The organism is Pseudomonas sp. BJP69, assembly GCF_007633355.1.
GTDB lineage: Bacteria > Pseudomonadota > Gammaproteobacteria > Pseudomonadales > Pseudomonadaceae > Aquipseudomonas > Aquipseudomonas juntendi.
The window spans coordinates 4,841,938-4,954,914 of sequence record NZ_CP041933.1 but is presented as its reverse complement, the minus strand read 5'-3'; the positions used below and the strand labels follow the sequence as shown (position 1 = coordinate 4,954,914).

At 62.9% G+C, this 112,977-nt stretch carries 107 protein-coding genes, 2 tRNA genes and 2 pseudogenes (2 of these 111 cut by a window edge); 55 read left to right on the top strand and 56 right to left on the bottom strand.

The window, feature by feature from the left end; all coding sequences use genetic code 11:
* From FPB55_RS23215 to FPB55_RS23180, 7 genes and pseudogenes are all read left to right on the top strand, one after another.
* Positions 1–643 carry the 3' end of a methyl-accepting chemotaxis protein gene (locus tag FPB55_RS23215; protein ID WP_144189416.1) on the top strand. The gene continues 1,298 nt to the left of window position 1, outside the view, so the window shows 643 of its 1,941 coding nt (coding positions 1,299–1,941); its start codon lies off the left edge, out of view; its stop codon occupies positions 641–643.
* Positions 644–829: 186 nt separating this feature from the next.
* A complete protein-coding gene (locus tag FPB55_RS23210) occupies positions 830–1,282 on the top strand; it encodes a DUF2867 domain-containing protein (protein ID WP_144189414.1) in 453 nt (150 codons plus the stop codon).
* Between the two features lie 249 nt (positions 1,283–1,531).
* A pseudogene (locus tag FPB55_RS23205) lies at positions 1,532–1,681 on the top strand (type VI secretion system tube protein Hcp); the annotation flags it as partial.
* A gap of 572 nt (positions 1,682–2,253) precedes the next feature.
* Positions 2,254–2,628, top strand: a complete 375-nt coding sequence (locus FPB55_RS23195; RefSeq protein ID WP_009681296.1) for a hypothetical protein — start codon at positions 2,254–2,256, stop codon at positions 2,626–2,628.
* A gap of 452 nt (positions 2,629–3,080) precedes the next feature.
* Positions 3,081–3,568: pseudogene (locus tag FPB55_RS23190) on the top strand (type VI secretion system tube protein Hcp).
* Between the two features lie 9 nt (positions 3,569–3,577).
* Positions 3,578–4,549 (top strand): hypothetical protein, encoded by a 972-nt coding sequence (locus FPB55_RS23185; protein ID WP_144189412.1) that lies wholly within the window; start codon positions 3,578–3,580, stop codon positions 4,547–4,549.
* Positions 4,546–4,920, top strand: a complete 375-nt coding sequence (locus FPB55_RS23180) for a hypothetical protein (RefSeq protein ID WP_144189410.1) — start codon at positions 4,546–4,548, stop codon at positions 4,918–4,920. Before FPB55_RS23185 ends, FPB55_RS23180 begins: the two co-directional genes overlap by 4 nt.
* Before the next feature lie 64 nt (positions 4,921–4,984).
* On the opposite strand, the gene FPB55_RS23175 is transcribed toward FPB55_RS23180, so the two are convergent.
* The 4 genes from FPB55_RS23175 to FPB55_RS23160 all read right to left on the bottom strand — a co-directional run bounded on the left by FPB55_RS23175 (position 4,985) and on the right by FPB55_RS23160 (position 7,996).
* Complete coding sequence (locus tag FPB55_RS23175) at positions 4,985–6,550, bottom strand: iron ABC transporter permease (protein ID WP_029885896.1); 1,566 nt, start codon at positions 6,548–6,550, stop codon at positions 4,985–4,987.
* A complete protein-coding gene (locus FPB55_RS23170; protein ID WP_009681291.1) occupies positions 6,550–7,563 on the bottom strand; it encodes an extracellular solute-binding protein in 1,014 nt (337 codons plus the stop codon). Before FPB55_RS23170 ends, FPB55_RS23175 begins: the two co-directional genes overlap by 1 nt.
* Positions 7,564–7,735: 172 nt before the next feature.
* Positions 7,736–7,822 (bottom strand) — tRNA-Leu (locus FPB55_RS23165).
* Positions 7,823–7,909: 87 nt separating this feature from the next.
* Positions 7,910–7,996: transfer RNA gene (locus tag FPB55_RS23160), tRNA-Leu, on the bottom strand.
* A 272-nt stretch (positions 7,997–8,268) separates the two neighbouring features.
* On the opposite strand from FPB55_RS23160, the gene rnr reads away from it, so the two are divergent.
* From rnr to FPB55_RS23120, 8 genes are all read left to right on the top strand, one after another.
* The gene (gene rnr, locus FPB55_RS23155) at positions 8,269–10,848 is read left to right on the top strand and encodes a ribonuclease R (RefSeq protein WP_144189408.1); all 2,580 of its coding nucleotides are present in this window, start codon (positions 8,269–8,271) and stop codon (positions 10,846–10,848) included.
* Positions 10,845–11,591 carry a 23S rRNA (guanosine(2251)-2'-O)-methyltransferase RlmB gene (gene rlmB, locus FPB55_RS23150; protein ID WP_029887883.1) on the top strand — a complete coding sequence of 249 codons (747 nt, stop codon included), beginning with the start codon at positions 10,845–10,847 and terminating at the stop codon, positions 11,589–11,591. The genes rnr and rlmB overlap by 4 nt, the downstream gene beginning before the upstream one ends.
* Before the next feature lie 307 nt (positions 11,592–11,898).
* Positions 11,899–12,324 (top strand): 30S ribosomal protein S6, encoded by a 426-nt coding sequence (gene rpsF, locus FPB55_RS23145; protein ID WP_003249557.1) that lies wholly within the window; start codon positions 11,899–11,901, stop codon positions 12,322–12,324.
* Positions 12,325–12,352: 28 nt separating this feature from the next.
* Positions 12,353–12,583 carry a 30S ribosomal protein S18 gene (gene rpsR / locus FPB55_RS23140; protein WP_003249563.1) on the top strand — a complete coding sequence of 77 codons (231 nt, stop codon included), beginning with the start codon at positions 12,353–12,355 and terminating at the stop codon, positions 12,581–12,583.
* 33 nt (positions 12,584–12,616) lie between these two features.
* The gene (locus FPB55_RS23135; RefSeq protein WP_144189406.1) at positions 12,617–13,480 is read left to right on the top strand and encodes a hypothetical protein; all 864 of its coding nucleotides are present in this window, start codon (positions 12,617–12,619) and stop codon (positions 13,478–13,480) included.
* A gap of 20 nt (positions 13,481–13,500) precedes the next feature.
* Positions 13,501–13,947: a 50S ribosomal protein L9 gene (gene rplI / locus FPB55_RS23130; RefSeq protein ID WP_003249568.1), complete on the top strand. Its 447-nt coding sequence runs from the start codon at positions 13,501–13,503 to the stop codon at positions 13,945–13,947.
* A 113-nt stretch (positions 13,948–14,060) separates the two neighbouring features.
* Positions 14,061–15,458: a replicative DNA helicase gene (gene dnaB, locus FPB55_RS23125; RefSeq protein ID WP_009681285.1), complete on the top strand. Its 1,398-nt coding sequence runs from the start codon at positions 14,061–14,063 to the stop codon at positions 15,456–15,458.
* Between the two features lie 309 nt (positions 15,459–15,767).
* Entirely contained in the window at positions 15,768–18,071 is a 2,304-nt protein-coding gene (locus tag FPB55_RS23120; RefSeq protein ID WP_054912811.1) for a YgiQ family radical SAM protein, read from the top strand.
* 426 nt (positions 18,072–18,497) lie between these two features.
* Here the strand turns inward: FPB55_RS23120 and FPB55_RS23115 are convergent, their stop codons facing one another.
* Complete coding sequence (locus FPB55_RS23115; protein ID WP_029885726.1) at positions 18,498–19,085, bottom strand: TIGR00730 family Rossman fold protein; 588 nt, start codon at positions 19,083–19,085, stop codon at positions 18,498–18,500.
* A 349-nt stretch (positions 19,086–19,434) separates the two neighbouring features.
* Here FPB55_RS23115 and azu point away from each other — a divergent pair, with 349 nt between their 5' ends.
* Positions 19,435–19,884, top strand: a complete 450-nt coding sequence (azu, locus tag FPB55_RS23110) for an azurin (RefSeq protein WP_029885725.1) — start codon at positions 19,435–19,437, stop codon at positions 19,882–19,884.
* Between the two features lie 108 nt (positions 19,885–19,992).
* Here azu and nadE read toward each other — a convergent pair whose 3' ends face one another.
* Entirely contained in the window at positions 19,993–20,820 is an 828-nt protein-coding gene (gene nadE / locus FPB55_RS23105; protein ID WP_009683309.1) for an ammonia-dependent NAD(+) synthetase, read from the bottom strand.
* A 3-nt stretch (positions 20,821–20,823) separates the two neighbouring features.
* Positions 20,824–22,029, bottom strand: coding sequence for a nicotinate phosphoribosyltransferase (gene pncB, locus FPB55_RS23100; protein ID WP_144189404.1), 1,206 nt, complete (start codon positions 22,027–22,029; stop codon positions 20,824–20,826).
* A gap of 467 nt (positions 22,030–22,496) precedes the next feature.
* Between pncB and FPB55_RS23090 the strand changes: the two genes are divergently transcribed.
* The 6 genes from FPB55_RS23090 (at position 22,497) to FPB55_RS23065 (ending at position 29,010) form a co-directional block, all read left to right on the top strand.
* On the top strand, positions 22,497–23,633 hold the full coding sequence (locus FPB55_RS23090; RefSeq protein WP_144189402.1) for a branched-chain amino acid ABC transporter substrate-binding protein: 1,137 nt from the start codon (positions 22,497–22,499) through the stop codon (positions 23,631–23,633).
* Between the two features lie 158 nt (positions 23,634–23,791).
* Positions 23,792–24,706, top strand: coding sequence for a branched-chain amino acid ABC transporter permease (locus tag FPB55_RS23085; RefSeq protein ID WP_009683306.1), 915 nt, complete (start codon positions 23,792–23,794; stop codon positions 24,704–24,706).
* Between the two features lie 2 nt (positions 24,707–24,708).
* Positions 24,709–26,010 (top strand): high-affinity branched-chain amino acid ABC transporter permease LivM, encoded by a 1,302-nt coding sequence (gene livM / locus FPB55_RS23080; protein ID WP_009683305.1) that lies wholly within the window; start codon positions 24,709–24,711, stop codon positions 26,008–26,010.
* Complete coding sequence (locus FPB55_RS23075) at positions 26,007–26,882, top strand: ATP-binding cassette domain-containing protein (RefSeq protein ID WP_029885721.1); 876 nt, start codon at positions 26,007–26,009, stop codon at positions 26,880–26,882. Before livM ends, FPB55_RS23075 begins: the two co-directional genes overlap by 4 nt.
* Positions 26,879–27,595, top strand: coding sequence for an ABC transporter ATP-binding protein (locus FPB55_RS23070; protein WP_009683302.1), 717 nt, complete (start codon positions 26,879–26,881; stop codon positions 27,593–27,595). Before FPB55_RS23075 ends, FPB55_RS23070 begins: the two co-directional genes overlap by 4 nt.
* A 647-nt stretch (positions 27,596–28,242) precedes the next feature.
* Complete coding sequence (locus tag FPB55_RS23065; RefSeq protein ID WP_029885720.1) at positions 28,243–29,010, top strand: SDR family oxidoreductase; 768 nt, start codon at positions 28,243–28,245, stop codon at positions 29,008–29,010.
* Positions 29,011–29,045: 35 nt separating this feature from the next.
* Here FPB55_RS23065 and FPB55_RS23060 read toward each other — a convergent pair whose 3' ends face one another.
* From FPB55_RS23060 to FPB55_RS23050, 3 genes are all read right to left on the bottom strand, one after another.
* The gene (locus FPB55_RS23060) at positions 29,046–30,143 is read right to left on the bottom strand and encodes an AGE family epimerase/isomerase (RefSeq protein WP_009683299.1); all 1,098 of its coding nucleotides are present in this window, start codon (positions 30,141–30,143) and stop codon (positions 29,046–29,048) included.
* A 108-nt stretch (positions 30,144–30,251) separates the two neighbouring features.
* On the bottom strand, positions 30,252–30,884 hold the full coding sequence (locus FPB55_RS23055) for a TetR family transcriptional regulator (protein WP_009683298.1): 633 nt from the start codon (positions 30,882–30,884) through the stop codon (positions 30,252–30,254).
* A 121-nt stretch (positions 30,885–31,005) separates the two neighbouring features.
* The gene (locus FPB55_RS23050) at positions 31,006–31,503 is read right to left on the bottom strand and encodes a phage infection protein (RefSeq protein ID WP_115294873.1); all 498 of its coding nucleotides are present in this window, start codon (positions 31,501–31,503) and stop codon (positions 31,006–31,008) included.
* Positions 31,504–31,839: 336 nt separating this feature from the next.
* Between FPB55_RS23050 and FPB55_RS23045 the strand changes: the two genes are divergently transcribed.
* Complete coding sequence (locus FPB55_RS23045; protein WP_110676655.1) at positions 31,840–33,906, top strand: AsmA family protein; 2,067 nt, start codon at positions 31,840–31,842, stop codon at positions 33,904–33,906.
* Positions 33,907–34,112: 206 nt separating this feature from the next.
* Here the strand turns inward: FPB55_RS23045 and FPB55_RS23040 are convergent, their stop codons facing one another.
* Both FPB55_RS23040 and osmE read right to left on the bottom strand, forming a co-directional pair.
* The gene (locus FPB55_RS23040) at positions 34,113–34,643 is read right to left on the bottom strand and encodes a ferritin-like domain-containing protein (RefSeq protein ID WP_009683295.1); all 531 of its coding nucleotides are present in this window, start codon (positions 34,641–34,643) and stop codon (positions 34,113–34,115) included.
* 47 nt (positions 34,644–34,690) lie between these two features.
* Positions 34,691–35,032, bottom strand: a complete 342-nt coding sequence (osmE, locus tag FPB55_RS23035) for an osmotically-inducible lipoprotein OsmE (protein ID WP_009683294.1) — start codon at positions 35,030–35,032, stop codon at positions 34,691–34,693.
* Positions 35,033–35,155: 123 nt separating this feature from the next.
* Here osmE and FPB55_RS23030 point away from each other — a divergent pair, with 123 nt between their 5' ends.
* From FPB55_RS23030 to FPB55_RS23020, 3 genes are all read left to right on the top strand, one after another.
* Positions 35,156–36,046 carry a triacylglycerol lipase gene (locus FPB55_RS23030; RefSeq protein WP_144189400.1) on the top strand — a complete coding sequence of 297 codons (891 nt, stop codon included), beginning with the start codon at positions 35,156–35,158 and terminating at the stop codon, positions 36,044–36,046.
* A 93-nt stretch (positions 36,047–36,139) separates the two neighbouring features.
* Complete coding sequence (locus tag FPB55_RS23025) at positions 36,140–36,427, top strand: PsiF family protein (RefSeq protein WP_029885715.1); 288 nt, start codon at positions 36,140–36,142, stop codon at positions 36,425–36,427.
* Positions 36,428–36,497: 70 nt separating this feature from the next.
* A complete protein-coding gene (locus FPB55_RS23020) occupies positions 36,498–37,505 on the top strand; it encodes a membrane protein (RefSeq protein WP_009683291.1) in 1,008 nt (335 codons plus the stop codon).
* Positions 37,506–37,643: 138 nt separating this feature from the next.
* Here FPB55_RS23020 and FPB55_RS23015 read toward each other — a convergent pair whose 3' ends face one another.
* Positions 37,644–38,915 carry an Hsp70 family protein gene (locus FPB55_RS23015; RefSeq protein WP_009683290.1) on the bottom strand — a complete coding sequence of 424 codons (1,272 nt, stop codon included), beginning with the start codon at positions 38,913–38,915 and terminating at the stop codon, positions 37,644–37,646.
* A gap of 175 nt (positions 38,916–39,090) precedes the next feature.
* Between FPB55_RS23015 and cbpA the strand changes: the two genes are divergently transcribed.
* Entirely contained in the window at positions 39,091–40,044 is a 954-nt protein-coding gene (cbpA, locus tag FPB55_RS23010; protein ID WP_144189398.1) for a curved DNA-binding protein, read from the top strand.
* A 2-nt stretch (positions 40,045–40,046) separates the two neighbouring features.
* Positions 40,047–40,352: a chaperone modulator CbpM gene (locus tag FPB55_RS23005; RefSeq protein WP_009683288.1), complete on the top strand. Its 306-nt coding sequence runs from the start codon at positions 40,047–40,049 to the stop codon at positions 40,350–40,352.
* 68 nt (positions 40,353–40,420) lie between these two features.
* On the opposite strand, the gene FPB55_RS23000 is transcribed toward FPB55_RS23005, so the two are convergent.
* From FPB55_RS23000 to FPB55_RS22920, 17 genes are all read right to left on the bottom strand, one after another.
* Positions 40,421–40,936: a GNAT family N-acetyltransferase gene (locus tag FPB55_RS23000; RefSeq protein ID WP_029885713.1), complete on the bottom strand. Its 516-nt coding sequence runs from the start codon at positions 40,934–40,936 to the stop codon at positions 40,421–40,423.
* Between the two features lie 31 nt (positions 40,937–40,967).
* Positions 40,968–41,666, bottom strand: coding sequence for an urea ABC transporter ATP-binding subunit UrtE (urtE, locus tag FPB55_RS22995; protein WP_144189396.1), 699 nt, complete (start codon positions 41,664–41,666; stop codon positions 40,968–40,970).
* Between the two features lie 146 nt (positions 41,667–41,812).
* Complete coding sequence (gene urtD / locus FPB55_RS22990) at positions 41,813–42,670, bottom strand: urea ABC transporter ATP-binding protein UrtD (protein WP_029885711.1); 858 nt, start codon at positions 42,668–42,670, stop codon at positions 41,813–41,815.
* Entirely contained in the window at positions 42,667–43,746 is a 1,080-nt protein-coding gene (gene urtC, locus FPB55_RS22985) for an urea ABC transporter permease subunit UrtC (RefSeq protein WP_009683284.1), read from the bottom strand. Before urtC ends, urtD begins: the two co-directional genes overlap by 4 nt.
* Positions 43,746–45,200: an urea ABC transporter permease subunit UrtB gene (gene urtB, locus FPB55_RS22980; protein ID WP_225786382.1), complete on the bottom strand. Its 1,455-nt coding sequence runs from the start codon at positions 45,198–45,200 to the stop codon at positions 43,746–43,748. The genes urtC and urtB overlap by 1 nt, the downstream gene beginning before the upstream one ends.
* Before the next feature lie 171 nt (positions 45,201–45,371).
* Positions 45,372–46,637: an urea ABC transporter substrate-binding protein gene (gene urtA / locus FPB55_RS22975; protein ID WP_009683282.1), complete on the bottom strand. Its 1,266-nt coding sequence runs from the start codon at positions 46,635–46,637 to the stop codon at positions 45,372–45,374.
* A 184-nt stretch (positions 46,638–46,821) separates the two neighbouring features.
* Positions 46,822–48,228 carry a D-serine/D-alanine/glycine transporter gene (gene cycA, locus FPB55_RS22970; RefSeq protein WP_009683281.1) on the bottom strand — a complete coding sequence of 469 codons (1,407 nt, stop codon included), beginning with the start codon at positions 48,226–48,228 and terminating at the stop codon, positions 46,822–46,824.
* Between the two features lie 290 nt (positions 48,229–48,518).
* Complete coding sequence (locus FPB55_RS22965) at positions 48,519–49,886, bottom strand: PepSY domain-containing protein (protein ID WP_054904941.1); 1,368 nt, start codon at positions 49,884–49,886, stop codon at positions 48,519–48,521.
* A gap of 57 nt (positions 49,887–49,943) precedes the next feature.
* A complete protein-coding gene (locus tag FPB55_RS22960) occupies positions 49,944–51,974 on the bottom strand; it encodes a TonB-dependent copper receptor (RefSeq protein WP_009683279.1) in 2,031 nt (676 codons plus the stop codon).
* Positions 51,975–52,040: 66 nt separating this feature from the next.
* Positions 52,041–52,472 carry a DUF2946 domain-containing protein gene (locus FPB55_RS22955; RefSeq protein WP_009683278.1) on the bottom strand — a complete coding sequence of 144 codons (432 nt, stop codon included), beginning with the start codon at positions 52,470–52,472 and terminating at the stop codon, positions 52,041–52,043.
* A 22-nt stretch (positions 52,473–52,494) separates the two neighbouring features.
* Positions 52,495–52,980: a copper chaperone PCu(A)C gene (locus FPB55_RS22950; RefSeq protein ID WP_009683277.1), complete on the bottom strand. Its 486-nt coding sequence runs from the start codon at positions 52,978–52,980 to the stop codon at positions 52,495–52,497.
* 46 nt (positions 52,981–53,026) lie between these two features.
* A complete protein-coding gene (locus tag FPB55_RS22945; RefSeq protein WP_054904938.1) occupies positions 53,027–53,416 on the bottom strand; it encodes a DUF2946 domain-containing protein in 390 nt (129 codons plus the stop codon).
* 93 nt (positions 53,417–53,509) lie between these two features.
* A complete protein-coding gene (locus FPB55_RS22940) occupies positions 53,510–54,364 on the bottom strand; it encodes an SPFH domain-containing protein (RefSeq protein ID WP_009683275.1) in 855 nt (284 codons plus the stop codon).
* Positions 54,365–54,390: 26 nt separating this feature from the next.
* On the bottom strand, positions 54,391–54,828 hold the full coding sequence (locus tag FPB55_RS22935; RefSeq protein ID WP_009683274.1) for an NfeD family protein: 438 nt from the start codon (positions 54,826–54,828) through the stop codon (positions 54,391–54,393).
* A 94-nt stretch (positions 54,829–54,922) separates the two neighbouring features.
* Complete coding sequence (locus tag FPB55_RS22930; protein ID WP_009683273.1) at positions 54,923–55,645, bottom strand: cobalt-precorrin-6A reductase; 723 nt, start codon at positions 55,643–55,645, stop codon at positions 54,923–54,925.
* The gene (locus FPB55_RS22925) at positions 55,642–56,736 is read right to left on the bottom strand and encodes a cobalt-precorrin-5B (C(1))-methyltransferase (RefSeq protein WP_029885701.1); all 1,095 of its coding nucleotides are present in this window, start codon (positions 56,734–56,736) and stop codon (positions 55,642–55,644) included. Before FPB55_RS22925 ends, FPB55_RS22930 begins: the two co-directional genes overlap by 4 nt.
* Complete coding sequence (locus FPB55_RS22920; protein WP_009683271.1) at positions 56,729–57,940, bottom strand: bifunctional cobalt-precorrin-7 (C(5))-methyltransferase/cobalt-precorrin-6B (C(15))-methyltransferase; 1,212 nt, start codon at positions 57,938–57,940, stop codon at positions 56,729–56,731. Before FPB55_RS22920 ends, FPB55_RS22925 begins: the two co-directional genes overlap by 8 nt.
* A 143-nt stretch (positions 57,941–58,083) precedes the next feature.
* Between FPB55_RS22920 and cobG the strand changes: the two genes are divergently transcribed.
* The 7 genes from cobG (at position 58,084) to FPB55_RS22885 (ending at position 64,591) form a co-directional block, all read left to right on the top strand.
* Positions 58,084–59,415, top strand: a complete 1,332-nt coding sequence (cobG, locus tag FPB55_RS22915) for a precorrin-3B synthase (RefSeq protein ID WP_033690488.1) — start codon at positions 58,084–58,086, stop codon at positions 59,413–59,415.
* On the top strand, positions 59,408–60,034 hold the full coding sequence (locus tag FPB55_RS22910; RefSeq protein WP_009683269.1) for a precorrin-8X methylmutase: 627 nt from the start codon (positions 59,408–59,410) through the stop codon (positions 60,032–60,034). Before cobG ends, FPB55_RS22910 begins: the two co-directional genes overlap by 8 nt.
* Positions 60,031–60,765 (top strand): precorrin-2 C(20)-methyltransferase, encoded by a 735-nt coding sequence (locus FPB55_RS22905; RefSeq protein ID WP_033690487.1) that lies wholly within the window; start codon positions 60,031–60,033, stop codon positions 60,763–60,765. The genes FPB55_RS22910 and FPB55_RS22905 overlap by 4 nt, the downstream gene beginning before the upstream one ends.
* Complete coding sequence (cobJ, locus tag FPB55_RS22900) at positions 60,753–62,450, top strand: precorrin-3B C(17)-methyltransferase (RefSeq protein ID WP_144189394.1); 1,698 nt, start codon at positions 60,753–60,755, stop codon at positions 62,448–62,450. Before FPB55_RS22905 ends, cobJ begins: the two co-directional genes overlap by 13 nt.
* A 92-nt stretch (positions 62,451–62,542) precedes the next feature.
* Entirely contained in the window at positions 62,543–63,220 is a 678-nt protein-coding gene (locus FPB55_RS22895; protein WP_054913303.1) for a hypothetical protein, read from the top strand.
* 61 nt (positions 63,221–63,281) lie between these two features.
* Positions 63,282–63,971 carry a hypothetical protein gene (locus FPB55_RS22890; RefSeq protein WP_144189392.1) on the top strand — a complete coding sequence of 230 codons (690 nt, stop codon included), beginning with the start codon at positions 63,282–63,284 and terminating at the stop codon, positions 63,969–63,971.
* On the top strand, positions 63,968–64,591 hold the full coding sequence (locus FPB55_RS22885) for a hypothetical protein (protein ID WP_144189390.1): 624 nt from the start codon (positions 63,968–63,970) through the stop codon (positions 64,589–64,591). The genes FPB55_RS22890 and FPB55_RS22885 overlap by 4 nt, the downstream gene beginning before the upstream one ends.
* On the opposite strand, the gene FPB55_RS22880 is transcribed toward FPB55_RS22885, so the two are convergent.
* From FPB55_RS22880 to FPB55_RS22835, 9 genes are all read right to left on the bottom strand, one after another.
* On the bottom strand, positions 64,588–65,184 hold the full coding sequence (locus FPB55_RS22880) for a MarC family protein (protein WP_009683262.1): 597 nt from the start codon (positions 65,182–65,184) through the stop codon (positions 64,588–64,590). The two genes, FPB55_RS22885 and FPB55_RS22880, sit on opposite strands and share 4 nt — an antisense overlap.
* A gap of 65 nt (positions 65,185–65,249) precedes the next feature.
* Entirely contained in the window at positions 65,250–68,021 is a 2,772-nt protein-coding gene (locus FPB55_RS22875; RefSeq protein WP_054904928.1) for a hybrid sensor histidine kinase/response regulator, read from the bottom strand.
* 135 nt (positions 68,022–68,156) lie between these two features.
* Entirely contained in the window at positions 68,157–69,452 is a 1,296-nt protein-coding gene (purD, locus tag FPB55_RS22870) for a phosphoribosylamine--glycine ligase (RefSeq protein ID WP_054913305.1), read from the bottom strand.
* A gap of 145 nt (positions 69,453–69,597) precedes the next feature.
* A complete protein-coding gene (purH, locus tag FPB55_RS22860) occupies positions 69,598–71,205 on the bottom strand; it encodes a bifunctional phosphoribosylaminoimidazolecarboxamide formyltransferase/IMP cyclohydrolase (protein WP_009683258.1) in 1,608 nt (535 codons plus the stop codon).
* Positions 71,206–71,286: 81 nt separating this feature from the next.
* Positions 71,287–71,607 carry a DNA-binding transcriptional regulator Fis gene (fis, locus tag FPB55_RS22855; RefSeq protein ID WP_003249693.1) on the bottom strand — a complete coding sequence of 107 codons (321 nt, stop codon included), beginning with the start codon at positions 71,605–71,607 and terminating at the stop codon, positions 71,287–71,289.
* Complete coding sequence (gene dusB / locus FPB55_RS22850) at positions 71,604–72,617, bottom strand: tRNA dihydrouridine synthase DusB (RefSeq protein WP_009683257.1); 1,014 nt, start codon at positions 72,615–72,617, stop codon at positions 71,604–71,606. Before dusB ends, fis begins: the two co-directional genes overlap by 4 nt.
* A gap of 216 nt (positions 72,618–72,833) precedes the next feature.
* Entirely contained in the window at positions 72,834–74,198 is a 1,365-nt protein-coding gene (locus tag FPB55_RS22845) for a DUF3426 domain-containing protein (protein WP_144189388.1), read from the bottom strand.
* 42 nt (positions 74,199–74,240) lie between these two features.
* Entirely contained in the window at positions 74,241–75,119 is an 879-nt protein-coding gene (prmA, locus tag FPB55_RS22840; protein ID WP_047150017.1) for a 50S ribosomal protein L11 methyltransferase, read from the bottom strand.
* 502 nt (positions 75,120–75,621) lie between these two features.
* Positions 75,622–76,077: a MaoC family dehydratase gene (locus tag FPB55_RS22835; RefSeq protein WP_029885804.1), complete on the bottom strand. Its 456-nt coding sequence runs from the start codon at positions 76,075–76,077 to the stop codon at positions 75,622–75,624.
* A 142-nt stretch (positions 76,078–76,219) separates the two neighbouring features.
* Between FPB55_RS22835 and FPB55_RS22830 the strand changes: the two genes are divergently transcribed.
* The 3 genes from FPB55_RS22830 to FPB55_RS22820 are packed head-to-tail and all read left to right on the top strand — an operon-like array spanning position 76,220 to position 77,895.
* Positions 76,220–76,582, top strand: coding sequence for a CidA/LrgA family protein (locus FPB55_RS22830; RefSeq protein WP_144189386.1), 363 nt, complete (start codon positions 76,220–76,222; stop codon positions 76,580–76,582).
* Positions 76,579–77,295, top strand: coding sequence for an LrgB family protein (locus tag FPB55_RS22825; protein WP_009685817.1), 717 nt, complete (start codon positions 76,579–76,581; stop codon positions 77,293–77,295). The genes FPB55_RS22830 and FPB55_RS22825 overlap by 4 nt, the downstream gene beginning before the upstream one ends.
* A gap of 9 nt (positions 77,296–77,304) precedes the next feature.
* A complete protein-coding gene (locus FPB55_RS22820) occupies positions 77,305–77,895 on the top strand; it encodes an LON peptidase substrate-binding domain-containing protein (protein ID WP_009685818.1) in 591 nt (196 codons plus the stop codon).
* Positions 77,896–77,973: 78 nt separating this feature from the next.
* On the opposite strand, the gene FPB55_RS22815 is transcribed toward FPB55_RS22820, so the two are convergent.
* A complete protein-coding gene (locus tag FPB55_RS22815; protein WP_029885807.1) occupies positions 77,974–79,290 on the bottom strand; it encodes a bifunctional DedA family/phosphatase PAP2 family protein in 1,317 nt (438 codons plus the stop codon).
* A 2-nt stretch (positions 79,291–79,292) separates the two neighbouring features.
* A complete protein-coding gene (locus FPB55_RS22810) occupies positions 79,293–79,961 on the bottom strand; it encodes a DNA-3-methyladenine glycosylase (protein WP_029885808.1) in 669 nt (222 codons plus the stop codon).
* A 326-nt stretch (positions 79,962–80,287) separates the two neighbouring features.
* Here FPB55_RS22810 and FPB55_RS22800 point away from each other — a divergent pair, with 326 nt between their 5' ends.
* From FPB55_RS22800 to FPB55_RS22740, 13 genes are all read left to right on the top strand, one after another.
* The gene (locus tag FPB55_RS22800; protein ID WP_029885809.1) at positions 80,288–81,559 is read left to right on the top strand and encodes a glutamate-5-semialdehyde dehydrogenase; all 1,272 of its coding nucleotides are present in this window, start codon (positions 80,288–80,290) and stop codon (positions 81,557–81,559) included.
* Position 81,560: 1 nt separating this feature from the next.
* Positions 81,561–82,220, top strand: a complete 660-nt coding sequence (gene nadD / locus FPB55_RS22795; protein ID WP_009685824.1) for a nicotinate-nucleotide adenylyltransferase — start codon at positions 81,561–81,563, stop codon at positions 82,218–82,220.
* A gap of 43 nt (positions 82,221–82,263) precedes the next feature.
* Entirely contained in the window at positions 82,264–82,683 is a 420-nt protein-coding gene (rsfS, locus tag FPB55_RS22790) for a ribosome silencing factor (RefSeq protein WP_009685825.1), read from the top strand.
* 10 nt (positions 82,684–82,693) lie between these two features.
* Complete coding sequence (gene rlmH, locus FPB55_RS22785; RefSeq protein ID WP_009685826.1) at positions 82,694–83,161, top strand: 23S rRNA (pseudouridine(1915)-N(3))-methyltransferase RlmH; 468 nt, start codon at positions 82,694–82,696, stop codon at positions 83,159–83,161.
* Between the two features lie 16 nt (positions 83,162–83,177).
* Positions 83,178–85,067 (top strand): penicillin-binding protein 2, encoded by a 1,890-nt coding sequence (mrdA, locus tag FPB55_RS22780; RefSeq protein ID WP_029885811.1) that lies wholly within the window; start codon positions 83,178–83,180, stop codon positions 85,065–85,067.
* 38 nt (positions 85,068–85,105) lie between these two features.
* Positions 85,106–86,209, top strand: coding sequence for a rod shape-determining protein RodA (gene rodA / locus FPB55_RS22775; protein WP_009685828.1), 1,104 nt, complete (start codon positions 85,106–85,108; stop codon positions 86,207–86,209).
* A gap of 17 nt (positions 86,210–86,226) precedes the next feature.
* Positions 86,227–87,237: a lytic murein transglycosylase B gene (mltB, locus tag FPB55_RS22770; RefSeq protein ID WP_144189382.1), complete on the top strand. Its 1,011-nt coding sequence runs from the start codon at positions 86,227–86,229 to the stop codon at positions 87,235–87,237.
* Positions 87,237–88,238 carry a septal ring lytic transglycosylase RlpA family protein gene (locus FPB55_RS22765; RefSeq protein WP_054906037.1) on the top strand — a complete coding sequence of 334 codons (1,002 nt, stop codon included), beginning with the start codon at positions 87,237–87,239 and terminating at the stop codon, positions 88,236–88,238. The genes mltB and FPB55_RS22765 overlap by 1 nt, the downstream gene beginning before the upstream one ends.
* Positions 88,239–88,509: 271 nt before the next feature.
* A complete protein-coding gene (locus FPB55_RS22760; RefSeq protein ID WP_009685831.1) occupies positions 88,510–89,670 on the top strand; it encodes a D-alanyl-D-alanine carboxypeptidase family protein in 1,161 nt (386 codons plus the stop codon).
* Positions 89,671–89,740: 70 nt separating this feature from the next.
* Positions 89,741–90,016: a DUF493 domain-containing protein gene (locus FPB55_RS22755; RefSeq protein ID WP_009685832.1), complete on the top strand. Its 276-nt coding sequence runs from the start codon at positions 89,741–89,743 to the stop codon at positions 90,014–90,016.
* Positions 90,016–90,663: a lipoyl(octanoyl) transferase LipB gene (lipB, locus tag FPB55_RS22750; protein ID WP_009685833.1), complete on the top strand. Its 648-nt coding sequence runs from the start codon at positions 90,016–90,018 to the stop codon at positions 90,661–90,663. Before FPB55_RS22755 ends, lipB begins: the two co-directional genes overlap by 1 nt.
* A 2-nt stretch (positions 90,664–90,665) precedes the next feature.
* Entirely contained in the window at positions 90,666–91,682 is a 1,017-nt protein-coding gene (lipA, locus tag FPB55_RS22745) for a lipoyl synthase (protein WP_009685834.1), read from the top strand.
* Positions 91,683–91,790: 108 nt separating this feature from the next.
* Positions 91,791–92,729, top strand: a complete 939-nt coding sequence (locus FPB55_RS22740) for an LD-carboxypeptidase (protein WP_144189683.1) — start codon at positions 91,791–91,793, stop codon at positions 92,727–92,729.
* A 91-nt stretch (positions 92,730–92,820) separates the two neighbouring features.
* Here FPB55_RS22740 and FPB55_RS22735 read toward each other — a convergent pair whose 3' ends face one another.
* The 5 genes from FPB55_RS22735 to leuS form a co-directional block, all read right to left on the bottom strand.
* On the bottom strand, positions 92,821–94,137 hold the full coding sequence (locus FPB55_RS22735; protein ID WP_054911693.1) for a lytic murein transglycosylase: 1,317 nt from the start codon (positions 94,135–94,137) through the stop codon (positions 92,821–92,823).
* Between the two features lie 60 nt (positions 94,138–94,197).
* A complete protein-coding gene (gene arfA / locus FPB55_RS22730) occupies positions 94,198–94,362 on the bottom strand; it encodes an alternative ribosome rescue factor ArfA (RefSeq protein WP_009685838.1) in 165 nt (54 codons plus the stop codon).
* Between the two features lie 478 nt (positions 94,363–94,840).
* Positions 94,841–95,878 carry a DNA polymerase III subunit delta gene (holA, locus tag FPB55_RS22725; RefSeq protein WP_009685390.1) on the bottom strand — a complete coding sequence of 346 codons (1,038 nt, stop codon included), beginning with the start codon at positions 95,876–95,878 and terminating at the stop codon, positions 94,841–94,843.
* Positions 95,879–95,917: 39 nt separating this feature from the next.
* The gene (lptE, locus tag FPB55_RS22720) at positions 95,918–96,523 is read right to left on the bottom strand and encodes an LPS assembly lipoprotein LptE (RefSeq protein ID WP_009685391.1); all 606 of its coding nucleotides are present in this window, start codon (positions 96,521–96,523) and stop codon (positions 95,918–95,920) included.
* A 61-nt stretch (positions 96,524–96,584) separates the two neighbouring features.
* On the bottom strand, positions 96,585–99,191 hold the full coding sequence (gene leuS / locus FPB55_RS22715; protein WP_125855114.1) for a leucine--tRNA ligase: 2,607 nt from the start codon (positions 99,189–99,191) through the stop codon (positions 96,585–96,587).
* 227 nt (positions 99,192–99,418) lie between these two features.
* On the opposite strand from leuS, the gene FPB55_RS22710 reads away from it, so the two are divergent.
* Together FPB55_RS22710 and FPB55_RS22705 are read left to right on the top strand one after the other, a co-directional pair.
* Positions 99,419–99,733, top strand: coding sequence for a hypothetical protein (locus FPB55_RS22710; RefSeq protein ID WP_009685393.1), 315 nt, complete (start codon positions 99,419–99,421; stop codon positions 99,731–99,733).
* Between the two features lie 135 nt (positions 99,734–99,868).
* Positions 99,869–100,630 (top strand): YdcF family protein, encoded by a 762-nt coding sequence (locus FPB55_RS22705; protein WP_009685394.1) that lies wholly within the window; start codon positions 99,869–99,871, stop codon positions 100,628–100,630.
* 152 nt (positions 100,631–100,782) lie between these two features.
* Here the strand turns inward: FPB55_RS22705 and lnt are convergent, their stop codons facing one another.
* The 8 genes from lnt to FPB55_RS22665 all read right to left on the bottom strand — a co-directional run bounded on the left by lnt (position 100,783) and on the right by FPB55_RS22665 (position 108,250).
* On the bottom strand, positions 100,783–102,300 hold the full coding sequence (gene lnt, locus FPB55_RS22700; protein WP_144189380.1) for an apolipoprotein N-acyltransferase: 1,518 nt from the start codon (positions 102,298–102,300) through the stop codon (positions 100,783–100,785).
* A gap of 8 nt (positions 102,301–102,308) precedes the next feature.
* Positions 102,309–103,148 (bottom strand): HlyC/CorC family transporter, encoded by an 840-nt coding sequence (locus FPB55_RS22695; RefSeq protein WP_009685396.1) that lies wholly within the window; start codon positions 103,146–103,148, stop codon positions 102,309–102,311.
* 25 nt (positions 103,149–103,173) lie between these two features.
* Positions 103,174–103,647, bottom strand: coding sequence for an rRNA maturation RNase YbeY (gene ybeY, locus FPB55_RS22690; protein ID WP_144189378.1), 474 nt, complete (start codon positions 103,645–103,647; stop codon positions 103,174–103,176).
* Complete coding sequence (locus tag FPB55_RS22685) at positions 103,640–104,638, bottom strand: PhoH family protein (RefSeq protein WP_009685398.1); 999 nt, start codon at positions 104,636–104,638, stop codon at positions 103,640–103,642. Before FPB55_RS22685 ends, ybeY begins: the two co-directional genes overlap by 8 nt.
* A 138-nt stretch (positions 104,639–104,776) precedes the next feature.
* Positions 104,777–105,322: a tetratricopeptide repeat protein gene (locus tag FPB55_RS22680; RefSeq protein WP_029884758.1), complete on the bottom strand. Its 546-nt coding sequence runs from the start codon at positions 105,320–105,322 to the stop codon at positions 104,777–104,779.
* A gap of 195 nt (positions 105,323–105,517) precedes the next feature.
* A complete protein-coding gene (hemL, locus tag FPB55_RS22675) occupies positions 105,518–106,801 on the bottom strand; it encodes a glutamate-1-semialdehyde 2,1-aminomutase (protein WP_009685400.1) in 1,284 nt (427 codons plus the stop codon).
* 14 nt (positions 106,802–106,815) lie between these two features.
* Positions 106,816–107,439, bottom strand: coding sequence for a thiamine phosphate synthase (thiE, locus tag FPB55_RS22670; protein WP_144189376.1), 624 nt, complete (start codon positions 107,437–107,439; stop codon positions 106,816–106,818).
* Between the two features lie 13 nt (positions 107,440–107,452).
* Positions 107,453–108,250: a hydroxymethylpyrimidine/phosphomethylpyrimidine kinase gene (locus FPB55_RS22665; protein ID WP_029884760.1), complete on the bottom strand. Its 798-nt coding sequence runs from the start codon at positions 108,248–108,250 to the stop codon at positions 107,453–107,455.
* A 265-nt stretch (positions 108,251–108,515) separates the two neighbouring features.
* On the opposite strand from FPB55_RS22665, the gene FPB55_RS22660 reads away from it, so the two are divergent.
* A complete protein-coding gene (locus FPB55_RS22660; RefSeq protein ID WP_054911686.1) occupies positions 108,516–110,504 on the top strand; it encodes a hybrid sensor histidine kinase/response regulator in 1,989 nt (662 codons plus the stop codon).
* A gap of 473 nt (positions 110,505–110,977) precedes the next feature.
* Positions 110,978–111,238 carry a DUF3077 domain-containing protein gene (locus FPB55_RS22655; RefSeq protein ID WP_144189374.1) on the top strand — a complete coding sequence of 87 codons (261 nt, stop codon included), beginning with the start codon at positions 110,978–110,980 and terminating at the stop codon, positions 111,236–111,238.
* Positions 111,239–111,995: 757 nt separating this feature from the next.
* On the opposite strand, the gene FPB55_RS22650 is transcribed toward FPB55_RS22655, so the two are convergent.
* Both FPB55_RS22650 and FPB55_RS22645 read right to left on the bottom strand, forming a co-directional pair.
* Positions 111,996–112,376, bottom strand: coding sequence for a hypothetical protein (locus FPB55_RS22650; RefSeq protein ID WP_144189372.1), 381 nt, complete (start codon positions 112,374–112,376; stop codon positions 111,996–111,998).
* 4 nt (positions 112,377–112,380) lie between these two features.
* Positions 112,381–112,977, bottom strand: the 3' portion of a protein-coding gene (locus tag FPB55_RS22645) for a hypothetical protein (protein ID WP_338725119.1). 363 nt of this gene lie beyond the right edge of the window; only the last 597 of its 960 coding nucleotides appear in the window; the start codon falls outside the window, past its right edge; its stop codon occupies positions 112,381–112,383.

The following is a 112,977-nucleotide window of genomic DNA, read 5'->3' as shown; positions in this document are numbered from 1 at the left end:
TATTCGCCAGGCCACCGACGAGAACAGCCGCAGCTCGACCCAGCTGGCGAGCTTGATCGAGAACCTGGCCGGCCAAGTGGAGACGGGCTCCCAGGTGATCGAGCGCCTGGCCAAGCAGAGTGAGCAGATCGAAGTGGTGCTGACGGTTATTCACGGCATCGCCGAGCAGACCAACCTGCTGGCCTTGAACGCCGCCATCGAGGCGGCCCGGGCAGGCGAGACCGGGCGCGGGTTTGCCGTGGTGGCCGATGAGGTGCGGGCGCTGGCGAGCAAGACACAAAGCTCCACTGGCGATATACAGTCGCACATCGCCGCGTTACAGAAGGGCGCCAAGGAGGCCGTGGCTACTATCAGCCAGGCCGGGCTCAAGGCCAGTGAAGGCCTGTTGGTGCTGCGCGACAACGAACGTCGCCAGCAGTCGGTGCAGGCTGCGGTGGAGCAAGTTCACGCGGCCATTGGTTTGGCGACTCGCGCTGCCGAACAACAGGCCCATGGCGCACAGGCGGTGCGGGGGCGGGTGGAGAACATCCATGCCCAGGCCGAACGCTCGGCTGAGGTGGTGATGCAGACCACGGCCAGCAGCAAGGTGCTGGATGACTTGGCGGCTCAGCTACGCGCCAGCCTGGGCCAGTTCCGGGCCTGAATCCTGCGCAGTCTCTTCTTGTGGGAGCGGCCTTGCGTCGCGAAAGGACCGCAAAGCGGTCCCAGGATATTCGCGTAAACACATCTATTGCTGGGGCCGCTTCGCGGCCCTTTCGCGACACAAGGCCGCTCCTACAGCAAGTCATGTTGCTATGCTGTCAGCGACACATGACAAAGGGAGTTGCTCATGTCCGCCCAATTGGTCGCCGCCCAGGCAGACCTCGATTTTCTCCACAGTGCCAGCATACAGCTCACTGCCCCGATGACCGCCCTGCAAGCCTACTGCGCCATGACCTCGGATGTTCCCGCCTGGCTGGCCAAGGCCTTCCGCATTCGTGACTTCATCTCGCGTCGATTCAATGTCGCCGATATCCATGGCTTCACTCCCCAGAATCCTGGGCATGTGCCAGCCGACGGCGAGCATCTGGACTTCTTCACTGTCGAGGCCATCAGCGACCAGCAACTGGTGCTGACGTCGCGCGATACGCACTTGGCGGTGATGGTCTGCATGGATGTGAATGGGCAGCGCTTGAAAGTGACCACGTCGGTGCTGTGTTTCAATGCCTTTGGCCGGCTGTACATACTGCCGGTTGGCCAGGTACATGGCCTGATCGTGCGTCGGATGTTGGCGAATTTGTAGACAGCGCTGAATATGAAGGTGAAACATTCATTTACGTGATCAAGTCTGCATCTTCCTCAAAATTGTAGGATATTTCCCGAATAGGTCTCGTTAGAATGTTTGCTGTTGCAGGGCTAGACGCAGGGAGCTAGTGTCGATCTTGCCTGAAGGCACTCGGCAAACTTCGCCGCTTTCTTCAGGAACAACCTCAGGACGGCGATGTCGGAACATCGTCGTTATCAGCCCAATTTTTACCAAGGAGAGGTAAGCATGGCTTTCGATGCTTATATTCAAATCGCGGACATCACTGGCGAAGCACTGGACGAGCAGTACGCCAACTGGATCGAAATCATCGGCTACAAGTTCGGTGCCAATCAGAGCACCTCTGCCACCGCAAGCTCAGCGGGTGGCGCATCTTCATAGAGAGTATTTGAATCACGGTACGTTGAAAGAACGTAACGATTTTTATGCGAAGCGCACAGCTTTGTTTCTGAAGTTGGAGGCGCAATTGGATGGCATGGCCGCATATGGGGCAGGGTTGCGAAGCAGGGGCAAGATCAAGAGGGCGCTTGGTATATCTACAAAGAGTTTTCTGCATACTGGCGAAATTAGCGGTTACTCAGAAAAGATAGCGGGTGTGGCGAGAGCCGCTAGTTGGATTAAAAAGGGGACGTATGTGGGCATGGCGCTGGATTTGGCGTCAACGGAGTTATCGATTCGTCAAGCTTGCATGCTCGGTCGAGAGGATGATTGTCGAAGAGTTAAGTATATCGAGCGAAGTTCATTGGCCGCTAGCTGGGGGATTGGAGGTGCGATTGGATATGTTGGGGCAGCATTGGCCCAATGGTCTGTGTTGCGGTAGGTATTCCCACGGGAGGAACGGCAACTATCGCGTGCGCAGTGCTGGGGGGTGCCGCTGGTGGTATGGCTGGTGGGGCGCTAGGAAAAATGGGAGGCGAGACTTTGGGTGAGATTTTTTATGAGGCCGTGCGATGAATAGCCAGCAGGTGGCCGTGCTCGGTGTTTTTTTGATTATTTCACCCTTCTTGATGTTCGCCGTACTGGCCTTTGTTGCGCATCGATGCTTGGGTCGTATCGAATCATACTTGTCGAATAGTCGCATGGTGGTCGTTAATAGGGAGATGTACGGCAGCTCTGGCCTGTTTGGAAGGGTCATGCGCCTCGGCTCAATTTCAGCAATGTTAACAATGAGATCCTTTAGCGTTCGTAAAGGAATGTTAGATGGCGAAGACGTCCGCAAGACTCCAGTCGATCTGAAAAAATTGTTAGTGCGTTTATGGGTTGCTCAGATTCTACTAATTACACTGATCGTACTATTTTTTACTTGGCTGCTGTATTGGCAATAGCCCATAGCCATGGCGTGAGAATTGGGCTTGGTTCATAGTTGTTGTTTCTGGATGGCTACAAGCGTATCCAAAGGAGGTGACGCAATGTTAGCTTCGATGCTGGGTGGTTAGCGCTGGACGCTAGTGTCAGTCGGGCCTGTAGCAAGAGCGCGAGAATGAGTACCGAAGCTTTGACGATAATCGAGTCTATCCTGCTCGCTTGTATGGCAGTCAGCGTGTGTGTGATGGGAGTTTTAAAGTGAACTTGTGATGAGGTCTCAAATACTCAGGCTTGTGCCCAGGCCATATGGCAGCCTGGGCAAGCTTTCAAGCCTTGTTCAGATACATCCGCGTACTCAGCAAATACAACGGCAATCCCGATACCACGATCAACAGTCTTCGGGAGCATCCTCAAGGCGGCGATGTCCGAACACCGTCGTTATCAGCCCAATCTTTACCAAGGAGAGGTAAGCATGGCTTTCGATGCCTATATTCAAATCGCGGAAATCACTGGCGAAGCACTGGACGAACAATACGCCAACTGGATCGAGATCATCGGCTACAAGTTCGGTGCCAATCAGAGCACCTCTGCCACCGCAAGCACAGCGGGTGGCGCATCATCAGGCCGCACCACACTCACCAACTTTACCTTCACCAAATACCTGGACAGTGCTAGCTGCAAGCTACTGGAGGCTAGGTGTGCCGGGCAGCACCTGAAGGAAGTGAAGCTAGTGGTGTGCCGTGCCGGTACCGAAAAGCTCAAGTACTACGAAGTCGTTCTCGAAGAAGTGATCATCGCCGATTACGCCAGAGCGCCAGCGCCGGGGTGCCGATAGAAGTGATTCAATTGAACTACGGCCGCATCAAGACCACCTATACGCGGCAGAAACGCCGCGACGGCAGCGCGGGCGGCAGCGTGACCGGCGGCTGGGACCGCATCGCCAACAAGAAGTACGCGTGAGGTGCGACCATGTCCGAGGCACGCAGCTTTATCAATCCTCAGGCGCAATCGTATGAGTCGCTGAAGGCCGGCACGCCCATGTCGGCCAATCAGCGGGCCAAGTTTGATGTGCTGAATGCACATATCGCCAATGGTGTGGTTGTCGGCGGGGAGCTTGTGATTGTTGGTGATCCCAGCACGCCTATGTGTACGGGTCATGAAGCATTCTTGATGGCGAAGGCGTTTGGGCTTCACCATCAGCTTGAGGTTAATGGCGCTGGGGTAGATGACTTCTTCCTAGATAACTATGAAATGTTGCAGACATTGATTGGGCATGTTTCTACTGGGGTGGGAGTTGCTACTGATGGGTGGAGCAGACATCTGGAGTCCATCAAGAAGACGCTAGAGGAAATTGACGAACTGCATAGAGCATCCTTGGGCGAAGGATCGCTCAGGGCGCGTGATGAGTTTTATGCAAAGCGAGCGGCCTTGTTCCTGACGCTGGAGGGCAAACTCGACAAAATGGCCGCATTCGGATCAGGTTTGCGTAAAGGATCGATCAAGAGGATGCTGGAAATATCCACCAAAAGCTATCTGCATACAGGGGAAATTGCTAGGTATGCAGATAAAGTGACCGGTGTTGCGAGTGCGGCGAACTTGATAAAAAAAGGGACTTATCTTGGCACGGCATTGGAAGTGGCTTCTACAGGCCTCGCCATCCACAAGGCTTGCACTTTAGGTCGAGAGGAAGATTGCAGAAAAGCCAGATATATCGAGACCAGCGCCTTGGCCGGTAGGATTTCTGGTAGCGCCGGTGGTGGGGTAGTGGGAGGTGCGCTGCTAAGCTCTTTGTGTGTAGCGATTGGAATTCCTTCGGCGGGATTTGGAGGGATCACATGCGTCGTTATTGGTGCGGCGGTGGGAGGTAAATATGGAGGGGACTACGGTGGAGAGTGGGCTGGCGGTTTGGGGGAGTTAATTTATGAGAGAGTGCGAGAATGAGTGCCGAAGCTTTGACGATAATCGCGTCTATCCTGCTCGCTTGTATGGCAATCAGCGTGTGTGTGATGGTTTACTTAGCTTGTCGATCTATAGAGGCTATCGAAAAAGCTTTAGCGAAATGCAAGTATATTCAGAGTAACAGGGAAAACTTTTCAGCGGCTGGTCTTGTTGGGAGATTAATGCGTACTTGCCTGGCGGCAAATATGCTGATGATTCCAGGGTTGTTTGTTCGAAAAGGTGTGGCAGATGTTTCAGATCTCGAGAATTTTCCGAGGCCTATTAAAAGAGTTTTGTTGCCGTCTTGGATGGGGCTTGTAGTGTCGACGACCTTGTTCTTTGCTTTCAACTGGCTGGTGGGAGTTTTAAAGTGAACTTATGATGGAGTCTCAAGTACTCAGGCTTGTGCCCAGGCCACATGGCAGCCTGGGCAAGCTTTCAAGCCTTGTTCAGATACATCCGCGTAGTCAGCAAATACACCGGCAACCCCGACACCACAATCAGCAATGCCGCATAAGGCGCCGCCGCCGCGAACTCGACGTTTGCCGTATGCGCCCACACCTCGGTCGCCAGGGTGGTCATGCCGGTCGGGCTGAGCAGCAGCGTTGCCGTAAGCTCTTTCATGGCATCCAGGAACACCAGGGCAAACGCTGCCGCCATTGCCGGGAAGATAATCGGCAGGGTCACCCGGCAGAACGCGGCAAAACTGCTCGCACCCAGCGTACGCGCAGCTTCTTCCAGCGTTGGCGAAGCCTTGTTCAGCGCGGTGCGCACCGGCGATTGCGCCAACGGCAGGAACAGCAGTGCATAGGCCAGCAGCAACAGCGCCGTGGTCTGGTACAGCGCCGGCACATAGTGCAAGGCGAAGAACACCAGGGTCAGGGCGATCACCAGGCCGGGCAGGGCGTGCAGCAGGTACGGCAGGCGCTCGGCCCAGATCGCCAGGCGGCCTTTGTAGCGCACCACCAGGAAGCTGATCGGCAGCGCCAACAGCACGCAGAAGCCGGCACCGCCAAGTGACACCGACAGTGAGGTGAACAGCGCCTTGGAAATGGCCGACACCGGGAATGCCGCTGACGAACCTACGCCAAGCCAGTAGCCGAGCATCGCCAGGGGAATGCCGCTGCCCAGCACTGCCAGGCCCAGGCAGAACAGCTGCGCCGGCACCGCCCAACCACGCAGCCGCACCGGTTGTGCACGGCGTGCCACGCCCTGGCCGATGCGTACATGGCGGGCCTTGCCGCGCACGCGCAGCTCCAGCCACAGCATCACCAGGCACATCGCCAACAGGACGGCAGACAACATGGCCGCGTTTGCGTTGCTGAACTCCAGTTCGAACTGCTGGTAAATCGCCGTGGTGAAGGTTTGCAGGCCGAGAATCGACAGCGCACCGAACTCCACCAGCATGTGCAGGGCAATCAGCAGGGCACCGCCAAGCATCGATGGCCACAGCAGGGGCAGGGTCACCTTGGTGAATACGCCCCAGCGGCTACAACCCAGGGTGCGCGCCGACTCCTCCAGGGAGGTGTCGAGATTGCGCAGGGTCGCGGCCACCGGCAGGAACACCAGCGGGTACTTGGACAGGGCCATGACCATGATCGCCCCGCCCAACCCTTCGAAGTCCGAGCTCAGCGATACCCAGGTGAAGCTGCTGACGAACGACGGTACGGCAAACGGCAGGCACAGCACCACCCCCCACAGCCGGCGACCGGCTAGGTTGCTGCGCTCCAGCAGCCAGGCCAGCGCCAGGCCGACCACCATGCAGGTCAGCGTTACACCGACCATCAGCAGCAGGGTATTGCGCATCAGCCCCCAGACAAAGGGCCGCCACAGCAGGTACAGGGCTTCGTGCCAGCCGGCTTCCCAGGCTTTGATCGCCACATAGGCCAAAGGCAGCAAGCTCATCGCCACCAGAAACAGCACAGGCAGCACGACCCAGATCGAAGGGCGCTTGCGGCGCGGTACGAAGCGTACCGGCAGCGGGGTGGACAGGGCGGCGGTCATCAGAGCAGGCCGACCTCGCGTTCCAGCTCGATGGCTTCTTCGGCATTACCCAGGTCAGCTGGCGAAATCTTCGGCGGGCGCAGTTCATCGAACGGTTTCAGGCCGCGGTCCGAAACCATGCCTTTGTGCAATGGGTACTCCGCGGTGGTCTGGGTGATCACGCGCTGGCCCTCTTCGCTGGCCATCCAGTTGAGCAGGGCCTGGGCCTCTTTCGGGTGCTTGCTGGCCTTCACGGCCGCGGCGCCCGAGATGGTCACCAGATTGCCGGCGTCGCCGTCGGCCAGGTAGTACAGTTTCGAATCGAGCTTGCCGCGCTCACGCTCCAGGGCGTACCAGTAATAGTTGTTCACCAGTACGGCAGCCACTTCGCCTTTTTCCACGGCCTTCAGCGCGACCATGTTGTTGGTGTAGGTCTTGCCGAAGGCCTTCAGGCCGGTCAGCCATTCTTCGGTGGCTTCACGCCCGTGCATCTTCAGGATGGCAACGGCCTGCTCCTGGAACGCACCGCTGGTCGGTACATAGCCTACGCGCCCTTCCCAGTCAGGGTTGGCGAAGTCCATGACGGTGGTCGGCAGGTCTTTCTCGTCGATCTTCTTCGGGTTGTAGACCACCACGCGGGTGCGCGCGGTAACGCCCATCCAGGTGCCGTTGGCAGCCACATATTCCTTGGGCAGCATGTTCAGCGTGGCGTCGTCGATCTTCGCCAGCAGGCCCAGCTCGCCCAGGTTGTTCAGCGGTGGCGATTCTTCGGTGTAGATGATGTCGGCCGGCGAGCGATCGCCTTCCTCGATGATCTGGCTGGCCAGCTGGTTGCTGCTGCCTTTACGGATATTGATGTGGATACCGGTCTTGGCCTCGTAGGCCTTGGCGATGGCTTCGCCGATTTCCTTGTGCTGACCGTTGTACATGGTCAGGGTGACCGGTGCGTCAGCCATGGCGGCCGGAGCGCCGATGACCAGGCTCAGCACGGCGGCGGCCAAGGTACGCATCAGCGGTTGCGGGCGGATCGTCATGCGGGTACTTCCTCGCTTACGGCAACATATTTGGAAACAATGGTAAACGAAATCGTTTCTCATGTGGCCGGGTGACGATAAATTCATCGTCAGACCATGGTGCAAGGGGTGGGGGAGGGTACAAAAATCGCAGGCAAGAAAAAACCCACTAGCAAGCTAGTGGGTTTTTGTATGGTGCCCAGGAGAAGACTCGAACTTCCACGACCGTTAAGTCACTGATACCTGAAACCAGCGCGTCTACCAATTCCGCCACCTGGGCAAAGCTTTACATCATCTGGAGAAGGCGAAAATCGTTCGCTTTCACACAGTAGTAACAGATCCTTGGTCATCTGTTACTTGAAATACTTGGTGCCCAGGAGAAGACTCGAACTTCCACGACCTTGCGGTCACTGATACCTGAAACCAGCGCGTCTACCAATTCCGCCACCTGGGCACACATTCGAGATTATTTGGTGCTTTACAGCGCCGCTAATCTCTATTACAACTTCGGGCTAGTCCGTCGTTGTGGTGCGCACTATACGGACGGCTTGGGGGGCTGTAAACCCCCTTGGCAAAAAAAAATTCAAAAATTTCAACTTGTTGATTCCACTGGCCTATTCCTGCTGTTTACGCACTGCAGCGGGGGCTGTCCAAGGCCGACATTTCCGGTTTCAATACGCCTATGCCAGAATTCCTATCTATATACCCCAAGGTGAACCCCTTCTGATGGCCGATTGGCAATCCCTCGATCCCGAGGCCGCTCGCGAAGCGGAAAAATACGATAACCCCATTCCCAGCCGTGAGCTGATCCTGCAACGCCTTGCCGACCGTGGCGAGCCCGCCGCACGCGAGGACCTGGCGAAAGAATTTGGTCTGTATGAAGAAGACCAGATCGAAGCCTTGCGCCGCCGTCTACGTGCCATGGAGCGCGATGGCCAGCTTATCTATACCCGGCGCGGCACTTATGCCCCGGTAGACAAGCTGGACCTGATCTGCGGCCGCGTCTCTGGCCACCGCGACGGCTTCGGTTTCCTTATTCCAGATGACGGCAGCGAAGACCTGTTCCTCAGCCCGTCGCAGATGCGCCTGGTGTTCGACGGTGACCGCGGCCTGGCGCGCGTGTCCGGCGTGGACCGCCGCGGCCGTCGCGAAGGCGTGCTGGTCGAGGTCATCTCCCGCGCCCACGAAAGCGTGGTCGGCCGCTACTTCGAAGAAGGCGGCATCGGCTATGTGACCCCCGACAACCCCAAGATCCAGCAAGAAGTGCTGGTGACTGCGGGGCGCAACGGTGGTGCCAAGATCGGCCAGTTCGTCGAGATCAAGATCACCCATTGGCCAACCCCGCGCTTCCAGCCGCAAGGCGACGTGGTGGAGGTCATTGGCAACTACATGGCCCCCGGCATGGAAATCGACGTTGCCCTGCGCAGCTACGATATCCCCCATGTGTGGCCCAAGGACGTGATCAAGGAAGCGCGCAAGTTCCGCTCTGAAGTCGAAGACAAGGACAAAGAGAAGCGCATCGACCTGCGTCACCTGCCGTTCGTCACCATCGACGGTGAAGACGCCCGCGACTTCGACGACGCCGTGTATTGCGAGCCGCTGGGCAAGCTGCGCCTGTTCTCCGGTGGCTGGCGCCTGTATGTGGCCATTGCCGACGTGTCCAGCTATGTACGCCTGGGTTCGGCCCTGGACGTAGAAGCGCAGCAGCGCGGCAACTCGGTGTACTTCCCCGAGCGCGTGGTGCCGATGCTCCCCGAGGAGCTGTCCAACGGCCTGTGCTCGCTGAACCCGCACGTCGATCGCCTGGCCATGGTCTGCGAAATGACCATGAACAAGGCCGGCCAGATGGTCGACTATCAGTTCTACGAAGGCGTTATCCACTCCCACGCCCGCCTGACCTACAACAAGGTCAGCAGCATGCTCGAGCACTCGCGCACCCGTGAAGGCAAGGCGCTGCGCGAAGAGTACAAGGCGGTCGTGCCAGACCTGAAGAACCTGTACAACCTGTACAAGGTGCTGGTGGAGGCGCGTCACACCCGTGGCGCCATCGACTTCGAGACCCAGGAAACCCGCATCATCTTCGGTGACGAGCGCAAGATCGCGGAAATCCGCCCGACCGTGCGCAACGATGCCCACAAGCTGATCGAAGAGTGCATGCTGGCTGCCAACGTGGCCACTGCCGAGTTCCTGCAGAAGCACGGCGTGCCAGCCCTGTACCGTGTGCACGACGGCCCGCCGCCGGAGCGCCTGGAAAAACTGCGCGCCTTCCTTGGCGAGCTGGGCCTCAGCCTGCACAAAGGCAAGGACCCGTCGCCGAAGGATTACCAGGCCCTGCTGGCGAGCATCGCCGGGCGCCCGGACTTCCACCTGATCCAGACGGTGATGCTGCGCTCGCTGAGCCAGGCCGTGTACAGCACCGAGAACAATGGCCACTTCGGCCTCAACTACGAGGCTTACACCCACTTCACCTCGCCGATCCGCCGTTACCCGGACCTGCTGGTGCACCGCGCCATTCGCAGCATCATCCGCTCCAAGGTCGACACCCCGCACGTCAAGCGAGCTGGTGCCATGAGCATTCCCAAGGCGCGCATCTACCCGTACGACGAGAACACCCTCGAGCAACTGGGTGAGCAGTGCTCGATGACCGAGCGCCGGGCCGACGAAGCCACCCGCGACGTGGTCAACTGGCTCAAGTGCGAGTTCATGAAAGACCGCGTGGGCGAGACCTTCCCGGGTGTGATCACCGCCGTGACCGGCTTCGGCCTGTTCGTCGAGTTGACCGACATCTACGTGGAAGGCCTGGTGCACGTCAGTGCGCTGCCGGGCGACTACTACCACTTCGACCCGGTGCACCATCGCCTGTCCGGCGAGCGCACCGGGCGCAGTTTCCGCCTGGGCGACACCATCGAAGTGAAGGTCATGCGGGTAGACCTGGACGAGCGCAAGATCGACTTCGAAGTGGCCCAGTCGACCCTGGCGGCACCTATCGGTCGCAAGCAGCGCGGCGCCGCGCCAGCAGCTGACCAGGCCGAGCAGCCGCCGCTGAGCGAGGCGAAGGCCACGCCCAAGCCGCGCAGCCGTAAAAGCGAAGCCGCCGAAGCCTACTTCCCGAAAGACGCCGTGCAGCGTAATGCCGAAGTGCGCAAGAGCCGCGAGATGAAAAAGGCGCTGATGAGCGAGGCGCGCACGGGCGGCCACGCCAGCAGCAAGTCGGACAAAGGTGGCAAGGCCACTGGCAAACCGACCAAGCACCGTAAAGGCCCACCGAAGTCCGGTGCGCCACGCAAGAGCAAGAGCAAGTCATGAGTCAGCTGGAAAAGATCTACGGCGTGCACGCCGTGCAGGCATTGCTGCAGCACCATCCGAAGCGGGTCAAGCAGATCTGGCTGTCGGAAGGGCGCAGCGAGCCACGCCTGCAGGCGCTGTTGGCACTGGCCGCGGAAAACCGCGTGGCGGTTGGCCAGGCCGAGCGCCGCGAAATGGATGCTTGGGTCGAGGGGGTGCACCAGGGCGTTGTCGCCGAGGTCAGCCCCAGCCAGGTGTGGGGCGAACTGATGCTCGAAGAGTTACTCGAGCGCACGGAAACCCCGCCGCTGATCCTGGTGCTGGACGGTGTGACCGACCCGCACAACCTCGGCGCCTGCCTGCGTACTGCCGATGCGGCCGGCGCCACGGCAGTGATCGTGCCCAAGGACAAGTCGGCCACCCTGACCCCGGTGGTGCGCAAGGTGGCCTGCGGCGCTGCCGAGGTCATTCCGCTGGTGGCTGTCACCAACCTGGCGCGTACGCTGGAGAAATTGCAGCAACGTGGCCTGTGGGTGGTCGGCACCGCGGGTGAGGCCGAGCAGGAGATCTACCAGCAAGACCTGACCGGGCCGCTGGTGATGATCATGGGTGCTGAAGGCAAGGGCATGCGCCGCCTCACCCGCGAACATTGCGACTTCCTGGTGAAGTTGCCGATGAGCGGCAGCGTCAGCAGCCTTAACGTATCGGTCGCCACGGGCGTGTGCCTGTTTGAGGCCGTGCGTCAGCGCCAGGCCAAGCGCTGATCTTAAGCCTGTACCGGCCCCTTCGCGGGCACGCCCGCTCCCACAGGTTCGCTGCTGCCTCTGGCAACGCAGCTTTCCTGTGGGAGCGGGCGTGCCCGCGAAGGGGGCTTGACGCCATGTGAATATGTTTCAGGCTGTTCAAATATTCGCCAATTGCCTTGCTTGTGCGCAACGCCTTCTCTACAATTGCGCCCCTTGCCGAGCTGGCAGGCGCTCATGTGCCTCCCCTCCGTGCAAGACATACAGTGTCATTCACTCCTTGTCTGACCAGATTCACTGGCAGACTACTAACCCGTAAGGAGCATTCATGCGTCATTACGAAATCATCTTCCTGGTTCACCCGGACCAGAGCGAACAAGTCGGCGGCATGGTTGAGCGTTACACCAAGCTGATCGAAGAAGATGGTGGCAAAATCCACCGCCTGGAAGACTGGGGCCGTCGTCAACTGGCCTACGCAATCAACAATGTTCACAAGGCTCACTACGTGATGCTGAACGTTGAGTGCACCGGCAAGGCCCTGGCCGAGCTGGAAGACAACTTCCGCTACAACGATGCCGTGATCCGTAACCTGGTCATCCGTCGTGACGAAGCCGTTACCGGCCAGTCCGAGATGCTGAAGGCTGAAGAGAACCGCAGCGAGCGCCGTGAGCGTCGCGAGCGTCCTGAGCATGCTGACTCCGCCGAAGGCGACGACAGCAATGACAGCGACTCCAGCGATAACGCTGACGAGTAATCCACGGACCTTTAGAGGAGCCTATTAAATGGCACGTTTCTTCCGTCGTCGTAAATTCTGCCGCTTCACTGCTGAAGACGTGAAAGAGATCGACTTCAAAGATCTCAACACCCTGAAAGCTTACGTATCCGAAACCGGCAAGATCGTTCCAAGCCGTATCACCGGTACCAAAGCTCGTTATCAGCGTCAGCTGGCTACCGCTATCAAGCGCGCCCGCTTCCTGGCCCTGCTGCCCTACACCGACAGCCACGGCCGCTGAGACCGGGTCGTCGACAAGCAGTAAGGGACTAGCATGCGAGCGTTAGCAAGTTTCATCATGCGCGGTCGTATGCAGGCCACCCTGGTGGTGGTCATCAGCGCGGTACTGCCGCTGCTGTTCTGGTTGAGTGCCGCTGCCGGCAGCCTTGTGCTGCTGCGGCGTGGGTTCAGGGATGCTACATCGGTCATCGTCGGCGGCTTGCTCGCCGGGCTGGCTGTGTGGGTCATGGGCGATCCCATCACCTTTCTGGTGATTGCGGGTGCCCTGGCCTTGGCCGCCATGTTGCGTGCCGAGCATCCCTGGAGCCGGGTGTTGGTCGCCAGTGCCGTGTTCGCCGTGGCTTTCAGCCTCGTGCTTGATCTGGCGCTGGCGCAGACCTTCGATATGCTGGCCAAGGCGTTTGCCGAAGCCATGCCGAAAATCGAAGGGGAGCCCGTGCTCTCCGGTGAGCTGATCCGCCCTGTGCTGGTCGCCTCCACAGCAGTGACGGTGCAATTGTTCAGTGTGCTGGCGTTGATGCTGGCGCGCTATTGGCAAGCAGCGTTGTACAACCCTGGAGGCTTCGGTCGCGAGTTTCGCGAGCTGAAGTTGCCGAAACAGACCATGGCGGTCTTGGTGGCAGTGATGGTGGTGGCGCCGTTTATCGGTCCGCAGTTCATCATTCTGGCATCGGCTTCCAGCCTGGTACTGGTGCTGGCCGGCATCGCGTTGATGCACGGGCTGGTGGCACAGGGGCGACTGGCCGGTTTCTGGCTGGTGGGCATGTACGTGACGTTGCCGCTGATCATGCAGCTGATTTATCCGTTGCTGGTGGTCTTGGCCATTGTCGACAGCCTGATTGATTTTCGCGGTCGCAAGTCCCCCAAGGGGAATGACTCCGCGAACGGTGAAGGTTAAAAGTTAAGAGGTTTTACCAAATGGAACTGATCCTGCTGGAAAAAGTCGCTAACCTGGGCAACCTGGGCGACAAAGTAAAAGTTAAGGCTGGTTACGGCCGTAACTTCCTGCTGCCATTCGGCAAGGCCACCGTTGCCAACGCCGCCAACCTGGCTGCGTTCGAAGAGCGTCGTGCCGAGCTGGAAAAAGCAGCCGCTGACAAGAAAGCTTCGGCTGAAAGCCGCGCTGCCCAACTGGCCGAGCTGGAAGTGACCATCACTGCCACCGCTGGCGACGAAGGCAAGCTGTTCGGTTCGATCGGCACCCACGACATCGCTGACGCCCTGACCGCCTCTGGCGTTGAAGTGGCCAAAGCTGAAGTTCGTCTGCCGAACGGCACTATCCGTCAGGTTGGCGAATACGACGTAGCTGTGCACCTGCACAGCGACGTTGAAGCCACTGTACGTGTGGTTGTCGTAGCTGCCTAAGCTGCGCTGACTGGCTGGCTCCCTGCGAGCCAGGCAGTTAACATCGGGCACGGTCCTGTTTCCTACAGGCCGTGCCCTTTGTCTTTTTCGTCCTCCAGAATTCTTTCGTGGCCATGAACGAGATCACCACTTCCGAACAGCTAGACCTGCAAACCGCAGCCCTCAAGGTGCCGCCGCATTCCATCGAGGCCGAACAGGCCGTGCTCGGTGGCCTGATGCTGGACAACAACGCCTGGGAGCGGGTGCTGGATCAGGTATCGGACGGCGATTTCTATCGGCATGACCACCGCCTGATCTTCCGTGCCGTGCACAAGTTGGCCGACGCCAACCAGCCATTCGACGTGGTTACCCTGCACGAGCAACTGGACAAGGAAGGCCTGTCTTCGCAAGTTGGCGGCCTGGCGTACCTGGCCGAACTGGCCAAGAACACCCCGTCGGTGGCGAACATCAAGGCTTATGCCGCGATCATTCGCGAGCGCGCCACGTTGCGCCAGCTGATCAGCATCAGTACCGACATCGCCGACAACGCCTTCAACCCGCAAGGGCGCAACGCCGAAGAAATCCTCGACGATGCCGAGCGGCAGATTTTCCAGATTGCCGAGGCCCGGCCGAAAACCGGTGGTCCGGTGGGGGTCAACGAGCTGTTGACCATGGCCATCGACCGTATCGACACCTTGTTCAACTCCGACAGCGACATTACCGGTGTATCCACCGGCTTTACCGACCTGGACGAGAAGACCAGCGGCCTGCAGGCGGCCGACTTGATCATCGTTGCTGGCCGCCCGTCGATGGGCAAGACCACCTTTGCCATGAACCTGGTGGAAAACGCCGTACTGCGTACCGACAAGGCCGTGCTGGTGTTCTCGCTGGAAATGCCAGGTGAGTCGCTGATCATGCGTATGCTGTCGTCGCTGGGCCGCATCGACCAGACCAAGGTCCGTTCCGGCCAGCTGGACGACGATGACTGGCCGCGGCTGACTTCGGCGGTGAACCTGCTCAACGATCGCAAGTTGTTCATCGACGACACCGCGGGCATCAGCCCCTCGGAAATGCGCGCGCGCACCCGCCGCCTGGCCCGTGAACACGGCGAAATCGCCATGATCATGGTCGATTACCTGCAGCTGATGCAGATTCCGGGTTCGGCCGGTGATAACCGCACCAACGAAATTTCCGAGATTTCCCGCTCGCTCAAAGCCTTGGCAAAGGAATTCAACTGCCCCGTCATCGCCCTGTCGCAGCTGAACCGCTCGCTGGAACAACGCCCGAACAAGCGCCCGGTGAACTCCGACTTGCGTGAGTCCGGTGCAATCGAGCAGGACGCCGACGTGATCATGTTCGTGTACCGCGACGAGGTGTACCACCCCGAGACCGAGCACAAGGGCGTGGCGGAAATCATCATCGGTAAACAGCGTAACGGCCCGATCGGTTTTGTGCGTTTGGCGTTTATCGGCAAGTACACCCGCTTCGAAAACCTCGCGCCGGGCATGTACAACTTCGATGATGATGAATAACTCACTGTAGGAGCGGCCTTGCGTCGCGATGGGCTGCGCAGCAGCCCCCACACTGTTTGCATTTGCACTGAAATCCTGGGGCTGCTGCGCAGCCCATCGCGACGCAAGGCCGCTCCTACAAGGTGTGCGGTGCGCCCGATGGCCAAGGCTCTGAAAATGTTGCGGTGAGCACCTGGCACCCTTACAACCCCCAAGTCAGCCAACCGTCACCCCACCCACCAATCCCCCACGAATCCAGTCGGATTTGGTCAAAATTTGTGCTATATTTCGCGCCCGCGATTTTCCTGCACACCAGAACCGGTCACTGACATGCAAGCAGCCAAACCACTCTACGACTATCCCAAGTACTGGGCCGAATGCTTCGGGCCAGCACCTTTCCTGCCAATGAGCAGGGAGGAGATGGATCTGCTCGGCTGGGATTCCTGCGACATCATCATCGTGACCGGGGATGCCTACGTCGATCACCCCTCGTTCGGCATGGCCATCATCGGCCGGCTATTGGAAGCCCAGGGTTTCCGCGTGGGCATCATTGCCCAGCCGAACTGGCAGTCCAAAGACGACTTCATGAAGCTCGGCGAGCCCAACCTGTTCTTCGGCGTGGCCGCCGGCAACATGGACTCGATGATCAACCGCTACACCGCGGACAAGAAAATCCGTTCCGACGACGCCTACACCCCGGGCGGCCTCGCCGGTAGCCGACCAGACCGCGCCAGCCTGGTGTACAGCCAGCGCTGCAAGGAAGCCTACAAGCATGTGCCGATCGTACTCGGCGGCATCGAGGCATCGTTGCGTCGCATTGCCCACTACGACTACTGGCAGGACAAGGTTCGCCATTCGATCCTGATCGACGCCAGCGCCGACATCCTGCTGTTCGGCAACGCCGAGCGGGCGGTGGTCGAGGTGGCCCAGCGCCTGTCCAGTGGCGAAAGCATCGAAAGCATCACCGACGTGCGCGGCACCGCTTTCGTGCGCCGTGATACGCCGCAGGGCTGGTACGAAATCGACTCGACCCGCATCGACCGCCCAGGCCGTGTCGACAAGATCATCAACCCCTACGTGAACACCCAGGACACCCAGGCCTGCGCCATCGAGCAGGCCAAAGGCGACCAGGAAGACCCGAACGAAGCCAAGGTGGTACAGATTCTCGACAGCCCGGCGGTCACGCGGGAAAAGTCGGTCATCCGCCTGCCATCGTTCGAGAAGGTGCGTAACGACCCGGTGCTCTATGCCCACGCCAACCGTGTGCTGCACCTGGAGACCAACCCGGGCAACGCCCGTGCACTGGTGCAGAAACACGGTGACGTGGACGTGTGGTTCAACCCGCCACCTATTCCGATGAGCACCGAGGAAATGGACTACGTGTTCGGCATGCCTTACGCCCGTGTACCGCACCCGGCGTACGGCAAGGCGCGTATCCCGGCCTACGAAATGATCCGTTTCTCGGTCAACATCATGCGTGGCTGCTTCGGCGGCTGCACCTTCTGCTCGATCACCGAGCACGAAGGCCGCATCATCCAGAACCGCTCGCACGAGTCGATCCTGCACGAAATCGAAGAGATGCGTGACAAGGTGCCAGGCTTCACCGGCGTGGTGTCCGACCTGGGTGGGCCGACTGCGAACATGTATCGCATCGCGTGCAAAAGCCACGATATCGAAAAGCACTGCCGCAAGCCCTCGTGCGTGTTCCCTGGCATCTGCGAGAACCTCAACACCGACCACAGTTCGCTGATCGAGCTGTACCGCAAGGCTCGCGCCCTACCAGGGGTGAAGAAGATCCTGATTGCCTCGGGCCTGCGCTACGACCTGGCCGTGGAGTCGCCGGAATACGTCAAGGAGCTGGTCACCCACCACGTAGGTGGCTACCTGAAAATTGCCCCGGAGCACACCGAGCGTGGCCCGCTGGACAAGATGATGAAGCCCGGCATTGGTACCTACGACCGCTTCAAGCGCATGTTCGAGAAGTTCTCGAAAGAAGCGGGTAAAGAGCAGTACCTGATCCCGTACTTCATTGCCGCGCACCCGGGTACCACCGACGAAGACATGATGAACCTGGCGCTATGGCTCAAGGGCAACGGCTTCCGTGCCGACCAGGTACAGGCGTTCTACCCGTCGCCGATGGCCTCGGCCACCGCCATGTACCACTCGGGCAAGAACCCGCTGCGCAAGGTGACCTACAAGAGCGAAGGTGTGGAAATCGTCAAGAGTGACGAGCAGCGCCGTCTGCACAAGGCCTTCTTGCGCTACCACGACCCGAAAGGTTGGCCAATGCTGCGCGAAGCGCTACAGCGCATGGGCCGCGCCGACCTGATCGGGCCTGGCAAGCACCAGTTGATTCCGGCGCACCAGCCGCAGACCGACAGCTACCAGAGCGCGCGCCGCAAGAACTCGACCCCGGCGGGCAGCCACAAAGTGGGCAAGGACCAGAAAATCCTGACCCAGCACACGGGCCTGCCACCGCGTGGCAGCGATGGCAGCAAGCCGTGGGACAAGCGCGAAAAGGCCAAGGCCGAAGCGTTTGCGCGTAATCAGCAGGCGGCCAAGGAGCGCAAGGAAGCGGGCAAGGGCGGTGGCGGCAAGGGCAAGAAGCCGCGCCAGCCAGTCATTCCGCGCTGATTTCGGGGGCCGCCTTGCGGCCCAATCGCCGGCAAGCCAGCTCCCACGGGGATCGCATCAGGGCTGACAGGTGTTTGCCACAAGGTATGCAGCGCCTGTTAGAGCGAGCGCCGCCCGCGCGGCGCATCGCGAGCTGCGCTCGCTCCTACGTTTGTTTCGGGCCAATTATTCCTGTGGGATTTGCGCGCGAACGCCTTGGCGCATGCCTCAAAATCGCGTCGTACGAACAAGGCGGCCGCGCGCATCTGGCACAGGGGTTACTGGCCCGAAACAAACGTAGGAGCGAGCGCAGCTCGCGATGCGCCGCGCGGGCGGCGCTCGATCTCACAGGCACTGAAGATGCAGCGGCTACCCTTGCCAGGAACCATAGAATCTCCCACAGGTACAATGCTCGCTTTAGGATTTTGTGCAGCCCCTGAATCTGGTTTAGTCAGGGTTCTTGTCGACCCACTTCGGCGCCACCGGCGCGACAAAGCGGTCCATCGCGGCTAGCAGCTCATCCGGCTGCTGCCCCAGCAACAACATATCCCGGTGCTGCGGGCGCACGAAACCCTCCTCGACGATATGGTCGAGGAACCCGCCAAGCTTGTCGTAGAAGCCGTTCACATCCAGCAGCCCCAGCGGCTTGGCGTGGTAGCCCAGTTGCCCCCAGGTCCAGACCTCGAACAGCTCTTCCAGCGTACCCAGGCCACCCGGCAAGGCGATGAACGCGTCGCTCAACTCGGCCATGCGAGCCTTGCGCGCATGCATGCCATCGACCACTTCCAGCCGCGTCAGGCCTTTGTGGCCGACCTCGGCGTCCAGCAGGCTCTGCGGGATGATCCCTACCACGTCGCCACCCGCTGCCATCGCGGCGTCGGCTACCACACCCATCAAGCCAACAGCGCCACCGCCATACACCAGCGTCCAGCCTCGGCGGGCAATCGCCTGGCCCAGCGCGACCGCCGCCTCACGGTAGGCGGGGTTGCTGCCGATGCTGGCACCGCAAAACACACAAACGGAACGTACGGGCATTACTCACCTCCAGTCACTCAGGGTGACAGGGTACGGTGGCTGACCGTCGCTTCCAAGGCCGGGTTCATTCCGGGCGCGAGAATTCGCAGATCGCGCCGGTAGCACCGTGGGCGTAGGCGGCGAGCAGGCTGTTCAGAAACTGGGAGATGGGCATTTGGTATTGCTCCTAAATGAGAGGTTGTCCCATCGTCCAATAAAAGGGCATGATGTGCTCTTAGATTGGTTGTATACAATCCATTGAACAATTCAACTGACTGGCCACTTGACACCCCCTTGACCCATATCAGCAGGGTGCTGAACGGTTTCAGGCAGTCTCGCAATTGATAAAACCCTGCCAAGGAGATTCATGATGTTTGCGAAAGCTGTAGCGGTATCCCTGCTGACCCTCGCCAGCGCCTCTGTCTTCGCCGCCGAGTGCTCGGTAACTGTCGACTCCACCGACCAGATGTCATTCAACACCAAGGAAATCACCGTCGACAAAAGCTGCAAGGAATTCACGGTCAAACTGACCCACTCCGGCAACCTGCCGAAGAACGTCATGGGCCATAACCTGGTGATCAGCAAGACTGCCGACATGCAGGGCATTGCGACCGAAGGCATGAGCCAGGGCCTGGAAAAGGACTACATCAAGGCTGACAACGCCGCGATCATTGCCCATACCAAAATGATCGGCGCGCCGGAAAAAGAAACCGAAGTGAAGTTCGACCCTTCCAAGCTGGAAGCCGGTGGTGACTACAGCTTCTTCTGCACCTTCCCGGGCCACATCTCGATGATGAAAGGCAAGGTTGTCGTCAAGTAATCAGCTGACGCCGAGCCCTGTAGGGGCGGCTTTACCCGCGAATGCGGTGCCAGATCCACCATCGCATTCGCGGGTATACCCGCTCCTACAGGCGTTGTTACAGCCTGATCAAGGGGCGAACGGCAATTCGCGCTTGTGCTGGGTCTTGCGGTAGGTGGCCACGATGATGTCGAACGCTGCCTGGTCGACCGGCTGCCCATGCAGGAACGCGTCGATCTGCTGGTAGGTGACCCCATGCGAGGCTTCGTCCGGTTTGCCCGGTGCCAGGTCTTCCAGGTCTGCAGTCGGCACCTTCTCCACCAGTGACTCCGGCGCGCCAAAGCTGCGTGCAATGGCCCGCACCTGGTTTTTTACCAGGCCGCTCAGCGGCGCCAGGTCGCAGGCACCATCACCAAACTTGGTAAAGAAGCCCATCACCGCTTCGGCGGCGTGGTCGGTACCGATCACCAGCCCTGCGCGCGCGCCGGCGATGGTGTATTGGGCCACCATGCGCGTGCGTGCCTTGACGTTGCCGACCACGAAGTCCACCAGCGCCGGCGAGCCGCTTTTCAATTCCACCACTTCAGCCGCCAAGGCGCGCACTGCCGGGGCGATGTCCACGGTGTGCACTTCGTCGGCCCTGATCACGTCCAGGCAGGCCTGGGCGTCATGTTCATCATGCTGCACCTGGTACGGCAGGCGAACGGCGATGAAGGTATAAGCCTGGTCACCGGTTTCGGCGCGCAGTTCGTTGATGGCGCGCTGGGCGAGCAGGGCGGCGGTCAGCGAGTCGACCCCGCCGCTGATGCCCAGTACCAGGGTCTTGAGCCGGGCGTTGGCCAGGCAGTCCTTGATGAACGCCACGCGCCGGGCAACTTCTGCCTCTAGCGCGGCCGCGTCGGCGAACGGCGGCTGGACCTTCAGCGCCTGGGCAATTTCTTGCTGAACCGCTTGCATGGGTTACTCCTTGCTGGGGACTTTGAATACGTGACGCATGTAGGCAACGAAGTTGGCGTCGCGGCACTGGGTCTTGGCCGCTTCGTCGGAAATCTTGGCCACCGGTGCGCCGTTGCAGTCGGTCATTTTAAGCACGATGCTCATGGGGACCACACCCGGTATGTCGCAGGTCAGGTTGGTACCGATGCCAAAGCTGACGTTGATGCGCCCGCGCAGGGCCCGGAAGATTTCCAGCGAGCGGGTAAGGTTTAGGCTGTCGGAAAACACCAGGGTCTTGGTCATCGGGTCGATACCCAGTTTCTGGTAATGGGCGATCGCTTTCTCGGCCCAGGCTACCGGCTCGCCGGAGTCGTGGCGCAAGCCATCGAACAGCTTGGCGAAGTACAGGTCGAAATCGCCGAGGAAGGCATCCATGGTGATGCAGTCGGTCAGGGCGATACCGAGCAGGCCGCGGTACTCGCGCACCCAGCAGTCCAGCGCGGCGATCTGGCTGTCGATCAGCCGCGGGCCCAACTGCTGGTGCGCCATGATCCACTCGTGGGCCATGGTGCCCAGCGGCTTGATATCCAGTTTCCATGCCAGGTCGACGTTGCTGGTGCCGACGAAACGGCCAGGGAAGTCGTCGCGCAGTACCCGGACCACTTCCTCCTGCACGCGGCTGGAAAAGCGCCGGCGGGTGCCAAAGTCGGCTACCTGCAGTTCCGCCAGTTCGTCGTCGCTGGCGTGGGCGCGCAGCCAGTCGAACTTGCGGTACAGCTGGTCGCGTGCCTCGGCCAGGCGCATATGCGGGTGCAGGTGGCGGTTGCGCACTTCGCTGATGATCGCCAGCAAAGGCACTTCGAACAGGATCACATGCAGCCAAGGGCCTTTGAGGCGCAGGAACAGCTGATCGTGCTCGATGCCGAGGTGCACATAGCGCAGGTTGAAGCGAAACAGCCGCAAAAACCGCAGGAAGTCGGGCTTGAGGAAACTGATGCGCTCCAGAAAACACAGCTGGCCATCATCGAGCGTGAGGTCGTTGAGCACCTCCAGCTGGTGGCGGATTTCGCCTAGATACGGCCGCAAGTCCTCGCCGTTGCGGCAGCGGAATTCCCATTCGACGTCGGCGTCCGGGTAGTTGTGCAGCACACCCTGCATCATGGTGAGTTTGTAGAAATCGGTGTCGAGCAGGTTGTGCACGATGCGCTCGGCGAATGCGCTCTCGCTCATCAAAGGGGCTCCGGAGGCGGCGAATGGGGGACATTGTGCCAGCCTTTTCGGCCTTGTTGTGTCTGCGCTGGCCTGTTCGCGGGTGAACCCGCACCTGCAGGGCCGCGTATCTGCCAAATCCGCGTGTTTTTCGGTGCACCCGCCAGCCTTGTAACGGTGCTGCCTGTAGCAGTCGCGCACCACGGGTGTGCAGTTCGGTGACGTCTGCTGTTACAGGCCGGTTGCACGTAAACACCCGGCAGGGTTGCAATGATGGCGCGCGGCGGTTGCGCCTTGTCTGTACGGGTGGTGGCGCCCGGCGCGTGGCAGACGGTTGCACGCTCAATAAAGAAAAGGCCGTCGGTCGCTTCTACGTGCCGATGGTGGTGTGATTTTCCGTAAGACAAAACTGATGGCACGGCCCTTGCTCTGAGCATTGGGCTGAGAAGTTGTAGTGCCAACCAAAAAAACTCTAGGAGCACCACCTCATGTCGCAGACGTTTTACAAGAAAGGTTTCCTGGCGCTTGCCGTAGCCACGGCACTGAGTGTTTCTTCGTATGTCCAGGCCGACGTCAAGATCGGCGTAGCGGGGCCGATGACCGGAGCCAACGCAGCGTTCGGCGAGCAGTACATGAAAGGTGCGCAAGCTGCGGCCGACAAGATCAACGCCGCGGGTGGCGTGAATGGCGAGAAAATCGTGCTGGTCAAAGGCGATGACGCCTGCGAACCGAAACAGGCCGTTGCCGTAGCCAACCGCCTGGTCGACCAGGACAAGGTGATCGGGGTGGTCGGCCACTTCTGTTCGTCCAATACCATCCCGGCCTCCGAGGTGTATGACGAGGCCGGCGTGATCGCCATCACGCCCGGTTCGACCAACCCACAGGTCACCGAGCGCGGCCTGAGTGCCATGTTCCGCATGTGTGGCCGTGACGACCAGCAGGGCGTGGTCGCCGGCGACTACATTGTCGACGTGCTCAAGGGCAAGAAAGTCGCGGTGCTGCACGACAAGGACACCTACGGCCAAGGCCTGGCTGATGCCACCAAGGCACAGCTGGAAAAACGTGGCGTCAAGCCTGTGTTGTACGAAGGCCTGACCCGTGGCGAGAAAGACTTCAGCGCCGTGGTTACCAAGATCCGTGCTGCCGGTGCCGATGTTGTCTACTTCGGCGGCCTGCACCCGGAAGCCGGCCCGCTGGTGCGCCAACTGCGCGAACAGGGCCTGAAGGACGTCAAGTTCATGTCGGATGATGGCATCGTCACCGACGAGCTGGTGTCTACCGCCGGCGGTGCGCAGTACGTCGATGGCGTGTACATGACCTTTGGCGCCGACCCGCGCCTGCTGCCAGACAGCAAGGCCGTGGTCGAGGAGTTCCGCAAGGCGGGCACCGAACCGGAAGGCTATACGCTGTACGCCTACGCCTCGCTGCAGGCGCTCGCCGCCGCCTTCAACGGCGCCAAGTCGAACAAGGGCGAAGACGCTGCCAAGTGGCTCAAGGCCAACCCGGTGCAGACCGTCATGGGCGAAAAAAAGTGGGACAGCAAGGGCGACCTGACCGTGTCCGACTACGTGGTCTACCAGTGGGACAAGGACGGCAAGTACCACCAGCTGGACAAACAAAAATAATAACGGCCACCCGCCCGGGTTGCGCATGCGCCCGGGCCTGAGCCCCTGCGGTACCTGTCCTTATTCGGAGACCTGCACGGTCGTGCACTGCTGGGGCCGCATTGTCCGTGGCCTTGCGTGGTCGGCATGCGTGCAGTCTCGCTCAGTGAGATTGCGTTATGGATGGTATTTTCCTGCAGCAACTGGTCAACGGCCTGACCCTCGGGTCGGTCTATGGCCTGATCGCCATCGGCTACACAATGGTCTATGGCATTATCGGCATGATCAACTTCGCGCACGGCGAGGTGTATATGATTTCCGCCTACCTGGCGGCGATCAGCCTGGCATTGCTGGCCTATTTTGGCGTCGAGTCGTTTCCCCTGCTGATGCTGGGCACGCTGTTGTTCACCATCGTCGTCACGGGGGTGTACGGCTTCACCATCGAGCGCATCGCCTACAAGCCGCTGCGTAACTCTACCCGCCTGGCACCGCTGATCAGCGCCATCGGCATTTCGCTGATCCTGCAGAACTACGCACAGATCAGCCAGGGCGCTCGCCAACAAGGCGTGCCAACCCTGCTCGAAGGCGCCATGCGCATCGATGTCGGCACCGGCTTCGTGCAACTGACCTACACCAAGATCTTCATCCTGGTGGCGGCATTCCTGGGCATGGGCCTGCTGACCTATGTGATCAAGTACACCAAGCTCGGCCGCATGTGCCGCGCTACCCAGCAAGACCGCAAGATGGCCTCGATTTTGGGCATCAACACCGACCGGGTCATTTCCTACGTATTCGTCATTGGCGCAGTGATGGCCGCCCTGGCAGGCGTGCTGATCACCATGAACTACGGCACCTTCGACTTCTATGCCGGCTTCATCATCGGTATCAAGGCATTCACCGCTGCAGTGCTCGGTGGCATTGGCTCCTTGCCGGGCGCCATGCTCGGCGGAATCATCCTGGGGATCTCCGAATCGCTGTTCTCCGGCCTGATCAACTCCGACTACAAGGACGTGTTCAGCTTCTCGCTGCTGGTGATGATCCTTATCTTCCGCCCACAAGGCCTGCTGGGTCGCCCGCTCGTGGCTAAGGTGTGAACATGTCGATTGCCAAAATTGCTTCTGCCTCTGAAACCAAAGGTTTCGATATCAAACGCAGCCTGCTCGAAACCCTCGTCGCCGGCCTGCTGGCGCTGATCGTGTTCGGCCCGATCGTAGGCGTGGTGCTCGACGGTTATACCTTCAACGCCGAACCCCGCCGCGTGGCCTGGCTGGTCGGTGGTGTGATGCTCGGGCGTTTCCTGCTCAGCCTGTATGTGCAGACCGCTGCCGGCCGGCGCATGCTCGAAGGCTTCGACAGCGGTGGCTCGGGCGTGCATGTGCGGGCGCCGAACTATGTGTCGCGGCTGCGCTACATCATCCCGGCGCTGATCGTGATTGCCATCGTCTTCCCGATCTTCGCCAACAAGTACCTGCTGACCGTGGTCATCCTCGGCCTGATCTATGTGCTGCTGGGCCTGGGCCTGAACATCGTGGTCGGCCTGGCCGGCCTGCTCGACCTGGGGTACGTGGCCTTCTACGCCATTGGCGCCTACGGCCTTGCACTGGGTTACCAGTACCTTGGCCTGGGCTTCTGGAGTGTGCTGCCGCTGGCAGCGATTGCGGCGGCCCTTGCCGGGTGCATCCTGGGCTTCCCGGTGCTGCGCATGCACGGTGACTACCTGGCGATCGTAACCCTGGGCTTTGGCGAGATCATTCGCCTGGTGCTGAACAACTGGCTATCGTTCACCGGCGGCCCCAACGGCATGCCGGCGCCGTCGCCGACCTTCCTTGGCCTGGAGTTCGGCCGCCGGGCCAAGGACGGTGGGGTGCCCATCCATGAGTTCTTCGGCTTTGCCTACAACCCCAACCTCAAGTTCGTGTTCATTTATGCGGTGCTGTTCATGGTCGTGCTGGCCGTGCTCTACATCAAGCACCGCTTGACCCGCATGCCGGTCGGCCGGGCCTGGGAAGCGCTGCGCGAAGACGAGATCGCCTGCCGTTCGATGGGTCTGAACCACGTGCTGGTCAAGCTCTCGGCCTTCACCCTGGGTGCTTCCACCGCGGGGTTGGCCGGCGTGTTTTTTGCCACTTACCAAGGCTTCGTCAACCCCTCGTCGTTCACCTTCTTCGAGTCGGCCTTGATTCTCGCCATCGTCGTGCTGGGTGGCATGGGCTCCACCGTGGGCGTCGTCATTGCGGCATTCGTGCTGACCGTGGCGCCCGAGTTGCTGCGCAGCTTCTCCGAGTACCGGGTGCTGCTGTTCGGGGTACTGATGGTGTTGATGATGATCTGGCGACCGCGGGGGCTGATCCGCATCAGCCGTACCGGTGTGACCCCGCGTAAAGGAGTGGCGCCATGAGCGACGAAATCATTCTGTCGGTCGACAACCTGATGATGCAGTTTGGCGGCATCAAGGCGCTCAGCGACGTGAGCCTGAAGGTCAGGCGCAACCAGATCTTCGCCCTGATCGGCCCCAACGGCGCCGGCAAGACCACGGTGTTCAACTGCCTGACCGGCTTCTACAAGGCCAGTGGCGGGCGCATCGAACTGAATGTGCGCGGTAGCCACACCAATGTGATCCAGCTGCTGGGCGAGCGTTTCCAGGCGGCCGACTTCGTTTCGCCGGCACGCTTTGCCAGCCGCCTGTACTACAAGATGTTCGGCGGCACCCACCTGGTCAACCGCGCGGGCCTGGCGCGCACCTTCCAGAACATCCGCCTGTTCAAGGAAATGTCGGTGGTGGAGAACCTGCTGGTGGCCCAGCACATGTGGGTCAACCGCAACCTGCTGGCGGGGGTATTCAATACCAAGGCCTACCGCAAGGCCGAAAGCGATGCGCTGGACCACGCCTTCTACTGGCTGGAGGTGGTCGACCTGGTCGACTGCGCCAACCGCCTGGCCGGTGAGCTGTCGTATGGGCAGCAGCGCCGCCTGGAAATCGCCCGCGCCATGTGCACGCGACCAAAGATCATCTGCCTGGACGAACCGGCGGCGGGCTTGAACCCGCAGGAGACCGAGGCACTTAGCCAGATGATTCGCGTGCTGCGTGACGAGCACGATATCACCGTGGTGCTGATTGAACACGACATGGGCATGGTCATGAGCATTTCCGACCATATCGTGGTATTGGACCACGGCAACGTGATTGCCGAGGGTGCGCCACAGGACATCCGCAACAACCCGACGGTGATCGCTGCCTACCTGGGTGCAGACGAAGAGGAACTGGTATGAGTGCACCCATTCTCGAGCTGAAGGACCTGGACGTGTTCTATGGGCCGATCCAGGCGCTGAAAAAGGTATCGATGCACATCAACGAAGGTGAGACGGTCAGCCTTATCGGCGCCAACGGGGCCGGCAAGTCGACCCTGCTGATGTCGATCTTCGGGCAGCCGCGGGCGGCTTCCGGGCAGATCGTCTACCGTGGCACCGACATTACCCGCAAGTCATCGCACTACATTGCTTCCAACGGCATCGCCCAGTCGCCGGAAGGGCGCCGGGTATTCCCCGACATGAGCGTCGAGGAAAACCTGATGATGGGGACCATCCCCATTGGCGACAAGCATGCCGACGAAGACATGCAGCGCATGTACGAACTCTTCCCGCGCCTAAAAGAGCGGCGTAACCAGCGGGCCATGACCATGTCCGGTGGCGAGCAGCAGATGCTGGCGATTGCCCGGGCGCTGATGAGCCGGCCAAAATTGCTGTTGCTGGACGAGCCCTCGCTGGGGTTGGCACCCATCGTGGTCAAGCAGATCTTCTCGACCCTGCGGGAACTGGCGAAGACCGGCATGACCATTTTCCTGGTGGAGCAGAACGCCAACCACGCCCTGAAACTGTCGGACCGTGCCTACGTGATGGTCAACGGGCAAATTCGCATGACCGGGACTGGGCAAGAGTTGTTGGTCAACGAAGAAGTGCGCAGCGCTTACCTGGGTGGGCATTAGTTCCCCCTAGGGGCCGCGATCCATGCCCGGTCGCGGTCCCCTGTAGGAGCGGCCTTGTGTCGCGATGGGCTGCAACGCAGCCCCCTTCCCATGTGGACAACTCAACCTAACCGGGCCCTCAACCCGTTCACCCACAGCTACCCAACCCCGCTTCCCGCAAGCCAAATCTTTTCCACCGATAATGTGGAACCGCCTGTGGAAAACATGGTGGTATCCCCCTCCAACCCAACACCATCAAGCCCTACAGCGGCATGATCATTTTTTGATCAGTGCACCCCTGTGGATTGTTTTCCCAGGCAAATCACGTCATTCCAACCACTCCCAGCACTGCGCAAATTCTGTGGATAACTCTGTGTAAAAGCCTTGGACACCCCGCTACAGGCGGCATGCTTGAAAGCTTTCGCCACCACCGAAAAGAACGCTGCCGACCACGACGGGCTGAAAGGGTTCCGCCGTACAGCGAAGTTGCCCCCAATCCGTGGGGAAAGCCCTGTGGATAACATGCGCATAGCTGGCGCGGAGGCTTCTGCCACAAGGGTTTGCCGCACATGAACAAAAAATGACCAGCTGCCTTTTCGGCTTGCCGCCAGCGTTGGCCACGGGCATGCTGCAAAACTGCCATGACCACCCACTGCGAGGAACAGAGCATGTCATCCACCGTATTCATCACTGGCGCCACGTCGGGTTTCGGCGAGGCCACAGCCCGCCGTTTCGCCGAAGCCGGCTGGAAGCTGGTGCTAACCGGTCGTCGCAAGGAGCGCCTGGACGCCTTGTGCGCCGAGCTTTCTGCCAAGACCGAAGTACATGGCCTGGTGCTCGATGTGCGTGACCGCAAAGCCATGGAGCAAGCCATTGCCAGCCTGCCAGCCGGCTTCGACAAGCTGCAGGGCCTGGTCAACAACGCCGGCCTGGCGCTGGGCGTGGATGCGGCGCAGAACTGCAGCCTGGACGACTGGGAAACCATGGTCGACACCAACATCAAGGGCCTGATGTACACCACCCGCCTGCTGCTGCCACGGTTGATTGCCCATGGCCGTGGGGCGTCGATCCTCAACGTCGGTTCGGTGGCCGGCAACTATCCGTACCCGGGCAGCAACGTGTATGGCGGCACCAAGGCCTTTGTCGGGCAGTTCTCGCTGAGCCTGCGCTGCGACCTGCGTGGCACAGGTGTGCGCGTGAGCAACATCGAGCCGGGCCTGTGCGAAAGTGAATTTTCGCTGGTACGGTTTGGTGGTGACCAGGCCAAGTATGACGCCACCTACGCCGGCGCCGAGCCTATCCAGCCGCAGGACATTGCCGAGACCATCTTCTGGATCCTCAACCAGCCCGCGCACATCAACATCAACAGCCTTGAGCTGATGCCGGTGAGCCAGGACTGGGCCGGGTTCTCGATCGACCGGTCGGTCAAGGGCTGAGCCATGGCCGCTCGGCGGCCACAGCCGCGAAGGCTTCAGCTCAGGCGCTGCAAGCCTTCCAGGCAAGTTGCCAGGTGGTAGGGCGTAGTCGAAGGCATGTCATGCCGGCTGACGGCACCCTCGCCATCCCGGCATTCGTACCAGCCAGCCTCGCGCAGGAACCGCGCTTCCAGCACCTGCAACTGTTCAGGCAACCTGGCTTCACCGCCAGCGCGCAGCACCAGCGCACGCAGGTACTCCGCCTGTGCCCAGATGCGCTGGGTGGCGTCCAGCACCTGGCCGTCCACGCCCAGCATGGCGAGCACTGCGCCACCCTGCACCCCTTGTTGTTCGGCGTAGCTGAACGCCCGGTCGATCGAGGCATGCAGCGGCGTATCTCGCAGCAGCGGGGAGGTGTGCAACAGGTAGAACCATTCGAACTGGTGGCCAGGCTCGTACCAGTTATCCACAGCCCCGCGCGGTTTCTCCAGCATCAGCCCATGGGCCGGTTCGACGAAATGCGCCTGGAGTGCTGCACACAGTTGCAGCAGTGACTGCCGGGTATGTTCGTCGTCGCGAACAGCCAGTACCTGCAGGAAGGCCTCGGCCAGGTGCATCTGTGGATTCTGCAGGGGCCCGCTGCCCAGGTCTGCCCAATCCTCGCCCAGGCTTGCTTCGTACAGGCCATCGTCCCTGGCGAACTGCTGGTCGATGATGTCGAGGCCGGCATTGAGTGTGGATTCCACCAGGCTTTCGCCGACCTTGCCCCAGTAATGCGCGCAGGCAAAGACGATGAAGGCGTGGGTATACAGGTCCTTGCGCCGGTCCAGCGGGTTGCCCTGGGCATCGATGCTGTAGAACCAGCCCCCGTGCTCCGCGTCGTGAAAGTGCTTCTGCAACGAGCGGAACAGCGCGGCTGCACGCTCGGCGCTGCCCGGTTGTTCGATGCGGCTGCTGAACAGGTACAGCTGGCGGGCGCAGGCCATGGCCCGGTAGCGCTGTACCGGTAACGGCCGGTGCTGGGCGTCGAGGGCTTCGTAGGGCAGTGCCATGTCGGCATTCCAGCCCGGGCCTTGCCACATTGGCACGATGCGCTCGGCGAAGTGCTGGTTGAAACGGGCCAGTGCGGGCAGGGTAGGGCGGGGGTCGGACATGTCGGCGCTCGTGGCTGTCGGGCAGGGCGCCATGGTAGCAGAAGTGGGGTTTTCGGTAGCCGGCGGTGCGCTTGCCCGGCTGGCCGGGCGGGGTTGAGCGAAAGGCGATCAGCCCGGGTTGCCTAACCCTTGCCAATGCCGCGCCCCGACGAAGATGAAGCGCAACTGCTGGGTGATCTTTTCCTGCGGTGACAGGGCCTGTGGATAACCCGCTTCTGGGCTGTCGATCAGCTCGGGCAGGGTGGCGAACACCGTTTTCACCACCAGGTCGGCCATCACTGTCAGCGCCGCGCTGTCCAGGTGCTGCCAGCGTTTCATGCGCGCAAGGTCGGTGGCCAGGTCGTCGCTTATGTTCTGACGCAGGCGGGCAATGGCCTGGCGCACCGGCTGTGACCCACCATACTGTTCCCGCGCCAGGAACAGAAACAGCGCGCGGTGGGCGGCGACTACATCGAGAAAGATGCGCACCGAGGCGTCGGTGATGCCGCCCAGCTCGAATTCGTTGTGACGGACCAGGCGAATGGTCTGGCGGAAGGTAGTATCGATCTCGGCTACCAGGGCCAGGCCCAGGGCGTCCATATCCGGGAAATGCCGGTAAAAGCCGGTTGGCACGATGCCGGCTGTTTTCGCCACTTCGCGCAGGCTGATGCTGCCAAAGCCCCGGCCACTTTCCATGAGCTGGCAGGCGGCATCGAGCAGGGCCTGGCGAGTCTGTAGCTTCTGTTCGGCGCGCGGCAGCATGGTGCGGGCTTCTGTGACGGTGAGGCTGGGCACTCTAGTTAAAAAAACGAAGCCCGGTCAATGACCGGGCTGGGAGGGGAGCAAGCGGTGTGACACAGGTTGTTCTTTTCAGCCATGGCAATCAGCTCACGTGGCTGATTGCAACCAGGCGATCCGAACCACCTTCGGCCACGCGGCCGGACTGTTCGATGAGGCGATCCGAACCACCTTCGGCCACGCGGCCGGACTGTTCGATGAGGCGATCCGAACCACCTTCGGCTACGCGGCCAGATTGTTCGATCAGGCGATCCGAGCCACCTTCGGCCACGCGGCCGGACTGTTCGATGAGGCGATCCGAACCACCTTCGGCTACGCGGCCAGATTGTTCGATCAGGCGATCCGAGCCACCTTCGGCCACGCGGCCGGACTGTTCGATGAGGCGGTCCGAACCACCTTCGGCCACGCGGCCGGATTGTTCGATCAGGCGGTCCGAGCCACCTTCGGCGACTGTTTTCAGCGGTTGGGCAATTTCGACAGCGCTCGAACGCGATTCCGCAGTGAGGTGTTGTTCTGCCGCTGGCAGGGCAAAGGCGTTGGCGGCCAGGATGGACAGGGTCAGGGTCAGCAGTTGGCGTTTCATGATTCGGTGCTCCTTTCGGGGGCTGGAAAGTGGGTACGAAGCCAATGCTACGCCGGGTAACGCCAGAGAGAAGTTCATACGGGTAATGGTAACAATCGACCATATTGATAGAGCTCGGCGAGCGCTCTGTTAAGCGCCTTGCAGGCTCGTTGATGGCAAAATGCCGAGGCTGTTGTGGGGTAACATGAGCGCGGCCGCGCCACGATTTGCTGAGCGAATGGCCAGGAAAAACTTCGCTAAGATGACGCTCCCGATAAAACCCCACGGGTTTTCATCAGTCCCAGATACTAAGTGCCCCGCCGCGCCTGTTTCGAGCCCCGCAAGGAGAATCACGCAATGACGCGTCCCGCCAGAATCCTCGTCTGGACCCTCGCCACCCTGCTCACGCTGCTGGCAATACTGGTAGTGGTGATCGCCACCTTCGACTGGAACCGCGTCAAGCCGTTGCTCAACGAGAAGGTGTCCGAGGCCTTGCATCGGCCGTTCGCAATCAACGGCAACCTCGCCGTGCATTGGCGTACCGAGCCAGAAGAAGGCGGTTGGCGTGCCTGGGTGCCATGGCCGCACTTCACCGCCGAAGACCTCACCCTGGGCAACCCTGAGTGGTTGCAGGAGCCGAAGATGGTGGGCCTGGAGCGCGTAGAGTTCCGCCTGGCGCCACTTGCGCTATTGGTGCAGAAGATCAGCATCCCGCGCATCAACCTGACCAAGCCCACGGCCAGCCTGACCCGGTTGGCAGATGGCCGGGCCAACTGGACATTCGACTTCGGGCCGAAGGACGAAAACGAGGCACCTTCCAAATGGCAGTTGGACATTGGTGCCATCGGCTTTGACCAAGGCAATGTCAGCTTCGACGACCAGACCTTGAAAACCCGCATGAAGGTGCAGGTTGACCCATTGGGCAAGCCAATCCCTTTCAGCGAAATCGTTGGTAAGGCCAGCGCTGAAAAAGCCGGCGGAGCGCAGGATTACGCCTTTGCTTTCAAGGCCCAGGGCCGCTACAAGGGGCAGCCGGTGTCTGGCACCGGCAAGATCGGTGGCCTGCTGGCGCTGCAGGACGCCACCCAGCCGTTCCCGTTGCAGGCCGACGTGCGCATTGCCGATACGCACGTGGTACTTGCCGGCACCCTGACCGACCCACGCAACCTGGGTGCCCTTGACCTGCGCCTGCGCCTGTCGGGCGCCAGCCTGGGCAACCTCTACCCCTTGACGGGGGTGACCTTGCCCGACACCCCGGCCTATTCCACGGACGGCCGGCTCAGCGCCAACCTGCATGCAGCCGAAGGTGCGCGTTTCAAGTACGAGGGTTTCAACGGCAAGATCGGCGACAGCGACATCCACGGCGACCTGGCCTTCGTCGCCAGCCAGCCACGGCCCAAGCTGACGGGCAAGCTGGTGTCCAACCAGCTGCTGTTCAAGGACCTGGCGCCGCTGATCGGCGCTGACTCCAATGCCGAGCAGAAGGCCCGTGGTGGGGCCAGCAAGCAACCGGCCGGCAAGGTGCTGCCGGTGGAAGAGTTCCGCACCGATCGCTGGCGCGCCATGGACGCCGACGTCACCTTTGCCGGCAAGCGCATCGTGCACAGTGCGCAACTGCCGTTCAACGACCTGGCGGCGCATGTGATTCTCGATGACGGGCTGCTACGCCTGGAGCCGCTGCGGTTTGGCGTGGCCGGTGGCAACCTGGCCTCCAACATTCGCCTGGATGGGCGCAGCGTGCCGCTGCAAGGGCGGGCACAGTTGACCGCCCGTGGCTTCAAGCTCAAGCAATTGTTCCCCGGTTTCGCGCCCATGCAGACCAGTTTTGGTGAGCTCAATGGCGATGCCGATATCAGTGGCCGTGGCAATTCCGTCGCTGCCCTGCTAGGCACGGCCAATGGCGACCTGCGCATGTTGGTCAACGATGGCGCCATCAGCCGCAGCCTGATGGAGATTGCGGGTTTGAACGTGGGCAACTATGTGGTCGGCAAGCTGTTTGGCGATGAGGACGTGCAGATCAACTGCGCGGCGGCCGATGTTGGCATCAAGGACGGCTTGGCCTCGACCCGGCTGTTCATCTTCGACACCGAGAACGCGATCATCTATATCAATGGCACGGCGAATTTTGCCAGTGAGCAGTTGGACCTGAAGATCACCCCTGAATCGAAAGGGCTGCGGCTGTTCTCGCTGCGTTCGCCGCTGTATGTACGCGGGCCATTTGCCAAACCCAATGCGGGTGTACAGGCGGTGCCCTTGGCGTTGCGCGGTGCGGGCATGGTGGCGTTGGGGGTTGTGGCAGGGCCTGCAGCCGGTTTGCTGGCGCTGATTGCACCCAGCAGTGGCGATGATCCGAACCAGTGCACACCGTTGTTGCAGCAGATGAAGGCGGGCAAGGCACCCGCTGCGGTGAAAGGGCGTAAATAGCAGATAGCTGTGTTGCCGGCCATTGCCACCCGCCGGCGCTGTTTGAGGTGCGGGTTTACCCGCGATTGCGGTAGCGGAGGCGACGGTGAATGGCCAGGAGATAGCCGCCGGTAGGCCGGCCTCTTAGCGGGCGTGCCCGCGAAGGGCTGCAAAGCAGCCCCAGTAACGCTTAACTGACTGGCATTCCGCTAAGCGCCCCCCGGTCCTTACAAGCCTTGCAGCAAGTCGGACATGTCGTCTGCGTGCTCTTCTTCCTGCGCCAGGATGTCTTCGAAGATGCGGCGGGTGGTAGGGTCTTTGTCGCCGATGTACTGGATGATTTCGCGGTAGCTGTCGATTGCGATGCGCTCAGCGACCAGGTCTTCCAGCACCATCTCCTTCAGGGAATTACCGGCCACATACTGAGCATGCGAGTTCTTGGTCAGGTTGTCGGGGTTGAAATCCGGCTCGCCGCCCAACTGCACAATGCGCTCAGCCAGCTTGTCGGCGTGCTCGGCTTCCTGGTTGGCATGCTCAAGGAATTCGCTCGCGGCAACGCTTGCCTTGATACCGCTGGCCATGAAGTAGTGGCGCTTGTAACGCAGCACACACACCAGCTCGGTCGCCAGGGACTCGTTCAGCAGGCGCAGGATCTGTTCGCGGTCGGCGTGGTAACCCTCGGTCACGGCGCCTTGCTCAACATGCTGGCGGGCACGTTCGCGCAGGGTTTTTACATCGGTCAGTTCTGTAGCACTCATGTTCATCTCCGAAAGCATCAGGGTGGTCGTGGCATGCAGGGTGAGACTTACGCGCCGTGAACGGCCTCGCTGTCTTCTTCGCGTTGTTTACAGGTTTTGAAACCCTTGGCATCAACATGGCCGGTGGCGTCGAAACGCACGTAATACGGTTGTTGCTTGCCATCGTGGTTAAGAATGTAGTCGTTGCAGGTGCCCCCGTGCGGCAGGTCGATCACGTTCGATGGGCTACCGCCAATGGCGATGACCTTCTGCATGGTCATGCCGTGCTCCACCTGCTTGACCAGCGGTTCGTCACGGTAGGTGACGTAGTCGACCGGGTTTTCCGGGCGGCTGCCGCAGGCGGCCAGGGTGGCGCTTGCCAGAAGGATTGCCAGGGTCTGCTTGTACATGGTCCCGCTCCTTGCAAAGGGTCTGTGTGGTTTTGAACAACAGCGCGCGCCAGGAGTTCGATTGCGATGCCCACGAAAGCCGCTGTAGGGTTGGCCAAACCTCCACGCAAAAGGGCAGGGGCAATGCAGCAGGATTTGGCCACGCAATACCCCTTGGTACTGGTGCCAGGGATGCTCGGGTTCGTCCGGGCCGGGTTCTATCCCTACTGGTTCGGCATTGTCCCGGCCTTGCGCAAAGGGGGCGCGCAGGTGTTCCCGGTACAGGTTTCGCCGCTGCACAGCAGTGAGGTGCGCGGCGAGCAACTGCTGACCATCATCGAAGACATCTGCAGGCGCACGGGCGCCGCCAGGGTCAACCTCATCGGCCACAGCCAAGGCGCCCTGAGTGCGCGTTATGCAGCCGCCAGGCGGCCAGCCAGGGTGGCATCGGTCACCTCGGTGGCCGGGCCCAACCATGGTTCGGAGCTGGCCGACCACCTGCAACGCACGGCGCCGGGGGATTCGCCCCAGGGGCGTATGCTGAGGGCGGTGCTGCATGCCCTTGCCGTGGTGCTGGGGTGGCTGGAAACCGGTTGGCGGCGCGACCCATTGCCGGTGGATGTGCATGCCTCGCATCAGTCGCTGACCAGCGCCGGGGTGGCACTGTTCAACCAGGCTTACCCACAGGGCTTGCCGGCCACCTGGGGCGGGGAAGGTGCCCATGAAGTCAACGGAGTGCGCTATTACTCATGGTCCGGCACCTTGCAGCCCGGGCTGACCGACCGGGGGCGCAACCGCTTCGATGGCAGCAACCGTTTCTGCCGCCTGTTCGCCCGCAGCTTCGTCAGGGAAAAGGGGCAGTGCGACGGTATGGTGGGGCGCTTCAGCTCGCACTTGGGGCAGGTGATCGGTGACGATTACCCGCTCGACCACCTCGATATCGTCAACCAGCAGTTCGGCGCCGTAGGGCGGGGTGCCGAGCCGGTGCGGCTGTTCACCGAACACGCCGCGCGGCTCAAGGCGGCAGGCCTTTAACGGCGGATGTCGGGGGGGCTGGGGGCTGAAATTCTTGGCTACACTCTGACCTCGACACCCGTGCATCGGGCACGGAGCCCAGGAGACCACTCCATGAAAGTGCTGCACATCCCGTTACTGGCCCTGGCGTTGATGTTCAGCGCCCAAGGCTTCGCTGCCAACACCGCGCAGCAGGAAAAAATGAAAACCTGCAATGCCGACGCCACCGCCAAGGCCCTCAAGGGTGATGAGCGCAAGGCCTTCATGAGCACCTGCCTGAAGAAGAGCGCCCCGCAAACCCAGCAGGAAAAGATGAAAACCTGCAACGCCGACGCCACCACCAAAGCCCTGAAGGGGGACGAGCGCAAAGCGTTCATGAGTGACTGCCTGAAGAAGAAGTGACCTGCGCCTATGCCTGCGCCGTCAAGGCTGGCAGACTGCGGGCATTCCCGCTGTCTGCCTTCGAGGCTGTATGACCTTTACCCCGCGTCAGATTACCTTGGCCAGCCTGATCATCGTCATGGCCGGCCTGCTGCTGGCTTTGCCGCTGAAGTTATTGCCCAGCCTGCTGGCCGGCTTGCTGGTGTTCGAACTGGTCAACATGCTGACCCCGCGCCTGCAACCCCTGCTGGCCGGGCAACGCGCGCGCTGGCTGGCGGTGGCGCTGCTGGGCACGCTGGTGGTGCTCAGCCTGAGCCTGCTGATTGCCGGCGCGTTCAGCTTCCTGCTGCACGAGGCGGAAAACCCCGGTGCCTCGTTGGACAAGTTCATGGCCCTGGTCGAACAGGCCCGCAGCCAGCTGCCGCCGTTCATCGAAGCCTACCTGCCCGCCAGTGCTGCCGAATTCAAGGTTGCCATAGGCGACTGGATCAAAAGCCACCTCAGCGACCTGCAACTGGTCGGCAAGGGCATGGCGCACATGTTCGTCACGCTGCTGATCGGTATGATCCTCGGCGCCATCATTGCCTTGCAGCGCATTCCCGATGTGTCCCGGCGCAAGCCGTTGGCGGCGGCATTGTTCGAGCGCCTGGCCTTGCTGGTACAGGCGTTTCGCAACATCGTCTTCGCCCAGATCAAGATTTCGCTGCTGAACACGGCCTTTACCGGCATATTCCTGGCAGTGGTGATGCCGCTGTTCGGGGTGCACCTGCCGCTGACCAAGACGCTGATCGTACTGACCTTCCTGCTGGGGCTGCTGCCGGTGATCGGCAACCTGATGTCCAACACCCTGATCACCATCGTCGGCTTGTCGCTGTCGATCTGGGTGGCGGCGGCGGCGCTGGGCTACCTGATCGTCATCCACAAGGTCGAGTACTTCCTCAACGCCCGTATCGTGGGGGGGCAGATCAGCGCCAAGGCGTGGGAGCTGCTGCTGGCGATGCTGGTGTTCGAGGCGGCGTTCGGGCTGCCTGGGGTGGTGGCGGGGCCGATCTACTATGCCTACCTGAAAAGTGAGCTGAAGCGGGCCGAGCTGGTCTGACAGATTGCCGGGGCCGCGCTGCGGCCCATCGCGACACAAGGCCGCTCCTACAGCCGACTGCGTGCATCCAATGATTGCACCTCACCCTGTAGGAGCGGCCTTGTGTCGCGATGGGCTGCAACGCAGCCCCAAAATGGATCAGGCTACCCCGTACCGCTTGCGCGCTTCGATCGCCAGCCCACTACCAATACTGCCAAAGATATTGCCCTCCACATGCCGCGCATTGGGCAACATCGCCGACACGCTGTTGCGCAATGCCGGAATCCCGCTGGAACCACCGGTGAAGAACACCGTGTCGACCTGGCCTTCGCTCACCCCGGCCTTGGCCAGCAGCTCGCTCACGCTGCCGCGCACGCGCTCCAGCAACCCCTCAATGGCCTCTTCGAACAGCACCCGGGTCAGTTCGGCAGACAGTTCAGGCTCGACCCGGTGCAGGTCGATGCGGCGGCTGTCGCGCTCGGTCAGTTCGATCTTGCTGGCTTCCACTTCCATCGCCAGCCAGTGCCCGGCACGCTGCTCGATCAGCTTGAACAGCCGGTCGATGCCGAAGCTGTCCTCGATGTCGTAGCGCATGCTGCCCAGCGCCAGCTGCGACTTCTGCGAGTACAGCGCGTTGATGGTGTGCCAGGTGGCCAGGTTGAGGTGGTAGCTGGTCGGCATCAGGGCGCCGCTTTTCATGCGGCTGCCGTAGCCGAACAGCGGCATCACGCCCTGCAGGCTCAACTGCTTGTCGAAGTCGGTACCGCCGATGTGCACGCCGCCCGTGGCCAGGATGTCGCCCTGGCGCTCGGCCAGCAGGTGGCGCTCTGGCGACAGGCGGATCAAGGTGAAGTCCGAGGTACCCCCGCCAATGTCGACAATCAGTACCAGCTCTTCGCGGCTGATGGTCGACTCGTAGTCGAACGCGGCGGCAATCGGTTCGTACTGGAACGACACGTCCTTGAAGCCGAGCTTGCGTGCCACCTCGGCCAGGGTGTCCTCGGCCTCCTGGTCGGCGGCCGGGTCTTCGTCGACGAAAAATACCGGGCGCCCCAGCACGACCTGGTCGAACTCGCGGCCCGCGGCCGCCTCGGCACGCTTTTTCAGCTCGCCGATGAACATGCCCAGCAGGTCCTTGAACGGCAAGGCACTGCCCAGCACGCTGGTGTCGTGCTTGATCAGCTTGGAGCCCAGCAGGCTTTTCAGCGAGCGCATCAGGCGGCCTTCGTAGCCTTCCAGGTACTCGTGCAGTGCCAGGCGGCCATAGACCGGGCGCCGCTCTTCAATGTTGAAGAACACCACCGAGGGCAAGGTGATCTTGCCATCTTCCAGGGCGATCAGCGACTCGACCCCAGGGCGGTGCCAGCCAACCGTGGAGTTGGAGGTGCCAAAGTCGATGCCCAGGGCACGGGCCGGGGTTACGTCAGACATGGGAAAAGGCTTCCGGAGGCAAAACGGCCGCGCAGTTTATGCCAGTTGGCTACAGAATCAAGACCAGTCGTCTGCGATGGAGCAAAGCCAAGGCGGTCTTGAAAGGCTATGCTTGACCCCTATCTTCAGTAGCATCTTCAGTTGCAACACGCACTTTCACATTGGTGATCCACAGATGGACTTCAAAGACTATTACAAGATACTTGGCGTAGAGCCCACGGCGGACGAGAAGGCGATCAAGGCCGCGTACCGCAAGCTGGCACGCAAGTACCACCCCGATGTCAGCAAGGAACGCGATGCCGAGGACAAATTCAAAGAGGCCAACGAGGCCTACGAGGTTCTGGGCGACGCGCAGAAACGTGCCGAGTTCGATGAGATCCGCAAGTATGGCGGCCAGCACGGCCGGCCATTCCAGGCGCCACCGGGCTGGGAAAACCGCGGTGGCGGTGGCGGCTTCGAGGGCGGCGATTTCTCCGACTTCTTCAGCTCGATATTCGGCAACCGTGGTGGCAACCCCTTCGGTGGTGGCCGGCAGCAGCAACGCAGTGCCGGCAGGCGGGGGCAGGACGTGGAACTTGAATTGGCCGTATTCCTTGAAGAAACCCTGAGCAAGGAGTCCAAGCAGATCAGCTTCCAGGTGCCGCAAACCAATGCCATGGGCCAGCGCACCGGTTTCACCACCAAAACCCTGAACGTGAAGATTCCGGCCGGGGTCACCGATGGCGAGCGTATCCGCCTCAAGGGCCAGGGCGCGCCGGGCAGTGGCGGCGGGGCCAATGGCGACCTGTTCCTGACCATTCGCATGGCACCGCACCCGCTGTTCGATGTTGAAGGCCATGACCTGATCATCACCGTGTCGCTGGCGCCATGGGAGGCTGCGCTGGGCACCAAGGTTGCGGTACCCACCCTGGACGGCAAGATCAACCTCACCATCCGCCCGGACAGCCAGAGCGGCCAGCGCCTGCGTGTACCGGGCAAAGGCCTGGCGAGCAAGCACGGTGAGCGCGGTAACCTGTATGCACAGCTGAAGGTGGTGATGCCGCCGGCATCCGACGAGTCTGCCCGCGAACTGTGGGCGAAGCTCGCCGAGAAAGCGGCGTTCAACCCGAGGACACAATGGAGTAAGTGATCATGAGCAGCACCCTGATCGTTCAACTGGACATGCGTACCCTGTGTCAGGAAGCCGATGTCACGGCCGACTGCGTGATCGAAATCGTCGAACACGGCATTGTCGAGCCTTCTGGCCGAACGCCAGAGGACTGGCTGTTTGACGATCAGGCGCCGTTATTGGCCAAGCGCGCGGCCAAGCTGCACCGGGAACTGGAGCTGGAGTGGGAAGGGGTGGCGCTGGCGCTGGAGCTGTTGCAGGAAGTGCAGCAGCTGCGCAGCGAGAACAGCATGTTGAAGCAGCGGCTGGGCAGGTTTACCCAGATGTAGGCTTGCGCGCCGGCCTTTGTGGGAGTGGCCTTGTGTCGCGAAAGGGCCCTCCCACAAGCGGCCGCATTTCAGCCTGGTTCAGCTCCCGGGTTCAGTACCCGCTGCATGAAGGTCAAATCCAGCCAGCGGCCGAACTTCACGCCAACCTGGGGCATCTGCCCGGTCACCACGAAACCCAGCCGCTCATGCAGGCGGACCGACGCCGCATTGCCACTTTCGATGGCCGCGACCATCACATGCTTGCCGCAGCCTTGTGCACGCTCGATCAGCGCCGCCATCAACACCGCCCCCAGCCCCTTGCCCCGCTGGTCGCCGCGGATGTACACCGAGTGCTCCACGGTCAGGCGGAAACCCTCGAACGGCCGCCAGTCGCCAAACGAGGCATAGCCCAGCACGCCCGTGTCATCCACAGCCACCAGGATCGGATAGCCCTGCTGCGCACGTGCTTCGAACCAGGCCTGGCGGTTGGCCAGGTCTACCGGGGTTTCGTTCCAGATCGCCGTGGTAGTGCGCACGGCGTCGTTGTAGATATCGAGGATGCCCGGCACGTCGGCGGGCAGGGCATCGCGCAGCTGGTAACTCATGACAGGGTCTCGCAAGTACGGTGCTTGCAGGTTAAATGGTTACCAGGCCGCGCACACCCTCGGCTTGCATGTTTTCGCCGCGCCCGCGCTGCACGATCTCGCCACGGGCCATGACCAGGTACTGGTCGGCCAGCTCTTCGGCAAAATCGTAGAACTGCTCCACCAGCAGGATCGCCATGTCCCCCCGTGCGGCCAGGCGACGGATGACGGCGCCGATCTCCTTGATGACCGACGGCTGGATGCCTTCGGTCGGTTCGTCGAGGATCAGCAGGCGCGGCCGGCTGGCCAGGGCGCGGCCAATGGCCAGCTGTTGCTGCTGCCCGCCAGACAGGTCGCCGCCCCGGCGCTGCTTCATTTGCTCAAGCACCGGGAACAGCTCGTAGATGAAGGCTGGCACTTCGCAGGCCTCCCGCGCGGGGAAACGCGACAGGCCCATCAGCAGGTTCTCCTCGACGGTCAGGCGCGGGAAAATCTCACGGCCCTGGGGCACGTAGGCGATGCCGGCGTGTACGCGTTGCTGGGGTTTGAGCGCGGTAATCGGTTTGCCTTCCCATTCGATGCTGCCATCCCGGGCGGGCACCAGGCCCATCAGGCAGCGCAGCAGGGTAGTCTTGCCGACCCCGTTGCGGCCCAGCAGGCAGGTCACTTCGCCGACTTTGGCTTCGAAGGAGAGGCCGCGCAGAATGTGGCTGCCGCCGTAGTATTGGTGCAGGGTGTCGATCTTGAGCATGTTGGTGTTCCTGAAAGTGTTGCTGTGCCTGTGCCGGCCTATTCGCGGGTGAACCCGCTCCTACAGGGACCGCACAGATTTCAAGACTTGTGCATTACCTGTGGGAGCGGGTTTACCCGCGAATAGGCCGGCACAGGTATCCCTGTCTAGCGGCCCAGGTACACCTCGACCACCCGCTCATCCGCCTGCACCTGCTCCAGCGACCCTTCTGCCAGCACACTGCCCTGGTGCAGCACGGTCACGTGGTCGGCGATGCTGCCGACAAAACCCATGTCGTGCTCGACCACCATCAGCGAATGCTTGCCGGCCAAGCCCTTGAACAGCTCGGCGGTGAACTCGGTCTCGGCATCGGTCATGCCCGCCACGGGTTCATCCAGCAACAGCAACTGCGGCTCCTGTACCAGCAGCATGCCGATTTCGAGGAACTGCTTCTGCCCGTGCGACAGCAGGCCCGCCTGGCGCTGGGCCAGCGGCAGCAGGCGCAAGGTGGTCAGCACCTCTTCGATGCGCTGGCGCTGCTCGCCGCTCAGGCGCGCAGCCAGGCTGGCCCATACCGATTTGTCGGTCTTCAGCGCCAGCTCCAGGTTCTCGTATACCGTCAGCGCCTCGAACACCGTGGGTTTCTGGAACTTGCGGCCAATGCCGGCTTGGGCGATCTGGTACTCGCCCAGGCGGGTCAGGTCTAGGGTGTCGCCAAAGTAGGCCGTGCCGCTGTCTGGGCGGGTCTTGCCGGTGATCACGTCCATCAGGGTGGTCTTGCCGGCGCCATTGGGGCCGATGATGCAGCGCAACTCACCCACCCCGATGTACAGGTTGAGCGCGTTCAGCGCCTTGAAACCGTCAAAGCTGACACTGATGTCTTCCAGGCTCAGCACCGTGCCGTGGCGGGTATCCAGGCCCGCCTTGCGGGTGTGGCCCAGGCCAATGGCGTCGCGGCCGGCGCCGAGGGGGTCGAATACCGGTTCGAGCATGAATTCGGGATGCACCGGGGGCACGCCTCTCATGGCTGGCTCCTTTTTTTCAACAGGCCGACCACGCCCTTGGGCAGGTACAGGGTGACGAGAATGAACAGCGCACCGAGGAAAAACAGCCAGAACTCCGGGAAGGCCACGGTGAACCAGCTTTTCATGCCGTTGACCAGGCCGGCGCCGAGCAACGGCCCGATCAGCGTGCCACGGCCACCAAGGGCTACCCACACGGCGGCTTCGATGGAGTTGGTCGGCGACATTTCGCTGGGGTTGATGATGCCCACCTGGGGCACGTACAGCGCCCCGGCCAGGCCGCACAGCACGGCGCTGAGCACCCACACCAGCAGCTTGAAGCCGCGCGGGTCGTAACCGCAGAACATCAGGCGGTTCTCGGCGTCGCGCACTGCGGTCAGCAGGCGGCCGAACTTGCTGCGGGTCAGCCGCCAGCACAGGTACAGGCTGGCCAGCAGCAGGCCGACCGTCAGCAGGAACAACACGGCGCGGGTACCTTGCGCGGTGATGTCGAAGCCCAGAATGGTGCGGAAGTTGGTGAAGCCGTTGTTGCCGCCGAAGCCGGTTTCGTTGCGGAAGAACAACAGCATGCCGGCGAAGGTCAGGGCCTGGGTCATGATCGAGAAGTACACACCCTTGATCCGCGAGCGGAAGGCGAACCAACCGAACACCAGCGCCAGCAGCCCGGGGGCCAGCACCACCAGGCACAGGGCCCAGGCAAAATGCTGGGTTCCGGCCCAGTACCATGGCAGCTCGGTCCACGACAGAAAAGCCATGAACCCGGGCAGGCCGTCCCCGGCCGCCTGGCGCATCAGGTACATGCCCATGGCATACCCGCCCAGGGCGAAGAACAGGCCGTGGCCCAGTGACAGCAGGCCGGCGTAGCCCCAGACCAGGTCCAGGGCCAGGGCGACGATGGCGTAGCAGAGAATCTTGCCGACCAAGGTCAGGGTATAGGCCGACACTTGCAAGGCGTGGTCCGCCGGGAGCAGCGACAACAGCGGCAGGGCGACCAGCAGCAGGGTGACGACGGCGCCGATGGCCAGCGACAGGCGCGGCCCGGCCTTTTGCGTAGCAGTGACTAGCAGTGGCTGGTTCATCAGTCGATTACCCGTCCCTTGAGGGCGAACAGGCCTTGCGGGCGCTTCTGGATGAACAGAATGATCAACGCAAGGATGAGGATCTTGCCGAGTACGGCGCCGATCTGGGGTTCCAGCAGCTTGTTGGCAATGCCAAGGCCGAACGCCGCCCACAGGCTCCCGGCCAGTTGCCCGACCCCGCCGAGCACCACCACCAGGAACGAGTCGATGATGTAGCTCTGGCCCAGGTCCGGGCCGACGTTGCCCACCTGGCTCAGGGCTACGCCGCCCAGCCCGGCAATGCCCGAGCCAAGGCCGAAGGCCAGCATGTCGACGCGGCCGGTAGACACACCGCAGCATGCCGCCATGTTGCGATTCTGGGTCACCGCCCGCACGTTCAGGCCCAGCCGGGTGCGGTTGAGCAGCAGCCAGGTCAGCAGCACCACCGCCAGGGCGAAGCCGATGATCACCAGGCGGTTGTAGGGCAGCACCAGGTTGGGCAGCAGCTGGATGCCGCCCGACAACCATGCCGGGTTGCTGACTTCGACGTTCTGCGCGCCGAACAGCAGGCGGATGGCCTGGATCAGGATCAGGCTGATCCCCCAGGTGGCCAGCAGGGTTTCCAGTGGGCGGCCATACAGGTGGCGGATGACCGTGCGCTCCAGCGCCATGCCGACCCCGGCGCTGATGGCGAAGGCCACCGGCAGGGCGATCAGCGGATAGAACTCGATGGCACCCGGGGCATAACGCTGCACCAGCACCTGGACCATATAGGTGCTGTAGGCGCCGAGCATCAGCATCTCGCCATGGGCCATGTTGATCACGCCAAGCAGGCCGAAGGTGATCGCCAGGCCGAGCGCCGCCAGCAGCAGGATCGACCCCAGCGACAGGCCACTGAAGGCCTGGCCGAGCAGCTCGCCGAACAGCAGCTTGCGCTGCACCTGGGCCAGGCTGGTTTCGGCAGCGGTGCGCACGCCCGGGTCGCTTTCCGCGTCGGGTTGCAGCAGCGCTTCAAGGCGCGTGCGAGCCAGCGGGTCGCCGGTTTCCCCCAGCAGGCGTACGGCGGCCAGGCGTACGGCGGGGTCGCTGGCGCCCAGTTGCAAATTGGCCAGGGCCAGGCCCAGGGCTGCGTGTACGGCAGCGTCCGGCTCGCTGGCGAAGCGCCGGTCGAGGAACGCCATTTGCGCCGGTTGTGCGCTTTTTTGCAGTTGCTGGGCGGCAGCCAGGCGGGTGTCGCTGTCGTCGCTGAGCAACTGGTGGCTGGCCAGGGCATTGTCGATCAAGCCGCGCAGGCGGTTGTTCAGGCGCAGCTTGCGGGTGTCGTCGGGTGCGATGCGGCCCTGGCGCAGGTTTTCCAACAGCGGCAGGCGTGCAGCATCGGGTTGCGCTGCCCAGTTTCCGAGCAGTTGGGCCTGCTCCGCGGGCTTGGCGGTGAGGAAGAATTCGCCCTCGCTGGCGTGGGTTGCCAAGGGCATTAGCAGGAGAAGTGTGAGCAGGAGTCTGAGCATGCGGGCAATCCTGGAAATCGGTGTTGGATTCTTCGCGGGTAAACCCGCTCCTACAGGGATTTCACCGGTCCAGAGGGCAGTGGGGATCCTGTGGGAGCGGGCAAGCCCGCGAATGGGCTGCAAAGCAGCCCCCTGCACTCAGTTACCTTTCACGGCGTAATCTGGCCGCTTGTCATTGCCCGGAATGAACGGGCTCCATGGCTGCGCCCGCAGCGGCTGCTCGGTTTCCCAGACCACGCTGAACTGCCCGTCATCCTGGATCTCGCCGATCATCACCGGCTTGTGCAGGTGGTGGTTGGTCTTGTCCATGGTCAGGGTGAAGCCTGACGGTGCCTTGAAGGTCTGGCCGGCCAGGGCCTCGCGGACCTTGTCCACGTCGGTGGACTTGGCTTTCTCGACCGCCTGGGCCCACATGTGGATGCCCACGTAGGTGGCCTCCATCGGGTCGTTGGTTACCGCCTTGTCGGCACCTGGCAGGCCTTTGGCCTTGGCGTAGGCTTTCCAGTCGGCGACGAACTTCTGGTTGACCGGGTTATCCACCGACTCGAAGTAGTTCCACGCCGCCAGGTGGCCCACCAGCGGCTTGGTATCGATACCGCGGAGCTCTTCTTCGCCCACCGAGAACGCCACCACCGGCACGTCGGTGGCTTTCAGGCCCTGGTTGGCCAGTTCTTTGTAGAACGGCACGTTGGAGTCGCCGTTGACCGTGGAGATGACCGCCGTCTTGCCGCCTGCGGAGAACTTCTTGATGTTGGCGACGATGGTCTGGTAGTCGGCGTGGCCGAACGGCGTGTACACCTCTTCGATGTCCTTGTCGGCCACGCCCTTGCTGTGCAGGAAGGCGCGCAGGATCTTGTTGGTGGTGCGAGGGTAGACGTAGTCGGTGCCCAGCAGGAAGAAGCGCTTGGCGCTGCCGCCGTCTTCGCTCATCAGGTATTGCACCGCAGGGATGGCTTGCTGGTTGGGGGCGGCGCCGGTGTAGAACACGTTTGGCGACATCTCTTCACCCTCGTACTGCACGGGGTAGAACAGCAGGCCGTTGAGTTCCTCGAACACGGGCAGCACCGACTTGCGCGACACCGAGGTCCAGCAGCCGAACACCACCGCGACCTTGTCCTGGGTCAGCAGCTGGCGGCTCTTCTCGGCGAACAGCGGCCAGTTGGAGGCCGGGTCGACCACCACCGGTTCGAGCATCTTGCCGTTGACCCCGCCTGTGGCGTTGATTTGCTCGATGGTCATCAGCGCCATGTCCTTGAGCGACGTCTCGGAAATGGCCATGGTCCCCGACAGCGAATGCAGGATGCCGACCTTGATGGTCTCGGCGGCCTGGATACTCCAGCTCAGGCCCATTGCCGCAATCGATGCGCTGAGGGTTAAGGCCTTGATCAGACTGCGACGCTTCATGTGCTCTCTCCGCTGGTTTTTATGTGTTGGGCAAGCGGGAGGAGCTTTGCAAGGGGTGTGCCTAACGGCGAAACGGGCGGGATAGAGCAGTGGTGCGAGGTGTTGGGGCGTTTGCGCGGGCCAGCATGGTGCTTGTGGGGGTTGCGTGCACAGGATTGGGGCTGCAACGCAGCCCCCAAGGTCATTAACCGTTGCGCACTGTGGAACGCGGCTGACGGCGGCTGCGCACGCCCTGGTAAGTGGATGCCAGCAACAGGAACCAGATCGGCGTTACCACCAGCGCCGAGCGGGTGTCGGCCTCCAGGCTCAGCAACACCAGGATGAAGGCAAAGAACACCAGGCACACGTAGCACATGAAGCGCCCGCCCGGCATCTTGTACTTCGACGCCTGGTGCAGCGCCGCCCGTTGCTTGCGGTACTTCAGGTACGACAGCAAGATCAGCGTCCAGACGAACATGAACAGCACCGCCGATACCGTGGTCACCAGGGTGAATGCCTCGACCACGTTCGGCACCAGGTAAATCAGCACCGCCCCCAGCAGCAGGCAGGTGCAGGAGAAGTACAGGCCGTTGGCAGGTACCGAGCGGCTGGACAGTTTCTCGAACGCCCTGGGCGCATCACCTTCCTGCGACAGGCCGTACAGCATGCGGCTGGTGGAGAACACGCCGCTGTTGGCCGACGAGGCGGCCGACGTCAGCACCACGAAATTGATGATGCTCGCCGCGGCCGGCAGGCCGGCCAGCACGAACAGCTCGACGAACGGGCTCTTGCCCGGTACCACGTCGCGCCACGGGGTCACCGCCATGATCGCGATCAGTGCCAGCACATAGAACACGATGATGCGTACCGGGATCGAGTTGATCGCCCGCGGCAGGGTGCGCTCGGGGTTTTTCGCTTCGGCAGCGGTGGTGCCGACCAGCTCGATGCCGACGAAGGCGAACACGGCGATCTGGAAGCCGGCGAAGAAGCCCATCACCCCGTTGGGGAACATGCCGCCGTCATTCCACAGGTTGGCCAGCTGCGCCGTGCGCCCGCTGGGCGAGGTGAAGCCGGTGATGACCATGTACAGGCCGGTGGCGACCAGGCCGAGGATGGCGACGATCTTGACCAGGGCGAACCAGAACTCCAGCTCACCGAACATTTTCACCGTTACCAGGTTCAGCGACAGCAGCAGCGCCACGCAAGTCAGCGCGGGTATCCACTGCGGCAGGTCGGGGAACCAGAACTGTGTATAGGCGGCGATGGCGACCACATCGGCGATGCCGGTGACCACCCAGCAGAACCAGTAGGTCCAGCCGGTGAAGTAGCCAGCCCAGGGCCCGAGCAGGTCGGCGGAAAAATCGATGAAAGACTTGTAGTTGAGGTTCGACAGCAGCAGCTCGCCCATGGCGCGCATGACGAAGAACAGCATGAAGCCGATGATCATGTAGACGAAGATGATCGATGGGCCGGCCAGGCTGATGGTCTTGCCCGAGCCCATGAACAGGCCGGTGCCGATCGCGCCGCCGATGGCGATGAGCTGGATATGGCGGTTGGTCAGGTTGCGCTGCAGATGCGGTTCATCTGGCGCTGTGGGTGAGGTTTGCGTCATAGGCAGCATTCCCTTGTAAAGGTCAGTCTTCTTGTCAGAGGTAGCCGGCTAGGCTAACACGGGCGTCCCAATTCGGGGCGTGACAGATCGACTCTGCATTTGGGTAGCAGTGTGATGCCTGTGCCGCCCTCTCTACAAAGCCAACGCAGTTCGTTGTAGGAGCAACGGTCTTTCCCAAAATTTGAAAAGCCTGCGCGATTCATTGTGGGAGCGGTGAATGGCAGCTTCTGCTCCTACTCGTGCTCTAGGCACCTACGGCATTCAGCTTGTCATTCACCGCTCATGCACAATTAGGCGCTGGCCAACACCCGGCGGCGCCTCACCACCAGGCTGTCCACCGCCCACATCACCACCATCGACACCCCCACCAGCGGGAACATCACCCCCAGCACCAGCATCACCGCCACCGCCGCCTTCCAGCGCGGCAGGTCATGGCGCAGCGGCGGTACGCCCAGGCCGCCCTCGGGCCGACGTTTCCACCACATCACCAGCCCGCTCACCGAGCCCAGCAGGATCATCAGGCACACCAGCAGGATGATGACCTGGTTGACCACGCCAAACATCCTGCCTTCATGCAGCATCACCCCCAGTTCGGTGGCGCGGGCGACCGGGCTGTAGTCCTGCCAGCGCACGTCGGCCAACACCTTGCCGGTGTACTGGTCGACATGCAGGGTGGCGTCATTGCGCGGGTCATCGGCGAACACGGCGACGGTGAACACCCCATCGGCGGTGGTGGGCAGGGTAATGCTGTAGCCCGGCTCGACCTGCCGCGCGGTGGCGATGTCTTCGACCTGCTGCAGGCTTACCTGCGGCGCTGCCGGTTTGGCCGACATCATGTGGTGCCCGGCGTGTTCGGCATGCGCGCCAGACTGCGGCATGGGCGTATTTTCCATGGCCCACGGTACGGTCTGGCGGTGCGCGTCGTTCAGTTCGCCCGCCTGCTGGTCCGACTTGGGCACGTTGGTCCACATGGCCGCCGGGAAGCGGTTCCACAGCTCGGCGTACTGCTTGCCCCACAGGCCGGTCCAGGTCATGCCGCTGAGCAGCATCAACAGCAGCAAGGCCGAACCCCAGAACCCGGTTACCGCATGCAGGTCGCGCCACAGCAGGCGGCCACGTGCCGACAGCCGGGGCCACACTACCCCGGCGCCGGTGCGCCCGCGTGGCCACCACAGGTACAGGCCCGAGACCACCAGCACGATGCCCCAGCCGGCAGCCAGTTCCACCAGGCGGTCACCGACGGTGCCGACCATCAGTTCGCCATGCAGGGCACGGGCGATGGCCTGCAGGTTCAGCTTGCCGTCCTGTTCGCCGAGGACCTTGCCGCTGTAAGGGTCAACGAAGACGTTCAATTCTCGCCCGCCGTCATGCACCACGAACTGCGCGCTGCGCTCGGCATTCAACGGCGGCAGGTATTGGCCCACGTGGCCCTTGGGGTAGGCCTGGTGCACCTCGGCCAGCAACGTATCGGCGGCCTGGCGATGATGGCCGGCTTCGACCACCATCAGGTCGCGGTACAGCACTGGGTCGAGTTGCGGCTTGAACAGGTAGATGATCCCGGTGATGGCCAGCAGGATCATGAAGGGGGCCACGAACAGCCCCGCATAAAAGTGCCAACGCCAGGCCAGGTTATAGAAACTGATGCGTGTTCCTCTCATGGGAACCTCCTTTTGACCCGCAGATGGGCGCAACCGAAGCTGCGCCCGTGGTTAGTGTCAGAAGCTGAAATCGACCTTGGTCCAGAAGGTCCTGCCTGGCTCGTTGACCGGCTGTGGGTCGCTTGCCGGGTAGCCGAACCCGGCGTTCCCGGCCAGGTTCAGGTGCTCGGCGTATGCCTTGCCGAACAGGTTGTCGACCCCGGCGCTGAGCTTGAGGTTGGTGTTGACCTTGTAGGCGCCGTTGAGCGAGAACACGCCGAAGCCGGCGCTTTTTTCGTAGTCCTTGCCAACCACGTTGCCCTGGTTCTCGGCGATGCGGTTCTGCGCCGCCACCAGCCGCCACAGCGCACCGACGCTCCACACATCACGGCTGTAGGTCAGGCCCAGGCGGCTTTCCAGCGGGGGCATCTGCGGCAGCGCCTTGCCGTCACTGCTGTTCTTGCCCCACGCGTACGCCAGGCTGGCATCGGCCTTCCAGTGCTCGGTCAGCTGGTAGGCCGCGCCCAGTTCGCCACCCATGATACGCGCATCGACATTCTGGGCCTGCGAGGTGCTCATGCCCATCATGCCGGGGCGGTAGTCGAACAGGATGTAGTCACGGATCTGCCCGACATAACCCGAGGCCCAGGCTTCCAGGCGTTCGCTACGGTACTGGATGCCGAAGTCCAGCTGGGTGGTCTTCTCGGGCTTGATGCCGTCGAAAGCGTTGGCCGCACCGGGCGGTGCCAGCTTGGGCGAAAACAGCTCCCAGTAGTCGGGGAAGCGCTGGGCATGGCCCAGGCCAATGTAAGTGGTGGCCGGCAGGCCTGCCAGGTCATGTTCGTAGCGCACGAAGCCGCTGGGCAGGGTGGCCGCGCGGGTGTCGCCCTGGGTGGCGCTGCCTTGGCGGAAGTCGCGGGCCGAGGCGCGGTCCAGGCGGGCACCGCTGACCAGGCGGTCCTCACCCGTGGCGTACCAGGTCAGTTCGCTGAAGGCACCGTAGTTGTGGAAGTCGGCGTCCTTGGTCCAGGCCTGGCCCTTGTGCGCGTCCACGCCCATGCCGCCACGCTGGCGGTGCTCGTTGGTTTGCGCATCGAGGCCGCTGATCAGTTGCACGTCGGCCCAGCGCCAGGTGGCCTTGATGCGTGCGCCCAGGGTGCGGCGGTCTACGTTGCTGACCATGGGCATGCCCATCATGCCGCTGCCCGAGGGCGTGCGCAGGCTGTAGTTGTCCATCACGTGGTCGGCGTAGTTGTAGTAGACCTGCGCTTCAAGCGCGTCCAGCACCTCGCCGAGGTTGGACTTTTCAAAGCGCAGGCCCAGGCTTTCGCGCTTGAACTGCGAGCCGTCCATGCCACGCCCGGCGTAGCGGGCTTCGCCATCGCCCTTACCGGCGGTCAGCTCCAGCAGGGTGTCCTGGTCGGGCGTCCAGCCCAGGGCGACATCGCCGTTCCACTTGTCCCAGCGTGACGGCACGGTGTCGTTGTTACCGTCGTGATAGTCGTCCGAGCGCGACTGGTTGCCGACGAACCGTGCATAGGCCTGGCTGTTTCCGGCAGCGGCATCCAGCACTTTGTCGAAACGGCCGTTGGAGCCGGCCAGCAGGCTGGCATTGACCCGGCTGCCGAGGCTGCCGAACTGCTCGGGTTCGCGTTCGAACAGTATCGTGCCCGCCGAACCGCCTGGCCCCCAGATCACGCTCTGCGGGCCCTTGATAACGGTCAGCCGGTCATAGGTTTCGGGGGAAATGTAGGAGGTCGGCGCGTCCATGCGGTTGGGGCAGGCGCCGAGCATCAGCCCGCCATTGGTGAGGATGTTCAGGCGTGAGCCGAACATGCCGCGCAGGACCGGGTCGCCGTTGGTACCGCCGGCGCGGATCGCCGAGAAACCGGGAATGGTTTTCAGGTAGTCGGCGCCATCGCTGGCCGGCACCGGCTGGCGTGGGTCTTTCGGGTTGGTGACCACGGTCAACGGCGAACTCGGTGCCACGGCGGTGACGACCGTCGGGCTCAGCTCGGCGGCCAGGGCTACCGGCGCAAGCAGCGAGCCGCACAGTGCGGCGATGGTCCCACGCAGGGACAAGGCAAAAACAGGGGTGCAGCCAGACATAATGATTCCAGTCGATCAGTCATGAGGTAGCGCGAAGCCCGCGGGCTTCGTGCACAAAACGTCGGTTCAGGTGCTGATCGAGGAAGGCGGTGCACGGCTGCGCGCACCGGGGAATACAGCCTGCCGGGCATGGCCCTGGTGCGTGGGTGCAATCAGGTGGCTGGTGGGGACGACGCTGCCGGCGCTGAGTGGGCTAAGGGCCTGGGGCAGGGCCGGGCAGTTGAACAACAGGCTGCAGTAGCCGCACTTTTCCCACATCACATGCAGCTGGCCGTCGCTGCCGTGGCCGTGATGGCTGTCGCCAGCGTGCTGATGGGCAGCCGGCATGGGCATGTCCATCGGCATGGCCATGCCGGCGTGATGGTTCATCGGCATCGCCTGGGAAATCAGCGGGCCGATGAAGATCATCCACATGGCGAACAGGCTCAGCCATCCGCCACCGGCGCGCCTGCGGTCAGGGCGGGTGGTACGGCGCATGCGGGGGTAGGGCAGGCTCATGGCCAGCGCCTGTCAGCTGCGGTCAGTGTGCGTGTTCGTGCGCTTGCGGCTGGTTCGCTGGCGCTTGCTTCTGCACGGCCACTTCGACGGTGACATCGCCGGCCTTCTCGAAGTGCAAGGTCAACGGGAAGCGCTTGCCATCGACCAGCAGGCTGCGATCCTTGGGCTGCATCAGCATCACGTGGTAGGCACTGGGGGCGAAGGTCAGGTCCTTGCCGGCGGGCACCACCACGCTGGGTACCTGTTGCATTTTCATGGCGCCGTTGGCGCTCATGGCATGTTCGTGCAGTTGCGCATCATCGCTGATCGGGCTGTCGACGCTGAGCAGGCGGTCGTCGGCCTGGCCGTTGTTGTGCACCACGAAATACGCCGCCACGTTGGGCGCATTGGGTGGCAACTGCAGCGACCAGGGGTGGGCAATGTGCAGGTCACCCACGCTGTATTCGTGGGCATTGGCGAAAGCGCCAGGCAGCATCAGGGCGGCCAGGACGAGGGCGTGCTTGAGCATGGTGAATCTCCGTTCTGTTTCAGGTTCAGGCAGACAACGACGGAACTCAGGCCAGCGGAGAGGCACGAGGGTTTAACGCAGGCCAGAGCTGGCGCGGCGTGGGTTGGTAGTCAGCCGGTGGCGGCAACAGCCCGGCGAACAGTGTCGGCGGGTTGTGCAATTGCGGCGGGTATGCGGGCAGGGCCAACAGCGGCGCGGCGCCAGAGCAGCACCAGCAGTTCATCAAGGCGGCGCTGTCGTCGCTTTGCGGGCCCAGGTCGATCTTGGCCAGTGCCTGGACATCGACCTTGGCCTTGTTGGCCATGCTGGAACAGAAGGCCCCCCACAGCAGCTGCTCGGCCGGGCCCTTGGGCGCGGCAGAGGACAGCGGCATGGCCAGCAGGTTGAACAGCACTGCAAGGCAGGCTATCCAGGCGATGTGCCGACGTGGGGGCATGGAGAGATCCGGTCAGGAATCGTGGTGGGTATTGTAAGGCGGAGTATAGGTAAATACGCGGGGTGCGGTGAAGTGACGCAGCGCGTGGTGCTATCAAGCCTTGCCACGCCCCATCAGCCCACGCACGGTTTCCTGCAGGTCCGCCGGCAACACCACCACCTTGGCATTGTTGCTCCCGGCCAGGTTTTCCATCGCCCCGACATAGCGCTCACCCAGCAGGTACATGGCCGGCACGGTTTCGTTGCCCACGGCTTCCTTGACCAACGAAATAGCCCGGGCCGAAGCCTCGGCCAGGCTGATTTGCGCCTCGGCATCCAGCCTGGCGGCTTGCAGGCGCGCTTCGGCTTCCAGGATGGCCGCCTGCTTGGCGCCTTCGGCACGGGTCACGTCGGCCTTGCGCTCCCGTTCGGCGGCAGCCTGGCGCTCCATGGCCAGTTGCATGTTTTCCGAGGGCTTGATGTCCTGGATTTCCACCGAACGCACGGTCACGCCCCAGTCTTCGGTCTGCTCGGACATCGCCTCGCGCAGGCGTGCCTTGATCTGCTCGCGGCTGGACAGCGCTTCGTCCAGGTCCATGGCACCGACGATCGCGCGCAGCGAGGTCATGGTCAGGCTGGTGACGGCGAAGGAGAAGTTCTGTACGCCATACGAGGCTTTCTGCGGGTCGACCACCTTGGCGAAGCACAGGGCATTGGCGACGATCACCGCGTTGTCCTTGGTGATGATTTCCTGCTCCTGCACATCGAGGATGATGTCCTTGGTGGGCAGGCGGTAGGCGACCACGTCCATGTACGGGATGACGATGTTCAGGCCGGGCTTGAGGGTGCTGTGGTAGCGGCCCAGGCGCTCGACGATCCATTCCTCGCCCTGGGGCACGATGCGAACCCCCTTGAACACGGTGATCAGAACGAACAGCGCGATGGCGCCAACGACGATGAGGCTGGTCATGATGCAAAATTCCTTTTTGTGCGGTTTCAGGCCCGGATGACGCGGGCGGTATTGCCCTCGATGGCGGTCAGGCGCACCCGCTCGCCGGCGGCGATTTCGCTGTCGGCGATGCAGGTCCATTCTTCATTGCCGAGGATCGGCTTCTGGAAGCGCACGCGGCCCTTGTGGAACTCCGACACCGCGGCGGTCAGCAGGCCCACTTCGCCGATCACGCTGTCGGCGGTCCAGCGCACATCCGGCTGCTTGCGCCGGAACAGCTTGAACCACAGCGCGGTGGTGGCCGATGACAGCACTACCCACAGCAGTACCTGCATGTCCAGGGCCAGGGTGGGCGCGGCCAGGGCAACCAGCGCGACCAGCACGGCACCGATGCCGAACCAGAGGATGAAGAATGTCGGCAGGACCAGTTCCAGCAGGATCAGCCCGATGCCGAACAGCAGCCAGATCCACCATTGCATTTCCATATGGGTTGCGCCTTCCAGGGGGAGGTGCTGAGTGTAAGGCAGCGGGGCGCTACTGGGCCACTTGCAGGGCGTACGGAAAAATCTGAAAAAGCTGTCAGTGCAGGCCCAGCGCGGCCAGCAGCGCCAACGGCGTGTCGAATGCACGACCCACCGCTGGCAACGCCGGGCGTTTCAGGACCAGCACCGGCACCCCCAGCTCACGCGCCACTTCCAGTTTGGGTTCGGTCGCCACGCTGCCGCTGTTCTTGCTGATCAACACGTCGATGCTGCGCCGCTGGAACAATGCCCGTTCATCCTCGAGAACAAACGGCCCGCGCGCACCGATCACCTCGCAGCGCTCATTGCCGGGGCAGGCCTCCAATGCCCGCAAGGTCCAGAACTGCTGTGGCGGAATTTCGTCCAGGTGCTGCAGCGGCTCACGGCCCAGCGTGAACAGCGGCCGGCGAAACGGCTGCAGTGCTGCGATCAAGTGCGCCCAGTCTGCCACTTCGCGCCAGTCATCCCCCTTTTGCGCCTGCCAGGCCGGGCGGCGCAGGGCCCAACAGGGGATGCCGGCGCTGCGTGCGGCCTGGGCGGCATTGCCGCTGATCTGTGCTGCATAGGGGTGGGTGGCGTCGATCAGCAGGGTAATGCCCGACTCGCGCAGGTAGCGCGCCAGGCCTTCGGCGCCACCGAAGCCACCGACCCGCACCTGGCATTGCAGGTCCTGGGGCACACGGCCGATACCGGCCAGGCTGTAGACATGCTGCGGGCCGAGGCGGCGGGCGATGGCCAGGGCCTCGGTGATGCCACCCAGCAGCAGGATACGCGCGGTCATGCCACGCCAGCCTTGCCGACAATGCCGCCCTGGCGGTCGATGGCGAACACTTCCACCTGCACTGCCGCCGGCACCACGCTGCGGGCAAACGCCAGGGCATGGGCGCACACCGCATCACCCAGCGCGATACCGGCCGCATGCGCCAGTGCGAGAGCCTGCTGGCTGGTATTGGCGTCGATGATCGCGGCTTGCAGGGCTGTGTCAGCACCGATCGCCGCTGCCCAGCCGGCCAGCTGCGGCAGGTCGATGCTGGAATGGCGGCTGTGCAGGTCCATGTGCCCGGCAGCCAGCTTGCTGATCTTGCCAAAGCCGCCGCACAAGGTCAGGCGCGGCACCGGCACCTTGCGCAGGTGCTTGAGCACCGCGCCGACGAAGTCGCCCATTTCGATCAGGGCGATTTCCGGCAGGCCGTAGACACGGCGCATGGTGTCTTCACTGGCGTTGCCGGTGCAGGCGGCGATGTGGGTGTAGCCGTTGGTGTGAGCCACGTCGATGCCCTGGTGGATCGACGCTATATAGGCGGCGCAGGAGAATGGCCGCACGATACCGCTGGTGCCGAGGATCGATAGGCCGCCGAGGATGCCCAGGCGCGGATTCATGGTCTTTAGCGCCAGCTGTTCACCGCCCTGCACGTTGACCGTGACCTCGAAGCCGCCAGGGTGGCCACACTCATCGGCCAGGCGCTGCAGGTGCTCGCTGATCATGCGCCGGGGCACCGGGTTGATGGCAGGTTCACCGACCGCCAGCACCAGCCCCGGGCGGGTCACGGTGCCGACGCCGCTGCCAGCGACAAAACGCACGCCCGGTTCGCCCAGCAGGCGCACCCGGGTGTACAGCAGCGCACCATGAGTCACGTCGGGATCATCGCCGGCATCCTTGACGGTCCCGGCTTCGGCGCATTCGCCCACCAGGCGACAGAATTCCAGGCGCATCTGCACCACCTTGCCTTTGGGCAGGGTGATAGCCACGGCGTCGTCACGCTGCCCGGTGAGCAACAGCTTGGCTGCCGCCAGGCTGGTGGCGGTGGCGCAACTGCCGGTGGTCAGGCCGCTGCGCAGTGGGGCGGGCTGTTCGCGGGTTTCTTCACGCATCGACGGGTTTCTGCACTTCCAGCAGGGTGATCGGCAGCGCCTGGCGCCAGGTGTCGAACGCGCCCAGTGGCTGGGCATGGGCGACATGCACGCGGGTCAGTTCGCCGCCGTGCTGTTGGCGAAAATGCGCCAAGGCCAGTTCGCTTTGCAGGGTCACCGCATTGGCCACCAGGCGCCCGCCAGGGCGCAGGCTGGCCCAGCACAGGTCGAGCACCCCTTCGCGGGTGACGCCGCCGCCGATGAAAATGGCATCGGGCGGCTCCAACCCATGCAACGCTGCCGGCGCCTTGCCGCGAACCAGCTGCAGGCCGGGAACACCCAGCGCATCGCGGTTATGTTCGATGAAGCCCTGGCGGCCTTCGTCGGCCTCGATGGCCAGGGCGCGGCAGGCCGGGTGGGCGCGCATCCATTCGATACCGATCGAGCCGCAGCCAGCACCCACGTCCCACAGCAGTTCGCCTGGCTGCGGCGCCAGGCGCGCCAGGGTCATGGCGCGGACATCGCGCTTGGTCAGCTGGCCGTCGTGGCGAAAGGCGCTGTCGGGCAGCCCGGCCAGGCGATGGTGACGGGGGGCGTGGGGCGTGGCCTGGCAGTCGATGGCCACCAGGTTGAGCGCAGCGATATCGGTGTGCGGCCAGTCCTGGGCAGTGCCGACCAGCGTGCGTTCGGCTTCGCCACCGAGGTGCTCGAACACCTGCACGCGGCTGGGCCCGAAGCCACGTTCGCAGAGCAGTGCAGCAATGGCCGCCGGGCTGTCGCCATCGTTGCTCAGCACCAGCAGGCGCAGGCCGCTGTACAGGTGGGCGTTGAGGGCAGCCAGCGGCCGCGCCACCAGTGACACCACGTGCAGGTCCTGCACTGGCCAGCCCAGGCGGGCCGCTGCCAGGGCGCAGGAGGAGGGCATCGACAGCACGCGCATTTCGGCCGCGGGCACCAGGCGCGCCAGGCTGGCCCCGACGCCGTAGAACATGGGGTCGCCGCTGGCCAGCACGCACACCGGCTCGCCACGCAGGGCCAGTACCGGGTTCAGCGAGAATGGGCTGGGCCAGGGCAGTTGTTCAGCGCGCGTGCAGTGCGGCAGCAGGGCCAGCTGGCGGGGGCTGCCGACAATCTTCGTGGCGCCCAGCAGGGCGCGCCGGGCTTGTTTGCCCAAGCCAGGGAAGCCGTCTTCGCCGATGCCTACTACTGTCAGCCAGGGTGTCATTCATACCTCTTAAAGATTCTGGGGCGCACAGCGCCCCAGAATTTCTGCTCAAACCCGAATGATGCTCGACCACCGGCTTTTCATGCCGCCGGCCAAAGCAGGCATAATACCGCGCCTTCTACACTCAAGCGCACTTTCACAGATTGCCGGATACTCCATTGACCCAGGCCGATGCCCCCGCTGTTACCCCACGTCCCTCGGCTTGCCCGGGGTTGTGGCGCATCGTCAGTGCCCGCGATGGCGGTATCTGCCGGATCAAACTACCGGGCGGCCTGCTGCTGGCCGACCAGGCCGATGCAGTAGCCGCCGCTGCCGAGCGTTTCGCCGGCGGCGTGATCGAGGCCACCAACCGCGGCAACCTGCAGATCCGCGGCATCGGCAATGCACACCACGCCCTGGTCGAGACCTTGCTCGCGGCAGGCCTGGGCCCGCGCGATGCGGCCGGCGACGATGTACGTAACCTGATGCTCAGCCCGCTGGCCGGGCATGATCCGGCCATGCTGCTGGATGCACGGCCCCTGGCCGGGCAGATTCTAGACCTGCTCGAAAGCACCCCGCGCTTCCACCAGTTGTCAGCCAAGTTCGCCGTGCAACTCGATGCCGGCGAAGCCCTGGCCATGCTCGAACACCCTCACGACCTGTGGTTGTCGGCCTTGCGCCTGGGCCAGCAAACCTGGCTGGCGTTCGGCCTGGCGGGTTGCCCGGCAGATGGCCAAGTGCTGGGTGCGGTGCCGCTGGCCGATGGCCTGGCCTTGGTGCGTGCCGTGCTCGACCGTTTCCTCGACCTGGCCAGCCCCGCGCATTCGCGCATGCGCCAGCTGCTGGAAGCCTACCCGGCCGGCGAGTTTGTCGAAGGCCTGCCTCTGGATATCCGCCGCGACGCTGCCGTGCTCGGCTGGCGCCGGCACCAGCCTGCTCCCGTGTGGTTGGGCAAGCTGCCTCAGGCCCGCGGCCTGGCCCTTGGCGTTGCCCCGGCGCAGGGCCGCCTGACCCCGGCCATGCTGCGCGGCGTCGCCCAGGTCTGCCGTGAGCTGGGCGACGGCAGCCTGCGCCTGAGCCCATGGCAAAGCCTGGTGCTGACCAACCTGCCGGCGCAGCACATCGAGCAGGCCCAGGCCGGGTTGTCTGCCCTGGGCCTACTTTGCCACGTCGATGAGCCGCTGGCGCGTATCAGCGCCTGCACCGGCAGCAGCGGCTGCGCCAAGGCCCTGGGCGAGACCAAGGGCGATGCCGTGGCCCTGGCCGCGCTGCTCGGCCCTGGCGCCCCGGGCAGCGTGCACTTGTCTGGCTGCCCCCGTTCCTGCGCCGTGGCCCACGTTGCCCCGGCCACCCTGTTGGCCCGTTCACCGGGCCGTTATGACCTGTACCTGCGTGACGCGTGCCAGCCAGGCTTTGGCGCCCTGCGCGGCACCGACCTTACCTTGAATGAAGCAGGCGCCATGCTCGACCTGCCGACGGAGCACCTTGATGATTGACTACATCCGCGATGGTCAGGAGATCTATCGCAATTCCTTCCGGATCATCCGCGAGGAAGCCCGGCTCGAGCGGATCCCCGCAGACCTCGAAAAGCTCGCCGTGCGGGTGATCCACGCCTGTGGCATGGTCGAAGCCATCGATGGCCTGCAGTTCTCTGCAGGCGCTGGCCATGCCGGGCGCGAAGCGCTGCGCAACGGCGCACCGATCCTGTGCGATGCGCACATGGTCGCCGAGGGCATCACCCGGGCCCGCCTGCCAGCCGACAACCAGGTCATCTGCACCCTGCGTGACCCCAGCGTGCCTGGCCTGGCCAAAGAGGCCGGCAACACCCGCTCGGCCGTGGCCCTGGAATTGTGGCGCCCGCACCTGGAGGGCAGCGTGGTGGTCATCGGCAATGCCCCCACCGCCCTGTTCTACCTGCTGGAAATGCTCGACGCCGGCGCGCCCAAGCCGGCGCTGATCCTCGGCTTCCCGGTTGGCTTCGTCGGTGCTGCCGAGTCCAAGGCGATGCTCGCTGCCGACAGCCGCGGCGTGCCGTTCGTGATCATGCAAGGCCGCCTGGGCGGCAGCGCAATGGCCGCTGCCGCGGTCAACGCCCTGGCCACGGAGGTGGAATGATGGCGCCGCGTGGACGACTGCTGGGCCTGGGCGTAGGCCCCGGCGACCCCGAGCTGATCACCGTCAAGGCCCTGCGCCTGCTGCGCGAGGCCCCGGTGGTCGGCTACTTCGTGGCCAAGGGCAAGCGTGGCAATGCCTTCGGCATCATCGAGGCGCACCTGCAGCCTGCCCAGACCCTGCTGCCGCTGGTCTACCCGGTGACCACCGAAGCCCTGCCGGCGCCTTTGTCCTATGAACAGGTCATCAGCGACTTCTACGACGAAGCCAGCGTGCAAGTGGCCGAGCACCTGGATGCCGGTCGGGACGTGGCGGTGATCTGCGAAGGCGACCCGTTTTTCTACGGCTCGTACATGTACCTGCACGACCGCCTGGCACAGCGTTATGAGGCCGAGGTGATTCCTGGCGTGTGCTCCATGCTGGGGGGCGCTTCGGTGCTGGGCGCGCCCTTGGTGTACCGCAACCAGAGTTTGTCCGTGCTGTCCGGGGTGTTGCCCGCCGATGAGCTGAAGCGCCGCCTGGCCGACGCCGATGCAGCGGTGATCATGAAGCTTGGCCGCAACTTCCCCAAGGTCCGCGACGTGCTGGCCGAGCTTGGCCTGGACGGGCGCGCGCTGTATGTGGAACGGGCGACCATGGCCAACCAGAAAATCGTGCCGCTGGACCAGGTCGACCCACTGTCGTCGCCGTACTTTTCGCTGATCATCGTGCCGGGGGAAAAATGGCAGGGCTGACCATGAACCCGGCACCGGCCATCGTCATTCTCGGGCCGGGCAGCCTGTTGACGGCACAGCGCATCCAGCAGTGTTATCCACAGGCCTTGATCCATGGCCTGCAGGGCCGCGTGGAGGGCGCCGACTGCTACTACAGTGCCTTTGGCGACACCCTGCGGGCGCTGTACCAGCAAGCCACCCCGATCATTGCGCTGTGCGCAGCCGGTATCGTCATTCGCAGCCTGGCGCCCCTGCTCAGCGAGAAGGGCAGCGAACCGCCGGTGCTGGCCGTGGCTGAAGATGGCAGTGCGGTGGTGCCATTGCTCGGTGGCCTGGGCGGGGTGAACGTGATGGCGCGGGAAATCGGCGCGGCGCTGGGTGTTGCCGCCGCCATCACGACCAGCGGCGAACTGCGTTTCGGCACCTGCCTGCTGAACCCGCCGCAAGGCTATGCCCTGGCCGATGTCGAGCAAGGCAAGCGCTTTGTTTCCGACCTGCTGGCTGGCGAGTCGGTGCGGGTCGAGGGGCATGCGCCCTGGCTGCAGCAGGCGCAATTGCCCGCCAGCGAGGTGGCCCGGCGCACCATTCATGTGGGGCACCTGGCGCGCCCGGCCAGCCGCGACGAGCTGCTGATCCACCCGCGCTCGGTGGTCGTGGGGGTTGCAGGCGGCGCGCTGCACACTATCCGTGCTGCCTTGCAGCAGGCCGGCATCGCCGAGCCAGCTGTGGCCTGTGTGTTGGCGGGCGAGCACGCCATGGCCGACACCACCCTGCACGAAGCGGCGCAGGCTTTGGGTATTGCCCTGCGCTTCGCGGCCCAGCCAGGCGATGTTGCCAGCATGCTGGCGGCGGCATTGCCCGATGCCCAACTGATCGGGCAGGGCGACGTGGTCATCGCGGTGGCACCCGCCCCGGTCGAGGTGGAGCGGCTGGGCCGCCGCCGCGGCCGTCTGGCCGTTATCGGCCTGGGGCCGGGCGCTGCCGAGCTGATGGTGCCAGCGGTCAAGGCGGAATTGGCCCGGGCGCAGGACGTGCTTGGCTATGAAACCTATGTGCGCATGGCCGGGCCGTTCCGTAGCGACCAGGTGCTGCACTGCACCGACAACCGCGAAGAGATGCAACGCGCCAGGCATGCTTTCGAGCTGGCGGCCCAAGGCCGTTCGGTGGTGGTGGTGTCGTCGGGCGACCCGGGGGTGTTCGCCATGGCGGCGGCAGTGCTCGAAGCGCTGCACGCGTCGACCGACCCGGCGTGGCACCGGGTCGACCTGGAGATCCTGCCGGGGGTATCCGCCTCGCTGGCGACCGCTGCCCAGGCAGGTGCACCGCTGGGCCATGACTTCTGCGTGATGTCGCTGTCGGACAACCTCAAACCCTGGTCGATCATCGAGAAGCGCCTGGACCTGGCCGCCCAGGCTGACCTGGTATTGGCATTCTACAACCCGATTTCCCGCTCGAGGCCGCATCAGCTCGGCGTGGCGCTCCAGGTGGTTCGGCGGCACCGTGCTGGCAACACGCCTGTAGTCCTGGGGCGTGATATCGGTAGGCCGGGGCAGACGCTCAAGGTAGTCACATTGGCCGAGCTGCTGCCAGAAATGGTCGACATGCGCACCATGGTGCTGGTGGGCTCCTCCACAACCTGCGTGTTTCCTCGCCTCACGGGCGGGGTGTGGGCCTACACGCCACGTTGGTACCCTTCGGCCAGCTAGCTGCCGCGGAAACCCTTCAGCGCGCTGTCTTGCGAGCGCGCTGGCTAAGGTGGCTGCCCCTGATTCAGGGGTAACCACCAAGGAGTTTCCCGATGTCTGAAACACAAGCCACCACCCGCGACGCCGCCGTCCTGGTCGAAGGCAACCTGCTTGCCTGTGGCGCGGGTATGTCCGTGCAAAGCCGCCATGACTGCAAGAATGCATACCACTTTGCCACCTTGGTGGCGGACAAAGCCTTCGATGCCGAAAAGCAGAGCAGGGAGTGGTATGACAAGCTCATCGATGTGATGCGTGACCTGGGCTTCACCATCCCCAAGCGCAGCTTCGAGCAGGAAACATCGGCTGAGCTGTCGGTCACCGTCGGCGCCATTGCTGTACGTGCTATTGCCGTTGCCGGCAACGCAATGTTGGGCGGCACCCAACTGGGCAGCCTGGCCAAAAAGGCCTTCGACAAGATGGCCACCGTCGAGAGCGACGCCAAAGTGCTCGACCACAAGCGCAAGAACAAGACCCGGGGCATGGTCGGCCTGGCTGCGTGCATCGAGACCGAGCAAGGTGATGTGGTCATGGTGATCAGTTGCATCCAGGCGTCTGCCCCGCAGCTGGACGACGACGTGCTGGGCATCCAGTGGAAGCTGAACAAGAGCCGCTACTACGCCGGTACGGCGGTGCTCACCCTCAACAACTTCGTCTACGACAAAGTGCGCGAAACCGTGGAAAACAAACTGGGCGTGCGCAGCGTCGAGAACGTTCTGCAGTACGACATCTGATTGCCTGGCGGCATTTCGCCGATGCCGCCTTTTCGACTCTCCTTGAAATGAGGCAACACACATGGATAAAGCATCCGAGCAACTGATGCTGATCGGTGGCACGGCGTTGGTTTACCCGCAGAGGGCGGGCGAAATACTGCGCCAGGCCGCTTTCGACTCGATACTGTACGCCCAGTTGGTGGCCAACAAGCACGCCGGGTCGCGTTTCGAGCAGTATGACGCCTGGTACGCGGCCAACCGCGAGGCATTTCGCCAATTGGGCTGGATCAAACTGGCCAGCACCCACGACCTCAAACAGCTGGGGCAACCCGTTCGGTGCGCCCAGCCCCAGCCGCTGGAAGCCTGGTTGAAAATGCGCGCGATCAGCCCCGAAGCCCTGCTGACCACGGTAAGGGCAGGCCTGCGCCGCTCTGCCCAGGGTGTTGGCCATTTGCTGAAGTTCAGCGCCCAGGAGCAGGGCCAGCGCTCCAGACTGGTCGTGGAGGTGGGGCTGCTGAAGGCCGGGCCAACCCTCGATCTTTGCAGCATCACGCTGCAGGTCGACGAGCGTATTTCTGCCGTGCCCTTGAATGTGCTGCTGAGCGAGCAGGTACTCAGGGGCGAAGCCGAGTTCGATGGTATTTCCCTGGCACTGGATAACGGCCGCTTCGAGCACCAGCGCACTGCACTGCAGGCGCTGATGGAGGACAGGAATGCCCAGGGTGACTACTGCTTCGACCCTTATGCGCCAGTAGTGGGGGCAACACCATGACGAACGTTGCCCCTGCGGTAATCGGAGCCGGTATCGTGTCGTTCTTGCCAGGAATGGACGCAGCCCGGGCGAGCAAGGTGAAGCTGGCCCTGGCGATGGCCGAGCGGGCCACGCAAACAGCCTACAGGGAGGGCTTGATCGAGAACTGGTTCGACTACTACCGCAACCAGCTCAAGTTCATGGGCTGGGACTCGGTGTCTCCCGAGCAGGCGCATAGCCCCGACCCGCGCCGTGCCAAACAGACCGATCAGGTTCTGGAAACCATCGCTGACAAGGCGGGGGAGCGCTATGCAACGGCAACCGGGCTCTCTATCCGGAAACTGTTGAGGCAGCCCTCGGTGCTGCGTGAGTTGGAACGGTGTGCATACGAGCGCCAGCATTTCCAGCTACTGCCATGCGCGCCCGCCGGTGCCGGCCGGGTCGACATGGTGCTTTACCATGAGGTCGACAGCCACACGGCATTCAAGGCTGGCTTTCTCAGCCACAAGCGTAGCCACCGGGTGGTGCGGGCGGAACTGGTGCGGTTCAATGTGCTGGCCTTCGAGAACAGCTTCTTGGGCAAAGTGCAGGAGCGGGTGGTGCAAGCCTCGTTGAACCGTATTCTCGAATACGGTGTTTAAGGTGCCAGGTAGCCTTTGATGCCGGTGAAGATGATCTGTGCAGCCAGGGCGCAGACGAACAGGCCCATCAGCCGGCTGACGATCTGCAGGCCCTGGTCACCGAGCAGGCGCTCGATGCGGTGCGACAGGTACAGCACCACACCCACGGTGAAGCTGGCCAAGGCAATGCCGATGATTGCCAGCAACTTGTCGCCCCAGTGCGGTTGGCTGACGCCCATTACCAGCAGGGCGCCGATGGTGCCGGGCCCGACGGTCAACGGGATGGTCAGCGGCACGATGGTGACGTCCTGTTGCACGTTGTCGGCCTGCACCGCGGACTTGCCTTGGGCCATGCCCAGCGCAGAAATGAACAGCACACTGCCCGCGCCAATCCGGAAGGCGTCGGCGGTGATGCCGAAAATGCCGAAGATCGCCCGGCCGAACAGGTACAGCAGCACGCTGGCGATGAGCGCGGCAAAGGCTACCTTCCACGCCAGTTGCTTGCGTTCTTTGCTGGAGTGGCCACGGGTCAGGCTGATGAAGCACGACAGCACGAAGAACGGGCTGTAGAGCACGAGCATTTTCAGGTAGACGCTGAACAACTCATGGAGCATGAGCGCGGGTCCTTGGCAAAGTCGGTTGGCGTGGGCTGGGGCTGTGGTGGGCCTGCGCCGGCAGGTCAGGAAATGTGCGCCGGGTCTGTCGCGGCTTCGCGCTGGCTGGCCCAGTACTGAATCAGTTCGCGCAGTTGCGACAACTCCACCGGCTTGGCCATGTGCCCGTCCATGCCGGCCAACCGCGCGCGTTCCTTGTGCTCGGCAAGAATATGCGCCGTCAGCGCCACCACCGGGGTGCGCTGGCGCTTGTTGGCGGCTTCCCAGGCGCGCAGCTGCCGGGTGGCCGAGAAACCGTCCAGCACAGGCATTTCACAGTCCATCAAGACCAGGTCGTAATGCCTTTCTTTCATGGCCTGCAGGGCTTCCTCACCATTGCTGGCGGTGTCGGGTTGCAGGTTCAGTTTGCCGAGCATACCGCGTATCACCTTGGTCGAAATGCTGTTGTCCTCGGCCACCAGTACGCGGAAATCTGCCGGCAAATCCAATGCCTGCGGGACACCAGGCGGGCTGGCGGGTAGCGCCTGCTCGCGGCCGCGCTGGGCCAGCTCCTCGGCCAGGGTGGTTTTCAGGGTATAACCGGCCACCGGCTTGGCGAGTATCCGTTTGACCCCGGCGTTACGCGCGATGACTTTGCTGGGCGCGTTGCTGATACCGGTGAGCATGACCACCAGAATGTCGTGGTTCAGGCTGGGGTCTTCCTTGATCTTGGCGGCCAGCTGCATGCCGGTCATGCCGGGCATGTTCTGGTCCAGCAGCACGGCGTCGAAGTAGTCGCGCAGGTGCGCCTTGGTGCGCAACAGGGCCAGGGCCTCCTTGCCTGATGGCACCGCGCTGACATTCATGCCCCAGGCACTGCATTGCTGCACCAGCACTTTCCGGCAAGTATCGTTGTCGTCCACTACCAGCACCCGGGCATCGCGCAGCGGGCCTTCGAGGTCGGCCAAGGGCTGTTCCAGGCGCGAAGGGTCCAGCGGCAGGGTCAGCCAGAGGGTATTGCCCATGCCGGTGCTGCTCTTGATGCCGAATTCACCTTGCATCAGGCCGATCAGTTGCTTGGCGATGACCAGCCCCAGGTGGCCGCCCAGCTTGCTGCTGGAGAGGAAGTGGTGGCTGTGCAGTTCGGCCTGCAGCAGGGCCTCGCGGTCTGCGGCCGGCAGCGGCTCGCCACTGTCCTGCACTGCAATGCGCAGGCGTGGCACCTCACCACGCTGATCCAGGGCCACCACCAGCAGGATCTCGCCCTGGTCGGTGTTTTTCAGTGCGTTTTCCAGCAGGCTGGACAACGCCTGGCGCAGCCGCGTGGGGTCACCGCTGATGACCCGCGGCACCTGCGGCTGGGTAAAGCTGATCAGCTCGATGTTCTGCTGTTCGGCCTTGGCGCGGAATATGTTCAGGCAGTCCTCGATCAGCGCGTTGAGGTCGAACTGCACATCATCCAGCTCGATCTGCCGGGACTCGAGCTTGGAAATGTCGAGTATCTCGTTGATCAGGGTCAGCAGTTCGTTGCCCGCGCTGTGGATGGTCTGCACGTAGTCGCGCTGCTTGACCGACAACGGCGTGCCGAGCAACAGCTCGGTCATGCCCAGCACCCCGTTCATCGGGGTGCGGATTTCGTGGCTGATCTTGGCCAGGAACTCGGCTTTGGCGTTGATTTCTGCATCGCTGGCAGCCAGTGCCCGGCTGACGCTGAAGCGCTCTTCACTCATGCGCCGCAGGCGCTCGCTGACCGCCAGGTTGAGCAGCAGGCCGCTGGCCACGGCCAGGCCCAGCAAAATGCTCAGTAGCCATGGCGTGGAAGTGCGGGTAAAGCCGAGGAGGGCCGGCAACAGCACCAGGCCACCCAGGTTGAACAGCACCATCGCCAGGCAGAACAGCCGGGCGGGGGCATAGCCCTTGTACCACTGGTAGCTGCTGACCAGCAGCATGCTCACGGTGCCCAGCGCCATCAGGGCATAGGTCATCAGGTTGAGGGGCAGGGTATCGACGAACAGCAGCACCAGGCCGCTGAGCCCGACCAGCAGCATTTCACCTTGCAGCAAACGGTTCAGCCGGGGCGAATTGCACGGCGAGAAGAAGTGCTGGGTGAAATACAGCCCGGCCAGCCCCGCCAGTACCAGGGTCAGGTAGGCCGCGGGCGTTTGTGCGCTGTGCCATACATGCCACCACGGGCCGCTGAGGTTCAGCAAGATGAGGCCGCTGAGCAGCATCAGGCCGTGATACAGCGCCAGCACCAGGGAAGTGCTGGAGCGGCTGTAGAGGAAGCGGATCAGGTTGTGCAGGATCAGCATCACCAAACCGCCGAACAGCATGCCGAACAGCAGCGGCTGGCGCTGGTCGGCGGCGGCCTGGGCGGCGGGTTCCAGGCTGATGGCCGGGCGCAGCTGGTGTTCGGACACCAGGCGCAGGTAGATGTCCACCGGTTGCTTGCTGTTGGGCAGGGGGAGTACATGGTCGCTGCCGCGCAGGGTGGGGCTGGCATTGCCGGCTTGGCGCCCGTGGTGCAGCTGACGCAGAAGTTGGTCGCCTTCGAGGGCGTAGAGATCCAGGCCAGACAGGTCCGGGGCGAAAACCCGCAGCAACTGTTCCTGGTCGCCCGGTTCCAGGCGGTAATGCAGCCACAGGGCTTGTTCTGCCGGTGCGGCATCCAGTTCGGCAAGGATCAGCGGGCTGAACTGGTTACGGTAGCGCTCGGAACGCACGTCGCTCAGTTGCAGGTTGGCCTGTTCATCGAGCAGCACCGACCAGCCCCCGCCATGATCGGCCGCAGCCGGGAACATGCAGAGCAAGGTCAGCAAGCTGACGATAAGAGCTGAGGCAATCCGAAGCCGACGCACTACGAAATCCCTTCTTGGCCGATGTGCCGGGTATCAACTATGCGCGGCGCACCAAGCCGAAGGCAAGGCCCATGGCGGGCCTTGTCGACGAGCCGGGCGCCGGGTGCACAGGGCACCGCGGCGTGCCGGTAGTGGTTACTGCTGGTGTTCACCGCGCTCACGGGCAATGGCCCGGTAGCCGATGTCGGTGCGGTAGAAGCTGCCGTTCCAGCTGACTTCCTTGGCCAGGCGGTAAGCCTGCTGCTGCGCGTCGGCAACGGTGCTGCCCATGGCGGTGGCACACAGCACGCGGCCGCCGTTGGTGACCACCTGGCCATCCTTGAGCGACGTACCGGCATGGAACACCTTGCCTTCGATCTGCGCTGCAGCGTCCAGGCCGTTGATCACGTCGCCCTTGGCGTAGTCGCCCGGGTAACCGCCTGCGGCCAGTACCACGCCCAGGCTCGGGCGTGGATCCCACTGGGCTTCGACCTTGTCCAGCGCCTTGGCGAAGGCCGCTTCTACCAGCAGCACCAGGCTCGACTCCAGGCGCAGCATGACTGGCTGGGTTTCCGGGTCACCGAAGCGGCAGTTGAATTCGATGACCTTGGGGTTGCCCGCCTTGTCGATCATCAGGCCGGCATACAGGAAGCCGGTGTAGACGTTGCCTTCCTCTGCCATGCCGCGCACGGTGGGCCAGATCACCTGGTCCATCACGCGCTGGTGCACGTCGGCGGTAACCACCGGGGCAGGGGAGTAGGCACCCATGCCGCCGGTGTTGGGGCCCGTGTCCTGGTCACCGACGCGTTTGTGATCCTGGCTGGTTGCCATTGGCAGTACGTTGTGGCCATCGACCATGACGATGAAGCTGGCTTCTTCGCCGTCGAGGAACTCCTCGATCACCACACGCGAACCGGCGTCACCGAAGGCGTTGCCAGCCAGCATGTCACGCACGGCGGCTTCGGCTTCTTCCAGGGTCATGGCGACGATCACGCCTTTGCCCGCGGCCAGGCCGTCGGCCTTGATCACGATCGGCGCGCCTTTTTCCTGCAGGTAGGCCAGCGCCGGCTCGATCTCGGTGAAGTTCTGGTAGTCGGCGGTCGGGATCTTGTGGCGTGCCAGGAAGTCCTTGGTGAAGGCCTTGGAGCCTTCCAGCTGGGCCGCGCCCTTGGTTGGGCCGAAGCAGTCCAGGCCGCGGCTGCGGAACAGGTCGACCACACCGATGACCAGCGGCGCTTCCGGGCCGACGATGGTCAGGTCGACGTTCTTCTCGGCGAAGTCGGCCAGTTGCTCCAGGGCGCACACATCGATGGCGACGTTTTCGCACTTGGCTTCGATGGCGGTGCCGGCGTTGCCTGGGGCAACGAAGACTTTTTCTACGCGTGGGTCCTGCGCGACTTTCCAGGCCAGGGCGTGCTCACGGCCGCCGCTGCCGATGATCAAAACTTTCATGTCAAAACCTCGATTCAGGTGACCCCGAGGCGGGCGGGGAACGCTGTGGGAGCGGGCGTGCCCGCGAATGCGGCGGTGAATTCACCATCGTATTCGCGGGCGCGCCCGCTCCCACAGGATCGCCGCTTGCCCGGGGGCCGCGTAATTAGTGGCGGAAGTGACGCATACCGGTGAATACCATCGCGATGCCCGCTTCGTCAGCCGCGGCGATGACTTCTGCATCACGCATCGAACCACCCGGCTGGATCACGGCGCTGATACCCACTTTGGCGGCATTGTCGATGCCGTCACGGAACGGGAAGAACGCATCCGAGGCCATGACCGCGCCCTGTACCTGCAAGCCGGCATGCTCGGCCTTGATGGCGGCGATGCGGGCAGAGTTGACGCGGCTCATCTGGCCAGCGCCCACGCCGATGGTCTGGCGCTGCTTGGCGTAGACAATGGCGTTGGACTTGACGAACTTGGCCACTTTCCAGGCGAATACCAGGTCGTGGATTTCCTGCTCGGTTGGCGCACGTTTGGTAACGATCTTCAGGTCATCGGCAGTGATCATGCCGATATCACGGCTTTGCACCAGCAGGCCGCCGTTGACACGCTTGAAGTCCCAGCCGGCAGCGCGCTCGGCTGGCCACTCGCCGCATTCCAGCAGGCGCACGTTCTGCTTGGCAGCCACTACGTCGCGCGCCGCCTGGGAAATTTTCGGGGCGATGATCACTTCGACGAACTGGCGCTCGACGATGGCCTTGGCGGTTTCGCCGTCCAGTTCACGGTTGAAGGCGATGATGCCGCCGAATGCCGACTCGGTGTCGGTGGCATAGGCCAGGTCGTAGGCCTTGCGGATGCCGCCTTCGTCTTCCGGCACCACGGCCACGCCACACGGGTTGGCGTGCTTGACGATGACGCAGGCCGGCTTGACGAAGCTCTTCACGCATTCCAGCGCGGCGTCGGTGTCGGCCACGTTGTTGAACGACAGTTCCTTGCCTTGCAGCTGCACGGCGGTGGAGATGCTGGCTTCGCCCTTCTTGGCTTCTACGTAGAACGCCGCGCTCTGGTGCGGGTTCTCGCCGTAGCGCATTTCCTGGGCCTTGACGAACTGGCTGTTGAAGGTGCGCGGGAATTCGCTGCGTGCAGCCGTGGACAGGGTCTGCTGGGCCTGGTCGATGGTGCCCATGTAGTTGGCGATCATGCCATCGTAGGCGGCGGTGTGCTCGAACGCCTTGAGCATCAGGTCGAAGCGCTGGGCGTAGGTCAGGCCACCGGCCTTGAGGCCTTCGACGATGCCGGCGTAGTCGCTGGCGTTGACCACGATGGCCACGTCCTTGTGGTTCTTGGCTGCCGAACGGACCATGGTCGGGCCGCCGATGTCGATGTTCTCGATGGCGGTCGGCAGGTCACAGCCAGGCTTGGAAATGGTGGCTTCGAACGGGTACAGGTTGACTGCAACCAGATCGATCGGCTTGATGCCGTGCTCGCTCATGATGGCGTCGTCGGTACCGCGACGACCGAGGATGCCGCCGTGGATTTTCGGGTGCAGGGTCTTGACCCGGCCGTCCATCATTTCGGCAAAGCCGGTGTAGTCAGCCACTTCCACCGCGTCAACGCCGTTGTCCTTGAGCAGCTTGTAGGTGCCGCCGGTGGACAGGATCTCGACACCGAGCTGTTGCAGCTCACGGGCGAATTCGAGGATACCGGTCTTGTCGGAGACGCTGATCAGGGCGCGGCGGACTGGCAGGCGGGTAGTCTGGTCGGTCATTTCGGGTTCCAATAACGCGGTGGAGTCAGCAAAAAAGGCGCCTCTGTTCAGGGAGCCGCCTTTTCTGGTTGGGATTCTGTGTTACAGCAAATCGTACTGCTTGAGCTTCTTGCGCAGCGTGCCTCGGTTCAGCCCGAGCATCTCGCTGGCCTTGGTCTGGTTGCCCTTCACGTAGTTCATGACGCTTTCGAGCAGGGGGGCCTCCACTTCGGAGAGCACCAGGTTGTAGACGTCCGTGACGGTCGCGCCTTCCAGATGGGCGAAGTAATTGTGCAGCGCCTTCTCGACGCTGTCGCGAAGGGTCTGGCCCTCTTCGCTCGGCGTGTTCAGGTGCTGTTTCAGGTTGGCGTTGTCGCTCACGGGCGTTGTTCCACTCACAAAATTCTCGGTCATCATCGTCATGCGGCCACCCCTTGTCCGTCCTCTGTCTCAAGGCTCTGTCGACGCTCGCTGAAAAACGCGCGAACGTTGGCGCACTGCGCTTGTGTATCTTCCAAAGCGTTGAACCGGGAGCGAAACTCCTTGCCGCCGGGTCGTGTTGCCAGGTACCAGCCAACGTGCTTGCGGGCGATACGTACGCCCATCACATCGCCATAGAAGGCATGCAGCGCGGCCAGGTGTTGCAGCAGAATGTGTTCCACTTCGTCCAGCTGCGGCGCCGGCAGGTGTTCGCCGGTGCGCAGGTAATGCTCGATCTCGCGAAAGATCCATGGCCGCCCCTGGGCAGCCCGGCCAATCAGCAGGCCATCGACCCCGGTGGCATCCAGCACCGCCCGGGCCTTTTCGGGCGACGTGATGTCGCCGTTGGCAAAAACCGGGATCGACACCGCCTGCTTGATGGCAGCGATGGTGTCGTATTCGGCTTCGCCGGTGTACAGGTCGGCGCGTGTGCGGCCATGTACCGCCAGCGCCTGGATGCCGGCCTGCTCGGCGATTTTCGCCACGTTCAGGCCGTTTTTGTTCGCCCGGTCCCAACCGGTGCGGATCTTCAGGGTCACCGGAACGTCCACGGCGCCGACCACGGCGTGGAGAATTTCGTGGACCAAGGCTTCATCCTTCAATAAAGCAGAGCCTGCAGCTTTGTTGCAGACTTTTTTTGCCGGGCAGCCCATGTTGATATCGATGATCTGGGCGCCTGCCTCGACATTGGCCCGTGCTGCCGCTGCCATCATCTGCGCATCACCGCCGGCGATCTGCACCGAGCGCGGCTCGGGATCACCCTCATGGATGCGGCGCAGGCTCGACTTGCGGCTGTTCCACAGGTTCATGTCGCTGCTGACCATTTCCGACACGACCATGCCTGCGCCCAAGCGCTGGCAAAGTGTACGGAAAGGCTGGTCCGTGACCCCGGCCATGGGCGCGAGGATCAGGTTGTTGCGTAGCGTGTATTGGCCGATGCGTACCGCCGACATAGGTGATCCCTGTTGTGGGGCCGAATCTTGGAGTTCGAAAAAGGGTTGGCATGATACCCGCTCTCGGTGACCGGATAAAGATGGAACTGGATAAAATCTGAACAACCGGGGCTGGCGACAAGCGGCAAGTTGCAAGCCACAAGACAAGCAAGCCGACAGCCGGCCTGCTTCGTCTTGTAGCTTGAAGCTTGAAGCTTGAAGCTTGTCGCTTGTCGCTTATTCCGGCGAGCGGAAGCTCAGGCTGTAATTGACCGCCTTCGGGCCGGGGTCGAGGATGTCCAGGGCTATGTGGATCGGCGTCTGGCTGGGCATTTCGCCACGCCCCGCCAACTCACCCGACAGATATTCGCTGGGCTTGAAGCGGCGGCTGGCGATCAACTGGCCATTGAGGTCGGCGAAGCGCAGTTCGAGCAACGGGAATGGCTGGGCAAATGGCGCACGGTTGTAGATGATCGCATCAACGATGAGCGCGCCTTTGAAATCCGGGTGGCTGCGTACCACCAGGTTGCTGCTCTTGATCCGGCCAATGTCGACACGGGTGGGCACCTGGCAGCCGACCAGCGGGCACAGCTGCAGGAACATCGGCCGGTACTGGTCCTGGCGGGCCATTTCGTCGAAGTGGAACCACACGTACTGGAAGGCCAGCAGGCCGGCGGCCAGCAAAGACAGCACGCCCCACAGGATCCGCTTGCCCCAGTTGGGCGCAGGCTTTTCCCAGCCCAGTTGCAGGGGGTCGTCGACCACGTCGACCAGCGGCTCCTTGCGCGGTGCGCGCTCGGGCTTGCCGGCAAGGCCGGGCTCCAGGCGCTCACCGGGCAGCGGTGCGCCAAGCTCGTCGTCCCGCGCCGACAGCTGCAGTGGCAGCGGTTCATCGTCGCGCGCGCTCAAGCCTTTTTCCGGGATGTCGTCATCGTCGGCGTGGAGCGGTTCGCCGAGTGTTTCAGGCTCACCGGTTTCGCCAGTGCGCTGCACGGGCGGCTGGTCGTCGAAGTCCAGGTCGAAATTGCTGCCCAGTACCGGCTCGGTGCGCTCGCCAGGGGCAGGCTGCAGGTCTGGCGCCTGTGGCTCTGGCGTCAGCAGCACTGGCGCAGGCTGTGCCTGCAGTGGCGGCTCGAGGGGGTCATCGGTTGCCGTGCCGAACAGGTCGTCCACAGGCTCGTCGACATGCCCCTCATCGCGCCGCGCTTGCAACCCGTCATCCTGCCGGGCGGCGCGTGCCTGCGCCGGCCCCCCACGCCGCTCAAGGCGCTCCAGCTCTTTGTCGAGGTCAAGGGCATCGAGCGCCTCGGCGGTGACGGCCCAGTCCTCCCCTGGCGCAGGGGTGGGCGCACTGCTGGCCGCCTCGGGCGGGGCAGGCGTTGCCGCCTCGGCGTCGGGCAGCGCTGGCGCTGCCGGGGCAGCAGGCGCGGCCGCCGGCGCGGCGCTGGCAGTGCGGTTCTGCTCCAGCAACTGCTTGGCGGCGTTGAACACCTGCAGGCATTGGCCGCACCGCACCACGCCGCGCGCTACGCTCAGCTGGTGGTGGGTGACGCGAAAGCTGGTCTGGCAATGCGGGCACTGGGTGACGAAACTGTCGGTCATGCGGCAATCCGGGAGCTGTGCAGAAAAGTATTCTAGGCCCGCTTAGCGGCGCCGACCACTGATGCGCACCCAGCCGTCGCGCACGACGATCGGGTCCAGGTCGAAGTCGGCGGCATAGGCTGCGGCCACTTCCTCGCCCTGCTCGGCAAGGATGCCCGACAGTGCCAGCAGGCCACCTGGGCGGACCAGCCCCGAGAGCTGCGGGGCCAGCGACACCAGCGGGCCGGCAAGGATGTTGGCGACCAGCACGTCGGCCTGCATCGCCGGCATATGCTCTGGCAGGTACAGGGCCAGTTTCTCGTCGGCGATGCCATTGCGCTGGGCGTTGTCGCGGGAAGCCTCGATGGCTTGCACATCGATGTCGGTACCCACCGCCTCACGGGCGCCGAGCAGCAGGGCGGCGATGGCCAGAATGCCCGAGCCACAACCGAAGTCCAGCACCTGGGTGCCTTCGAGCTGCTGGCCATCGAGCCATTCCAGGCACAGGGCGGTGGTGGGGTGGGTGCCGGTGCCGAAGGCCAGGCCCGGGTCGAGCAGCAGGTTGACCGCGTCTTTCTCGGGGGCGTCATGCCAGCTGGGCACGATCCACAGGCGGCGGCCAAAGCGCATGGGCTGGAAGTTGTCCATCCAGCTGCGTTCCCAGTCCTGGTCCTCGATCACTTCGGCCTGGTGCTCGGGCAGTTCGGCGCCGGTCAGCAGGCGCAGGTGGGCGAACACCTGCTCAGCGTCGGTATCGGCTTCGAACAAGGCCAGCAGATGGGTGTGCGACCACAGCGGGGTGGTATTGAGGTCGGGTTCGAAGATCGGCTGGTCTTCGGCATCCATGAACGTGACAGAAACGGCGCCTACTTCAAGCAGGGCGTCTTCGTAGGTTTCGGCTTGTTCCGGGCTGATGGCCAGGCGTACTTGCAGCCAGGGCATGGCGGGCACCTTTGGTAAATCGACAGGGGCAGCCCTAGGCTGCGCGAATGCTGGCAGTTTACGCGAGTGCGCAGGGTTTGTAGAGAAGGCCCCGGCCTTGTGGGGGCAACTGTCTTGTATTGCCTGGGCGGGCCTCATCGCCGGCAAGCCCCACGGGGATCGCATCAGGGCTGACAGGTGTTTGCCACAAGGTATGCAGCGCCTGTTAGAGCGAGCGCCGCCCGCGCGGCGCATCGCGAGCTGCGCTCGCTCCTACGTTTGTTTCGGGCCAATTATTCCTGTGGGATTTGCGCGCGAACGCCTTGGTGCATGCCTCAATATCGCGCCGTACAACCAAGGCGGCCGCGCGCGCCTGTCACAGGCGTTACTGGCCCGAAACAAACGTAGGAGCGAGCGCAGCTCGCGATTGCGCCGCGCGGGCGGCGCTCGATCTCACAGGCGCTGAAGATGCTCCGGCTACCCTTGCCAGGAACCATAGAATCTCCCACAGGGGCGTGGTGCATCAGACAAAGCAGAGCGAAAGCGACTCAGCAATATAAGCAGGCTTCTCTTCACCCTCGATTTCCAGCGTGGCAATCGCCTTGAGCAGCCACTGCCCCGGTCTTTTTTCGGTCACCTCGGCCAGGTCCACTTTCAGCCGCACCTGGCTGTTCACCTTGACCGGCTGGATGAAACGCACGCTGTCCAGCCCATAGTTCACCACCATCTTCATGCCTTGCGGCAGCACCAGGATGTCTTCGATCAGCTTGGGGATCAGTGAAAGGGTCAGAAAGCCATGGGCAATCGTGCTGCCAAACGGGGTTTGCGCGGCCTTTTCCGGGTCGACATGGATGAACTGGAAATCGCCGGTGGCTTCGGCGAACAGGTTGATGCGCTGCTGGTCGATCTTCAGCCAGGCCGAGTGGCCCAGTTCCTTACCAACGTATTGCGAAAGCTCTGTAACCGGTACATAGGGCATCGCGGACTCTCCAGGTTGTCAGTTGGTACGAAAGTGCAAGATCAGCACGCTCGGCCATTGCAGTCAAGTTGTCCGCTTTTCGGCGAATATCGATCTATAGCACGGCGTGCTTATAATGGCGCCATGCCAAAGGGAGATGCTTATGCTGTTGCGTGGTCTGACCTGGCTGGTGCTGTTCCAGCTGTTTGGAACGGCGATCAACCACCTGTTGCTGCCGGTTTTGCCGGGCCCGATCATTGGCCTGTTGCTGCTGCTGGGCTTCCTCATGGCCCGCGGCGAGGTTGGCAAGCCGCTGAATGAAGCGGCCAGCAGCCTGCTGCGCTACCTGCCGCTGTTGCTGGTGCCGCCGGCGGTGGGGGTGATGGTCTATGCCCGGGATATCGCTGCCGACTTCTGGGCGATTGTCGGCGCCCTGCTGATTTCCTGCCTGCTGACCTTGGTTTTCGTCGGGGTGCTGATGCAGAAACTGATCCAGCGCCAGAGCAAGCGCGAGGAGCAGCCATGATGCTTGACTGGCAGGGCGCCCTGGATGCGGTCGTGCACCACCCTTTGTTTGGCATCGGTCTCACCCTGGCGGCCTACCAACTGGTACTCGCCGCCTACGACAAGACACGCTGGATCTTCCTGCAGCCGGTGTTGGTGTCGATGCTGCTGGTGATCGGCGTGCTGCTGGCGTGCGGCATCGACTACAGCGAATACCGCAACAGCACGCAAATCATGAATACCCTGCTGGGCCCGGCCACCGTGGCCCTGGCGGTGCCTTTGTACCTCAACCTGCGGCGCATCCGGCAGTTGTTCTGGCCCATCTTTACTACGCTGGTAGTCGGGGGGCTGTTTGCCACCCTGTGTTGCCTGCTGCTGGGCTGGTGGTTCGGTGCCGAGCACATGATCCTGATGACCATGGCGCCCAAGTCGGTCACCTCGCCGATTGCCATGCTGGTGGCCGAACAGATTGGCGGGGTCGCTGCCCTGGCAGCGGTGTTCGTGCTGATTACCGGGGTAATCGGCGCCATCTTCGGCCCGGCGCTGCTCAGCCGTGTTGGCGTGCACAGCCCGGAAGCCCGCGGCATGTCGCTGGGGGTGACGGCGCACGCGGTGGGCACTTCGGTGGCCCTGCAGGAAAGTGACGAATGCGGCGCCTTTGCCGCGCTTGCAATGAGCCTGATGGGCGTAGCCACGGCGGTGTTCCTGCCGTTGGCGGTAAGCCTGGTGGCCTGAGGACTGGTGATGACGCTACCGCTGTTTCCGCTCAATACCGTGCTGTTTCCTGGCTGCTTTCTCGACTTGCAGATTTTTGAGGCGCGCTACCTCGACATGATCGGGCGCTGCATGAAGCAGGGCGAAGGGTTTGGCGTGGTGTGCATCCTGGAGGGCGAGCAGGTGGGCAAGGCGCCGCCGACGGTCGCCTCAATCGGCTGCGAGGCGCTGATCCGCGATTTCGTACAGCAGGACAACGGCTTGCTGGGCATTCGCGTCGAAGGCGTGCGGCGCTTCAACCTGGACAGCACCGAGGTGCAAAAGGACCAGTTGCTGGTAGGGCAGGTGCAGTGGCTGGCCGAGCAGGCCGACAGCCCGTTGCTGGAAGCGGACGATGACCTGGTGGCGCTGCTGGTGGCCTTGGGTGAGCACCCGATGGTCGAGGCGTTGGACATGCCGCGCCCGCTGGACGGGCGCCAGGCGCTGGCCAACCAGCTGGCCTACCTGCTGCCGTTCATGGAAGAAGACAAGCTGGACCTGCTGAGCCTCGACTCGCCGCAGCAGCGGCTGGGCGAGATCCAGAAATTGCTGGAGCGGATTCAGGGCGAGCTGTTTGCCTGAGGTGAGAGTTGCCTGCGCCGGCCTGTTGGTAGCGGAGCCTGTGTAGTAGCGGCTTGCTCCATCGACAGGCCGGCAACATCAATAGTGATACCTGGCCAACGCCTGCGGCAGTGCGTGCATGGCAAAAAAGGCCAGCAGCGCCACGCAAGCCGGCAACACCAGCCACCATACCCGCTGCGGCAAGGCCGGCAGCGGCTGGCGGTACTGCACCAGGGTCAGGCTAAAGGCGCACACGCAGCAGGCCAGCAGGGCCCCGGCGAGGATATCGGTGGGCCAGTGAGCACCCAGGTAGACCCGCGACAGGGCAATCGCCAGCGCCGGAATGCAGCCCAGCAACACCCAGGTCAGGCGCATCCGCGGCGGCTGACCGCGCCCGGCCAGCACCGCCATCACCAGGAAGAAGGCAAACGATGCCGAGCTGTGCCCGCTGGGCATGCTGTAGCTGGTCAGCGGGTCGCTCAGTACCTCGGGCCGGGCACGGGCAAACAGCCATTTGAGGGTGCCATTGGCGATTGCCGTGCCCATCAGCGCGCCGCCGGCGAACACGGCGTGGCGCCATTGCCGGGCCAGCAGCAACAGGCCGGTCAGCAAGCCGCCCAGGAACAGTTGGGTTCTGAAGTCGCCCAGGCGGGTGACCAGGACCACGGTGCCATCGATGGCCTGGCTGCGGTGCTCCTGCACCAGGGTCATCACGCCTTGGTCGAATTCATGCAGGTACGGCCAGCCCAGAAAAATGCCGGCCAGGGCGAGCAGGCTCAAGCCGGCAACCAGCCGGGTGCCGTGGCGTTGATCGCGAATGCTGCTGTTCAGGCTCAGGCCAATCAGCACGGCCAGGCCGCCGGCGAGGATGCCGGCGTCCAGCCAGAAGCCTTCTGGCAAGGGCAGGCGCATGGCAGCCCCCGTGGCCCAGCCAGGCAGCAGGTAGGCCACCGACCAACCCGCGCCGGCCACCAGGCTGACGGCGATGAAGCGTGGCAGCGGCATGTCGAACATGCCGGCGACCATCGGCAGCATGGGGCGCAGCGGGCCGATGAAGCGGCCGACCAGCAGGCTGGCGATGCCGTAGCGCTGGAAGTAGGTTTCGGCACTGCCGATCCACTCCGGGTGATGGCGCAGCAGTGGCAGCCGGCGGATGTTCTGGTGGAAGTACTTGCCCACCGTGTACGACAGGGCGTCGCCCAGCAGCCCGCCGAGAAAACCCAGCAGCAAGGTCTCGCCCAGGCTGAAGGTGCCGCTACCGGCCAGTACCGCCACGGCGAACAGCAGCACCGTACCCGGCACGATGATGCCGGCGATGGCCAGGCATTCGACGCAGGCCACCAGGAAAATTGCCACGCCAAGCCACTGGGGGTTGGCGCTGAGCCAGCCGGTCAGGCTGTCGAGCCATTGGCCCATGGTCAGCTTCCTTGTTCGAGAATGAAGAAATCGCGCCCTTCGACTTGGCCGCGGCGCAAGGGGTTCCGCGTGCAGAAACGCGCGTACTCGGCATCGACGAAGCGGTACGGCAGGTGCTCGTCGCGCCCGTGCGGGATACCCAGGCGGGTGGCCTGGATCACCTTCGGCACGGGGCTGCCACAATCCTCCACATACAGGCGCTCGGCGTCGAAGCGCCGGGCGTCCCACTGTGGCACTTTCAAGCCCAGGGCGCGGCACAGCAGCGTTTGCCCGGCGCACAGGCGTTCCGGCGGGCGCAGCTTGCCACTGGCATCGGGGTTGTTCAGTTGCATCTGGGCCAGGCTGTTGGGGCCCGAGCGGGCGTCCTGCCAAGGATAGGCGGACTTGATGAGCACTGCGTTGCCAGGGCCGTGGGCGCTGAAGTTCAGCGAGTCGCCGCCGCGCGCGTAGTACATGTAGATATGCCCGCCATCGAGGAACAGCGCCTTGCGCTTCTCGGTGTAGCCGAGTGAGGCATGGCTGCCTTTGTCGGTGAGGTAGTAAGCCTCGGTTTCGATGATGCGCGCCGCCAGCCACAGGTCGCCCTGGCGATGGCGGATGACCTTGCCCAGCAGGGCTTTGGCCAGGGTTTGGGCGTCGCGGTCGAAAAAGCTGTCGGGCAGGGCTGGCATGCGGGCTGTTCGCTATCTGGGGACGCCGGATAATAGCAATGAATGGCTTAATCGAGGCTGAATCGAGTGTGGTGTTGGCGGGGCCGGCCCTTTCGCGGGCATGCCCGCTCCCACAGGTACTGCATGGCCCAAGGCCTTGTGAAATCCCTGTGGGAGCGGGTGCGCCCGCGAAAGGGCCACAGCAGGAGAGTGATTTCGATAAGAGCGGTTACATCTTTCCTGCATATTGCCCAGGCCATTTTCGACCATCCGCCACCCACCGCTGGGCGTATACCTGCGCGGCAGTTATAATCAGCCGATTTCCCCTTCGCCAAGACACCGAACCCATGACTGAGTCCGTTCTTGACTATATGACCCGCCTGGGTCGCGCTGCCCGCGAGGCGTCCCGGGTCATCGGCCGTGCCAGCACTGCGCAGAAGAACCGCGCCCTGTTGGCCGCCGCCGATGCGCTGGATGCTGCCCGCGCCGAGCTCACCGCTGCCAACGAACTGGACCTGGCCGCCGGCCGTGCCAATGGCCTGGAGCCTGCGCTGCTGGACCGCCTGGCGCTGACCCCGGCCCGCATCGACGGCATGATCACCGGCCTGCGCCAGGTGGCCAGCCTGCCGGACCCGGTGGGCGCCATCCGGGACATGAGCTACCGCCCATCGGGCATCCAGGTCGGCAAGATGCGTACGCCACTGGGGGTGATCGGGATCATCTACGAGTCGCGCCCCAACGTGACCATCGATGCCGCCAGCCTGTGCCTGAAGTCGGGTAACGCCACCATCCTGCGTGGCGGCTCCGAAGCCATTCATTCCAACCGCGCCATCGCCACCTGCATCCAGCGTGGCCTGGCCGCTGCCGACCTGCCGGCCGCGGTGGTCCAGGTGGTCGAAACCACCGACCGCGAGGCCGTGGGCGCGCTGATCAGCATGCCTGCGTTCGTCGATGTCATCGTCCCCCGTGGTGGCCGTGGCCTCATCGAGCGCATCAGCCGCGATGCCCGCGTGCCGGTGATCAAGCACCTGGACGGTATCTGCCACATCTATGTCAGCCAGCATGCCGACCTGGACAAGGCCTGGAATGTGGCATTCAACGCCAAGACATACCGCTACGGCATTTGCGGGGCCATGGAAACGCTGCTGGTCGACCAGCAGGTGGCCGAGCGCTTCCTGCCGGAAATGGCCCGCCGCTTCCGGGACAAAGGCGTGGAACTGCGGGGTTGCGAGCGCACCCAGGCACTCATCGACGCCAAACCGGCTACCGAAGACGACTGGCACACCGAGTACCTGGACGCGATCCTGGCAATTCGCGTGGTCGACGGCCTGGACCAGGCTATCGAACACATCAATCACTATGGCTCGCACCACACCGACTCGATCATCAGCGAACACCAAGGCGAAGCCCGCCAGTTCATGGCTGAGGTCGATTCGGCATCGGTCATGCTCAACACCCCAACCTGTTTCGCCGATGGCTTCGAGTACGGGCTGGGCGCGGAAATCGGCATTTCCACCGACAAGCTGCATGCCCGCGGCCCCGTCGGCCTGGAGGGGCTGACCTGCGAAAAATACGTCGTCATCGGTGACGGCCAGTTGCGCGGTCAGGGGTCCTGCTGAGTTGAGCAAGGCCCAGGCAGTCCGGCGTATCGGCATTCTCGGCGGAACGTTCGATCCGGTGCACATCGGCCACCTGCGCAGCGCGCTGGAAGTGGCCGAGTTCATGGGGCTGGACGAACTGCGCCTGCTGCCCAATGCCCGGCCGCCGCACCGCGATACCCCGCAGGTGGCCGCGCAAGACCGCCTGGCCATGGTGCGCGAAGCAGTACAAGGGGTGGCCTGCCTGAGCGTCGACGCCCGCGAGCTCGAGCGTGACAAGCCGTCGTACACCATCGACACGCTGGAGTCGGTCCGTGCCGAACTGGCCGGTAACGACCAGTTGTTCCTGGTGCTGGGCTGGGATGCCTTCTGTGGCTTGCCCAACTGGCACCGCTGGGAAGAATTGCTGCAACACTGTCACATTCTGGTGCTGCAACGCCCGGATGCCGACGTAGAACCCCCTGACGAGCTGCGCAACCTGCTGGCTGCGCGCTCGGAGAGCGATCCCACCGCCATGTCCGGCCCGGCGGGAAATATTTCGTTCGTCTGGCAGACACCGCTTGCGGTGTCGGCTACACAGATCCGACAGCTGCTGGCCAGCGGCAAATCGGTGAGGTTCCTGGTGCCGGACGCCGTACTGGCCTATATCGAGGCGCACGAACTGTATCGTGCGCCCAACTGACGGCGCCCCTGGCGCCTCATCCAACGAGTTGAACGAGTTTTATATGACCAAGCAGAAAATTTACGGCGAAGAACTGGTCGCAGTGACCAAGGCCGCGCTGGAAGACGTGAAGGCCCAGGACATCCAGGTCATCGACGTGCGCGAGAAGCACAGCCTGACCGATTACATGATCATTGCCACCGGTACCTCCAACCGCCAGATCAACGCCATGGCCGAAAAGGTCCGTGAAGCCGTCAAGGCCAAGGGCGCACAGCCTCTGGGCGAAGAAGGCAAGGGCGACAGCGATTGGGTGCTGCTGGACCTGAACGACGTCATCGTGCACATGATGACCGCCGCTGCGCGCCAGTTCTACGACCTGGAGCGCCTGTGGCAAGGCGCCGAGCAAAGCCGTGCTGCCGATGGCAAGCACCACAGCCCGGACCATGCCCACGAGTACTCCGACAAGCTCAAAGACCGCGAATAAGGGCAGCGCCGTGCGTTTGCGCCTGATTGCGGTCGGCTCGCGCATGCCGAAGTGGGTCGAGGAAGGCTGGCATGAATATGCCAAGCGCCTGCCCGCCGAGCTGTCGCTGGAGCTGGTGGAAATTCCGCTGAACACCCGTGGCAAGAATGCCGACGTCGCCCGCCTGATCCGTCAGGAGGGCGAGGCCATGCTGAGCAAGGTGCAGCCCGGGGAACGCATCGTTACCCTGGAGGTCCATGGCAAGCCCTGGAGTACCGAGCAACTGGCGGGCGAGCTGGATCGCTGGCGGCTGGACGCGCGCACGGTCAATTTGATGGTGGGAGGCCCGGAGGGCCTGGCGCCTGAGGTTTGCGCGCGCGCCGAGCAACGCTGGTCGCTGTCGCCGCTGACCCTGCCACACCCGTTGGTAAGGATACTCATCGGCGAGCAGATCTACCGCGCCTGGACCGTGTTGTCCGGGCACCCTTACCACAAATGAGCCTGTAAGCCGTCCGATGTCGCAGCCGATCCGTCTCAAGGACCACGAGAAAGACGCCCGCCTGGTGCGTAACCGCGTCGTGGTCGGCGCAATCGCGGTGGTGCTGCTGGTGTGCGTGCTGATCGCGCGGCTGTACTACCTGCAGATCATCCAGTACGACTACCACTCCACGCTGTCGGAAAACAACCGGGTGCATGTGCAGCCGATCCCGCCGACCCGCGGGTTGATCTTCGACCGTAACGGCGTGATCGTGGCCGACAACCGGCCCAGTTTCAGCCTGTCGATGACCCGCGAACGCGCGGGGAACTGGCAGGAAGTACTGGACACCATCGTCGAAGTGCTGGAATTGACCGAAGACGACCGCGCCCTGTTCGAGAAGCGCATGCGCCAGGGCCGCCGGCCGTTCGAGCCGGTGCCGATCCTGTTCGAGCTCAACGAAGAACAGATTGCCCGGGTGGCGGTCAACCAGTTCCGCCTGCCGGGTGTCGAGGTGGTCGCGCAGCTGGTGCGGCATTACCCACAGGGGGCGCACTTCGCCCACTCGGTGGGTTACGTGGGGCGGATCAACGAGAAAGAGCTGAAAACCCTCGACCCGGTGAACTACAGCGGTACCCACCATATCGGCAAGACCGGCATCGAGCGCTTCTACGAGGATGCGCTGCACGGCCAGGTCGGTTACGAGGAAGTCGAGACCAACGCCCGCGGCCGCGTGCTGCGGGTGCTCAAGCGCACCGACCCCAAGCCGGGCAAGGACATCGTGCTGAGCCTGGACATCAAGCTGCAGGAAGCTGCAGAGGCCGCCCTGGGTGGCCGCCGGGGCGCCGTGGTGGCGCTGGACCCGCGCACTGGCGAGGTTCTGGCCATGGTCAGCCAGCCAAGCTTCGATCCCAACCTGTTCGTCACCGGCATCAGCTTCAAGGCGTATGCCGAGTTGCGTGATTCGATCGACCGGCCGCTGTTCAACCGCGTGTTGCGCGGCTTGTACCCGCCGGGCTCCACCATCAAGCCGGCGGTGGCGATTGCGGGCCTGGACAGCGGTGTGGTCAACGCCAGTAGCCGGGTATTCGACCCTGGCTACTACCAACTGCCCAACTACGACCACAAATACCGTAACTGGAACCGCTCGGGTGATGGCTGGGTCGACCTGGACACCGCGATCATGCGCTCCAACGACACCTACTTCTACGACCTTGCGCACAAGATGGGCATCGACCGGCTGTCCAGTTACATGAACAAGTTCGGCATCGGCCAGCGGGTATCGCTGGACATGTTCGAGGAATCTGCCGGGCTGATGCCATCGCGGGAATGGAAGCGCGCCACCCGCCGCCAGGCCTGGTTCCCTGGTGAAACCCTGATCCTGGGCATTGGCCAGGGCTACATGCAGGCGACGCCGTTGCAACTGGCCCAGGCCACTGCGCTGATCGCCAACAAAGGCGTATGGAACCGCCCGCACCTGGCCAAGACCATCGAAGGCCAGCCGCCGGTGGACGAAAACCCCATGGCGAACATCGTGCTGCGGGACAAGTCGGACTGGGCCAAGGTCACCCATGGCATGGAGCAGGTGATGCACAACGCCCGCGGTACCGCACGCAAGGCCGCCCTCGGTGCCCAATACCGCATCGCCGGCAAGAGCGGTACCGCCCAGGTGGTGGCGATCAAGCAGGGTGAAAAGTACGACCGTAACAAACTTCAGGAGCGCCACCGTGACCACGCCCTGTTCGTTGCCTTCGCTCCGGCCGAAGCCCCGAAAATCGTGGTATCGGTGATGGTCGAGAACGGCGAGTCCGGTTCGGGTGTTGCGGCACCGGTGGTCCGCCAGATCATGGACGCCTGGCTGCTCGACGAAAATGGCCGTCTCAAGCCCGAGTTCGCGCCTGCTACCGCTACCCAGGAATCAGCCCTGTGATGAACAATTTCGATCGCATGCTCTCCAGTGAGGATGTGATGCGTCGGCGCGCCAGCTTCCTGCAGCGCATTCATGTCGACGGCCCCTTGCTGATCATTCTGCTGACCCTCGCCGCCGGCAGCCTGTTCGTGCTGTATTCGGCCAGCGGCAAGAACTGGGACCTGCTGCTCAAGCAGGCGACCTCGTTCGGCATCGGTCTGGTGTCGATGTTCGTCATCGCCCAGCTGGAGCCGCGCTTCATGGCCCGCTGGGTGCCGCTGGCCTACCTCACCGGGGTGCTGCTGCTGGTGGTGGTGGATGTGATGGGCCATAACGCCATGGGCGCCACGCGCTGGATCAACATCCCGGGGGTGATCCGCTTCCAGCCCTCGGAATTCATGAAGATCATCATGCCGGCGACCATTGCCTGGTACCTGTCCAAGCGCACCTTGCCGCCGCACCTGAAGCACGTGGCCATCAGCCTGGTGCTGATCGGCGTGCCATTCATTCTGATCGTGCGCCAGCCCGACCTGGGCACCGCACTGCTGATCCTGGCATCGGGCGCCTTCGTGCTGTTCATGGGTGGCCTGCGCTGGCGCTGGATCCTCAGCGTATTGGCAGCGGCGGTGCCGGTGGCGGTGGCGATGTGGTTCTTTGTCATGCACGACTACCAGAAGCAGCGGGTACTGACCTTCCTCGACCCGGAAAGCGACCCGCTGGGCACCGGCTGGAACATCATCCAGTCCAAGGCGGCAATCGGTTCGGGCGGGGTGTTCGGCAAAGGCTGGCTGCTCGGCACCCAGTCGCACCTGGACTTCCTTCCGGAAAGCCATACCGACTTCATCATCGCCGTGCTCGGCGAGGAGTTCGGCCTGGTCGGTATCTGCCTGCTGCTGATCGTCTACCTGCTGCTGATCGGCCGTGGCCTGATGATTACCGCCCAGGCCCAGACCCTGTTCGGCAAGCTGCTGGCGGGTAGCCTGACCATGACCTTCTTTGTCTACGTATTCGTCAATATCGGCATGGTCAGCGGCCTGCTGCCCGTAGTGGGCGTGCCGCTGCCCTTTATCAGCTATGGCGGAACATCCTTGGTAACGCTGCTGTCAGCGTTTGGCGTTCTCATGTCGATCCATACGCACCGAAAATGGATCGCACAGGTTTGAAAAAGGTGAACAATTTGATGCAAGCAGTGCGTAACTGGGCTGCCCGTTGTGCGCCGTGGGTCGGCGCGGTGGGCCTGTTCGGCGCTGTCCAGCTGGCCCATGCCGGCGACTATGAGGGTTCGCCACAGGTGGCCGAGCTGGTGAGCGAAATGAGCCGTGACTACGGTTTTGCCCCGGAGCAGCTGATGGGTGTGTTCCGTGAGGTGCAGCGCAAGCAGTCGATTCTGGATGCCATCTCGCGCCCTGCCGAGCGGGTAAAGCCGTGGAAGGACTACCGGCCGATGTTCATCACCGATGCGCGCATTGCCCGTGGGGTGGACTTCTGGCGCCAGCATGAGGCGGTGCTGGCGCGCGCCGAGCAGGAATACGGGGTACCCGCGCAATACATCGTCGCGATCATTGGGGTCGAAACCTTCTTCGGCCGCAACACCGGCAACTACCGTGTGATCGATGCCCTGTCGACGCTGGGCTTCGACTACCCGCCGCGCGCCGAGTTCTTCCGCAAGGAGCTGCGCGAGTTCCTGCTGCTGGCGCGCGACGAGCAGCTGGACCCATTGACCCTCAAAGGCTCCTACGCCGGTGCCATGGGCCTTCCACAGTTCATGCCGAGCAGTTTTCGCAACTACGCGGTGGACTTCGACGGTGACGGCCACATCAACATCTGGAACAACCCGGACGATGCCATTGGCAGCGTGGCCAACTACTTCAAGCGCCACGGCTGGGTAGCCGGCGAAGGCGTGGTCAGCCGCGCCTGGGTAGAAGGTGCGCGCGCCGACGAAGGCCTGACCACCGGTATCGAGCCGGTCAAGACCGCTGGGGAGTTGCGCGCGCTTGGCTGGTCGGTTCATGATTCGCTGCGCGATGATCTGCCGGTTACGGCCTTCCGGCTCGAAGGCGACAATGGCCCCGAGTACTGGATGGGGCTGAAGAACTTCTACGCGATCACTCGCTACAACCGCAGCGTGATGTATGCCATGGCGGTGCATCAGCTCGCGGAACAGCTGGTTCAAGTACGGGGCGTCAAGTAATGCGCGCAATCATCTCTGCACACTCTTTCAAGCTGCTCACCTGCCTCGCCGTTGGCCTGGTGCTGGCCAGTTGCTCTTCCAACCGCCCGGCCCCGCAAAAAAGCAGCGGCAACGTGGTACGCAGCCAGCCGGGCCTGGATATCAACCGGGCACACAAGGATGGCGCGCCGTGGTGGGACGTGGATGTGAACAAGATCCCCGACGCCACGCCGACCGTGCACACGGGTAACTACAAGGCCAACCCCTACACGGTGCTGGGCAAGACCTACTACCCCATGCAGGACTCGCGCAACTACCGCGCCGAGGGTACCGCGTCCTGGTACGGCACCAAGTTTCACGGGCAGAACACCGCCAATGGTGAGCTGTACGACCTGTACGGCATGAGTGCCGCGCACAAGACCTTGCCGCTGCCGGCCTATGTGCGCGTGACCAACCTGGCCAACGGCCGTAGCGTGATTCTGCGGGTCAATGACCGTGGGCCGTTCTATTCCGACCGCATCATCGACCTGTCCTATGCCGCAGCGAAAAAGCTCGGCTATGCCGAAATCGGCACCGCACACGTGCGTGTCGAGGGCATCGACCCGCAACAATGGTGGGCCCAGCGTGGCCAGACGCCACCGATGGTGCTGAAGGAGCCCCAGGTGGCCCAGACCCAGGCGGTGCCGGCCACGACCGGGCGGGTCGAGCAATGGACGCCGCCGCCGCAGCAGCACGCGGCGCCGGTGGTGCCGGTACAGGTAGGGGGCAACAACGTCCCGGGTGGCAATGGCGGCAGCTTCCTGCAGGTGGGTGCCTTCGCCAACCCGGATGCCGCCGAATTGCTGCGCTCCAAGCTCAGCACCATGGTCAGCGCGCCGGTGTTCATCAGCTCGATCGTGCGTAACCAGCAGACCCTGCACCGCGTGCGGCTGGGGCCGATCGGCAGCCAGGGCGAGATCCAGCAAGCCCAGGACAGCATCCGCCTGGCGAACTTGGGGCAGGCCAAGCTGGTCACAGACTGAGCTCAGCTACAAGCAACCGGCTGCAAGCTGCACGCTGCAAGAAGACCCTGCGCCCACCCGCTTTGTCTTTCGGCTTGCAGCTTGAAACTCTTGCTGTCGGTTTTGTCATGAACTGCCGGGCTCGGCCATGTACAATGTCGGCTTTTGCCCGCAGCGACATCAAGCCGCACTGTAGCGGGCCAGGCCTCTGGCCATAAAACTAGACTGACTGGCGCTGGGCGCATGATGTTGCCCAGGGAACATCAGACCATTAGCGATTTTCGAGAGACGGATGAACATCACCAACCTTGCCAAACGACTTTGCCTGCCTGTACTGCTGCTGATCACGCCTGCTGCCTTCGCGGCCGAGCAGATGACACCGGCACCACCGCAACTGGCAGCCAAGTCCTACGTACTCATGGACGCGTCCAGCGGCAACGTGCTGGTCGAAAACAACGGTGACGAGCGCCTGCCGCCAGCCAGCCTGACCAAGCTGATGACCGCCTACATCGCCACCCTGGACATCCGCCGTGGCCAGATCGGCGAGAACGACCCGGTTACCGTCAGTGAAAACGCCTGGCGTACCGGCGGTTCGCGCATGTTCATCAAGGTTGGCAGCCAGGTCACCGTCAGCGACCTGCTGCACGGCATCATCATCCAGTCCGGCAACGATGCCTCGGTCGCCCTGTCCGAGCACATCGCCGGCAGCGAAGATGCGTTCGCCGACATGATGAACAAGACCGCGGCCGACCTGGGCATGACCAACAGCCACTTCATGAACCCGACTGGCCTGCCGAACCCGGACCACTACTCGTCGGCCCATGACATGGCGGTACTGGCCCGGGCGATCATCAACGTCGACCCGGCGCACTACGCCATCTATTCGCAGAAAGAGTTCTTCTGGAACAACATCAAGCAGCCTAACCGCAACCTGCTGCTGTGGCGTGACAAGACCGTCGACGGCCTGAAAACCGGCCACACCGAAGAAGCAGGCTACTGCATGGTGGCTTCGGCGGTACGCGATGGCCAGCGCCTGATCGCGGTGGTGTTCGGCACCAACAGCGAACAAGCGCGTGCTGCCGAAACCCAGAAGCTGCTGACCTACGGCTTCCGCTTCTTCGAAACCCAGACCTTCTACCAGAAGGGCACCGAGCTGACCCAGGCGCCGGTGTGGAAGGGCGCCACTGGCCAAGTCAAGGCCGGCCTGGCCGACGACCTGACCATGACCATGCCTAAAGGCCAGCTCAAGCGCCTGGTCGCCACGATGACCATGAACCCGCAGCTCACCGCGCCAATCGCCAAAGGTGACGTGATCGGCAAAGTGGAAGTCAAACTGGACGAGAAAGTGGTTCACAGCGCCGACCTGATCGCCCTCGATGGCGTCGAGGAAGGTGGTTTCTTCCGCCGTATGTGGGATAGCATCCGTCTATTCTTCTACGGGTTGTTCAACTGATACGTGACCTGCACACCCCCGCGCATCACGCGGGGGTGTTGTTGCCACGGCTTACGAGGCCGTTTCCGCCATGAGCGAACCAGACGTCAAGTCGCACAAGATCGAATTCCCTTGCGCCGATTACCCGATCAAAGTCATCGGTGACACCGTTGTCGGCTTCAAGGACACGGTTATCGAGATTCTCAGCAAGCACGCCAAAGTCGACCTTTCCACCCTGGCCGAACGCCAGAGCAAGGAAGGCAAGTACACCACCGTGCAACTGCACATCGTTGCCGAAAGCGAGAACCAGCTGCACGATATCAACAGCGCCCTGCGCGCTACCGGTATCGTGAAAATGGTGCTCTGATGCCCGCCTGCCTCGGTTTTCGCGAGCTTGGCCTGCAGCCCTACCAACCGGTGCTGGAGGCCATGCGGCGCTTCACCGAGCAGCGCAGCCCGGCCAGCCAGGATGAAATCTGGCTGGTCGAGCACCCTGCGGTCTTTACCCAGGGCCAGGCCGGCAAGGCCGAGCACCTGCTGGTGCCGGGTGACATCCCGGTGGTGCAGACCGACCGCGGCGGCCAGGTGACCTACCATGGCCCCGGGCAGTTGGTGGCCTACCTGCTGCTGGATGTACGCCGGCTGGGTTTTGGTGTACGCGAGCTGGTCAGCCGTATCGAGCAGACCCTCATCGACCTGCTGGCCAGCTATGGCGTGCAGGCTTCAGCCAAGCCCGATGCGCCGGGCGTCTATGTCGATGGAGCGAAAATCGCCTCCCTCGGCCTGCGAATTCGCAACGGCCGTTCGTTTCACGGCCTTGCCCTGAACGTGGACATGGACCTTGCGCCATTCCGCCGAATCAACCCCTGCGGTTATGCGGGGCTGGCGATGACCCAGCTACGTGACCTGGCAGGCCCGATCGAACTCGACGAGGTCAGGACAAGGCTGCGCGGACAGCTGGTCAAGCACCTCGACTACGCTGAGCAGACGACCCTCACGGGCGGAATCGACTGAATATGACAACTGTGCAAGAAGCCGTGCCCAACCTGATACCTACCCAGGATGCCACCCCGCGCCCAGCGCCGAAGAAGGTGGAAGCCGGGGTCAAGCTGCGTGGCGCCGAGAAGGTGGCGCGCATCCCGGTGAAAATCATCCCGACCGACGAGTTGCCGAAAAAGCCCGACTGGATTCGCGTGCGTATCCCCGTCTCGCCGGAGGTCGACCGCATCAAGCAACTGCTGCGCAAGCACAAGCTGCACAGCGTGTGCGAGGAAGCTTCCTGCCCGAACCTGGGTGAGTGCTTCTCGGGCGGCACCGCCACCTTCATGATCATGGGTGACATCTGCACCCGTCGTTGCCCGTTCTGCGACGTAGGCCACGGCCGACCGAAGCCGCTGGACCTGGACGAGCCTAAAAACCTGGCGGTCGCCATCGCTGACCTGCGCCTGAAGTACGTGGTGATCACTTCGGTAGACCGCGACGACCTGCGTGACGGTGGTGCCCAGCACTTTGCCGACTGCATCCGCGAAATCCGCGCGCTGTCGCCAGGCGTGCAACTGGAAACCCTGGTGCCGGACTACCGCGGGCGTATGGACGTGGCACTGGAAATCACTGCGCAAGAGCCGCCGGATGTGTTCAACCACAACCTCGAAACCGTGCCGCGCCTGTACAAGGCCGCGCGCCCAGGCTCTGACTACGACTGGTCGCTGGACCTGTTGCAGAAGTTCAAGCAGTTGGTGCCGCATGTACCCACCAAGTCGGGCCTGATGCTGGGCCTGGGTGAAACCGACGAAGAAGTGATCGAAGTGATGCACCGCATGCGTGAGCATGACATCGACATGCTTACCCTCGGTCAGTACCTGCAACCGTCGCGCAGCCACCTGCCGGTGCAGCGTTTCGTGCACCCCGACACCTTTGCCTGGTTCGCCGAGGAAGGCTACAAGATGGGCTTCAAGAACGTGGCTTCCGGCCCGCTGGTGCGCTCTTCGTACCATGCCGACCAGCAGGCGCACGAAGCCAAGATCAAGCTCTGAGCCTGGCTGAAACACAAATGCCGATGCTTGCCGAAAGGGCAGCATCGGCATTTTTTTTGCCGGCGACAAGCCATAAGCTACAAGCGACAAGATGCCTGGAGCTGCATGATGAATTGTGTCGATACCCTTCCCGTACATTTGCCCAAGGCGATCTTGCAGGACACCTGCTTCGCTATCATCGCGCCGGCGGGCTCGGCGCGGCTGGATACGCACAAGGTCAACCAGTGGTTCGCTGATCGTGGCTACCGTTGCCGCATTTACCCAGGTGCCCTGCAGGCTCAGGGTTACCTGGCAGGCCCGGACCAGCAGCGGCTGCAGGACCTGCACGATGCCTTTGCCGACCCGGGCATCGACGCCATCCTGTGCATGCGCGGCGGTTACGGCAGCATGCGCCTGCTCGACCAGCTGGATTTCCAGCTGATACGGCGCAACCCCAAGCCGCTGATTGGCTACAGCGATATCACGGCGCTGCATACGGCCCTTTATCGGCATGCCGGGCTGATCACGTTCCATGGGGGGATGCTCAATGCCGACTTGCTCGGCGGCAAGCTGCCGCCGACCGAGTCGTCGTTGCTGGCCCAGCTGGGTGGGCATGTGCGCGCAGGGGAGCAGATTGCCCACCCAGCGGGCTATGCCATGAGCACGGTGATGCCGGGGGTTGCCAGCGGGCGTTTGCTGGGTGGCAACCTGTCGATGCTGGGCGCGACGCTTGGCACCGTGGCCGAGCTGGATACCGAGGGCTGCATACTGTTTATCGAAGACGTCAATGAGCCGCTGTACCGGGTAGACCGGCTACTGACGCAGTTGCGCCTGGCGGGCAAGCTGGCGAGCGTGAAAGGCGTGCTGGTAGGGGATTTTGCCGGGATTACCACGGCGGCGTTGACGCCATTGCTGGAGGAAACTTTCGGGCCCTTGGGCGTGCCGGTGCTGGCGGGGTGGCGCAGTGGGCATTGCGACCCGAATGTGTGCTTGCCGCTGGGGGCTCGGGTACGGCTGGACAGTGTTCAGCAGAGCTTGGTGTTGGAGCAGGATGTGTTCAAGGCTTGAGATAGCCGGGGCTGCTTTGCAGCCCTTTCGCGACACAAGGCCGCTCCTACAGGGATCGCGTTACACCAACGTACCGCAACCCCCAGCTATCTCACTGGCTACGCAGGCTCTCAAGCAGCTTATGGGTCGGGTAACCATCCGCCGGCCACCCCAGCCCTTGCTGGGCGTTGCGTATGGCCTTGCGGGTGTTGGCGCCGATAATGCCATCGGCATTGCCTGCGTCATACCCACGGCCGTTAAGCAGGTTCTGCAACTCCACGCGTTCGCTGCGGCTCAGCGGCAAGTCTTCCTTCGGCCAGCTGCCGGCAATGAAGCCCCAGCCGCTGAAGCGGTCGGCCAGCAGGCTCACCGCCAGCGCATAGGACGATGAGTTGTTGTACTTGAGGATGGCGCGGAAGTTATCCAGTACCAGGAACGCCGGGCCACGCGCGCCTGCTGGCAACAGCAACGCGGCAGACAGCTGGTTGCTGCCCGCTGGCAATTGGGTACCGGTTGGCAGCTTCACACCCATTGCCAGCCACTCGCTCACCGGCCTGCGCAACGCGCCATCGGCCTGCCAGAAATCGAAACCTGGCGGTACCTGCACCTCGAAGCCCCACGGTTGGCCACGCTTCCAGCCCGAGCTTTGCAGGTAGTGCGCGGTCGAGGCCAGGGCATCGGGGGTGCTGTTCCAGATGTCGCGGCGGCCGTCGCCGTCAAAGTCCACGGCATGGGTGTTGTAGGTGGTCGGGATGAACTGGGTCTGGCCCATGGCGCCAGCCCACGAGCCACGCATGGCCTCAGGCTGAATGTCGCCATGCTGGATGATCTGCAGGGCGGCGATCAGCTGGTCCTGGGCGAACTGCGGGCGACGGCCTTCATAGGCCAGGGTCGCCAGCGAGCGGATCACCGACTTGTTGCCCTGGAACTGGCCGAAATTGCTCTCCATGCCCCACACCGCCACCAGCACCTGGCGGTCAACGCCATAGCGTTGCTCGATGCGGGTCAGCAGTTCGGCGTTCTGCTCCAGCAACCGCTTGCCATTGCGCACGCGCAAAGGGGACAGCGCGCCTTCGAGGTATTCCCACACCGGGCGGCTGAACTCAGGCTGGCTGCGGTCGGCCTTGATCACGTCCATGTCGGGTGTAACCCCGAGGAAGGCGCGGTCGAAGATGCTTGGCGAAATACCCGCTTGCAAGGCTTGTTCGCGGAAACCCGCCTGCCACTGGGCGAAGGTTTGCAAAGGCTGGATTTCAGTGCTGGCGTCTGGCGTTGCACCGGGCACGGTAACCACAGGCGCAGGTTGCGCAGGGGCCAGCGGCAGCGCGTCGGCGGCGGTAGGTTTTTCCGCGCAGGCAACCAGCAGGATGAAGCTGGAGGCCGCGATCAGCTGGCGGGTTTCCCAACGGGGAGAAAGACGGAAGAGCATGCACAGATCCAGAATTGCAGGTCAGGTGCTGACCATATCATGCCTGCGCCCGCGATGCTTTCATGCCGCCAAAAAGTAGGAAGCCTCCCAATCTCTCGATTGGAAGGCTTCGCGGCGGTAGCTGCCTTTGCCTTTTTCCGGTTGTTCCTGGCGGCAGCGGAACAGCGGTTGGGCAATGATCGACTTGGCCTTGTTGGGGCCGTGCTTTTTCGGCTTTTTGCTCATGGCGGGGTTCCCGTGGTGGGTGGGTTTCGGGGCGCACTTTAGGGCCCAGGGGCGATGTGGGCCAATTGATTGTGTATATGGTTCACAGGCCCTATCGCTGGCAAGCCACACAGGGGTCGCCTTAGGGCTGACAGGTGTTTGCCACAAGGTATGGCAGCGCCTGTTAGAGCGAGCGCCGCCCGCGCGGCGCAATCGCGAGCTGCGCTCGCTCCTACGTTTGTTTCGGGCCAATTATTCCTGTGGGATTCGCGCGCGAACGCCTTGGTGCATGCCTCAATATCGCGCCGTACAAACAAGGCGGCCGCGCGCGCCTGTCACAGGCGTTACTGGCCCGAAACAAACGTAGGAGCGAGCGCAGCTCGCGATTGCGCCGCGCGGGCGGCGCTCGGTTTCACAGGCGCTGCATAACTTGTGGCAGACACCGACAGCCCTGACGCGCACCCTGTGGCTGGCTTGCCAGCGATAGGGCCTGTGACCGTTATAGAGGGGGTAGCGCCAGACGCTGACCCGCCATCAGCAATGCCAACCGCGCCAGGCCCGTCCACGGCGAGCCCTCGGCCTGGCCCTTGATTTGCGCATCGATACGCTGGGCATCCTGCAGCAGTTGCGCCCAGCGCTGCGCCGAGAGGCGCTGTAGGGCCTTGCTGACCAACGGCCGGCGCTTATCCCAGACCGGTGGGCGCGCCTGGCTGAACGCCTTGTCCAGCGGCACGCCCTGGCTGAATTGCTGGGCCAGCCCGGCGAGCTGGCGCAGCTCACGCGCCAGCGCCCAGAGAACCACCGGGGGCTCGACCCCCTCACCGCGCAAGCCTTCGAGCATGCGCAGGGCATGTGCAGCTTCACCGTTGAGAATGGCGTCTACCAGCCCGAAAACGTCGAACCGGGCGCTGTCAGCGACAGCCGACTGCACGGTTTCGACGGTGATTTGGTTGCCTTCGGCCAACAGCTTGAGCTTTTCGATTTCCTGCGCGGCAGCCAGCAGGTTGCCTTCTACGCGCGCGGCAATCAGGTCGACAGCGTCACGCTGCGCCGACAGGCCGGCCTGCTGCAGGCGCTGGTTGATCCATTGCGGCAGTTGGTGCGCATCCACCGGCCAGATCTGGATGAACTGGCAGTGGGCACCTTCGATCAAGGCCTTGCCCCACTTGGTCTTCTGCGCGCTGCCGTCGAGCTTGGGCAGGCTGACCAGCAGCAAGGTGTCTTCGGCGGGATTGGCGCAGTATTCCATCAGCGCTGCGGCGCCCTTGTCACCCGGCTTGCCCGAGGGCAGGCGAAGTTCCAGCAAGCGCCGCTGGGCGAACAGGGACAGGCTGGCGCCGGCCTGGAGCAGGGTGCCCCAGTCGAAGTTGGCGTCGGCACTGAAAACCTGGCGCTCGTCGAAACCTTGCTGGCGCGCAGCTTGGCGGATGGCGTCGGCGGCTTCCTGGCACAGCAGCGGGTCGTCACCGCTGACCACGTAGACCGGGGCCAAGGCGCCTTGCAGGTGCTTGTTGAGTTGGGCGGGGGCGAGCTTCATGGGCAGTAGGCGGGGCACCCGAAGGCACCCCGCACGGGCTTAGTTGCCCGGTACTTCCAGGGGCGACTGCTGCGGCGTTTCCGCCTGCTGGCGGCGTGCGGCCTCAAGGGCGGCCGCTTCAGCCTGGGCACGCTGATCGGCTTTTTGCTGCAGCTCGTCCAGCTGGGCTGGGGTCAGTTGCTGCAGGCGCACGACCATGGCGTTGACCAGGTCACGGCGCATTTCCAGGCGGGAACGGGCCGCTTCCTGCTCGGAACCGGTGATGTTCGAGGCATCGCGCACATACACCTTGCGCACTTCCAGCTTGTCACTCAGCAGTTCAAGGTTGTTCAAGCCCTGGATGCTGTAGTTGAGCTGGGTGGTCAGCTCGTACTCGGCAGTGCGGTTACCGCTGTTGTAGCTGGCCGAGCGCTCGCGCTGCTGTTCGTTGGTCAATACCAGGCGGTACGGCGCACCGGTGTGCACATTGACGCCGCTGTTCTTGAGCACCTGGCGCAGTTCGGTCACGGTAGGCCCGTACGCGTCACGCGCACTGACGTCCATTTCCTTGATGCTCAGCTCGTTGGTGCCAGTACCGCGCAGCTGGAAACCGCAGGCGCTGAGCATGACCGCCAGGCCAATTACCAGCAAATTGCGTTTGATCATGTTGTTGCTCCCTTGTGGGCCTGTTCCGCCCGCCCGCAGTGGCTGCGGGCGGGCGTTGCCATCAGTTGGCGACGATGTTGACCAGCTTGCCCGGTACCACGATGACCTTGCGAATGGCCAGGCCGTCGATGAAGCGCAGGACGTTCTCGTTGCTGCGCGCGGCGGCTTCGATTTCTTCGCGGCTGGAGGCGGCCGGCATTTCGACCTGCCCACGCAGTTTGCCGTTGACCTGCACCACCAGGGTGACGGTGTCCTGCACCAGCGCGGCTTCGTCGACTGCTGGCCAGCCAGCGTCGATCACGGCCTGATCATGGCCCAGCTGCTTCCACAGCTCGTGGGAGATGTGCGGGGTGATCGGCGCCAGCAGCAGGGTCACGGCTTCCAGGCCTTCGTGCAGCAGGGCACGGTCTTGCGCCGTGGCTTGCGGGGCTTTTTCCAGCACGTTCATCACGGTCATCACCTGGGCGATGGCGGTGTTGAATTTGTGGAACTGGCCGACGTCGGTGCTGGCCTGCTTGATGGCGGCGTGAATGGCGCGGCGAATGACCTTCTGTGCGTCGTCCAGGGCGGCGACATCCAGCTTGCCCGGCAGGCCTTGGGCAACGTGTGCCTGGGCCAGGCGCCAGACGCGGCGCAGGAAGCGGCTGGCGCCTTCGACGCCGGAGTCGGACCATTCCAGGCTCGCGTCAGGTGGCGAGGCGAACATCATGAACAGGCGGCAGGTATCGGCGCCGTACTGGTCGATCATCGACTGGGGATCGACGCCGTTGTTCTTCGACTTGGACATCTTCTCGGTGCCGCCGATTTCCACCGGCAGGCCGTCGGTCTTCAGGCGTGCGCCAATGATCTTGGCCTTGGCATCGCGTTCGATCTCGACATCGGCCGGGTTGAACCAGTCCTTGCCGCCGTTGCTGGCAACGCGGTAGTAGGTTTCGGCCACGACCATACCCTGGGTCAGCAGGTTCTTGAACGGCTCGTTCGAGGTGACCAGGCCTTCGTCACGCATCAGCTTGTGGAAGAAGCGCGCATACAGCAGGTGCAGGATGGCGTGTTCGATACCGCCGATGTACTGGTCGACCGGCAGCCAGTGGTTGGCTGCTTTCGGGTCGACCATGCCACCTTCGTAGTTCGGCGAGGCGTAGCGGGCGAAGTACCAGGACGACTCGACGAAGGTGTCCATGGTGTCGGTTTCGCGCTTGGCCGCAGCGCCGCATTTCGGGCAGCTGCACTCGTAGAATTCTGGCATGCGCGCCAGTGGCGAGCCGGCACCATCGGGCACCACGTTCTCCGGCAGGGTCACCGGCAGCTGGTCTTCTGGCACGGGCACGTCGCCGCAGGACGGGCAGTGGATGATCGGGATCGGGCAGCCCCAGTAGCGCTGGCGGCTGATACCCCAGTCGCGCAGGCGGAACTGGGTGCGCGATTTGCCCAGGTCCTTGCGGATCAGGGCTGCTTCGATGGCGTCGAAGGCGCCGGCAAAGTCCAGGCCGTCGAACTCGGCGGAGTTGATCAGTTGGCCGTGCTCGCCATAGGCGTCCTGCCACTCGTTGCCGACTTCATCGCCCGCGCTGGTGCGTACTACGGCCTTGACCGGCAGGTTGTACTTGTGGGCGAACTCGAAGTCGCGCTCGTCGTGAGCCGGCACCGCCATTACCGCGCCATCGCCATAGTGCATGAGCACGTAGTTGGCGACCCAGACCGGCAGCTTCTCGCCGGTCAGCGGGTGCTCCACCAGCAGGGAAGTGGCCATGCCCTTCTTCTCCTGGGTGGCCATGTCGGCTTCGGCAACGCTGCCGGCCTTGCATTCTTCGATGAACGCCTGCAGCGCCGGGTTGCCCTGGGCAGCCTGGGTGGCCAGCGGGTGCTCGGCGGCGACGGCGACGTAGGTGGCACCCATCAGCGTGTCGGGGCGGGTGGTGAAGACCTTGAGCGTGCCGGCGTGGCCGATGCTGGCCTGGTCGTAGGGGAACTGGACTTCCATGCCGCGTGACTTGCCGATCCAGTTGCGCTGCATGGTCTTGACCTGCTCAGGCCAGCCCGGCAGTTCATCGAGGCTTTCCAGCAGCTCGTCGGCGTAGTCGGTGATGCGGAAGTAGTACATCGGGATTTCGCGCTTTTCGATCAGCGCGCCGGAACGCCAGCCGCGGCCGTCGATGACCTGCTCGTTGGCCAGTACGGTCTGGTCTGCCGGGTCCCAGTTCACGGTCCCGTTCTTGCGGTAGATGATGCCTTTCTCGAACAGGCGGGTGAACAGCCACTGCTCCCAACGGTAGTAGTCAGGCTTGCAGGTGGTCACTTCACGTGCCCAGTCGATGGCCAGGCCCAGGCTCTTGAGCTGGGTCTTCATGTACTCGATGTTTTCGTACGTCCACTTGGCCGGGGCGACGTTGTTCTTCATCGCCGCGTTTTCCGCGGGCATGCCGAAAGCGTCCCAGCCCATCGGCTGCAGCACGTTCTTGCCCAGCATGCGCTGGTAGCGGGCAATCACGTCACCGATGGTGTAGTTGCGCACGTGGCCCATGTGTAGCTTGCCGCTCGGGTACGGGAACATCGACAGGCAGTAGTAGGTGTCCTTGCCTGGCTGTTCGGTAACAGCGAACGATTGTTGCTCGTCCCAGAAGTTCTGGGCGGCGGCTTCGATATCACGGGGCGTGTATTGTTCGTGCATGGCTACTTTTTGCTGAGAGGGAAGAGACCTTGTTCCAGGCAGCGGAACCTCGCTGCGTCCGGCACTCCGGTGTCATTTAGAGTGAACGCCGTAGCATACAGCAGCGCTGCGTATCGTGGGAAACCTTCGTTGCGAATGGCCGCTGGTCGCTGCACCCGGCTGCTTTTTGCAACGACGCTAAGCTCTGGTGTGGGGGGAGATATTCTTATCTTCAATGAGGTGAACGGATGGGAGAGACGCAGCTACCCGCAATCAGACCGGAGCTTTACGAGCGCCTGATCGACCGGCTTGGCCTGGCACTCGAAAGCGCCAGGACCTCTGTGCGATTGCGCGACGAGATGCCAGCCGAGCTGGAGTTGCGTGGCCTCAGCCACGCAGAGTTCGAAGTGATCAAGGCCTACCTGGAAGCCCTTCCGGGGCGCCGTAATGCTGCTGTCGGCAGTTACCCACAAGCGGAGCCGGCATCAGCCAAGATTATCTGGCTCAAGGACCAGAAGCGCGCTGCCACTGCGGCCAGTTCCAGAACGCTGCGCCAGCGCTAGTCGTTCAGGGCGCCCGGCGCAGGCCATCGCGCCACGGTCATTCATCATTCATACAGCTTGCGATCGGCACTGGCCCTACCTTGTTGACCGGTGCCGATCCTTTTAGGCTGCACGCCTGCCAAGGAGGTGTAGCCGATGCCCATACGATTTTTCATCAAACAATGGCTGATGCCGCCGGGCATCTTGTTCCTGTTGCTGCTTGCCGCATGGTGGTGGCGTGCGCGCCGGCCACGGCTGGCGGCGCTGTGTTTTGGCGTGGGGCTGGGTGGCTTGTGGCTGATGAGCTTGCCGCTGGTGGTGCAGGAAACGGCCCGGGTGCTGGAGACCGAGCCGCCACTGGCCGTCAGCGACTGGGCGAGGCTGGCCAGCCGGGCAGATGCCATTGTGGTACTGGGCGCGGGGCGCGAACGGGGTGACCCCGCGTGGGGCGGTGGTGACCAGCCTACCGCCACGGCGCTGGAGCGCATGCGCTTTGCCGCGCGGCTGGCCAAGGCTTCGGGTTTGCCGGTGCTGACCAGTGGCGGGCTGCACTACGGCACGCCGCCGAGCGAGGCGCAGTTGATGGCTGATCGCCTGCGTGAGGATTTCGCGGTCGAGGTGAGGTGGCGCGAAGAGGCCAGCCGCACGACCTGGGAGAACGCCCAGCTGTCGGCCAAGGTGCTGCAGCCGCTGGGGATTCGCCGTGTGGTGGTGGTCACCCAGGCCTGGCACATGCAGCGCTCGCGCTGGAGCTTTGAACAGGCGGGGTTCGAGGTGGTGCCGGCGCCGGTGGGGTTCCTTGGGCGCGAGCATGCGCGGCCATTCGGCGGGTTGCTGCCGGAAAGCCGGGCGATGTGGCAGAGCGGGCAGTTGCTTAATGAGGTGGTGGGGCTGGTGGGGTACCGGGTGTTCTATTGAATTCAGGTTTGCGCGGTTCCTTGTAGGAGCGGCCTTGTGTCGCGATGGGCAGCGCAGCAGCCCCGGATCTCAGCTCTATCTCAAGATTGCCGGGGCTGCTTTGCAGCCCATCGCGACGCAAGGCCGCTCCTACAGGGACCGTGTAATGCCAGTTAGACGGTCTTGGCTATGCGCCCGGCCAGCAATGCCCAGCCCAGCAGCAGCACGCAGACAATCGCCAGCGGCCACGAACGCCATTGCAGGTAGGGCGTGAGCTGCTGCATCGGCACCACTTCGCCATACATCACCGCCTGCTGGAATTGCGGTACTTGCGTGGTGATACGGCCGAACGGGTCGATCAGCGCGGTCACACCATTGTTGGTGGCGCGGATCATCCAGCGGCCGGCTTCCAACGCACGCATCTGCGCCATCTGCAGGTGCTGCAGCGGGCCGATCGAGGTGCCGAACCAGGTGTCGTTGCTGATGGTCAGCAGCAGGTCGCTACGCGCCGCCAGCCCTGCAGCGAATTCCGGGTAGACCACTTCGTAGCAGATGTACGGGGCAATCTGGTAACCCTTGGCCTGCAGCAGTGGCTGGTCTTCCGGGCCGCGGGCAAAGTCCGACATGGGCAGGTTGAAGAACTCGATGGCGCCACGCAGCATGTCCTGCAGCGGCACATACTCGCCAAACGGCACCAGTTTCTGCTTGAGGTAGGTGCCATCGCCTTCGCCGGCCACCGTGATACCGTTGTAGTAGCGGCGCTGGTGATGCACCTCTTCGCGTACCGGTACGCCGGTGATCAGCGCCGAATGCCGTTCGGCGGCAAAGCGGCCCATCACATCGATGTAGCCCTGGGCCTGGTCCTTGAGCACCGGCACCGCGGTTTCGGGCCACACCAGCAGGTCCACTGGCTTGGAACTGAAGCTCAGGTCACGGTACAGCGCCAGTTGTGCATCGATGTGCGCCGGGTCCCATTTCAGGTCCTGTTCGACGTTGCCCTGTATGGCCGCCACTTTCAGCGGGTCGCCAGCCGGCTTGGTCCAGGCATGACCTTTGAGTGCCAGGCCCAGGGCCCAGGGCGCCAGCAACAGCACCGCGGCAATGGCCAGGAACGAAGGGCGCGCGCGCAGGCGGTGCAGGTTGCACAGCAGGGCGGCAGAGAGGGCCAGGGCGAAGGAAACCAGCCATACGCCACCCAGCGGGGCAAGGCCTGCCAACGGCCCGTCGAGCTGGCTGTAACCGGCGTAGAGCCAGGGAAAACCGGTCAGGAACCAGCCGCGGAAAGCTTCCTGCAGCAGCCACAGGGCGGCGAAACACAAGGCGTCGGCCAGCGGCGCTTCGTTGCGCCGCAACCAGCGCGCCCACAACCAGGTGGGCAGGGCGAAGAACCACGCCAGAGCGGCGAAAAATGCCAACAACAGCACGATCGCCAGCAACGGCGAGGCGCCGCCGTAGGTGGTCATGCTGACGTAGATCCACCAGGTGCCCGCGCCGTACAGGCCAAACCCGAACCACCAGCCACGCCACATGGCCTGGCGCGGGCTGAGCTCGCGCAGGCCCAGGTAGAGCAGGGCGATCGATAGCAAGGCCAGCGGCCAGATATCGAACGGTGCCAGGGCCAGGAGGGTGGATGCGCCGGCCGCCAGGGCCAGCAGGTTACCGGGCCAGCCGGGGCGGGTGATCCAACGCATGTTTGTCCTTAACGGTTGATCGGGGTCAGGCGCAGCAAATGTATCCGCCGGCTGTCGGCGTTGAGAATACGGAACTTGTAGGCGCCGATCTCGGTGGTTTCGTTACGCTTGGGCAGGTGGCCAAAGGCACTCATCACCAGGCCGCCGACGGTGTCGAATTCGTCATCGGAGAACTCGCTGTCGAAGAACTCGTTGAAGTTTTCGATCGGGGTCAGCGCCTTGACCAGGAAGTCACCGCTGGGCAGCGGCTTGATGTAGCTGTCTTCCTCGACATCGTGCTCGTCCTCGATATCGCCAACGATCTGCTCCAGCACATCCTCGATGGTGACCAGGCCGGCCACGCCGCCATATTCGTCGATGACCACGGCCATGTGGTTGTGGTTGGCACGGAACTCGCGCAACAGCACGTTCAGGCGCTTGGACTCGGGCACGAAGGTGGCCGGGCGCAGCAGGTCCTTGATATTGAAGCTGTCGCCGTTCTCTTTGAGGATGAGCGGCAGCAGGTCCTTGGCGAGCAGGATCCCGAGCACATCGTCATGGCTTTCGCCGATCACCGGGTAGCGCGAGTGCGCGGCGTCGATCACCGCCGGCAGGAATTCGCGCGGCGACTGGCTGGCCTTGATGCTGATCATCTGCGAGCGCGGGACCATGATGTCGCGCACCTGCAGGTCGGCGACCTGGATGGCGCCTTCGACAATGGTCAGCGCCTCGCTGTCCAGCAGTTTGTTCTGATGGGCTTCGCGCAGCAGCTCCAGCAGCTCCTGGCGGTTTTTCGGCTCATGGGCAAAAGCCTGGGTCAGTTTACCCAGCCAGGACTTCTGCCCGTTGCTCGATCGATCTTCGCTCATGGCGGTTCTCGTGATCCTTCGTGTATCAGTGTGTGAGGGTGTCGGTTTCATCATCGGCATAGGGGTCGGGGTGACCCAGTTCTGCCAGCAATTCTCGTTCCAGGCCTTCCATCTCCTCGGCTTCCTCATCGTCGATGTGGTCGTAGCCAAGCAGGTGCAGGCAACCGTGGATGACCAGGTGGGCCCAATGCGCGTCTAGCGACTTGCCTTGCTCGCTTGCTTCGCGCTCGACCACCGCCACGCAGATGACCAGGTCGCCCAGTAGCGGGATATCGAGCAGGTCATCGGGTACATCGGCAGGGAACGACAGCACGTTGGTCGCGTAGTCCTTGTGCCGGTAGGTGTGGTTCAGCTCACGGCCTTCGGCTTCGTCGACCAGGCGAATGGTCATTTCCGAGTCGGCGCTGCGCTGGCGCAAGGCCAGCTCACACCAACGGCGGAAGTCATCGTCGCCCGGGGCAGCGGCATCGGTGGCCCGTTGAATGTCGAGTTCAAGCATCTTTGCCGGGTGCCTCAGGCTTGGCCTGGCGGGCATCGAAGCGGTCATAGGCCTCGACGATACGCTGCACCAGTGGATGACGAACCACGTCTTTGGGCTGGAAGTGGGTGAAACTGATACCCGGCACGTCCCGCAATACTTCGATGACGTGTGCCAGCCCCGACTTGGTGCCACGGGGCAGGTCGACCTGGGTGATGTCGCCGGTGATCACCGCGGTAGAGCCGAAGCCGATGCGGGTCAGGAACATTTTCATCTGCTCGAGCGTGGTGTTCTGGCTTTCGTCGAGGATGATGAAGCTGTTGTTCAGGGTGCGGCCGCGCATGTATGCCAGCGGGGCGATCTCGATGACCTGGCGCTCGATCAGCTTGGCCACGTGCTCGAAGCCGAGCATTTCGTACAAGGCGTCATACAGCGGGCGCAGGTACGGGTCGATCTTCTGCGCCAGGTCGCCAGGCAGGAAGCCAAGCTTTTCGCCTGCCTCGACCGCCGGGCGTACCAGCAGGATACGGCGCACCTGCTCGCGCTCCAGTGCATCCACGGCGCAGGCCACTGCCAGGTACGTCTTGCCGGTACCGGCCGGGCCGATGCCGAAGTTGATGTCGTTGGCGAGGATTTCCTTGACGTAGCGCTGCTGGTTCAGACCACGCGGGCGGATATTGCCCTTGCGGGTGCGCAGCGACACGCTGACTTCGTTGACGGCCGGGTTGTCGATGTGCTCGACGGCCGACTCCTGCAGGTACAGGTGCACGGTTTCCGGCGACAGGTCAGTGGCCTTGGTCTCACGGTAGAGACGGCGCAGCAGCTGTTCGGCCGCAGAGGTTGTCTTGGGTTCGCCGATCAGTTCGAACTGATTGCCACGGTTGCGGATTTCGATGGCCAGGCGCTGTTCGATCAGGCGCAGGTGCTCGTCGAACTGGCCGCACAAGTTGGCGAAACGGTTGGCCTCGAAAGGTTCGAGGATGAAACGATGGGGTTCTATGGGTGCGTTCAAGGTCGTTTTTAGCCGCTCGACGGCAATGGAGTTGAACTCAAGAATAACCCTTGAATGGCAGTGGCGAAAGCACTGAAACGATCAAGGGTATGTTCGCCCCTGCACCGGGCGCGTGTACCCATGCTGGCGTACTGGCGGTCAGGGCAACGGCGAGAACGGCGTGCGCCCTTCGGCGTTCTGCAGTTCCAGCAGGTATTTGCGGAAAATCTGGCCGAGCACCTGGGTGGCATGCTCCAGGTCGTCGCGAGGCATTTGCTCGGTGACTTCGTCGGCCATGTCCAGCGCGTCTTCGGCACCGTTGACCGCGGCCATTTTCAGCAGGATGTACGCCTGCACATTATTGGCCTTGACCCCTTCGCCATGGAAGAACATGGCCCCCAGGCGATACTGGGCATCGGCCTGGCCTTGCAGCGAGGCTTTCTGGAACCAGTCCAGGGCTTTGTTCAGGTTCTTGGGGGTTTGCGTGTAGTAGTACTCGCCCAGTTCGAACTGCGCCTGGGCGTCCCCCGCGCTGGCGGTCTGCTCGCAGGCCTTGAGGGCGTTTGCCAGGTCTTCAGGCTGAACGTTCAAGGTGCAGCGCCCCGTTGCCGGAATGAGCAACGAGTTACCGCCCTCCGCCAGGGCCAGCAGGGGCTGAAGAAGCAACAGGCAGCCCAGGGTCAGGGCGCGGCCGGTGCGGTTCATGGGGATCGACTTACCTCTGCAAAGCTGCGGCCAATGTCTCTGGTGGCACATTATGGGATAAGCAGCGCCAACCTTACAAAGTTTTACTCGAATTTCTGCTTGGTTGGGGAAGTCAGCTGATTGTGCATGAATAATTGTTGCCTGTACCGGCCTCTTTGCGGGTGATCCCGCGAAGATCCCGGTACAGGCAAAGCATCACTTCAGGGCAGCAAACGCCTTCTCAGCCGCATCCAGGGTGATCTGCAACTCCTTGTCGCCATGGGCGATGGAGGTGAAGCCTGCCTCGAACGCGCTCGGTGCCAGGTACACGCCACCGTCGAGCATCAGGTGGAAGAAGCGCTTGAAGCGCTCGGCATCGCTGGCCATCACGTCATCGAAGGTGACGATATCGTCGGCACCGCTGAAGTACAGGCCGAACATGGCACCGGCCTGGGTGGTGACGAACGGCACCCCGGCGGCATCGGCGCGCTGTTGCAGGCCGTCGAGCATGCGGCTGGTGTAGTCGGTCAGCTCGGCGTGGAAGCCGGGGCGGCTGATCAGCTTCAGGGTGGTCAGGCCGGCGGCCATGGCCAGCGGGTTACCCGACAGGGTGCCGGCCTGGTAGACCGGGCCCAGCGGGGCGATGCAGCCCATGATTTCACGCTTGCCGCCGAAGCAGCCGACCGGCATGCCGCCGCCGACGATCTTGCCGAAGGTGGACAGGTCCGGGGTGATGCCGTAATGGCCCTGGGCGCCACCCAGGGAAACGCGGAAGCCAGTCATCACTTCGTCGAAGATCAGCACCACGCCATGCTTGTCGCACTGCTCGCGCAGCCCTTCGAGGAAGCCCGGGGCCGGTGGCACGCAGTTCATGTTGCCGGCCACTGGCTCGACAATGATGCAGGCTACGGTCTGGCCAACTTCGGCCAGGGTCTTCTCGACGGCAGCGATGTCGTTGAACGGCAGGGTCAGGGTGTGCTTGGCGAAGTCGGCTGGCACGCCCGCCGAGCTGGGGACGCCCTGGGTCAGCAGGCCGGAGCCGGCTTTTACCAGCAGGCTGTCCGAGTGGCCGTGGTAGCAGCCTTCGAACTTGATGATGGCATCGCGGCCGGTGTAGCCACGGGCCAGGCGGATGGCGCTCATGGTGGCTTCGGTGCCCGAGCTGACCATGCGCACCATTTCCATCGACGGCACGATCGAGCAGACCAGGTCGGCCATTTCGGTTTCCATGGCCGTTGGCGCACCGTAGGACAGCCCGTGCTGCAGCTGCCTGCGCACCGACTCCAGCACCTCGGGGTGGCCGTGGCCGAGGATCATCGGGCCCCAGGAGCCGACGTAATCGACATAGCGCTTGTCGTCCTCGTCAACGACGTAGGCGCCCTCGGCATGCTTGAAGAACAGCGGCGTACCGCCAACGCTCTTGAAAGCGCGGACCGGCGAGTTGACGCCGCCGGGGATGTGCTTCTGGGCTTGGGCGAACAGGGCTTCGGAACGGGACATGGGAATCTCTCGAATCAGGATGCGAACAAGGCGTTGAAGGCGCGGGCGCGGCGGGTAACTTCCTGCGCGCTGTCGGCACCGAACAGGCCGTGGATCACCGCCAGCAGGTCGGCGCCATGGTCGACCAGCGGGGCGGCGTTGTCGAGGGTAATGCCGCCGATCACCGCGATCGGCAGCTTTACCTGGGCGCGAGTCTGCTCCAGCAGCTCGATACTGGCGGCAGGCGCGCCGGGCTTGGTCACGGAGTTGAAGAAGCGGCCGAAGGCCACGTAGCTGGCACCTTCCTCGGCGGCCTGGGCGGCCAGCGCGAGGCTGGCGTGGCAGGTGGAACCGATGATCGCCTGGCGGCCGAGCAGGGCCCGGGCCGGGGTCAGCGGGCCGTCGGTCTGGCCCAGGTGCACGCCGACGCCCAGGCGCGCGGCCAGTTCGGCGTCGTCGTTGATCAGCAGCTGGGTGCCATAGCGCTCGCACAGCTTCATCAGCGCTTCGGCTTCACGCAGCCGGCGCGCTGCGTCGTCGCTTTTGTCGCGGTACTGCAGCAGGCACACGCCGCCTTCCAGCGCCGCTTCGACATAAGACAGGAAACGGCCGGCAAGCAGTTGACTGTCGGTAATGGCATACAGGCCACGTAGCTTCATGGAAAGCCTCGCTTCAAGCGCAGAAGTCCAGGGGCAGGCGGCGGGGCACGTACTGGCCTTTGCCCAGCTGCTCGGCGTCACGCAGGGTGCGCCAGGTGTAGTCGAGGGCGCTGCGTACGGCACTTTCCAGCTGCTCGCCCAAGGCCAGGCGGCCGGCCAGGGCGCTGGCCAGGGTGCACCCCGAGCCATGGTAGCTGCCTGGCAGGCGCTGGCAGGTCCAGGTGTATTGCTGGCCGTTCTGGGTGTACAGGCGGTTGTGGATTTCGTCTTCGTCGCCGTGCCCGCCGGTAATCAGCAGGTGCTTGCAGAACGGCAAGAGTTTCTCGGCACACGCATCGGCGCTGCCCTCGGGCAGTTCGGCGAGAATGCGCGCTTCAGGCAGGTTCGGCGTGGCGATGGTCGCCAGCGGCAGCAGGCGTTCGCGCAGGGCATAGCCTACTTCATCCTTGCCCAGGCGGCCGCCGCCGCCGGCGCGCAGCACCGGGTCGCAGACCAGCGGCAGGTGCGGGTGGGCGGCCAGCAGCTCGGCCACGGTGTCGACCATGTCGATCGAGCCAAGCATGCCCAGCTTGACCGCGGCAACCGTGGAGTCGGCCAGTACGGCGTTAGCCTGGGCCAGCACCCACTCGCGGTCGAGTACCCGGAAGTCGGAAACATTGACGGTATCCTGCACGGTCAGGGCAGTCACGGCGGGTGCAGCGTGACAGCCTTGGGCGAGCAGGGCTTCGATATCTGCCTGCAAGCCGGCGCCGCCACTTGGGTCGTGGCCGGAGAGACAGAGGACAACGGGGCGGGAGCTGTAGGTATTCATGGTCGGCGAGCTTACCACCAAACCTGTTTGGGAGAATCGTCCGACAAACCGGATTTACTGATCGAATGGTCAGCTTACGGCTTGCATCTTCCATCAAACTATTGATTTAGAAGCCTTTGTTCGAGTTTTGGCATGGCCGATCGCCAGCGGTTACAGCTATGCTAGAGTGCTTGGATAACTCGACAAACGGACTCTGCTGGATCACGTCGTCTCAAACGGATGGGAGGCAACCGCGACGCGACTGCACAGACCAGGCTGGGGCTGTATGCGCTATTTGCTGATTGTGCTTCTGGGGATGCTGCCCGTGCTGGCCGGCGCAGTCGATTTCGACGAGGCTACCCGGCACCTGCCGCTGGGCAAGGTCATGCAGGTTTATGAGGACCCGGATGGCAGTAGCAGCATCGCCCAAGTCAGCGCCCCTGACTTCGCCAGATACTTCCGCCCCCACCCAGATGAGGTGCTGAACGCCGGTTATTCCACTTCGGTGTTCTGGCTCAAGGTCGAGTTGCGCCCGGTTGCGGCGCCCGGTGCTGCGCCCCGGCAGTGGCTGCTGGAACTGGCCTACCCGCCCCTGGATCATCTGGAGCTGTACCTGGCCGATGGCAATGGCGGCTACCGCCTGGCCCAGCGCACCGGCGATGCCTTGCCCTACGACAGCCGGCAGGTGCGCCAGAGCAATTATCTGTTCGAGCTGCCGCTGCCGCCTGGCCAGGTGACTACCGCTTACCTGCGGCTGCATAGCCAGGGCTCGGTGCAGGCGCCGCTGGCGCTATGGGCCCCCGAGGCCTACATCGAGGCGCAACCGACCCGCCTGTATGTGCTGGGCATGATTTATGGCGTGCTGCTGGTGATGCTGGTGTACAACCTGTTCATCTACCTCAGCGTGCGCGACGTCAGCTACCTCTACTACATCCTCTATATCGCCTCGTTCGGCCTTTACCAGGTGTCGGTGAATGGCGCCGGTGTAGCCTACTTCTGGCCGGACAGCCCATGGTGGGCGAATGCCGCGACACCGCTGAGCATCGGTGCTGCCGCGCTGTTCGCCTGCCAGTTCGCCCGCCACTTCCTGCAGCTTGGCAGTATCAGCCGGGGCTTCGATCGGCTATTGCAGCTGTTGATGCTGGGGGGCGTGGCGGTCATGGTGCTGGCCGTGAGCATGGCCTATGGGGTGGCGCTGCGCATGGCCACCCTGCTGGCGCTGCTGTTCACCGTCAGCGTGTTCAGCGCCGGGCTGTATGCCTGGTGGCGCGGGTTGCGCCTGGCGCGTTGGTTCATCATTGCCTGGACGGCGTTCCTGCTTGGTGGCCTGGTCAACACCCTGATGGTGCTGGGCTACCTGCCGAACGTGTTCATCACCATGTATGCCAGCCAACTGGGTTCGGCACTGGAGGTGGCGCTGCTGTCGCTGGCGCTGGCCGACCGCATCAACATCCTGCGCGAGCAGCAGGCGCAGGCCTTGCGTGAAACCGGCCGTACGCTGGAACAACTGAATCTGCAGTTGGCCAGGAGCAACCGGTTGAAGGACGAATTTCTGGCCAGTGTGACCCATGAACTGCGCACGCCGATGAACGGGGTGATTGGCTCGCTGGAATTAATGCATACCTTGCCGATGGAAGGCGAGATGGCCCAGTACCACCGTACAGCGGTCGGTTCGGCGCAGGGCATGATGGACATGGTCGATGCCATCCTTACGCTGTCCGAGCTGCAAGCGGGGCGCCTGCGGGTGCAGCCGGCGCCGTTCAGCCTGCGTACTTTGTTGCAGAGCCTGCGCGCCGGTTATGCCGGCCAGGCATTGGCCGAGGGCCTGTACCTGAGCCTGGATATCCCGGCCGATTTGCCGGATGGGTTACTGGGTGACGGGCCCAAGCTGGCGCGTTGCCTGGGGTGCCTGGTGGATAACGGGTTGAAGTTCACCCATCAGGGCGGCGTGGTGATCCAGGTGCGCGGGCGCCGGGTGGGGCCGGATGACATGGCGCTGACCTTCACTGTCAGCGACAGCGGTATCGGCTTCGATGACCTGGACCAGGCGACGTTGTATCAGCGGTTCTTCCAGGTAGATGGCTCGATGACCCGGCGCTATGGCGGGTTGGGGATCGGGTTGTCGATCTGCCGGCAGATGGGCGAGTTGCTGGGTGCGCGGTTGGCGCATGAGTCGACGCGTGGGTTGGGGAGCCGGTTTGAGTTGAGTTTGAATATGGCGGTTTCGCAGGGGCAGGTGCCGGTGGGTATCTTGCAGAAGCGTCGTTCGGTTTAAGGGGGGTGGGGGGGCTGGAGGGTGTTCGCCGAGATATTTTTAGCGCCTGTGAGATCGAGCGCCGCCCGCGCGGCGCTCGGTCTCACAGGCGCTGAAGATCTTATGGCGAACACCTGTCAGCCCTGATGCCGTCCTCGGCCATGCCCCCAGCAACCTACAACAATTCCAGACTCTTCCTACGTCTCAGCACTGGAAACTCCACCCCCTGCGAAATACCCTACAACCTCTGTCGACACGCGTCTGATTGCTCCTGCAAATCCCGCCCTCTAGGCTTTGCCTATCGCTGACGGTTCAGCGATCGGGTGTGGAAACCTGGCAGGGCATATGATGATTGTTGACATGACAGCTGTACGCGGGAGGCTTTCGGGCCTACCGGGTTTTCATCATATGCCTGGTTTTCCACCCCGTGTGCAGCTGTCACCCTAAAGTGTGGAAACGGAGGGGTGGCACATAACTCATATGATGACCAATCCATGATCGAAGAAACCAAAACCACCCCCGGCGTCACCTACTTCTTCCAGGGCGAAGGCCAAACCCACCCCCTGTTCCGCATCGCCGAGGGCATCCCCTGCCGCAGCGCCCGTGAGCAGGCCTCTGAACTGATGGGCTATGCACGCGATCTTTCGCTGACCGGTTTGATGGATGGCGACCAGCAGATGATGTGGGCATCGCATTACTTCGCAGCGATGGCGAAAGCGCTGTTGGATGATGCCGAGTTGGGTTTGATGCGCTGACCTTTGTATTGGCTGGGCCGGCCCATTCGCGGGCATGCCCGCTCCCACAGGGATCGTACTTCGTTCAAATTATGCACAATTCCTGTGGAAGCGAGCGTGCCCGCGAACAGCGGTGTAGCTGGTGCCGTCCTGTCCTTCGAAATTTATCTTCGGCTGACTTATTTGGGCGGACTCTCATCGTACTGGCTAGCTGTATATGAGGTAAGTTATGCCAAACCAGACTGCGCCTAGGTAGGGTAGCCAGTTACTGATCGTGGCTGTATTCTTAAATGCTTCGGGAGGTTGTCAATATCTTTTCGGTCTAGTTTGTTGTGAGGGATGTGCAGGTTTTTATTGGCCAGAAAAGTATGGCAGATACGACTCCTACTAACTGTAGTCGGGAGCGAAGATTTTGTTTGCCCCATAAGGCAATACTTAATTTCAGCCAGTAACTGCTTGGTATTGCTGAAATCATTTTTTCTAGAGCTTTCGCTTGCGCCAAGCGAATACAGAATGCCAGTCCGATCATGATCATGAAGCATGACGTCGTCGCCATGAAAAATTCCATGGCTTTCGCTGAAAATTCCATAATATTCTCACCTGTTCTGTATATTATCTGCGACGGTCAGTTCCCCCATACATTCTTGAAATGTGATGCAGCGCGGAACGATGTAGCAGCCAGGCACCTCACGAACAAGCTCATGTACCCTTGATTGACCAGCACAAGCGACTGGGCAATATCCAATTAGGTACAATGTCGAACAATGTTGCTTGTGGGTTATAAATAATTCAATTTGATTAACGTGGCGGCTATTGTTAGCCATAACAAGCTTGTCACCAGTAGCCAGAACGAAATGCGCATTCTGACCTTCAGGTAGTAAGGAAATCTAGACGCATCTGTTTCATCAAGAAGGTTTCTTTTCAAGAAAAACTTAGGGTGCAATGCAATGCCGGTCAGGGTGGAGACAATTGACATTCGAGAATGAAAGCTTTTATTGCTCCATATCTCTGTTGCAGTTTTTAGGCATGAGCTTCTTCTCAAGGCTTGTTCTAATATTCGGTAGTTTTGGATGCGAGCGAGATTTGCTGTCATGGCTAGTCCGATCAGTGCAAGTGCAAAAGGTGTCGCGACAAAGGCAAGGCGCCATATCAATTCCATATGATCATTCGTGCTCGATAAATTCATATAGCTCCTCGCCGATGTACTCTCCAGCGTTCATGCCTGCGACACTTCCGGCAAGAGACCCTGTTCCCACCATTACAATGGAGCATACAGTTCCGCTTACGGCTCCGAAACTGACGCAAGCAAAGCCGGCTGCGAATTTCCCAATGGATGCACCTACGCCGCCACCTGTTAGGCCTCCTGAAAAACTTCCTGCCTCGGTAAAACTGAGTCTTTTACATGCAGCGGTGTCCCCCGATTTGCAGGCTTCTTGAACCTTTAGTAATGATGATCCACCACCCAAAGCTATGCCTACATACCCTCCAGCTTTCAGGTATTTAGACATGCTTGCTACTTTTTCGAGGTGTGTTGAGTATCCCGGAATATTCCCAGGTGCTCCAGCTTTACTCCAATGATGAACAAGGCTACGACTAGAGATCCCCAAACCCCGCCGTAAGGTATCGTGACTGCCAAGCTCCATCCGTTTGTTCAGAAGGCCGGCCCTCAATTTGGCACTTAGCTGATTAAACAATTCTTTGCGTTCAGCAAAAAATTCAGGACTACGCAAATGCCCATGTTTCGTAAACTGCTGCTGATG

Coding starts and splice junctions, on each gene's coding strand:
- azu (WP_029885725.1), top strand. CDS start 19,435: ATGTTTGCGAAAGCTGTAGCGGTATCCCTGCTGACCCTCGCCAGCGCC.
- FPB55_RS23005 (WP_009683288.1), top strand. CDS start 40,047: ATGAGCAGCACCCTGATCGTTCAACTGGACATGCGTACCCTGTGTCAG.
- FPB55_RS23185 (WP_144189412.1), top strand. CDS start 3,578: ATGTCCGAGGCACGCAGCTTTATCAATCCTCAGGCGCAATCGTATGAG.
- FPB55_RS22940 (WP_009683275.1), bottom strand. CDS start 54,364: ATGACCAGCCTCATCGTCGTTGGCGCCATCGCGCTGTTCGTTCTGATC.
- dusB (WP_009683257.1), bottom strand. CDS start 72,617: ATGTCGGCGGTACGCATCGGCCAATACACGCTACGCAACAACCTGATC.
- rplI (WP_003249568.1), top strand. CDS start 13,501: ATGGAACTGATCCTGCTGGAAAAAGTCGCTAACCTGGGCAACCTGGGC.
- purD (WP_054913305.1), bottom strand. CDS start 69,452: ATGAAAGTTTTGATCATCGGCAGCGGCGGCCGTGAGCACGCCCTGGCC.
- mltB (WP_144189382.1), top strand. CDS start 86,227: ATGCAAGCAGTGCGTAACTGGGCTGCCCGTTGTGCGCCGTGGGTCGGC.
- FPB55_RS22650 (WP_144189372.1), bottom strand. CDS start 112,376: ATGGAATTGATATGGCGCCTTGCCTTTGTCGCGACACCTTTTGCACTT.
- FPB55_RS22905 (WP_033690487.1), top strand. CDS start 60,031: ATGATGGCGCCGCGTGGACGACTGCTGGGCCTGGGCGTAGGCCCCGGC.
- FPB55_RS22945 (WP_054904938.1), bottom strand. CDS start 53,416: ATGCCCCCACGTCGGCACATCGCCTGGATAGCCTGCCTTGCAGTGCTG.
- FPB55_RS23050 (WP_115294873.1), bottom strand. CDS start 31,503: ATGAAACGCCAACTGCTGACCCTGACCCTGTCCATCCTGGCCGCCAAC.
- FPB55_RS22660 (WP_054911686.1), top strand. CDS start 108,516: ATGCGCTATTTGCTGATTGTGCTTCTGGGGATGCTGCCCGTGCTGGCC.
- FPB55_RS22680 (WP_029884758.1), bottom strand. CDS start 105,322: ATGAACCGCACCGGCCGCGCCCTGACCCTGGGCTGCCTGTTGCTTCTT.
- FPB55_RS22845 (WP_144189388.1), bottom strand. CDS start 74,198: ATGACCGACAGTTTCGTCACCCAGTGCCCGCATTGCCAGACCAGCTTT.
- rodA (WP_009685828.1), top strand. CDS start 85,106: ATGCGTCGGCGCGCCAGCTTCCTGCAGCGCATTCATGTCGACGGCCCC.
- urtC (WP_009683284.1), bottom strand. CDS start 43,746: ATGAACCAGCCACTGCTAGTCACTGCTACGCAAAAGGCCGGGCCGCGC.
- dnaB (WP_009681285.1), top strand. CDS start 14,061: ATGAACGAGATCACCACTTCCGAACAGCTAGACCTGCAAACCGCAGCC.
- prmA (WP_047150017.1), bottom strand. CDS start 75,119: ATGCCCTGGCTGCAAGTACGCCTGGCCATCAGCCCGGAACAAGCCGAA.
- FPB55_RS22920 (WP_009683271.1), bottom strand. CDS start 57,940: ATGACACCCTGGCTGACAGTAGTAGGCATCGGCGAAGACGGCTTCCCT.
- FPB55_RS22910 (WP_009683269.1), top strand. CDS start 59,408: ATGATTGACTACATCCGCGATGGTCAGGAGATCTATCGCAATTCCTTC.
- rpsF (WP_003249557.1), top strand. CDS start 11,899: ATGCGTCATTACGAAATCATCTTCCTGGTTCACCCGGACCAGAGCGAA.
- lnt (WP_144189380.1), bottom strand. CDS start 102,300: ATGCGTTGGATCACCCGCCCCGGCTGGCCCGGTAACCTGCTGGCCCTG.
- pncB (WP_144189404.1), bottom strand. CDS start 22,029: ATGAGCGAGAGCGCATTCGCCGAGCGCATCGTGCACAACCTGCTCGAC.
- FPB55_RS23000 (WP_029885713.1), bottom strand. CDS start 40,936: ATGAGTTACCAGCTGCGCGATGCCCTGCCCGCCGACGTGCCGGGCATC.
- FPB55_RS23090 (WP_144189402.1), top strand. CDS start 22,497: ATGTCGCAGACGTTTTACAAGAAAGGTTTCCTGGCGCTTGCCGTAGCC.
- FPB55_RS23085 (WP_009683306.1), top strand. CDS start 23,792: ATGGATGGTATTTTCCTGCAGCAACTGGTCAACGGCCTGACCCTCGGG.
- FPB55_RS22755 (WP_009685832.1), top strand. CDS start 89,741: ATGAGCGAACCAGACGTCAAGTCGCACAAGATCGAATTCCCTTGCGCC.
- FPB55_RS23030 (WP_144189400.1), top strand. CDS start 35,156: ATGCAGCAGGATTTGGCCACGCAATACCCCTTGGTACTGGTGCCAGGG.
- FPB55_RS22880 (WP_009683262.1), bottom strand. CDS start 65,184: ATGCTCCATGAGTTGTTCAGCGTCTACCTGAAAATGCTCGTGCTCTAC.
- FPB55_RS23170 (WP_009681291.1), bottom strand. CDS start 7,563: ATGACGATCCGCCCGCAACCGCTGATGCGTACCTTGGCCGCCGCCGTG.
- FPB55_RS23135 (WP_144189406.1), top strand. CDS start 12,617: ATGCGAGCGTTAGCAAGTTTCATCATGCGCGGTCGTATGCAGGCCACC.
- FPB55_RS23065 (WP_029885720.1), top strand. CDS start 28,243: ATGTCATCCACCGTATTCATCACTGGCGCCACGTCGGGTTTCGGCGAG.
- cbpA (WP_144189398.1), top strand. CDS start 39,091: ATGGACTTCAAAGACTATTACAAGATACTTGGCGTAGAGCCCACGGCG.
- FPB55_RS23055 (WP_009683298.1), bottom strand. CDS start 30,884: ATGCTGCCGCGCGCCGAACAGAAGCTACAGACTCGCCAGGCCCTGCTC.
- FPB55_RS22800 (WP_029885809.1), top strand. CDS start 80,288: ATGACTGAGTCCGTTCTTGACTATATGACCCGCCTGGGTCGCGCTGCC.
- FPB55_RS23060 (WP_009683299.1), bottom strand. CDS start 30,143: ATGTCCGACCCCCGCCCTACCCTGCCCGCACTGGCCCGTTTCAACCAG.
- FPB55_RS23045 (WP_110676655.1), top strand. CDS start 31,840: ATGACGCGTCCCGCCAGAATCCTCGTCTGGACCCTCGCCACCCTGCTC.
- FPB55_RS22965 (WP_054904941.1), bottom strand. CDS start 49,886: ATGAGAGGAACACGCATCAGTTTCTATAACCTGGCCTGGCGTTGGCAC.
- FPB55_RS22815 (WP_029885807.1), bottom strand. CDS start 79,290: ATGGGCCAATGGCTCGACAGCCTGACCGGCTGGCTCAGCGCCAACCCC.
- urtD (WP_029885711.1), bottom strand. CDS start 42,670: ATGAGAGGCGTGCCCCCGGTGCATCCCGAATTCATGCTCGAACCGGTA.
- FPB55_RS22950 (WP_009683277.1), bottom strand. CDS start 52,980: ATGCTCAAGCACGCCCTCGTCCTGGCCGCCCTGATGCTGCCTGGCGCT.
- arfA (WP_009685838.1), bottom strand. CDS start 94,362: ATGAGCAAAAAGCCGAAAAAGCACGGCCCCAACAAGGCCAAGTCGATC.
- FPB55_RS22765 (WP_054906037.1), top strand. CDS start 87,237: ATGCGCGCAATCATCTCTGCACACTCTTTCAAGCTGCTCACCTGCCTC.
- FPB55_RS23180 (WP_144189410.1), top strand. CDS start 4,546: ATGAGTGCCGAAGCTTTGACGATAATCGCGTCTATCCTGCTCGCTTGT.
- purH (WP_009683258.1), bottom strand. CDS start 71,205: ATGACCGACCAGACTACCCGCCTGCCAGTCCGCCGCGCCCTGATCAGC.
- FPB55_RS23025 (WP_029885715.1), top strand. CDS start 36,140: ATGAAAGTGCTGCACATCCCGTTACTGGCCCTGGCGTTGATGTTCAGC.
- FPB55_RS23070 (WP_009683302.1), top strand. CDS start 26,879: ATGAGTGCACCCATTCTCGAGCTGAAGGACCTGGACGTGTTCTATGGG.
- lipA (WP_009685834.1), top strand. CDS start 90,666: ATGACAACTGTGCAAGAAGCCGTGCCCAACCTGATACCTACCCAGGAT.
- fis (WP_003249693.1), bottom strand. CDS start 71,607: ATGACGATGATGACCGAGAATTTTGTGAGTGGAACAACGCCCGTGAGC.
- urtA (WP_009683282.1), bottom strand. CDS start 46,637: ATGAAGCGTCGCAGTCTGATCAAGGCCTTAACCCTCAGCGCATCGATT.
- FPB55_RS23120 (WP_054912811.1), top strand. CDS start 15,768: ATGCAAGCAGCCAAACCACTCTACGACTATCCCAAGTACTGGGCCGAA.
- leuS (WP_125855114.1), bottom strand. CDS start 99,191: ATGCACGAACAATACACGCCCCGTGATATCGAAGCCGCCGCCCAGAAC.
- rlmB (WP_029887883.1), top strand. CDS start 10,845: ATGAGTCAGCTGGAAAAGATCTACGGCGTGCACGCCGTGCAGGCATTG.
- FPB55_RS22830 (WP_144189386.1), top strand. CDS start 76,220: ATGCTGTTGCGTGGTCTGACCTGGCTGGTGCTGTTCCAGCTGTTTGGA.
- FPB55_RS23015 (WP_009683290.1), bottom strand. CDS start 38,915: ATGTCTGACGTAACCCCGGCCCGTGCCCTGGGCATCGACTTTGGCACC.
- FPB55_RS22935 (WP_009683274.1), bottom strand. CDS start 54,828: ATGGAAATGCAATGGTGGATCTGGCTGCTGTTCGGCATCGGGCTGATC.
- rnr (WP_144189408.1), top strand. CDS start 8,269: ATGGCCGATTGGCAATCCCTCGATCCCGAGGCCGCTCGCGAAGCGGAA.
- urtE (WP_144189396.1), bottom strand. CDS start 41,666: ATGCTCAAGATCGACACCCTGCACCAATACTACGGCGGCAGCCACATT.
- lptE (WP_009685391.1), bottom strand. CDS start 96,523: ATGATCAAACGCAATTTGCTGGTAATTGGCCTGGCGGTCATGCTCAGC.
- FPB55_RS22695 (WP_009685396.1), bottom strand. CDS start 103,148: ATGAGCGAAGATCGATCGAGCAACGGGCAGAAGTCCTGGCTGGGTAAA.
- FPB55_RS23075 (WP_029885721.1), top strand. CDS start 26,007: ATGAGCGACGAAATCATTCTGTCGGTCGACAACCTGATGATGCAGTTT.
- mrdA (WP_029885811.1), top strand. CDS start 83,178: ATGTCGCAGCCGATCCGTCTCAAGGACCACGAGAAAGACGCCCGCCTG.
- osmE (WP_009683294.1), bottom strand. CDS start 35,032: ATGTACAAGCAGACCCTGGCAATCCTTCTGGCAAGCGCCACCCTGGCC.
- FPB55_RS23195 (WP_009681296.1), top strand. CDS start 2,254: ATGAATAGCCAGCAGGTGGCCGTGCTCGGTGTTTTTTTGATTATTTCA.
- FPB55_RS22810 (WP_029885808.1), bottom strand. CDS start 79,961: ATGCCAGCCCTGCCCGACAGCTTTTTCGACCGCGACGCCCAAACCCTG.
- FPB55_RS22705 (WP_009685394.1), top strand. CDS start 99,869: ATGCCCATACGATTTTTCATCAAACAATGGCTGATGCCGCCGGGCATC.
- FPB55_RS23175 (WP_029885896.1), bottom strand. CDS start 6,550: ATGACCGCCGCCCTGTCCACCCCGCTGCCGGTACGCTTCGTACCGCGC.
- FPB55_RS22710 (WP_009685393.1), top strand. CDS start 99,419: ATGGGAGAGACGCAGCTACCCGCAATCAGACCGGAGCTTTACGAGCGC.
- lipB (WP_009685833.1), top strand. CDS start 90,016: ATGCCCGCCTGCCTCGGTTTTCGCGAGCTTGGCCTGCAGCCCTACCAA.
- FPB55_RS22740 (WP_144189683.1), top strand. CDS start 91,791: ATGAATTGTGTCGATACCCTTCCCGTACATTTGCCCAAGGCGATCTTG.
- FPB55_RS23210 (WP_144189414.1), top strand. CDS start 830: ATGTCCGCCCAATTGGTCGCCGCCCAGGCAGACCTCGATTTTCTCCAC.
- FPB55_RS23040 (WP_009683295.1), bottom strand. CDS start 34,643: ATGAGTGCTACAGAACTGACCGATGTAAAAACCCTGCGCGAACGTGCC.
- thiE (WP_144189376.1), bottom strand. CDS start 107,439: ATGAAGCTACGTGGCCTGTATGCCATTACCGACAGTCAACTGCTTGCC.
- holA (WP_009685390.1), bottom strand. CDS start 95,878: ATGAAGCTCGCCCCCGCCCAACTCAACAAGCACCTGCAAGGCGCCTTG.
- FPB55_RS22825 (WP_009685817.1), top strand. CDS start 76,579: ATGATGCTTGACTGGCAGGGCGCCCTGGATGCGGTCGTGCACCACCCT.
- urtB (WP_225786382.1), bottom strand. CDS start 45,200: ATGCCCTTGGCAACCCACGCCAGCGAGGGCGAATTCTTCCTCACCGCC.
- cycA (WP_009683281.1), bottom strand. CDS start 48,228: ATGACGCAAACCTCACCCACAGCGCCAGATGAACCGCATCTGCAGCGC.
- hemL (WP_009685400.1), bottom strand. CDS start 106,801: ATGTCCCGTTCCGAAGCCCTGTTCGCCCAAGCCCAGAAGCACATCCCC.
- FPB55_RS23020 (WP_009683291.1), top strand. CDS start 36,498: ATGACCTTTACCCCGCGTCAGATTACCTTGGCCAGCCTGATCATCGTC.
- FPB55_RS22890 (WP_144189392.1), top strand. CDS start 63,282: ATGGATAAAGCATCCGAGCAACTGATGCTGATCGGTGGCACGGCGTTG.
- FPB55_RS22760 (WP_009685831.1), top strand. CDS start 88,510: ATGAACATCACCAACCTTGCCAAACGACTTTGCCTGCCTGTACTGCTG.
- FPB55_RS23115 (WP_029885726.1), bottom strand. CDS start 19,085: ATGCCCGTACGTTCCGTTTGTGTGTTTTGCGGTGCCAGCATCGGCAGC.
- FPB55_RS22955 (WP_009683278.1), bottom strand. CDS start 52,472: ATGAGCCTGCCCTACCCCCGCATGCGCCGTACCACCCGCCCTGACCGC.
- FPB55_RS22665 (WP_029884760.1), bottom strand. CDS start 108,250: ATGAATACCTACAGCTCCCGCCCCGTTGTCCTCTGTCTCTCCGGCCAC.
- FPB55_RS22820 (WP_009685818.1), top strand. CDS start 77,305: ATGACGCTACCGCTGTTTCCGCTCAATACCGTGCTGTTTCCTGGCTGC.
- rsfS (WP_009685825.1), top strand. CDS start 82,264: ATGACCAAGCAGAAAATTTACGGCGAAGAACTGGTCGCAGTGACCAAG.
- FPB55_RS22735 (WP_054911693.1), bottom strand. CDS start 94,137: ATGCTCTTCCGTCTTTCTCCCCGTTGGGAAACCCGCCAGCTGATCGCG.
- FPB55_RS22885 (WP_144189390.1), top strand. CDS start 63,968: ATGACGAACGTTGCCCCTGCGGTAATCGGAGCCGGTATCGTGTCGTTC.
- FPB55_RS22930 (WP_009683273.1), bottom strand. CDS start 55,645: ATGACCGCGCGTATCCTGCTGCTGGGTGGCATCACCGAGGCCCTGGCC.
- FPB55_RS22655 (WP_144189374.1), top strand. CDS start 110,978: ATGATCGAAGAAACCAAAACCACCCCCGGCGTCACCTACTTCTTCCAG.
- FPB55_RS22835 (WP_029885804.1), bottom strand. CDS start 76,077: ATGCCCTATGTACCGGTTACAGAGCTTTCGCAATACGTTGGTAAGGAA.
- cobJ (WP_144189394.1), top strand. CDS start 60,753: ATGGCAGGGCTGACCATGAACCCGGCACCGGCCATCGTCATTCTCGGG.
- FPB55_RS22925 (WP_029885701.1), bottom strand. CDS start 56,736: ATGCGTGAAGAAACCCGCGAACAGCCCGCCCCACTGCGCAGCGGCCTG.
- livM (WP_009683305.1), top strand. CDS start 24,709: ATGTCGATTGCCAAAATTGCTTCTGCCTCTGAAACCAAAGGTTTCGAT.
- rpsR (WP_003249563.1), top strand. CDS start 12,353: ATGGCACGTTTCTTCCGTCGTCGTAAATTCTGCCGCTTCACTGCTGAA.
- nadE (WP_009683309.1), bottom strand. CDS start 20,820: ATGCAAGCGGTTCAGCAAGAAATTGCCCAGGCGCTGAAGGTCCAGCCG.
- FPB55_RS22960 (WP_009683279.1), bottom strand. CDS start 51,974: ATGTCTGGCTGCACCCCTGTTTTTGCCTTGTCCCTGCGTGGGACCATC.
- ybeY (WP_144189378.1), bottom strand. CDS start 103,647: ATGCTTGAACTCGACATTCAACGGGCCACCGATGCCGCTGCCCCGGGC.
- FPB55_RS22895 (WP_054913303.1), top strand. CDS start 62,543: ATGTCTGAAACACAAGCCACCACCCGCGACGCCGCCGTCCTGGTCGAA.